This window comes from Alkalispirillum mobile (assembly GCF_003664325.1).
Lineage (GTDB): Bacteria > Pseudomonadota > Gammaproteobacteria > Nitrococcales > Halorhodospiraceae > Alkalilimnicola > Alkalilimnicola mobilis.
Genome location: NZ_RCDA01000001.1, coordinates 1,285,817 through 1,398,517, shown reverse-complemented (window position 1 = coordinate 1,398,517; position 112,701 = coordinate 1,285,817). Strand labels below are relative to the sequence as shown.

Here is a 112,701-nt window from a genome sequence, read left to right as displayed (position 1 = left end):
GGCGGCCGTCGCCGGCGTTGAGTACGCTGATGCCAGGCTGGGCGTGGCGGGCGATGAACTCCGCCGTGCCGCTGTCCGCGTGACGCACCACGAAGGCATCACACTGCATGGCCTCCAGGTTGCGCAGCATGTCCAGCAGGCTCTCGCCCTTGGACTGGGACGAGACGGCCACGTTGATGTTGAGCACGTCCGCCGACAGCCGGGTGGCCGCCAACTCGAAGGTGGTACGGGTGCGGGTGCTGGGCTCGAAGAACAGGTTGATGACCGTGCGCCCGCGGAGCAGCGGGACCTTCTTGACCGATTTGCCGATCACCCCGGTGAAGCTCTCGGCGGTGTCCAGGATTTGCTCCAGCAGGGGGCGGGGCAGGCCCTCGGTGGTCAGGAAGTGGCGCAACCGACCCTGGTTGTCCAGCTGTACGTTCATGCCGTGTCCTGAATGATGAAGTGCAGGGGTTCCGGGCCACGCAGTTTGATCCGCCGGTGCGACGGCAGGCTCAGCCGGGTGCCGGCCACGTCAGCGGCGAAGGGCAGTTCGCGCCCGCCTCGGTCCACCAGCACGACCAGCAACACCGCGGCGGGGCGGCCGTAGTCGAAGATCTCGTTCAGCGCGGCGCGCACCGTGCGCCCGGTGTGCAGCACGTCATCCACCAGCACGATGACGCGGTCGTCCACGTCAAAGGGCAGGTTGGAGGGCCGCACCTGCGGGTTCATGCCGGCCTGGCTGAAGTCATCGCGGTAGAAAGCGATATCCAGCGTACCCAGAGGGATTTCCGTCTCGAGGCTCTGGTGCAGGGCCTCGGCAACCCAGGCGCCGCCGGTATGGATGCCCACCAGTCCCACTTCGTTCAGCGGGATGTCGCGATCCGCCAGCAACCGGGTGAGGTCTTGCCGGACCTGCTGGATCAAGGGCGTGACTTCGGGTGTGTTCATATGCACCCCTGTTGGTTGAACCAGGTTTCCAGGATGACCCGTGCCGCTTCGCTGTCCAGCGCGCCCGGCTGACGGGCGCCGCGGCCGCCCCGTTCCGCGAGGCGTGCCTCTGCCTCGTGGGAGGAGAGCCGTTCGTCCACCAGCTCGACGCGCAGCCCGTGCCGGCCATGCAGGCGTTGGGCGAACTTCCGCGCGGCGCGGGTGCTGTGGGAGTCACTGCCGTCGGCGTGCAGGGGCAGGCCGACCACCAGTCCTGCGGGGCGCCATTCGTCGAGCAGCCGGGCGACCCTTTCCCAGTCCGGCTGTCCGTCGCGGGCGGCGAGGGTGCACAGCGCGCGGCCGGTGCCGGTGAGGGCCTCGCCCACCGCGACCCCGATGCGCCGGCCGCCGTGGTCAAAAGCCAGCCAGGTGCCGGTGACCGGCTCAGGCATGCCCGCTTTGCCCGGACAGGCAGTTGATGTCCACCCCCAGTTGCGCCGCCGCGGCCTGCCAGCGCTCCTGCACCGGGGCGTCGAACAGGATGCCGGTATCGGCGGGGACGGTGAGCCAGGCGTTGCCGGCCATCTCCTCCTCGAGCTGGCCGGCGCCCCAGCCGGCGTATCCGAGGGCCATCAGGAAGCGGCTCGGGCCGCGGTTGTGCGCCAGGGCGGTAATGATATCCCGCGAGGTGGTGATGCTGATCTCGGGGGAGACCTGCGCGGATCCCTCCCAGTCGCCCCCGGCGGGATGCAACACGAAGCCGCGCTCGCGCTGGACCGGCCCGCCCATGAAGACCGGGGTGTCCAGCGGCGCCTCGGGGCCGGGTTCGATGTCCATGTGTTCGAACAGGTCCCGCAACTTGAGGTCGGAGGGGTGGTTAATCACCAGCCCCATGGCGCCCTCCGGGCCGTGCTCACAGATGTAGATCACGGCGTGGGTGAAGTTCGGGTCCGCCAGGCTGGGCATCGCAATCGCGAATTGATTGGTCAGCCAGACCTCATTGTCGTTCGTCTCGCTCATGCGCTTAGTATCCCTGTCCCGTGTCCGGGGGACAAGGTCGCAAAGGCCGGCTCAACGCGCCGAGAGGTCATCTCCGAGAAACTCCCAGGTGCGCGTGATGACCAGCTGGTCATTGCCCTGCAGGACCTCTTCCGGTACCCGGGCATAGGGGGCGGCCATCTGGACGATGCGCACCGCCGCCTCATCCAGCAGCCGGTGGCGCGACGGGGTCAGGATGCGCACGTCCGCCACCTGGCCGTCCGGCTCCAGGGTGACCTGCAGCACCAACCGTCCGGAGAGCCCCCGTCGACGCGCCTCGTTGGGGTAGTTGCGGTTGCCCACGTCCTCCACCTTGGCCACCCACTGGCGCATGTACTCGGCGGCCGAGTGGCTGCGGGTGCTGGAGCTGATGAAGGCCCGGGTGGGGCCTTGCGCCTGGGGGTTGGCTTCGTCCGGAGTCGGCTCGCTCAGCGCGGCGCGCCGCCCCGCGGCCAGGTCCAGGGTCTGGCTTGGCTCCGGCTCCCGTTCGGCGTCGTCGGTTTCCGGCACGGTCCGCTCGGCCTGTTCGGCCAGCAGTTCCGGCTCCGGTGAGGGGGATTCGGCCGGGGTGTCCGGCTCCGGTTCCGGTTCCGGGGGTGTGGTCTCCGGGGTCTCCTGGGGCGCGGGCTCCTCGGGGACGAAGGGTTCAGGCGCCTCGGCCTCGCCACCCCCCTCCTGGTCGGTCTCCGCCAGGAAGTCGTAGGTCTCAGGTTCGTCCATGTCGAACCGGCTGAGGGTCACGTCGATCAGCGGCGCCTGTTCGCTGCGCTCCGGTTCCGGCAGGGAGAAACCGAGGCCGAAGATCACGGCAACGTGCAGCAAAGTTGCCAGCACCACCGCCGCGAGCAGGCGCCCGTGGTCGGTCCCGGTCCAGGCCGGGAGCCGGAAGGCAGGAGGCTCCGGGCTTTGGGATTGCGCTGGCGGTGGACTCATGTTGCCTCGTGGCCGTCCCGGGCCGGTTGGCTTCCAAGTTCGCGGATCATTGCTTGGGCCATTATACCGTTGAGCACACCGAACACGATGGCCGCGGTCATCAAAGGGGGTAACAGTAGCCAGAGCCCCGGGTGGGGGATGAACAGCCACCAGGCCGCGGTGAACTGGGCGCCCATGTGAGCCAGGGCGGCCAGCAGGCTGTACCCCACCGGGCCGGTGCCGGGCAGGGCGCGGGCCAGGGCCAGCCCGCCCAGCGCCCCCAGACCGCCGGCCAGGCTCAGGAAGAAGGTGGGTGAGAGCAGGGTGCCCACCAGGATGCCGCCCGCAACGATCCGCAGCACCGTGATCCAGGCGGCCACCCGCCAGCCGTACAGCCAGCAGGCGGTGACGGTGATGATGTTGGCCAGGCCCGGTTTGACGCCCGGGAGCGGGCTGGGCAGCGCGGCTTCCGCCACGTGGATCGCCAGCGCCAGCGCGGCCAGGGTGGCGATGCGCAGGTCGTCGCGGTCGCTTTGCAGGGGGCGGTAGCGGGGTGCGGCCATGTTAATAGTGAATGCTGTCGTAGCGCGGGTCGGCGCCGATGATCTCTACCGTGACCCGGTTGGGCAGGCAGAGCGCCTGGTCGCCCGGGGTGTCGAGCCGGCCGGCACGCACGCAGATCTGGCGCGGGCCCGGGTCGGCGATCACGCGGGCGCCGCCCTCAGCGATCTCGACCACCGTGGTGCCCAGCGGGCCGGGCACCTCCACCCGTCGCGGCTGATCGAGCGGGTACCGGGCATACTCCTCCTCGCCGGCCCAGATCCGCACGGCCTCCGCCTCGCCGCCCCGCTCGCCCCACAGCCAGGGGTAGAGGGCGGCAACCCCGGCCACGGCAGTTATCAGCAGCAGCCGGTCGGTCCAGGTCACGGGTCTGGCCAGCGCTGTACGCCGGCCTCCGGGTCCTGCTCCACCTGCAGTAGCGCCGCCATGGAGTCGGTGAGGTGGATGCGACCGTCCGGCTCGACCAGCATGACCCGGGTGACGCCCAGTCGCCGTGCCATCGCCGGCCAGTCCTCCGGGCCGGCCAGCATGAGGGCCGTGCTGGCGGCGTCGGCCCGGACCGGGTCGTCGTGGACCACGGTGGCGGCACTGAGGCCCTGCGCCGGGCGCCCTGTCCGGGGGTCGAGGATGTGGTGGTAGCGCTCACCTTCGTGCTCGAAGTCCCGCTCGTAATCACCGGAGGTAAACACCGCCGTCCCGCTGCCGATCTCCAGGGAGGCGATGATGCCCTCCTGGTGGGGGTGGCGGATGCCGATCCGCCAGCGGCGGTCCCGCGGCTGGCCCAGGGTGACCAGGTCGCCGCCGACATTGACCACGGCGCGGCTGATGCCCTGTTCCCGCAGGTGCTCAATGGCCTTGCCGATGCTATGGCCCTTGGCGTACCCGCCGAGGTTGAGCTGTAACTGGCGGTTGTCACTGGCCAGGCGGCCGTCTTCCTGGCGCAGGGCGGCGAGGGTGGGGCGGTCCGCCAGCCAGTCCTCGAGGGTCGTCTCCTCGGGGACGCGGCCCTCGCTGCCGTCGCCCTCGAACCCCCAGAGCCGGATCAGCTTGCCGATGGCGGGGCTGAACAGCCCGCCGGTGAGCGATTCCAGCTCCCGGCCCTCGGCCAGCAAATCGAGCAATTCGTCACTGGCGGGCGGGCCGGACTCCCCGGCGGCCAGCGCCCGGTTGATGCGCCCGAGTTCGCCGTCGCCGGCCGGATGCCAGCGCGCCTGGTAGTCCTCCAGCAGGCGACGGACGCGGTCGGCCGCCTCGCTGGCCGTGCGCTCCGGCTGGCCCAGGATGCTCACCTCGACCAGCGTGCCCATGGCGTAAAAACGCTCCCGGTGTTGCGGCTCCTCGCTGCTGCAGGCAGTCAGCAGGAGCAGGGCGAGCAGCAGGGCCAGCGAGCGCATCGGCGGGGTCAATGTCATAGGCGGCTTTCGATGACATCCATCAGGCGCGCGGCAATGCGGGTGTCGTAGATCTCATCCAGCTCGCGCACGCAGGTGGGGCTGGTCACGTTGATCTCCGTGAGGTAATCACCGATCACGTCCAGGCCCACGAAATCCAGCCCGCGGCGGCGCAACTCCGGGGCCACCTGCTCGCAGATCCAGCGGTCCCGGTCAGTCAGGTCGACCCCCACGCCCTTGCCGCCGGCCGCCAGGTTGCCCCGGGTCTCGCCCTCGGCCGGAATACGTGCCAGTGCCCACGGCAGTGGTTCACCGCCAATCATAAGGATGCGCTTGTCGCCCGACTTGATCTCCGGCAAGTAGCGCTGGGCCATGATCTGGATGCTGCCCTGCCGGGTCAGGGTCTCCAGGATGACGCTGGTGTTCGGGTCGCCGGCGCGCACCACGAAAATCGAGGCGCCGCCCATGGCGTCCAGCGGCTTGAGTACCGTATGCCCGTGTTCGGCGATGAAGGCGCGCAGTTGGTGCGCATCGGCGCTGACCAGCGTGGGCGCGCAGCACTGCGGGAACTGGGCGGTAAACAGCTTCTCGTTGCAGTCCCGCAGGGCCTGCGGGCGGTTGACCACCTGCACGCCTTGGAGCTCCGCCAGCTCCAGCACGTGGGTGGCGTAGACGTACTCGGTGTCCACCGGCGGGTCGCTGCGCATCAGCACCGCGTCCAGCTCCGACAGCGGGGCCCAGTCCGCCTCCCCGAGGTCGAACCAGTCTGCGTTGTCGTCGCGGACGGTCAGCGGGCGGCTGCGCCCCAGGGGCTGGCCGTCGCGGAGGGCCAGGTCGCCGGTTTCCAGGTAGTGCAGTGCCCAGCCGCGGCGACTGGCCTCCAGCAACAGGGCCAGGGTGGTGTCTTTCCAGGGTTTGATCGCGTGGATGGGGTCCATGACCACGCCCAGTCTTACGCTCATGCAGGCTCCCTCGCGCTAGTGGCGGTGCCATTTTCAAAGTGTTCCGACTCGCGCATGATACCGCGTGTGGCCGGCGGTGTACGGGAGTACCCACCCTGACACAAGGTAGTATTGGGCTGGAGACCTATGGTAAATACGTCGACAGGGATTTTCTTGCGACCCAATTTTCGTGACCCGGGTCGTGACGCAACGATTTCTGCCATGTCATCACGGGGGAGCGGGTGGATAGCGAAGCGCCAGCACAGGGAGTAACGGGCCTCAAGGTGATGGTCATTGACGACAGCAAGACCATCCGGCGCACGGCCGAGACGCTCCTGAAAAAAGAGGGCTGCGAGGTCATCACGGCCACGGACGGGTTCGAGGCCCTGGCCAAGATCGCCGATCACCGGCCGGATATCATCTTCATCGACATCATGATGCCCCGCCTGGACGGCTACCAGACCTGCGCCCTGATCAAGAACAACGCCGCTTTCCGCAACACACCGGTCATCATGCTCTCCAGCAAGGATAGCCTGTTCGACCGGGCGCGGGGGCGCATTGTCGGTTCCGAGCAGTACCTCACCAAACCGTTTACCCGGGGCGAATTGCTGGATGCGATCCGGCGGCATCTGGGGCAGGCGGTATAAGCGCTGCGTTGCCTGCCGCTCGGCGGCCGGGGACGCGACACAATCAAGGATAGTATCTAAGGAAGGGGAGTTCTCGCCATGGCGCGCATCCTGGTGATTGATGATTCACCCACTGATCTTCACGCCATCAAGGCCATCCTAGAGCCGGAGGGGCATCAGCTCATTGAGGCCGCTGATGGTGAGCAGGGCATAGAGAAGGCCCGCGGCAGCCGACCGGACCTCATCCTGATGGATATCGTGATGCCCGGCATGAACGGCTTCCAGGCTACCCGCCGACTCAACCGCGACGCCGATACCGCCTCCATCCCGGTCATCATGGTCAGCAGCAAGGATCAGGCCACCGACCGGATCTGGGCGAAGCGCCAGGGCGCGGTCGATTACATTGCCAAGCCGGTGGAGAAAGAGGAACTCCTCGAGAAAATCCGCGCGGCGCTGGGTGGTTGACCAACGTGCTGGCGCTCAAGCAACAGGCATCGGCGTTCGAGGCCCTGCGGGCCCTGGACCGCATGGGCCGGGCCCATCCGCTGGACCTCACCGTGGAGGAGGCCGGCGAGGCGGGCTGGTACGGCGTCGGTGTGCGCTTTGCCGGCCGTCACTTCCTGGTGCCCATGCACGAAGTGGCAGAGGTGATGCCCTGCCCGCCGTTGACCCCGGTGCCGCACACGCTGGACTGGGTGAAGGGGGTCGCCAATGTCCGCGGCATGCTCATCCCCATCATCGACCTGGAAGGCTTTTTCGAACTGGGGCCGGTCAACATGTCGCATCTGACGCGCATTCTCATCATGCGTTCGGGCGAGGTGGTGGCCGGCCTGCTTGTGGACGAGGTGCTGGGCCTGCGTCCCTGTGATCGCGAAACCTGGCTGGCGCAAGTGCCGGGGGGGCTCAAGCCTGAATTGGCGCGCTGTGTATCCGGGGTGTTCCGGCGGGAGGACGGCGACTGGCCGGTCTTCCGCCCCACCCGGCTGGCACAGAATACCCGTTTCATGCGGGTGGCGGCCTGAGGGCGGGTCAGGTTTCTCATGGAGGGTTGAAACAGTATGACGGTGTCCAAGAACAAGCCGCAGCAGGGCTCCACCCAATCGAAGGCCCGGTTGCTGACATTTCTGGCTGTCATCACCACCGCGGTCGCGGCGGTGGTGGTCGGCCTCACCCTGTACCTGCAATGGGTGGACCGGGGGCAGCTGGAGGCCAGTAGCAGCCTGGAGCTGTCGCTGGCGGTTGTACGCGAGGAGGCCAGTGCTGCCCAACGCGGCCGTGAGGTGGCTGCGGGCCGGCTGGAGCGGGCGCTCAACGATGCCGGGCAGCGTGCAGCCGAGCTCGAGCAGGGCGACCCGCTGGCCGATTTCGGCGCCCCGCAGCAGCTGCGCAGCGCCCGCCAGCAGGTGGCTGCGGAGCTGACCGCGCTGGAGGCCGCCGGCCAGGGGCTCTTGTCCGAGCTGGAAGTGGCCGGGCAGATGGAGGAGCCCGGCTCCGCGCTGGTAGAGGCCGCCGGGCGCTTGTATGACACCAGCCGGTCGATCCAGGAGCCGGCCGGCGAATTGAGCGGGCTGCTCCGGCAGGTCTCGGACGGCCGTTGGCTGCATCCCGTCGTGGCGGCCGGCGTTGGTGGGCTGGCGCTGCTCTTCCTGATGGCCGCAGCGTTGTTCTCCACCCGGGTGTTCCGCGAGGTGCTGGAAGCCCGCGCCCAGGACAAGCGCCGGGTCGACGAGGAGTCTCGGCGTAACCAGGAGGCGATCCTCAAGCTGCTCGACGAGATCGAGGACCTGCGTGAGGGCGATCTGCGCACCCAGGCGTCGGTGGGCGAGGAGATCACCGGCGCCATCGCCGACGCCTTCAACGACGCCATCGACAACCTGCGCAGCCTGGTGGCCACCATCAACCGCACCGCCGAGCAGGTCTCCTCCTCGGCCCAGCAGACCCAGGCGACCGCCATGCACCTGGCCGAGGCGTCCGATCACCAGGCGCAGCAGATCACCTCCGCCTCCGGTGCCATTGAGGACATGGCCACCTCCATCGACCAGGTATCGCGCAACGCCGAGGAATCCGCCCGGGTGGCGCAGCAGGCGGTGGATATCGCCACCAAGGGTGCCGAAACGGTGCGCGCCACCATCGAGGGCATGGACACCATCCGCGAGCAGATCCAGGAGACCGCCAAGCGCATCAAGCGGCTGGGTGAGTCCTCCCAGGAGATCGGCAACATCGTGGAGCTGATCAACGACATCTCCGACCAGACCAACATCCTCGCCCTGAACGCCTCCATCCAGGCGGCCATGGCCGGCGAGACCGGTCGCGGCTTCGCCGTGGTGGCGGACGAGGTGCAGCGCCTGGCCGAGCGCTCCGGTAACGCCACCAAGCAGATCGAGGCGTTGGTCAAGACCATCCAGACCGATACCAACGAGGCGGTGCTCTCCATGGAGCAAAGCACCGCCGGGGTGGTGGAGGGCGCCCAGCTGGCGGAGAACGCGGGCGATGCCCTGCGCGAGATCGAGTCCGTCTCCAATGACCTGGCCTCACTGATCCAGAGCATCTCCGGCGCCTCCCGTCAGCAGGCGGATGCCGCCGCCAACGTGTCCGATACCATGAAGGTCATCCAGGAGATCACCCACCAGACCTCCGCGGGTACCAACGAGACGGCCAACTCCATCGGTAACCTCACCGGCCTGGCGCGCGACCTGCGCAGCTCCGTGGCCGGCTTCAAGCTGCCGGAAAATGACTGAGCACAACGCCACCGATCGTAGTGGCCTGAACTGGGTCAAGAAGGAACTCGACGAGACCCTGCGCCAGGCCGCCGACGCCCTGGAAGCGGCCAGTGAGGACAGCGAGGCGCTGGACGAACTGGAGGTCTGCCAGGCCGGGCTCCACCAGGTCCGCGGCATACTGAACATGCTGGGGCTGAAGGGCGGGCAACTGCTCACCGAGGAGATGGAGCGGGTCTCCCGGGGGTTGCTCGACGAGGCCCTCAGCGACCCGGTACCGGCGCAGGAAACGCTCATGCGGGCGCTGTTACAGCTGCCGGATTACCTGGAGAAGGTCCAGTCCGGGCGGCTGCGCGACCACCCCGGCCACGTCCTGCCCCAGATCAACGAACTGCGCCAGGCCCGTGGTGTGGAGCCGCTGCCCGTCAGTGCCTACTTCCAGCCGGACCTGGATGTCAGCAGCGATCGTCACCGCCGCCACACGGGGGGCGAGCAGGGCACGACCCTGGCGGCCACGGCGCGGCGTCTGCGGACCCCGTATCAGCGGGCCCTGCTGGGTGTGCTGCGCTCCGACTCACCCCGCGATGACCTGCTGGCCCTGCGCCAGATCCTCGATGAACTGGACCTCTCCTGCGGTGATGACCAGCGCGGCGCCCTCTGGTGGATCGCTGGCGGGCTGGTCGAGGCCCTGGAACACGGGCTGTTGCGGCTGGACCATCAACTGCGCCGGCTGCTTGGACGGGTGGACCGCGAACTGCGCCGGGTGGCGGAAACCGGCCAGGATGACCAGTCGACCGACACCCGGGCGGAACTGCTGCGGGAACTGCTCTACCACGTTGCCCGCGCCCATCCGGAGACCGAGCGCATCAAGACGATCCAGCAGCAGTACCGGCTGGCGGATCACCTGGAGCAGCTCCCGGACGATGAGGGCCGTGCGCCCAATCGGGAAGTGGTGGAAGCGGTGGTGGGTGCCCTGCGCGAGGACATCGCCTCCGCCAAGGACGCCCTGGACCTGTTCGCCCGCTCCGACGGGCAGGACCAGGAGCGGTTGGAGGTCCTTGAGGAGATCCTCGCCCACGTGGGCGATACCCTGAGGATGCTCGGCCTGGACCTGGCCGCTTCGGTGGTGCGCGATCAGATCAACACCGTGGCCGGGATCCGCCGGGGAGAGGTGGACTCAGGGGAGTACCAGCTGGGCCAGGTGGCCCAGGCGCTGCTCTACGTGGAGGCCGCCCTTCAGAGCCTGGTCTACCGCACCACCGGCATTGGCCCGGCCCGCAGCGCGACCCGGGCGCAGGCGCCCGGAAAGGACCCGAGCCGGACCGAGCAGGCGGTCTTCCAGTCCGAGTACCAGCAGGTCTTCAGCCATGCCCTGGGCGAGGCCCTGACCGAGTTCGAGCGGGCCAAACAGGCGCTGATCCGGTACAGCAACAGCTTCGGTGCCGACACCCTCAAGGAGGCGGACGGGAGCCTGGAAGGCATTCGCGGCCTGTTGCGGATGACCGGGCTGGAGCGGGCGGACGAGCAACTGCAGCGCATCCAGGCACTCCTGCGGGAGCGACTCCTGCCAGAGCAGGCCGAGACGCCTGCCCCGGAACTGCTGGATCTGCTGGCGGACGCGGTCACCGGCCTGGAGTATTACCTGGAGGGGATCGCGGAGGACCGCGCCAACCGGGATCAGGCCCTGGACGTGACCGATGACGCCGTCGCGCGCTTGAGCGAACGCCTGCCGGTCCCGGGGGAGGCCCAGGGGGCCGAACCCGGCATGGCCCGCGCAAGCCTGCCGGAGGAGGCCTCGGCCCCCGGTACCGAAGAAGGGGCGGAGCCCCCGGACGAGCCGGAACCCGGGCCGGTGGAAGTGGCACAGCCGGATGCCGGTCCGGAGGGTGCCGGGGAGCAGGAGGACGCGGCTGCAGAGATGGCGCCGCCCGTAACGCCGGCAACCGACAGCGCGCCGGCCGCGGCACCGGGTTCGCCCGAATCGCCTGCCCCACAGCCGGCAACCCCCCGCCGTAATGCCAGCGCGCCCGACCCCCAGGTGCCGCTGCTTTCCGAAGAACTGGATCCGGAGATCGTTGAGATCTTCCTCGAGGAGGTGGGCGAACTGGCCGGCCCCTTGCGGGAGGCCTATAAGCGCTGGCACCGAAACCCGGACGACCAGGACGCCCTGGTGGAAACCCGCCGCACCTTCCACACGCTCAAGGGTAGTGGCCGTCTGGCCGGCGCCCTGTTGCTGGGCGAGATGGCCTGGGGCGTGGAGAACCTGCTCAACCAGGTGATGGGCGGCAAGGTGGCCCCGGGGCCGCAGGTCTACTCCGTGGTCGGCGAGGCCCTGGAGCGCCTCCCGGGCCTGGTCGCCCACCTGCGCGATGGCGCTGAGCCACCGGTCGAAGTCCGGCCGCTGATTCGCCGGGCCGCGGTGCTGGCAGACCCCTCGCTGGATGAGGTATTGCCCCCGGCCGAGACGGTGGAAGCCCCGACCGGGCCTGCGACCGGTGAGGGCGATGCCCCCGACCGGGCGCAGGAGCCGCCGCCAGAAGGCGCCCCGGAGCAGGACCGGGAGGAGCCCCCGGTGGAGGTGTCGCTGCCGCCGCTCGACTTCGAGGAGGGGCTTGCCCCCGGGGAGGCGCTGCCGGTCGATCAGGGCTCCGGGCCTGACGCGGACGGCACCACCGGGCCTGCTGCTGATGATGACACCGGTGCCGAATCCACCGACGACGCGTGGGACTTCGGCGATCTGACTCTGTCGGATGAGCCGGTCGGGCTCGGGGAAGTGGCTGACGATGACGCCGGGCTGGCGGAGCCGCCGGGCCGGGCCGCAGCGGACGAACCAGAGGCTGGGGAGCCTGCACCTGATAAGCCCGCCACGGAGGAGCAGGCACCCTCCGGAAGCCAGTCCCCGGCTGAGCCGGAGGCTGCCCGGGTAGCAGAGGCGGCAGAGGCGGCGGACCAGAGCGTTGATCCGGCACTATTGGAGATCTTCCACAGCGAGGCCGAGACCCACCTGGCCACGGTCCGGGAGTTTGTCGGGCGCTGCCATACCGAGGGCGTCTGCGAGATCGACAAGGGGTTGAACCGGGCGCTGCATACCCTGGTGGGCAGCGCGCGCACCGCCCGGATTGACGGCATGGCCCGCCTGGGCCGGGCCCTGGAGACCTTGGCCCGGCACCGGATGGAACTGCGGCAGCCCCTCAGTCCCCCCGAAGTGGACGCCTTCAGTCGCGGCGTGGACCTGCTTCACCGCTACGTGGAGGGGGCCGGGGTGGCCAGCGCCGAGTTGCCGGACGACGAGTCGGCGGAACTGGTCGCCGAGCTGGAGCAGATGGACAGCCCGCAGGAGGCGCCGGTCGGAGCGGAGGCGGAGGCCGGTGGCGCCGCGGAAGACGGGCGCCGCTGGACCGCCGATCCCGAGATGGACCCGGACCTGGTGGGGCTGTTCACGGAGGAGTCCGAGGATATCCTCGAATTCCTCGAGACCACGGTCCACAACTGGGCATCGCAACCGGCGACCGGAGGCGCGCTGCAGGAGGTCCATCGCTCGCTCCACACCCTGAAGGGCGGTGCGCGCTTGGCCGGTTTCCAGACCATGGGCGATCTGTGCCATGCGTTGGAGTCCAAGGCCTCCGAGGTCGCGGACTATCCCAGCGCGGCGGACGAAGAGTACTTCGCCCTCCTCAATGCTGGCCTGGACCGCCTGGTGGAGATGACCGAGGAGGTCAAGAACGGTTACTGGCCGCAGGCAGACGAGGCCTTGCTGGCCCGGATCCGCGGCGAGGCGCCCCCTGCCGAGGCCGAGGCGCCGCCGGAGGCACCGGATGCCGGCGCCGAGCAGCGCCCGGCGCCGCTACCGGATGAAGCAGCGACGGCCCCGCCCGCCGAAGAGGACGCCCGGGCGGACTCGCCAGCGCCCGCCCCCGAGGCGGCGGAGTCACCGGAGCTACCGGAGGCCGATGAGCCCCCGGTGCAGCCCGAGGCCCCAGAGTCGCGGGTAGAGGCGCCAGAGCCTCCGGTCGAGACCCCGGAGCCGCCGGTCGAGGCCCCAGCGACCCGGGAGGAGCGCTCCGCCGAGGCAACAGACACCCTGAACGCCCCGAAGGGACCGGACGAGCCACCGGCCGTGGCCGACGCGCCGACACTGGAGCCAGAGCCAGAGCCAGAGCCAGAGCCAGAGCCAGAGCCCGCGTCGCAGGCCACCCCGGATGCCGGGGTCAGTCCGCAGCCGGTGATCACCGACGAACCGCCTGCCACCACCGAGCCTGCCGACGAGGCGTTCCAGGCGGACGCCGTCCCGCCGGAGCCGGAGCCGGTCGATGCGGCCCGGGCGGAGACCCCGGCAGGGCAGCAGGACGTGGTCCGGGTGCGCTCCGACCTGCTCGACCAGCTGGTCGGGCACGCGGGGGAGGTCAGCATCGTCCGGGCCCGGCTGGAGCAGAACAACGGCGCGCTGCGCTTCAACCTCAACGAACTGGACGAAACCGTAAACCGCCTGCGCCAGCAGCTGCGCGACCTGGAGATCGAGACCGAGGCCCAGATCCTCTACCGGTTTAACCGGGACAACGAGGATGCCCGCCGCACGGAGTTCGACCCGCTGGAGCTTGATCGCTTCTCCCACATCCAGGAGCTCTCCCGCGCCCTGGCGGAGAGTGTCTCCGACCTCTCCAGCCTGGAGGAGATGCTGGTTTACCTCTCCCGCGAGTCGGAATCGCTGCTCACCGATCAGGCACGTCTGAACGCGGAGATGCAGGACGGGCTGATGCGGACCCGCATGGTCCCCTTTGCCAACCTGCTGCCGCGCCTGCGCCGGATCATGCGCCAGACGGCACGGGAGCTGGGCAGGAAGGCGGAGCTGAAACTGCTCGGCAGTCAGGGCGAGCTGGACCGCACCGTGTTGGAGCGGCTTACACCACCGCTGGAGCACATGCTGCGCAACGCCCTGTCCCACGGCATCGAGACCCCGGAGGAGCGCCAGGCCGCAGGCAAACCGGTGGCCGGTACCGTCTCCCTCGACGTGTTCCGCGAGGGCGCCGATATCGTGGTCACCGTGACTGACGACGGGCGGGGTATCGACCCGGAGGCGATCCGGGCCAAGGCCGAGGCCGCAGGCCTGGTGCGTCCGGATGAAAAGCTCAGCCGCAAGCAGCAGCTGCGGCTCATCCTGGCCTCCGGCCTCTCCACCGCCGACCAGGTCACCCAGGTGGCGGGTCGCGGCGTGGGCATGGACGTGGTGGACACCGCGATCCGCGAGCTCGGTGGCAACCTGGAGATCGACTCCGAGCCGGGTCAGGGCAGCACCTTCACCATTCGCCTGCCCTTCACCCTGGCCATCAACCACGCGCTGCTCTGCGAGGTGGCCGAGCAGGTCTACGCGATTCCGCTCTCCAGCATCGAGGGCGTGGCGCGCATGGACCAGCAGGAGGCGCGCGAGCGGCTCGCCGACCCCAACGCCACAGAGTACGAGTTCGCCGGCAAGCGCTATGACCTGCGCAGCCTGCAGGCCCTGCTGGGGACCGGCAAGGCGCGACTGCCGGACGGCAACCGGCCGGTACACCTGCTGCTGGTCAACGCCGGTCGCAAGCGGCTGGCGCTGCAGGTGGATGCCATCCTGGGGAACCAGGAGATCGTGGTGAAATCCGTGGGGCCGCAGATCAGCTCTGTGCCCGGCATCTACGGCGCGACCGTCATGGCGGACGGCCGCGTGGTGCTCATCCTGGACGTCTCCGCGCTGGCGCGCATGGACGTCGAGCAGGGCGCGGCACCGGACTGGGTCGCCGAGGGAGAGGACCTGTCGAGCCAGGTGTCGGAACGCCCGCTGGTGATGGTGGTGGACGACTCCATCACCATGCGCAAGGTGGCCGCCCGACTGCTGGAGCGTAATCGCATGGACGTGGTGACAGCGCGTGACGGGATGGATGCGCTGACCCAGCTGGAGCAGCAGGTGCCCGATATCATGCTGCTCGACATCGAGATGCCGCGCATGGATGGCTACGAGCTCGCCACCCACATGCGCAACCGGCCTGAGCTCCGCGAGGTGCCGATCATCATGATCACCTCCCGGGTGGGCGCGAAGCACCGGCAGCGGGCCGAGGATATCGGCGTCAACCGCTACATGGGCAAGCCCTACCACGAAGGTGAACTGCTGGAGGCAATCCGGGAACTACTGGAGGGTGAGCGGCCCCGGGACGAGGAGCAGCTGACATGAGCGAAACGGACATCCACAACCCCGGGGCCATGGCCCTGACCGGCCAGGTCGCCGACCAGGCGGACCTGATCCCCTCCATGCTTGTGGATGCCGGGCGTACCGAGTTGCTCCTGCCCGGTTCCGTGGTGGCGGAGGTGACCACCTGGGTCACGCCCGAGGCCTATCCCATGCAGGTGCCGGAGTGGTTACTGGGGGCGTTCACCTGGCGGGAGATGACGCTCCCCCTGGTGGCGGTGCAGTGCTTTGCGCACGGCGTGGAGCAGCCGGAGCCGGGTCCGTCCAGCCGCATCGTGGTGGTCAAGGGGCTGAAGCATAACCGGGATCTGCCCTACTTCGGGGTGGCGGCCGAGGATATCCCCCGCCTGGCGGCGATACGGCGGGATAACCTGCGTGACCCGGAGGAGACGGAGCCGGCGGAGCGGGAACTGCCCGGACGCCCGGTAATGGTGGCCGGGGCGCCGGCGCTGATCCCGGACCTGACGTTGGTGGAGGACCGCCTTTTGGATGCACTGCCCCCGGGCGGCGTGGCCAGCAAGCCCTCCGCTTAGGGCGCAGGCGGCGCCGCAACGCGGCTGAGCGTGGCCCCGCTCAGCCGGCCAGGTCGCCGTGCAGCAACTGCAGTGCTGCCAGCGCCGTGATGCCGGCCGTCTCGGTGCGCAGGATCCGCGGCCCCAGGCCCACCGCCTCGGCCCCCTGGCCAACGGCCTTTTCCACCTCCGCCTCGGAGAGCCCCCCTTCCGGTCCGATCAGCAACCACGCGGCCTTCAGGTGGGACTGCTGGCGTGCCAGCGCCTGGAGCGACCGGCCGCCGGGCGCCAGCACCAGCCCCTGACCGGCCGTGTCCAACCCGGACCAGGCGTCTGCCAGCGGCTGCGGGGCGGCCACTTCCGGCACCCGGTTGCGCCCACACTGCTCGCAGGCGGCCACCGCCACCCGCTGCCAGTGTTGCTGCCGCTTGTCCTGGCGTTTGCTGTCCAGCTTCACCACGCCCTTGTCGGTGAAAACTGGCAGGATCCGGCTCACCCCCAGCTCCACCGCCTTCTGCACGGTGAAGTCCATGCGCTCCCCGCGAGCGATGCCCTGCACCAGGGTGAGGGTCAGCGGCGACTCCCGCTCCACCGGGTCGTGGGCGAGCACCGTCACCTGCGCTTCACGCCGCGCCAAGGCCTCCAGCCGGGCCGGGTACTCGCCGCCCTCGCCGTTGAACAGCACCAGCGGGTCCCCGGGGCGCAGGCGGAAGGCCCGCAGGTGGTTGGCCGCGGTCACCGGCAGCGTGCAGCCCTCGCCCGCGCTCAGTCGCTGATCGACGTGGATGCGGGGCGCGCTCATGGGCGGGTGGCCAGGTCGATGCCCTCGGTGGCCACGCGGGCCAGGTGGCGGATCTGCTCCGGGGTGATCACGTAGGGGGGCATCAGGTAGACCACGCTGCCGAGGGGGCGCATCAGCGCCTCGTTCTTCAGTGCGTGTTGGTAGACGATCATGCCCCGGCGCTCTTCCCAGGGGTAGGGCTCGGGCTTGGCCTTGTCGGGCACCATCTCGGCAGCCAGCACCATGCCGGTCTGGCGGACCTCGCCCACGTGGGGGTGGTCCGCCAGGTGCGCAAAGGCCTCACCCATCTCCCGGGCCAGTTCCCGGTTGCGGGCGATGACGTCCTCCTGCTCGAACAACTCCAGGGTGGCCAGGGCGGCTGCGCAGGCCAGCGGGTTGCCGGTGTAGCTGTGCGAGTGGAGGAAGGCGCGCAGGGTGGCGTAGTCGTCGTAGAAGGCCTGGTAGATCCGGTCGTGGGTCAGCACCGTGGCCAGCGGCAGGTAGCCGGCGGTCAGCCCCTTGGACAGGCACATGAAATCGGGGCTGATGTCCGCCTGCTCACAGGCGAACATCGTGCCGGTGCGGCCGAAGCCCACTGCGATCTCGTCGGCGATCAGGTGCACCCCGTGCCGGTCGCACGCCTCGCGCAGCAACTCCAGGTAACGGTGGTGGTACATCCGCATGGTGCCGGCGCACTGGATCAGCGGCTCGACGATGACCGCGGCGGTCTCGTGAGCGTGCCGCGCCAGGGCCGCTTCCATGTGGGCGAACATGCGCTCCGCGTGCTCCTCCCAGGTGGTGCCCGGCTCGCGGAGGAAGGCATCCGGGGAGGGGACGGTGATGGCCTCCATGAGCAGCGGTTTGTAGGTCTCCTTGTAGAGAGAAACATCGCCCACGCCCAGGGTGCCCAGCGTCTCGCCGTGGTAGCTGTTGGACAGGGTGATGAACTTGCGCTTCTCCGGCTGACCGCTGTTGCGCCAGTAGTGGTAGCTCATCTTCAGGGCCACCTCCACGGCGGAGGAGCCGTTGTCGGTGTAGAAGCAGCGGCTGAGCCCGGGCGGGGTGATCTGCACCAGCTTCTCGGACAGCCGCACCACCGGCTCGTGGGAGAACCCGGCGAGGATGACGTGCTCCAGCTCGGCGGCCTGGCGCTGCACCGCCCCGCTGATGTGCGGGTGGCAGTGGCCGAAGAGGTTGACCCACCAGGAGCTGATGGCGTCGATGTAGCGGTTGCCGTCGAAGTCCTCCAGCCAGACCCCCTCGCCCCTCTTGACCGGGATGAGGGGGAGCCATTCGTGGTCCTTCATCTGCGTGCAGGGGTGCCAGAGGACATCCAGGTCGCGTTTGACGATATCGCTGTTGTTCATGGGTATCGGTCAGGTTCGGTGTGGGTGTGAGCGTCCAGTCAGCCGCTCAAGGCCTTCACGAAGACCCGCGAGGCGCGGTCCTGATCGTAGGCCCGGCGGCGGGCGTCCGGCAGGTCGGCCGGGGTGGCGGGTTCAAACCCGCGCTCCTGAAACCAGTGGGCCGTGCGGGTCGTCAGCACGTAGAGCCGGTCCAGCCCCTCGGTGCGGGCGTCGGCCTCCACCTGGGCCAGCAGCGCGTCCCCCCGGCCGCCGCCGCGGTAATCCGGGTGGACGGCGAAGCCCGCCAGCTCGCCCGTGGTGGAGCCGGGAATGGGGTAGAGCGCCGAGCAGGCGATGATGCTGCCGTCCCGCTCGATCACGATGAAGTGCTCGATGTCCGTTTCCAGCAACTCCCGGGGCCGGCTGACCAGGGTGCCGTCCCGCTCCAGCGGCTCCAGCAGCGCAACAATACCCGGCACGTCCTCCGGGGTTGCCCGGCGCTGGGTCTCGAACCGCTCCGGGGTCACCAGGGTGCCTACACCGTCCCGGGTGAACAGCTCCAGCAGCAGGGCGCCGTCCCGGTGCCGGTCGAGCAGGTGGACGCGGTGCACGCCGGAGCCGCAGGCCCGCAGCGCGCGGGTCAGCAGACGGCGGGTCTCGTCGGTCAGGCAGGAGGGCGGGGCGTTCAACAGGGCGCGCACCTGGCTGAGGGTCATCTCCCCCACCGGCTCGCCCTGCTCGTCGCAGACCGATTCACCCTCCTGCAGGAAGATCAGCTTGTCCGCCCGGAGTGCCCGCGCTGCCTCCAGCGCCACCTCGTCGCCGGCCAAGTTGAAGACCTCGCCGGTGCGCGAGCAGCCCAGGGGGGAGAGCAGCACGATGTCGCCATCGTCCAGCCGGGCGCGGATGGCTGGCGCATCCACCCGGCGCACCTCGCCGGTGTGCTGGTAATCCACGCCGTCGCGCACGCCCAGGGGGCGGGCGGTGACCAGGTTGCCCGAGGCCAGGCGCAGCCGCGCCCCGGCCATGGGGGAGTTGGACAGCCCCATGGTAAACAGGGCCTCGATCTCCAGGCGCACGGCGCCCACGGCCTCTTTTACGCAGGCCAGGGCGGCATCGTCGGTGATGCGCAGGCCGTTGACGTAGCGCAGCTCCGCGCCCCGTTCGCGCAGGCGTGCCTCCACCTGTGGGCGGGCACCGGGCACCAGCACCAGGCGGACCCCGAGGCTGGAGAGCAGGGCCAGGTCGTGGATGATGTCCGGGAAGTCGCCGTCCTGAAGCGCGGCCCCGGAGAAGGCCACCACGAAGGTGCGCCCCCGGTGGGCGTTGATGTAGGGGGCGCTGTTGCGGAACCACCGGACGTAGAGCTCCGGGTCGAGGTCACTGGTTTTCATGGGGCCGATCCGTCGGTTGCGTTCAGGCGGGCTCGATGCAGAACTGCCGGATCAGTCGTCGCAGATGGGCCACGGTCGGCTCCAGGCGGTCCAGGGCCAGGTACTCGTCGGGTTGGTGGGCCTGGGCGATGTCCCCGGGACCCATGACCACCACGTCCAGGCCCATGTCCCGGAGGAAGGGCGCCTCGGTGCCGAAGGACACGGCCTCGGCCGGGAAGCCGGTGAGCGACTCGCTGGCTCGGACGATCTGTGCCGCCTCCGGCGTGGCCATCGGCTGTAGGCCGGGGAACAGCGAACGCAGGTGCAGGTACTGGGCCTCCTCGCCCAGCGCGGCCTCCAGCCGCTGGCGCAGCAGGTAGCGCAGTTCCTCCAGGCCCATCCCGGGCAGCGGGCGAATATCGATATGCAGCTCCGCCTGGCCGCAGATACGGTTCGGGTTGTCGCCGGCGTGCAGGTGGCCCAGGTTCATGGTCGGCACCGGCACATCGAACTGGGCGTCCTGGTACTGGGCCTGCAGCTCACCCCGCCAGGTCAGCAGCTCGTTGAGTACCCGGGTCATCAGCTCCAGGGCGTTACGGCCCAGCGCCGGGTTGCTGGAATGACCGGAGTGGCCCTCGATGCGAATGGCCTCCATCATCATGCCCTTGTGGGCGCGCACCGGGCGGCCGTTGGTGGGCTCGCCGATGATGGCGTGACGGCCCAACGGGCGCTGGCTGTCCACCAGCGCCCGCGCGCCGGTCATGCCCGACTCCTCGTCGGCGGTGGCCAGCAGCACCAGGGGCTGTTTCAGGTCCTGCGGACGGAGGCCGCGGGCGGCCTCCAGTGCCAGGCCCAGGAAGGACTTCATGTCGGTGGTGCCCAGGCCGTAAAGCCGCCCGTTGCGCTCGGTGAGCACAAAGGGGTCGGAGGTCCACAGCTCTCCGTCATAGGGCACGGTATCGGTGTGGCCGGAGAGCACCAGCCCTCCGGGGCCGCGGCCCAGCGTGGCGATGAGATTGGCCTTGTCCGGATGCCCCGGCACCGGCTGGATCTCGCAATCGAAGCCCGCGGCCTCCGCCCAGCCGGCCAGCAGATCGATGACGGCACGGTTGCCCTGGTCGAGGTCCGGGTCAACGCTGCTCACCGAGGGGGTGGCGATGAGCCCCCTCAGCATGTCCATCAAGGCTGGCGCTTCGCTCATGGCCGCTCCGTTGCTGCTGGCTGGGTGAATGCGGATGCCTACAGCGTATCACCCCAGCCCCGGCGGCGCTTCCAGCGGATCCGCGGCAGAATCAAGCCGAGGATCAGTCCCCCAAGGAGCACACCGGCACCGGCAAGGAACCAGTCCCGCTGAGTCTGGCGGGTCAGTGCAGCCTTGTCCGCCTCCAGGTCGCGGATCTCCTCCTGCAGGTCCGCTATGGTGCCCTGCAGCCGCTGGTGCTCGTCAGCCAGTTCCAGCCCCTCGCTGGCGTCCTCCAGCCGGGCCTCGAGCCGGTCGCGCTCCGCCTCGAGTTCCTCAACGCGGCTGGCGAGGGCCTCGGCCTCCTCGCGGGCCTCATCCATTCGCGCCGCCATCTCGTCGCGCTCCTCCTCGGCGGCCTCGACCCGTTGGTTGGCCTCCTCCAGCTGCTCCCGGGCGCTCGGGTTGTTCATCAGGTTTTCGGTCTGGATCCAGCCGTCGCGGCCCTGGGGGTCGCGGACCTGGGTCCAGTCACCGCTGGTGTCCAGGACCTCGAGCTGGGTGCCGGAACTGACAAAGCGCAGGATGCGGTGTTGGTTGCTGGGGCCGCTGCGTTTGGCCACCTCCAGCTCGTCACTGACGTAAACCTGGGCGTGGGTGGCGGTCAGCGGCAGCGCGCTGAGCATGAGGATCAAGAGCAAGCAAATCCGGCGCACCGGGGCAACCTCCAGCAATGGTTTTGCGGGTGAGTCGGGCCATCCGAGACCCGGAATCGGCCGGTGCCGCCAGCGACGGACCGGAGCGGAGAGTTTAGCGGAAGGGCCGTCCGGTAAAAACCGTGGTGCAGCGGGGCACTTGCGTGCGGCTGCCCGAGACGGCGGTGGCCTCGTGCCGGTGGCGGTGAGACAATGCCCGGCCCGCCCGGTTTGCCGATCCATTCGAGAGGAGGTGCCATGACTGAGACCCTGCCCGCATTACGCCTGAAAAAGGGCGAGGACAAGCGCCTGCGTGCCGGTCACCTGTGGGTGTTCAGCAACGAGGTGGACACCGACGCGACACCTCTTAAGGCCTTCGCGCCGGGGGATGGCGCGGTGCTTGAGGACAGCCGCGGCCGGGTCCTGGGTACGGTGTACGTCAACCCCGGCTCGTTGATCTGCGCCCGGCTGGTGAGCCGCGACAGCCGCTACCGGCTGGATGAGTCGCTGCTGGTCCACCGGTTGAAGATGGCGCTGGCGCTGCGCGAGCGCTTGTTCGAGCAGCCCTATTACCGCTTGGTGCATGGCGAGGCGGACGGGCTGCCCGGGCTGGTGGTGGACCGCTTCGGCGATGCCTGCGTGGTGCAGGTGAACACCGCGGGTATGGAGCGGGTGCGCGATAGCATTGTCACGGCGTTGGCGCGGGTGCTGGGCGAGGGCCCGGTGTTGCTGCGCTGTGACAGCGCGGTCCGGCAACTGGAGGGCCTGGAGCGGTACCAGGTCTGGGGGAGCGGGCCGGAGCGGCAGACCCTGGAGGTGGTCGAGAACGGCGTGCAGTTCCGGGTACCGGCGACCAGCGGGCAGAAGACCGGCTGGTACTTCGATCACCGCATGAACCGGCAGGCGCTGCGCCCCTGGGTGTCCGGGCAGCGGGTGCTGGACGTGTTCAGTTACATGGGCGCCTGGGGAGTGCAGGCCGCGGTGGCCGGTGCCCGCGAGGTTTACTGCGTCGACAGTTCCGAGCAGGCGCTGGACGGGGTGGCGGAGAATGCGGCCCTGAACGGGGTGGCCGACCAGGTGGTGGGCGTTCAGGGTGATGCGTTCGATGCCCTGGCCGAACTGCGACAGGCGAACGAGCGCTTCGACGTGGTGGTGGTGGATCCGCCGGCGTTCATCAAGCGGAAGAAGGATTTCCGCCAGGGGTACAAGGCCTATCAGCGCCTGAACCGGATGGCGATGCAGTTGCTCGGCCGGGATGGCCTGCTGGTCACCGCGTCCTGCTCGGCCCACCTGCCCGAACAGCAGCTACTGGATGCGGCCCAGTCGGGTGCGCGGCACCTGGAGCGCAGCCTGCGCGTGGTGGCACTGGGCCACCAGGGACCCGACCACCCGGTACACCCGGCGATCCCGGAAACACGCTACCTCAAGGCGGCCTTCTGCCGGGTGTTGCCGGCGGGGAGTATGCCCTGACCGGGCCGGCGGCCGGGCGTGCAGCCCCGGGGCAGGCCCTCTTGCCCGCGGGGCCATTGCTGCCGCCCCGTTAGCGCTTCATCGAGTCGAAGAACTCGCCGTTGGTCTTGGTGTCCTTCAGCTTGTCCAGCAGGAACTCGATGGCGGCCAGATCATCCATCGGGTGGAGGAGCTTGCGCAGGATCCAGACCTTCTGCAGCTCGTCCGGCTTCATCAGCAGCTCCTCGCGGCGGGTGCCGGAGCGGTTGATGTTCACCGCCGGGTAGATCCGCTTCTCGGAGATGCGCCGGTCCAGGTGCAGCTCCATGTTGCCGGTGCCCTTGAACTCCTCGTAGATCACCTCGTCCATGCGCGAGCCGGTGTCCACCAGGGCCGTCGCCACGATGGACAGGCTGCCGCCTTCCTCTACGTTGCGCGCCGCGCCGAAGAAGCGCTTGGGCCGGTGCAGGGCGTTGGCATCCACACCCCCGGTGAGCACCTTGCCCGAGGAGGGCACCACGGTGTTGTAGGCACGGGCCAGGCGGGTGATGGAGTCCAGCAGGATCACCACGTCCTTCTTGTGCTCCACCAGGCGCTTGGCCTTCTCGATGACCATCTCGGCCACCTGCACGTGGCGGCTGGCCGGTTCGTCAAAGGTGGAGGAGACCACCTCGCCCCGCACCGAGCGCTGCATCTCGGTGACCTCCTCGGGCCGCTCGTCGATCAGCAGCACGATCACGTAGGTCTCGGGGTGGTTGGCGGTGATGCTCTGGGCGATGTGCTGCAGCAGCATCGTCTTGCCCGCCTTGGGCGGGGAGACCAGCAGGCCGCGCTGACCCTTGCCGATGGGGGCGACCAGGTCGATGATCCGGGCGGTGAGGTCCTCGGTGGAACCGTTGCCGCGCTCCATGCGCATGCGTTCGGTGGCATGCAGCGGCGTCAGGTTCTCGAACAGCACCTTGTGCTTGGCGTTCTCCGGCGGCTCGAAGTTGATCTCGTTGACCTTGAGCAGCGCGAAGTACCGTTCACCATCCTTGGGCGGGCGGATCTTGCCCGCGATGGTGTCACCGGTGCGCAGGGCGAAGCGCCGGATCTGGCTTGGCGAGACGTAGATGTCGTCCGGCCCGGCCATGTAGGAACTGTCCGCAGACCTCAAAAAGCCAAAGCCATCCTGCAGGATTTCCAGCACGCCATCGCCGTAGATGGGTTCGCCACCCTTGGCCTGCGACTTGAGAATGGAAAAGATGACGTCCTGCTTGCGGGAGCGGGCCGTCCCTTCCACGCCCAGTTCCTGGGCCAGTTTCATCAGTTCAGCGGCGGGTTTCTGTTTTAGTTCCGTCAGGTTCATGGTGTCTGCTTAAGAATCATGGCGGGGTCGGGCAGAGAGCGCCGAGCGGCGGCCCTGCATACGGAATTGGATTCAGGTGCTGTGTCGGGCTGGGCAAATGCGGGGCGCCCCGGTGGCGCCCCGGCAGTCTGTTCGGGAGCTTACAGGTTGCTGTCGATGAAGGCCGTCAGCTGCGACTTGGACAGCGCGCCCACCTTCGTGGCCTCCACGCCGCCGTTCTTGAACAGCATCAACGTGGGGATGCCACGGATGCCGTACTTGGGCGGCGTCTCCGGGTTCTCATCGATGTTCAGCTTGACCACCTTGAGCTTGCCACTGTACTCGGAGGCCACCTCGTCCAGGATCGGAGCGATCATCTTGCACGGACCGCACCAGTCGGCCCAGTAGTCCACGATGACCGGCACATCGGATTTGATCACTTCATCTTCGAAATTCTGATCGGTGGCGTGCACGATCTGTCCGCTCACGATATAGCCTCCCGATTGGCTTTTCGGCGTTTGACAATGCAAATGGGGAACTTGGGATGATACTCGCTAATTGGCTGAGCAGGTACCCGGGGTGACGCTGGCTGCAAGGATAAGCCCGCTTATTTTGGGCTAACGATAGCGGGCGGGGGGTGGCGTGTCAAATAGCGTAATGTCGCGCTTATCCAGTCACCTGCGCGGTGGGCAGCACGTCGCTGAAGCACTCGAGCAGGGTGACATCCGGGGCGGCTACCGGATTCGCGCTGCTGTCCGGGCGCCGGATGCCCAAGACCGTCCCGACCCCGTAGGACTGGGCGCTGGCCAGCGCGGCCAGGTTGTCATCGATCAGAACGCTGCGTTCCGGACGGAACGGGGCGTGTTGTTGCAGCCGGTGCCAGAAGTCCTGCTCCTCTTTCGGGCGCTGCAGGTCGTGGGCGCTGATGATCGCGTCCAAGTGAGCGTCGAGCCCGGTCTGCGCCACCTTGAGCCGGAGCACGTCCGGGTGGGCGTTGGTGACCAGCACCCGCCGTTTGTCGGCCCGGCCCAGCGCCTCAAGAAAGGCGCGGGCGTGCGGGCGCCAGCCGATCAGGTGGGCGATCTCCCGCTTCAGGGCGAGCATGTCCACCTCCAGCTCCCGGCTCCAGTAGTCCAGGCAGTACCACTCGATGCGCCCCTGCAGCCGCGCCATGCGCGGGAATACCGCCTGCTCCGCCTCGCCCGCAGGCAGGTTTTTGAGCTCCGCCAGGCGGCGGGGCAGGTGCTGTTTCCAGAACAGGTTGTCGAAACGCAGGTCGAGCAGGGTGCCGTCCATGTCCAGCAGGACGGTGTCGGTGCGTTGCCAATCGATGGGGGCGCAGGTGCTCATGGGGGGATTCTAGCAGCTGACCCCGGGGCTGGGGTATCGCGGGCGGCCGTGTACAATCGGGATTCCCTTTTGCTGTCAGAGCAGTGCGGCAGATGAGCAAGTACCCGGAGATTCTGCACCGCCGGATGGTGGCCCGCTCACGGCTGTTTCGTGTCGAGGCGGTGGGCTTGCGCTTCGAGAACGGCGCCGAAGTGGAGTACGAGCGCCTGGCCGGTACCTCGCACGGTGCGGTGATTATCGTCGCGGTGGACGGCAGCGGTTGCGCCCAACTGATCCGGGAGTACGCGGCCGGCACCGGTCGCTACGAGCTCGGCCTGCCCAAGGGGCGGGTGGAAAAGGACGAGCCGCTGCTCGATGCTGCCAACCGCGAGTTGCAGGAGGAGGTGGGGCTGGCGGGGCGTGAACTGGAATGGCTGCGCTCGCTGAGCCTGGCCCCGGGTTACCTGGCCCACCGCACCGAGGTGATCGTGGCGCGCGATCTCTACGAATCCCGGCTGCCCGGGGATGAGCCCGAGCCCATCGAGGTGGTGCCCTGGCCGCTGGATGACCTGGCCGGGCTTTTGGACGAGCCCGATTTCAGCGAGGCGCGGAGTCTGGCGGCGCTCTACCTCGCCCGGGACCACCTGCGCGACAAGGGGGTGTTATGACCCAGCAAAACCAGGGGGTGCCCCCTCGCGACCTGCTGGACCCGGTGCACCGCTTGGTCGCCCAGGCGGCGGCCCGCATCATCGCCGTCTACCGGGGTCGCATCCACGTGGACAGCAAGGCGGATGACACTCCGCTCACCCAGGCGGACCGCGCCGCGCACCAGGTACTGGTCGAGGGGCTGCCGCAGTTGCTGGACGTTCCGGTGCTCTCCGAGGAGGGGCGCCAGCCCCGCTGGGTGGAGCGGCGGGGCTGGTCCTGCTACTGGCTGGTGGACCCGCTGGACGGCACCCGTGAGTTCGTCAAGCGTAATGACGAGTTTTCCGTCAACGTGGCGCTGATCCAGGATGGCGACCCGGTGCTCGGCGTGGTGCAGGCGCCGGTGACCGGGGTGGCCTGGCTCGGTATCAAGGGGGAGGGCGCGTGGCGCCGGGAGGACCGGCGGGATACGCCGCTACGCACCCGGCGGCCACCCGGTGATCCGATGACGGTGGCGGTCAGCCGCTCGCACCGCGACGCGCCGGTTGCAGCGTTGCTCGAGCAACTGCCCGAGGCGGATACGCGACCGCTGGGCAGCGCGCTGAAGTTCTGTGCGGTGGCCGAGGGCGAGGCGGATCTTTACCCCCGCTTCGGCCCGACCTCGGAGTGGGACACCGCCGCCGCGCAATGCGTGTTGGAGGCGGCCGGCGGCGCGGTGCTGGACGTGGCCACCCTCCGGCCGCTGCGCTACAACCGCCGTGACACCCTGCTCAACGGCGATTTCATCGCCGTCGGCGACCCCGACTGGCGCTGGGCGGAGCTGCTCCGCAAATGCCCCCGCGACTGAGTGCCCGGCCGGGTCAGACCGCCACCGGCGCCTTGATGTGTGGGTGGTGCTGGTAGCCCTCCAGGGCGATGTCCTCGTAGCGGAAGGCAAAGAGATCGCGCACCTCCGGGTTGAGCTGCAGCCGGGGCAAGGGCAGGGGGCTGCGCTGCAGCTGAAGGTCCGCCTGTTCCAGGTGGTTCTGGTAGAGGTGGCAGTCGCCGCCGGTCCAGATGAACTCCCCCGGCTCCAGCTCGCAGACCTGCGCGACCATGTGGGTCAACAGGGCGTAGGAGGCGATGTTGAACGGCAGCCCTAAAAAGATATCCGCGCTGCGCTGGTAGAGCTGGCACGACAGCCGCCCCTCGGCAACATAGAACTGAAACAGCGTGTGGCAGGGCGGCAGGCCCATCTTGGGGAGTTCGCCCACGTTCCAGGCCGAGACGATGTGCCGCCGGGAGTCCGGGTGCTCCCGCAGGTCGCGCAGCACCTGGGCCAGCTGGTCCACGTGGCGGCCGTCGGCGGTGGGCCAGGAGCGCCACTGCACCCCATAGATGGGTCCGAGGTCGCCATTCTCGTCGGCCCACTCATCCCAGATTCTGACCCCGTTCTCCTTCAGGTAGGCGATGTTGCTGTCGCCGCTGAGGAACCAGAGCAGTTCGTGGATGATCGAGCGCAGGTGCAGCTTCTTGGTGGTCACCACCGGAAAGCCGCGTTGGAGGTCGAAACGCATCTGGTGGCCGAACACCGAGAGGGTGCCGGTGCCGGTGCGGTCGGTCTTGGGGGTGCCGTGGTCACGCACGTGCCCCATGAGGTCCAGATAGGCCTGCATAAGTTCCTTAGGGTTTGCTGTGGGCGTTTGGGTGGAAGCGGTGCGAGGCGGGTGGGCTACGAGTCCGACGGGGCCTCTTCGTCGTCCGACTGGATGGACCGGTCGGATGGCAATTGCAGGAAGTCCTCGTCGATCTCATCCACCGGCAGGCGGACCTTCTGCTGCTGCCAGACGTGCTCCTCCTGGGTGCTGCGCAGGCGGGGCATCTGCTCGCTGAAGCCGCCCGGATCGGAGGGGCGGCGGTAGTCACTGCCCTCGCCGCGGGGACGCAGGTATTGCTGGTAGACGCTCTGGATGCCCTTGGCCGAGAGCTCCTGGTACTGGCCCCGGCTGGCACGACCGGTGCCGATGGAGCCGGCCGGCTGCGGGGCGCCCCGCAGCGGCTCCCGCCGCTGGCGGCGGCCGACGGCGTGGATGCGGCTCAGCGTCTCTTCCAGTTGCCGCCGCAGCGTGCGCTCGCGGCTGAGCGCCTTGCGCAGCCGCTCGTTCTCGGTGCGCATGCGGTGGAGCTCCTGCTCGGTCTGCTCCCACGCCGCGCTGCCGCCCTGGCCGGGCGCGCCTTCGGTGCCGCCCTCCAGGGTCTCCTCCTGCGCCAGCAGCTTGCGGGTCAGCTCCTCGTGCTGATCGCGCAGCCGTGTCAGGTCCGCCTTGGTGCGCTTCAGCTCGGCCCGGACATGGGCGAGGCTCTCCTCGGCGCGGCGACGCTTGGCCACCTCGCCGGCCTGGGAGCGCAGATGCCGGTTCTCGATCCGCTGCCGGTTCGCCTCCAGCTCCGCCCGGTAATAGGCGGCATCCTCCGCCAGCCGGGTGCGGGCCTCCTGCAGCTCGCGCTTGAGCCGGCGGATCTCCTGCTGGGCGCTGGTACTGGTGTCTTGTGGGTCGCCCATATCTGCGCTCTGCATCTCAGTCTCACCGACAAGCATGGTTCGGACCGGGGCTGCTCCGACCCGGACGTGCGGAAATTTGAGTAACACCGCGCATCGCTACTCCCCTCTTATACTAGCCTGCCAGCTCAGACGGCTCCAGTCGCTGTTGCCCGGGTGTGACGTGCGGGCGATGCAAGCGGTGATTGGTTGCGCTATCATGGCGGGTCCGCTCAGGGCAAGGCTTGCCGTTGTCCGTGCGGATCTTGCCTTTGTTAACCACGTTTAAGTCTCGCTCAGCGCAGGAGCCTCAATGTTCTCCCGTGATATGACCATCGCCAGCTTTGACCCGGAACTCGCCGAGGCCATGGAGGCCGAGCGCCGTCGGCAAGAGGATCACATCGAACTGATCGCCTCCGAGAACTACGCCAGCCCACGCATTCTCGAGGCCCAGGGCAGTGTGCTGACCAACAAGTACGCCGAGGGCTACCCGGGCAAGCGCTACTACGGCGGCTGCGAGCACGTGGACGAGGCCGAGCGCCTGGCCATCGAGCGGGCCAAGCAGCTGTTTGGCGCCGATTACGCCAACGTGCAGCCCCACTCCGGCTCCCAGGCCAACGCCGCTGTCTACCTGGCGCTGCTGAAGCCGGGCGACACCATCCTGGGCATGAGCCTGGACCATGGCGGTCACCTGACCCACGGCGCCAAGGTGAACTTCTCCGGCCGGCTGTTCAACGCTGTCCAGTATGGGGTTTGCCCCGATACCGGCGAGATCGACTACGAGCAGTTGGAGCGCCTGGCCCAGGAGCACAAGCCGCAGATGATCATCGGCGGCTTCTCTGCCTACTCCCGCGTGGTGGACTGGCAGCGCATGCGCGATATCGCCGACGCGGTGGGCGCCTACCTGCTGGTGGACATGGCCCACATCGCCGGCCTGGTGGCCGCGGGCGTCTACCCCAGCCCGGTACAGATCGCCGACGTCACCACCACGACCACCCACAAGACCCTGCGCGGTCCGCGTGGCGGCCTCATCCTGGCCCGCGCCAACGCCGAGGTGGAGAAAAAGCTCAACTCCCTGGTCTTCCCCGGTACCCAGGGTGGCCCGCTGATGCACGCCATCGCCGGCAAGGCCGTGGCCTTCAAGGAGGCCATGGAGCCGGAGTTCAAGACCTACCAGCAGCAGGTCATCGACAACGCCCGGGCGCTGGCCAAGGGGCTGGTGGAGCGCGGCTACAAGGTGGTCTCCGGGGGCACCGACAACCACCTGTTCCTGATGGACCTGGTGGACAAGGGGCTGACCGGCAAGGCGGCGGACGCGGCGCTGGGCAAGGCGCACATCACCGTCAACAAGAACACCGTGCCGAATGATCCGCAGTCGCCCTTCGTGACCTCCGGGCTGCGCATCGGCACCCCGGCCATCACCACGCGCGGCTTCAAGGAAGCGGAGTGCGAGGCCTTGGCCGGCTGGATCGCCGACGTGCTGGACGACATCGAGAACGAGGACGTGATCGCGCGGGTGCGTGAGCAGGTCAGCGAGGTCTGCCGCCGCCTGCCGGTCTACCCGCAAGACTGAGGTTGAAGCGCCATGCGTTGCCCTTACTGCCAGTTCGAAGACACCCGGGTGATCGACTCCCGCCTGGCCAGTGAGGGCGAGCAGGTGCGGCGGCGGCGCGAGTGCGGTAGCTGTGGTGAGCGCTTCACCACCTACGAGACCGCCGAGCTGGCGCTGCCACGGATCGTCAAACAGGACGGCACCCGCGAGCCCTGGGACGAGGGCAAGCTCCGCCAGGGCATGCTGCGGGCGCTGGAGAAACGGCCCGTGCCCACCGAGGCGGTGGAGGCGGCACTGTTCCGCATCCGGCAGAAGCTGCGGGCCACCGGCGAGCGCGAGGTGCCGGCGGCCTGGCTGGGCGACTGGGTCATGGAGGAGCTGCGGGAGCTGGACCAGGTGGCCTACGTGCGTTTCGCCTCCGTCTATCGCAGCTTCGAGGACGTCTCTGCCTTTCGCGAGGTCATTGAGGGGCTGGAGAAGCGCTAGTGCGCCACCGGTATGACTGAATTCTCCCCCGCCGACCGCCTGTTCATGGGCCGTGCCCTGCGCCTTGCCCGGCGGCCGGCACAACCGCCCCATCCCAACCCCCGGGTCGGCTGCGTGCTGGTCCGGGACGGGCGCATTGTCGGGGAAGGCTGGCACGAGCGCGCCGGCGAGCCCCACGCCGAGGCCATGGCGCTGCAGCGTGCCGGCGAGCAGGCCAGCGGCGCCACCGCCTACGTCACCCTGGAGCCCTGCAGCCACCACGGACGCACCCCGCCCTGCAGTGACGCGCTGCTGGCGGCGGGGGTGGTTCGGGTGGTCGCCGGCATGACCGACTCGAACCCCGAGGTGGCGGGGCGCGGCCTGCGCCGGCTGCGCAGTGCGGGTCTGGAGGTGGGGCAGGGGCTGATGGCCGCCGAGGCGGCCGCCCTCAACCCCGGCTTTATCCACCGCATGCGGCACGGCCGCCCCTTTGTGCGGCTCAAGTCCGCGGCCAGCCTTGATGGGCGCACCGCCATGGCCTCCGGCGAGAGCCGCTGGATCACCTCGTCGCAGGCGCGGGCCGACGTGCACCGCTGGCGGGCGCGCAGTGATGCGATCCTGACCGGCATAGGCACCGTGCGCGCCGACAACCCGCGGCTGGACGTGCGCGATGCCGGACTGACCGAACCGCGTCAGCCCCGCCGCGTGGTGCTGGACCGCCGGTTGCAGACGCCGACCGACGCCGCCCTGCTGAAGGGCCACGGCGCCACCCTGTTCCACGGCCCCGAGGTGGAGGCGGCCCGGGTACGGGCGTTGACCCGGGCCGGCGCGCGCTGCGTGGAGCTGCCCGAGACCCCGGACGGTCTGGACCTTTCAGCGGCCCTGGACTGGCTGGGGCGGCAGGAGGTCAACGAGGTGCTGGTGGAGGCGGGCCCGGTACTCGGTGGCGGCCTGTTTCGCGCCGGCCTGGTGGATGAATGGCTGCTCTACCAGGCGCCGCACCTTATGGGTGACAGCGCCCGTCCGTTGCTGCACTGGCCCGGGCTGGACGAGATGAGCCAGCGCCGGCCGCTGCAGGTCATGGACTGCCGGATGGTGGGTCCCGACCTGCGCCTGACCCTGCGGCCGGCAGCGGCTAGCTGATAAACTGAAGCGTTGGCCCTGCGGCCACCCTTCGGCCACTTAGGGGCCACCTAGGGGCCGCTCTGGGGCCAACGCCGAATTCTGGAGGTAGGCAAGTGTTCACTGGAATCGTCCAAGCGGTGGGCCGCATTCAGCGCCGGGACCCCCGCGGCGAGGATATGCGGCTGTGGATCGCCACCGACGGGCTGGACCTCGGCGGCGCGGCCCTGGGCGACAGCATCGCCGTCAACGGGGTCTGCCTCACCGCGGTGGAACTGCAGGACGGCGCTTTTGCCGCGGACGTATCGGTGGAGACCCTGCGCCTGACCAGCCTCGGCGACCTGGGCGAGGGCGACGCGGTCAACCTGGAACTGGCGCTCACCCTGCAGACCCCCCTGGGCGGTCACCTGGTCAGCGGCCACGTGGACGGGCTGGGCGAAGTGGTCTCCCGCGTGCCCGCCGGGCGCAGCGAGGTCTGGCGCTTCCGCGCCCCCGAGGGGCTGGCGCGTTACATCGCCGCCAAGGGTTCCATCACCGTCGATGGGGTCAGCCTGACTGTCAACGCGGTGGACGGCCGCGACTTCGAGGTCAACCTGGTGCCCCACACCCTGGAGGTGACCCGCCTGGGGCAGTTGCGCCCGGGCAGCAGGGTCAACCTGGAGGTGGACATCATCGCCCGCTACCTGGAGCGCCTGCTGACGGCCGGCGGCACCGGGGGCGAGGGCTTGACCCGCGATTTTCTGGAGGCGCACGGCTTCGGCCGGGTGCCGGGGAGCAAGTGAATGGCCTTCAACAGCATTGATGAGATCATCGAGGACCTGCGCGAGGGCCGCATGGCGGTCATCCTCGATGACGAGGACCGCGAGAACGAGGGCGACCTGGTCATGCCCGCGAGCATGGTCCGGCCCGACGACATCAACTTCATGGCCCGCTACGGCCGTGGGCTGATCTGCCTGACCCTCACCCGTGAGCGCTGTGAGCAGCTGCGCCTGCCGTTGATGGTGCGCGAGACCGAGCAGGCCCAGTCCACCAACTTCACCGTCTCCATCGAGGCCGCCACCGGCGTGACCACCGGCATCAGCGCGGCCGACCGCGCGCGCACCGTGCAGGCCGCTGTCGCGCCGCAGGCCAAGCCGGAGGACCTGGTGCAGCCGGGGCACATCTTCCCGCTCATGGCCCAGCCTGGCGGCGTGCTGACCCGCGCCGGGCACACCGAGGCCGGCTGCGACCTGGCCCGCTTGGCCGGCTTCGAGCCCTCGTCGGTGATCGTCGAGATCCTCAAAGAGGACGGCACCATGGCGCGGCGCGACGACCTGATGGCCTTCGCCCGCGAGCACAACCTGAAGATCGGCACGGTGGCGGACCTGATCGCCTACCGCATTCGCAACGAGCGCTCGGTGGAGCGGGTGGGCGAGTGCGACCTGCCCACCGAACACGGCGTCTTCCACCTGTACGCCTACCAGGACAACGTGGACAATGCGCTGCACTTCGCCCTGGTGAAGGGGCGGCCGCAGCCGGAGACGCCCACGCTGGTGCGGGTGCACATCCAGAACACCCTGTCCGACGTGTTTGCCAGCGACGGGCCCCACTGCGGCTGGCCGCTGCGCGCGGCCATGCGCCAGGTGGCCGAGGCGGGCGAGGGCGTCGTGGTGGTGCTGCGCCGTCGCGACGACACCGATGACATCCTCAAGCGCATGCGCGCCTACCAGGTGAAATCCGCCCAGGCCGATGAGGGCGAGGAGAACCGCTCCAGCGGCGACCTGCGCACCTACGGCTTAGGCGCACAGATCCTCACTGACGTGGGCGTGCGCCGGATGCGCGTGCTGTCCGCGCCCAAGCGCATGCATGCCATTTCCGGCTTCGGCATGGAAGTGGTGGAATACGTAGAGCCTGCATAAACGGAACCCCTTATGAATATCATCGAAGGCGACTTTCAGAACCCCGGCGCCACCCGCTTCGCCATCGTGGCCTCGCGGTTCAACGAGTTCGTGGTGGGCCACCTGGTGGAGGGGGCGGCGGACGCCCTGCGCCGCCACGGCGTGCCGGACGACCACATCGACCTGATCCGCGTGCCCGGCTCCTTCGAGTTGCCGCTGGCCGTGCAGCAGGCCGCCGAGTCCAGCCGCTACGGCGCGGTCATCGCCCTGGGGGCGGTGATCCGCGGTGGAACCCCGCACTTCGAGTATGTCGCCTCCGAGTGCACCAAGGGTGTGGCCGCCAGCATGATGGATAACGGCCTGCCCATCGCCTTTGGCGTGCTTACGGTGGATACCATCGAGCAGGCCATCGAGCGTTCAGGCACCAAGGCGGGCAACAAGGGCGCCGAAGCGGCGCTGTCCGCCCTGGAGATGGTCTCGCTGATGAAGAAAATGGCCGAATGAGCACACCGCAGTCGCAAAACGGGCCCGGCCAGGGCCGGCGCGCCCGCGCCCGGGCGCGCGAGCTGGCCCTGTTGGCCCTCTACCAATGGCAGATGACCGGGCAGGACCTGGGCGCCATCGAGGCCCAGCACCTGGACTTCGACCCGGACGAGCCGCAGCCGGAAGCGGGCGAGGACGAGCACTACCCGCACTATCCCCACGAGCAGCTGGACCGGGCGTACTTCCGTGCCCTGCTGCACGGCGTGCCGGCCCGCCTGAACGATCTGGACCAGTCGCTGGAGCCGCTGCTCGATCGGCCGTTGCGCACCCTCGACCCGCTGGAAAAGGCCCTGTTGCGCCTGGGCGCCTGGGAGCTGTCGGAGCGTATCGACACCCCCTGGCGGGTGGTCATCAACGAGTCGGTCAACCTGGCCAAGCGCTTCGGGGCGGAGCAGAGCCACCGCTACATCAACGGCGTGCTGGACAAGCTCGCCCGCGGCCTGCCCCTGCGCAGCACCGAGATCGAGGCGGACCGCAAGAAGCGGGAGCGCTGACCATGCCCCTGTCCCCGGCCGCCGACCGCACCCCCATCCACCGCCGGCAGATCGAATGCAACGGCTACCGGCGAGATGACGGCCTGTGGGACATCGAGGCGCACCTGCTGGACACCCGCGGCTACAGCTTCCCCAACCGCTGGCGCCCGGGCGGGCGCATCGCCGCCGGCGACCCGCTGCACCAGATGGCGTTGCGCCTGACGGTGGACGACCAGCTGGTCATCCGCGACGTGGAGGCGGCGGTGGATGCCAGCCCCTTCCCGGAGTGCGCCGAGGTGCGGGCCCGGTTCCGCGACCTGATCGGCGTGCGTATCGGGCCCGGCTGGCGGCGCTCCATCAACCGCGTGGTCGGCGGCGTGAAGGGCTGCACCCACCTGGTGGAACTGCTGGGCCCCATGGCCACAGTCGCCTACCAGACCCTGGGCACCACGCGTCGCCCCAGCGCCGATGAGGAGGGCGCACCCCGCCCGCCCCAGCTGAACACCTGCCACGGCTGGCGCGAGAGCGGCGAGGCCGTGCAGGTGCTTTACCCCCGCCATTTCCGCCCCACCGATAGCGACGACTGAGACGCCCGGGATGGACGAATTCGGGCTCATCCGCACCTACTTCAGCGCCGACACCGACGCCGAAGGGGTGGTGCTTGGCGTCGGCGACGACGCCGCCCTGCTGCAGCCCACCCCCGGCCACCTGCTGGTCACCTGCGTGGACACCCTGGTCGCCGGCGTGCACTTTCCCGAGGACGCCCCGCCGGAGGCCATCGGCCACAAGGCCCTGGCCGTCAACCTGAGTGACCTGGCCGCCATGGGCGCCCGGCCGCGCTGGTTCCAGTTGGCGCTTACCCTGCCCGAGGTGAACGAGGCCTGGCTGGCCGACTTCTCCCACGGTCTGCGCCGGCTGGCGGCCGAGCACCGGGTAGCCTTGGTGGGCGGTGACACCACTCGCGGGCCGCTGACCCTCACCGTTCAGGCCATGGGCGAAGTCGCGCCCGACAAGGCCCTCCGCCGGACCGGCGCCCGCGCCGGCGACCTGCTGTACGCCACCGGCACCCTGGGTGACGCCGCGCTGGGCCTGGACTTGTGGCAGCGGGGGGTGCGCGGGCATGAACCGGCCGCCCCGGCCGATTTCCTGATCGGCCGCCTCCACCGGCCGACGGCGAGAGTGTCCGCCGGCCTGGCTGCAGCCGGACTGGCGCGTGCGGCCATCGATATCTCCGACGGTCTGCTGGCGGACCTGGGCCACCTGCTGGAGACCGGCGAGGGGCTGGGGGCAGAGCTGCAGGCAGAGTGCCTGCCTCTGTCTGCAGCCTACCGCGTCCACTGCAACGATCCCCTGCCGGGAGCGGCCGCTCTGACCGGAGGCGACGACTACGAATTGCTGTTCGTGGTGGCGCAGGAGCAGGAGGCGGCTTTCCTGAATGCCCTGCAGGACGACCCGGCAGGCTGCACCCGCATCGGCCGGATTACCCCGGACTCGGAGATTACCCTGCGACGGGATGGGCAGACAGAGGTCCTGACGCGACAGGGCTACATGCACTTCAAATAGCCGGCCTGTACGCCTGACGCGCGGGCCCCAAGCGGCATGATTCGAAGCTTCATCTACGACACCCTCATCCTCCGGCTCACGGCCCGCTGGTACGCCGAGGTGCTCGACCGTTTGCCGGAGGACGCGGCCCTGCTGGACGTGGGCATCGGCACCGCCGGGGCGCTGCTGGCCAACGCCGACCGGGTGCAGGAAAAAAAGCTGCGCATCACCGGCATCGACATCGACCCCGACTACGTCGCCCGTGCCCAAGACAGACTCCAAAAATCCGCCGTTTCCGAGCAGGTCGAGGTGCAGCGCCAGTCGGTCTACGACCACGAAAGCGGCCCCTACGACGCGGTCTACTTCTCCGGTAGCTTCATGCTGTTACCGGAGCCCGAGCGCGCGCTGCGCCACTGCGCCTCGCTGCTAAAGCCGGACGGCCGCATCTACTTCACCCAGACCATTCAGCAGCAGCCCAGCCGCTGGATGGAGGCCCTCAAGCCCACGCTGAAGCGGCTCACCACCATCGACTTCGGCCGGGTGACCTACGAGGACGAGTTCAAGGCGCAGATCGGCGCAGCGGGCTTGGCGTTGGAGGAGTTCACCCTGTTGGGCCGCCACGGGAGTCGTGCCTATTGCATCGCCGTGGCACGGCCCGCGCAGGGTTGACCCGACTGCGGCCACTTGGCGCGTGATTCGGTACTGTGCGGAGCAGGACCGCCGGGTGCCGCACGACCTATGGGTTGGTGATACTTTCCCCACTATATCAAGGTGAAGCGCGTGGGCCTTGCCTTGCGGTGGGCCGCTTAGTCCAACAGGCATTTATCCGCCATGTAGGGCAGAGGCCGATAAATGCTTAGATGTTAAATCAATAGTGGTACCGAAGCTGGGCGATAAGCAGAGCATCGTCCGTGACCTTGTAGACCATGCGGTGTTCTTCGTTGATCCGTCGGGACCAATAGCCAGCCAGGGTGTGTTTCAGCGGCTCAGGTTTGCCAATGCCCTCAAACGGCTCGCGTTTGGTTTCCTTGATCAGCTTGTTGATTCGGATGAGAACCTTTTTGTCGGTTTTTTGCCAGTACAGATAGTCTTCCCAGGCGTTCTCGGAGAAGATCAGTCTCATTCAAGAAGTTCCTTTTCTTGACCCCCGCCTTGCTCGAACTCGACAACAGATTCCAACAAACGGCGGGCGTTCTTTGGTGCGCGCAGGAGGTATGCGGTCTCTTGCAACGCCTCATAGTCCTCAAGGGACATCATGACCACGGATTGTGCCTTGCTCCTGGTGATGATCACAGGGGAATGGTCTTCACAGACCTGCTCCATGGTTTTTGCTAGATTGGTTCTGGCGGCTGTGTAGCTAATGGCATCCATAAGGCTGCTCCTGTACAGGATGTTGTGCGTGTACAGAATATCGCACGTCCATCGATTTAACAATCGGCTGCACAGCGACCGGTTTTCCGCCGGTTAGCGTGGTCTGCTAGGCAAACACCCGCCGCAGGTGAACGATCTGTGACCCTGCAAAGCACAAGGAGGCGCCCTCGTGAGTCACGCGTATTACGTTTGCGATGTCTTTACTGACCAGTGCTACACCGGCAATCCGCTGGCGGTGGTACCCGATGCCACCGGGCTCTCGGTCTTGGTGGCCGAAGGGGTGCTCCGTTGAGTGCGAACAGTTCTAACAGCGAAGGCATGGGTCGGCATGAACTCACTGCCCCCGACCCAAGCCGCGTGCTCTTTGCTGGCGATCCCCACGGACGGTTTGATCCGATCCGTACCGCTGTGGAGGCGTATCGCCCGGAGGCCGTGATTCTGCTCGGTGACTACGAGCTGGAGGCACCGCTGGACGAGACACTGGGCCCCGTCGCCGAAAAGACCCAGGTCTGGTGGATTGCGGGCAACCACGACTATGTTCAGACGCACTATTACGACCATCTCTTCGGCTCCCGCCTGGCCGAGCGCAACCTGCACGGTCGGGTAGTGGAGATCGCCGGGCTGCGGGTGGCCGGGCTCGGGGGGCATTTCCAGGGCAAGATCTGGTACCCGCGTCAGGGTCAGGCGGAACCGAACTTCACCTCCCGGGATGCGTTTTTGGCCCAACTGGGCAAGGGTAACCGCTGGCGGGGCGGTCTGCCTCGAAAACGCCGGGGCGCTATCTGGTACGAGGACGTCTCGGCCCTGGGCGAAGAGCAAGCCGATGTACTGGTGAGCCATGAGGCACCCGCCTGCCATCACCTCGGGTTTCAGGCCATTGATGAACTCGCCAAGGCGCTGGGTGCACGGCTGATTGTCCATGGGCACCTGCATGAGCACTACAGCGTGCCGTCGCGCGCAGGTGCCCCTTGTGTCTTCGGAGTCGGTGAGGCCGAAGTGGTAGACCTGAAAGGAAATCGACTCTCGGCCGAGTAGTGATCACGGAATATAGGGGCGATCGGCGGCTTGATGCTCGCCGCGGCCGCCCAACCGGCTCAGTCAGCCTGCCCCGGCTTGATCACCAGAACGCCCAGGCGATACCCACGCCGATAAAGAGCATTCGGATGCGCATCCGCCACTTTGGTCGGATGGCCCACCGGTGCCGCAAGGCGAAGCTCGCGCAAATGCGCCAGACTTTGGAAGTAGAGCGCACGAAGCCGCCTCCGGTGGCGACGGCGCCTGCAGGGCCGGGCTCCCCCTGCTTGGAATGCGAGTCGGGCTTTCTGTTTGTGATTAGCGCATTGCCACCGAGCCCCCGTCGCTAGAGACAGAACGACGACCGGGCTAAGGGCATGCGCATATGATCCGGAGTGGACGCCTGCCGAGCGCAGGCGCAGAGGCGTGCGGCCGAGCGGTTGGATTTGGTTAGGTGATCCTGCACTATCGGGAGAACAGGATCACAGACCGCGCTAGGGAGGCCTACCATGCGCACCCAGGGATCATGGCCTGCTTGCCAAAACGACACCGCCAGGTGTCGCCCGACCCATGGGTCGGTGATACCTTCCCCACCTTATAGAGCCATCCGCGTGTTATAGAGTCACCCGCGTGGACCGTGCCTTCCGGCGGGGCGCCTCAGTCCTACAGACATTTATCCGCCGTGCCGTGCACGGGCGGATAAATGCTTAGATGTTATGCGCATAAGTCGTAACTCCGGAACTCGCAAATAGAAAACGGTTACTAAATGGCAATCAAGAAATCCCAGCTCTACTCCTCCCTCTGGCAGTCCTGTGACGAGCTGCGCGGCGGGATGGACGCTTCGCAGTACAAGGACTATGTCCTGACGCTGCTGTTCATGAAGTACGTCAGCGACAAGAAGGACTCGCTGATCGAGGTGCCCGAGGGCGGCAGCTTTGCCGACATGGTGGCGCTCAAGGGCGACAAGGAGATTGGCGACAAGATCAACAAGATCATCGGCCGACTCGCCGAGGCCAATGACCTCAAGGGCGTCATCGACCAGGCCGATTTCAACGACGAGACCAAACTCGGCTCCGGCAAGGACATGCAGGACCGGCTGTCGAAGCTGGTGGCCATCTTCGACCAGCTCGACCTGGGCGCCAACCGGGCCGACGGCGACGATCTGCTGGGCGACGCCTACGAATACCTGATGCGCCACTTCGCCACGGAGTCCGGCAAGAGCAAGGGCCAGTTCTACACCCCGGGCGAGGTTTCGCGGGTGATCGCCCAGGTGGTGGGCATCGGGCCGGACACCCGGCAGGACGAGACCCTCTACGATCCCACCTGTGGTTCGGGGTCACTGCTGCTGCGCGCCGCCTATGAGGCCCCGCAGGGCCTGAGCATCTACGGCCAGGAGAACGACAACGCCACCTGGGCGCTGGCGAAGATGAACATGATCCTGCACGACTACCCCACCGCCGAGCTGTGGCGGGACAACACCCTCTCCCGCCCCTATTTCAAGAATGCCGACGGCGGACTCAAGGCCTTCGACTACGCCGTCGCCAATCCGCCATTCTCCGCCAAGTCCTGGACCAACGGACTGGACCCGGCCAACGACAGATTTGGCCGCTTCGAATACGGCATTCCGCCAGCCAAGAACGGCGACTACGCCTTCCTGCTGCATCTCATCAAGTCGCTCAAGTCCACCGGCAAGGGCGCCATCATCCTGCCCCACGGCGTGCTGTTCCGTGGCCACAAGGAGGCGGACATCCGCCGTAACCTGGTCCAGCGCGGGCTGATCAAGGGCATCATCGGCCTGCCGGCCAACCTGTTCTACGGCACCGGCATCCCCGCCTGCATCCTGATCATCGACAAGGAGCAGGCCGCCGACCGCGAACACGTCTTCATGATCGACGCCAGCCGCGAGTTCATGAAGGACGGCAACAAGAACCGCCTGCGCTCCCGCGACATCCACAAGATCGTCGACGTGTTCAACTACCAGCGCGAGCTGCCCGGCTACGCCCGCCGCGTGCCGGTGGCCGAGATCGCCAATGAGGCCAACGACTTCAATCTCAACATCCCCCGCTACATCGACGCCGGCGAGGCGGAGGATCGGCACGACCTTTATGCCCACCTGAACGGCGGCATCCCCGAGCGCGACGTGGACGCGCTCGAACCCTACTGGTCCGTGCTGCCCGGCCTGCGCGAGGCGCTGTTCCGCGACAACGGCCGGCCCGGCTATCTGGAACCCCGGGTCGACGCCCGCGAAGTGAAAGCCACCGTGCTGGGTCATGCCGCCTTCACGGCCTTCGCCGAGCGCGTGTCCGGCGTCACCGACGACTGGCAGGCGGCCCATCGCCCGGACCTTTACGCCCTGCAAGCGGGCGACAAGCCGCGCGACGTGATCCACGGCCTGTCCGAGGACCTGCTGCAACGCTTCACCGATGTGCCCCTGCTGGACCGCTATGCCGTCTACCAGCGCCTGATGGACTACTGGGCCGACGTGATGCAGGACGATGTCTACCTCATCGCCTCCGATGGCTGGGTCGAAGCGGCCCGGCCCCGAGGGGTGATCGAGAACAAGGAACGCAAGATCAAGGAAGAACCCGACCTCACCGTCGGCAACGGCAAGAAGGCGAAGAAGTACAAGCTCGACCTGATCCCGCCCGCGCTGGTCATTGCCCGCTATTTCGCCGACGAACAGGCCCGGCTCGACACCCTGCAGGCCGACGCCGAGACCGCCAGCCGCGAGCTGGAGGAATTCATCGAGGAACAGGACGGCGAGGAAGACCTCTTGAGCGAGGTCAAGAACGACAAGGGCAAGGTCACCAAGACCGAAATCCCCAAACGGCTCAAGGCCCTCAAGGGCGAGCCGGAGGCCGACGACGAAATCGCCGCCCTCAAGCAGTGCAAGAAGCTAATGGACAATGAGGCCAGCGCCAAAAAGGCCGTCAAGGAGGCCCAGACCGAGCTCGACCAGGCCGTGCTGGCCCGCTACGCCGAGCTCACCGAGGACGAGATCAAACAACTCGCCGTGGACGACAAATGGCTGACCGACATCCGCGCCGCCATTGAGTCGGAAGTCGAGCGCATCACCAACCAATTGGCCGGCCGCGTCCGCGAACTGGAAGAGCGCTACGCCGAACCCCTGCCGGCCATCGAGCGCGAGGTGGAAGCACTGGCCGCGAAAGTCACCGGCCACCTGGAACAGATGGGGGTGCGGGTCGGTGGCTGAACGTAGCGAGGCAGTGGAAAAGCAGGTCGTGCGGGATGGGTCCGCCGCCTATGCGGTGAAGCCTGATGTCGCGACTGCTGAGGACGTGCCGCACGGGTATAAGCGGACCGAGGTCGGGCTGATTCCGGAGGATTGGGAGGTCGAGCCGCTGGGGGAATACGTCACAATCACCAGCGGAGAAAGCCCTTCGCTGCTTGACTTTTCAAGCGAAGGCTTTCCTTATTTTAAGGTAGAGCAACTAGGAAATAGCGAAAAATACCTTGTAGCGGAATCGACTCCTTATCACTTCTCAGAAGGAAAAACGGTAGCCAGTGGCAGCCTTGTTTTCGCCAAAAGAGGTGCGGCGATTGCCCTAAACAAGATTCGACTTCTTGGCGCTGCGTCATTCATGGATACAAACCTGATGGCTCTGACTCCAAACGAGAATTTGGAGCGCGAGTACCTTTACTACCAGCTTGGATACATCGGGTTATGGCGATTTGCGGACACCACCTCAGTTCCTCAAATCAATAATAAGCACGTAAAACCTCTGCCTTTCCCTCTGCCACGGAACGAAGAACAACGCGCCATCGCCACCGCCCTGTCGGACGCGGACGCGCTGATCGAATCCCTCGACCGCCTGATCGCCAAAAAGCGCGCCATCAAACAGGCCGCCATGCAACAACTCCTCACCGGCCAGACCCGCCTGCCCGGCTTCACCGACGAGTGGGAGACGAAGCGGTTGGGGGAGTTTGTTTCGATCCGGAACCAGAAAGTAATGCCCTCGTCCGTACACCCGGACATCCCGTGCATCGAACTCGAACACATAGGGCAAGGGGATGGCCGACTATTGAGCTCTTCAACGGCAAAGTACTCAACAGCGTCCAAATACCAGTTTCGCGCAGGTGATGTTCTGTTTGGAAGGCTCCGTTCATATCTCCGGAAATATTGGCTCGCCGAGCAGGATGGGATCTGTACAACTGAAATTTGGCCCTTGATGGTTGATTCTAGCCAAGCGGCGAGTGGCTTCCTGCTTGGTATCGTTCAAACTGATCGTTTCAACGAATCGGCAAGCATTTCCTACGGCACGCACATGCCCAGGGCTGATTGGAAGGTACTGAAGAATTTCGAGGTTAGTCTGCCGAGCGTCAACGAACAAACCGCCATCGCCAACGTTCTCTCCGATATGGACACCGAAATCGAAGCGCTGGAACGCCGCCGCAACAAGGCCCGCCAGAGCAAAAAGGGAATGATGCAGCAGTTACTGACCGGGAGGACTAGGTTGGTATGACAGTTTCTGAAATGTTCTCCGGGTTCGTTTCGAACTTGGCGATTACAAACACGGACACAATCAGTTTCCGCTATGGAGAGCTTACGTCAGCGTTAAATAGGCAATTCCGGGACACTGACTCCAAGGCGGCGAACACCCTCCAGGTGGGTTCTTTCGGGAGGAAGACGGGCATCAACGGCATATCTGACCTGGATATGCTCTACATAATGCCGAAGGGAAAATGGGATGATTACAAAGACGGAAAACAGCTCAAGCTGCTCCAAGATACCAAGTCCGCGATTCTGAGCCGCTATCCAGCAACGAATGTGAGGGTGGACCGTTTGGTGGTGACGGTGACCTATACGAACTTCCACATCGAGGTTCAACCCGTTTTTGAGCAGACCGACCGGAGCTACCTTTATCCGGATACGAAAAACGGTGGAAGCTGGAAATTCACCAAGCCCAGGGAGGAGATGGAAGCCGTTTCTGAGATGGATTCCGCCAAAAATGCCAACCTCCGTCGGTTGTGCAAAATGGCCAGGGCCTGGAGAAATCAACACGGTGTGGCAATGGGAGGACTTCTCATTGACACGCTGGCGTACAAGTTTCTTGATCAAACCACCGAATATGACAGTAGAGGCTACGCTTACTACGACTGGCTTAGCCGAGACTTCTTCAAATTTTTGTCCGATCTGCCCGAGCAGAGCGAATACGCAGCGCCTGGAAGCCGGCAGCGGGTAAAAGTAAAGAAGAAGTTTCAGCGCAAGGCGAAAAAGGCGTACAAGCTCTGCTTGAAGGCCATTGAAGCCGAAGGCCAGAGGGGGGTCAATGGAAAATGGAAGAAAGTCTATGGCAGGCCATTTCCGGCGGCCACAGTCGATACCCAGAAAGCGCTTGATGAAGCTGTTCAAGCGTCTTGGGATAATACCGAGGAGTTCATTGAGGATAGGTACGCAGTCGATATTTCCGGCTCTCTGAGAATTGACTGCGAGGTGAAGCAGAATGGATTTCGCGAGTTTTTCCTCAGAACTATGCTCATGCGAAAAATTCCTTTGATGGCAAAGAAATCTCTGCGCTTTTATGTAACCGAAATATCTGTAAGAGAGCCATACGAGATTTACTGGAAGGTTCTAAACAGAGGTTATGAGGCGCGCAGGAGAAATTGCATTCGCGGCCAGATTAAAGAAGATGCTGGGCAGATGCAGAAGGAAGAAAAAACGGATTTTCGCGGGGATCATGTCGTCGAGTGCTACTGCGTTAAGGACGGGGTCGTGGTTGCCAAAGATCGCATTCATGTCCCCATTGTTGCTGAGGCCAACGCCAATGAATAGAGAAGTAGAGCTTCTAGAAGGGCAGATTCGGGAATGCTATGGGCGAGTTGTCTATTCCCATAAGACCCATGAGAAGTGCGCGGACATCCTGCTGCGCAGAAACGGCCGAATAAAAATGGCACAGATTGCCTTGTCAGCAGTGATAACGGGTGGCGTGATATCAACGTTTTTTGGTGCCGGGCACTGGGGGTCAGGGGTGAGCGTCGTCATGTCCACGACGCTTCTGGCGATAAACTCATACACGAAAGACTACGATCTCGGTGAGATCGCTCAGAAGCACCGGCACGCCGGATCTGAGCTTTGGATCATTAGGGAGAGGTATCTGTCGCTGCTGACAGATCTGCGGGTTGGGGACCTCTCCCTTGCAGATATCCGAAGTAGAAGGGACGACCTTATGGAGGATTTGCATTCCGCGTATGAAGGATCACCTAGTACGAACTTCAAGGCGTATAGAGAAGCGCAAAGGGGCCTGAAAGAGCTGGAGGATATGACCTTTTCAGATGATGAAATAGATGCCTTTCTTCCAAATGAACTTAAACGGAAATCGCGATGAACTAGTCGGGGTTATTTCATGGATGCCAGTTGGCCAGAAAAGCTGAAGCTCCCCAGTATTGCTGGCGAAGGACTTCGGATGCAATGCGCCTTCCGCTAAAGGCGGATGAGACATCCGTAATTATTAGGTCGGGAGCGAGTTAGATTCAATCCCACCGGTGCCCACCGTACAGCCTTTTGGTGGTGGCTGAGAAAAGCAATCAAGAACAGAGGGTATGGAGATGTCCACCGTCGGCCAACGCGAACGCCTCACCCAGCAGCAGGTGCTGCGCTTCTTCCAGGATGATCTGGGCTACCGCTACCTGGGGGACTGGAAGGATAGGGATGGCAACCGCAATATCGAGGAAGAGGTGCTGCGCGACTGGCTGGCGCGGCAGGGCCATGAAGAGCGCGTCATCAATCGCGCCCTGCGCGAGCTGGACCAGGCGGCGGCGATTGCCGGCAGCAAGACCCTCTATGACGCCAACCGCGGCGTCTACGAGAAGCTGCGTTACGGGGTGCACGTCAAACCGTCGGTGCAGGAGCAGACGGTTACCGTCTGGCTGATCGACTGGGCCAATCCCGAGAACAACGACTTTGCCGTGGCCGAGGAGGTCACGGTGGTCGGGGCCAATACCAAGCGCCCGGATGTGGTGCTGTACGTCAACGGTATCGCCCTGGGCGTGCTGGAGCTGAAACGCTCTACCGTGGCGGTGGCCGAGGGCATCCGCCAGAGCCTGGACAATCAGAAGCCGGAATTTATCGAGCCCTTCTTTGCCACCAAGCAGCTCGTAATGGCCGGTAACCCTAGCGAGGGCCTGCGTTACGGGGTGATCGAGACGCCCGAGAAGTTCTGGATGGAGTGGAAGGAGCCTTCCGAGATCGACGACCCCCTGAAGCGGGGGCTGCACCAGCTATGCCGCAAGGAACGGCTGCTGGAGATCGTGCACGACTTTATGGTCTTCGACGCCGGCATCAAAAAGACCTGCCGCCACAATCAGTTCTTCGGCGTGCGTGCTGCGCAGGATCATGTGCAGCGTCGCCAGGGCGGGATCATCTGGCACACCCAGGGCAGCGGCAAGTCGCTGACCATGGTGTGGCTGGCGAAATGGATTCGCGAGAACGTGCAGGACGCCCGGGTGCTGGTGATCACCGACCGCACCGAGCTGGACGAGCAGATCGAAAAGGTCTTCAAGGGTGTGGACGAGCAGATCCACCGCACCCGGAGCGGCGCCGACCTGATCGATGTGCTCAACCGCAGCGACGAGTGGCTCATCGCCTCGCTGGTCCACAAGTTCGGTGCCTCGGAGGAGGGCGATGTCGAGGCCTTCATCCGGGACATGCGCAGCCATCTACCGAAAGGCTTTCGGGCGAAGGGCAATCTGTTCGTGTTCGTCGACGAGTGCCACCGCACCCAGTCCGGCAAGCTGCACGAGGCGATGAAGGCCCTGCTGCCGGAGGCTCTGCTGATCGGCTTCACCGGCACGCCACTACTGAAGAAGGACAAGCGCAAGAGCATCGAAGTCTTCGGCCCCTATATCCATAGCTACAAGTTCGACGAGGCGGTGCAGGACGGCGTAGTGCTGGATTTGCGCTACGAAGCACGGGATATCGACCAGCATGTCACCTCGCAGGCCAAGATCGACCAGTGGTTCGAGCTCAAGACCCAAGGTCTGAACGACTATGCCCGCGCCCAGCTCAAGAAGCGCTGGGGCACGCTGCAGAAAGTGCTCAGCTCACGGGACCGGCTGGAGAAGATTGTCTCCGACATCCTCTGGGACATGGCGACCCGCGACCGGCTGATGAGCGGCCACGGCAACGCCATGCTGGTGGCTGGTAGCATCTACTCGGCCTGCCGTTTGTACGAGATGTTCGAGAAGACCGAGCTGAAGGGCAAGTGCGCCATTGTGACCTCCTATGTGCCGTCCACGGCTGATATCAAGGGCGAGGCCACCGGCGAGGGCGAGACCGAGAAGCTGCACCAGTACGACATCTACCGGCGCATGCTGGCCGAGCACTTCAACGAGCCCGAAGACACGGCCGTCAACAAGGTGGAGACCTTCGAGCAGGAGGTGAAAAAGCGCTTCATCGACGAGCCCGGCCAGATGAAGCTGCTGATCGTGGTGGACAAGCTGCTCACCGGCTTCGACGCCCCACCGGCCACCTATCTCTACATCGACAAGCAGATGCGCGACCACGGCCTGTTCCAGGCCATATGCCGGGTCAACCGGCTGCACACCGAGGACAAGGAAGTCGGCTATATCGTCGACTACAAGGACCTGTTCAAGTCCCTGGAGCAATCCATCCAGGACTACACGGGCGGGGCCTTCGACGCCTTCGACGCGGACGACGTGGAAGGGCTGCTGGAGGATCGGCTGGACAAGGCGCGGGAACGCCTGGAAGAGACCCGCGAAGCGGTCAAGGCACTGTGCGAGGCAGTGGACCCGCCCAAAGACAGCCCCGCCTACCGGCGCTATTTCGTCGGCCCCAGCGATGCGCCCGAGGTGCAGAAGGAGAACGAGCCCCGGCGTCTGGCCCTGTACAAACACGTCGGTGCCTTCCTGCGCGCCTATGCCGACCTGGCCAACGAGATGCAGCAGGCCGGCTACAGCGAAGCCGAGGCCGCCACGATCAAGGCGGAGGTCGAGCACTACGAGAAGGTTCGGGAGGAGGTGAAGCTGGCCAGCGGCGACTACATCGATATGAAGATGTACGAGCCAGCCATGCGGCATCTGCTGGACACCTACATCCGCGCGGATGAGAGCGAGAAGCTCTCGGCCTTCGACGACATGACGCTGGTCGAGCTGGTAGTCGAGCGCGGTGAAGACGCGGTGGACAGCCTGCCGGCATCCATCTCGGGTGATCAGGAGGCCATGGCCGAGACCATCGAGAACAACGTGCGCCGGCTGATCATCGACGAGATGGCGGTCAACCCGAAGTACTACGAGAAGATGTCCGAGCTGCTGGATGCCCTGATCGAGCAGCGTCGGCAGGAGGCGCTGGAGTACAAGGAATACCTGCGCCGGATCGTGGAACTGACGCGCCAGGCGGCCCGGCGGGAAGGTGAAAATCGCTATCCCACTGGCATTGATACACCGGCACAGCAGGCGCTTTATGACAACCTGGGCCAGGACAGCACTCTTGCCCTGCGCCTCGACGAGAAGATCCGGTCGGTCAAGAAAGCTGACTGGCGGGGGAATCGGTTCAAGGAGCGCGAAGTGCGAAACGCCATCGCCTACGTTCTCGAAACCCAAGCCCGGGAAAGCGAGATTCCCGACCAGGATGCAGTTTTTGAACTGGTGAAGAACCAGCATGACTACTGAGCGCAGCCATATCGAGGTCAGCGGCATCGACGTGGAGATTCGCCGCAAGGCGATCAAGAATCTCCACGTTGGCGTCTATCCGCCCGATGGCAAGGTACGGGTAGCTGCACCTGTGCACCTGGACGATGAGGCTGTTCGGTTGGCGGTCGTGTCACGATTGAGCTGGATTCGGCGCCAGCGACAGAGCTTTGCCCGCCAGGCGCGTGAGTCCGCCCGGGAGATGGTGACTGGGGAAAGCCACTATTTCGGGGGCAGGCGCTACCGGCTGGACTTGGTGGAAAGACCGGGCAATCCGCGAGTGCGCGTGGTCAACAACAGCATCCTTGAGCTACAAGTTCGACCGGGTACCGACCGGGCAGCTCGACAGCGGGCGCTCGACCGTTGGTACCGGCGCCAACTCAAAGCCCGCATTCCCGAACTTCTCGCCACCTGGGAGCCGGTTGTGGGGGTGAAGGTTTCGGACTGTCGCATCAAGCGAATGAAGACCCGCTGGGGGAGCTGCAACATCGAGGCGAGGCGCATATGGCTGAACCTGGAACTCGCCAAGAAGTCCCCTCGCTGCCTGGAATACATACTCGTCCACGAAATGGTGCACCTGTTGGAGCGTCACCACAACGAACGCTTCCGGGCCTTGATGGATCAATGCATGCCCGATTGGCGCCTGCGCAAGGACGAGCTCAACGAAACCTCGCTGGCACACGAAGAGTGGGATTATTGACGTCGCGCATAAAAAAACGGCTGCTGTCGGACGCACCTGCGCTGGCGCTCCGGTGCACCACGAAGGCAAGCGTTATACGCTCCAAGGTTCGAGTGAGCATGCCCGCGCGGATATCGACGTCTTCAATTCACAAGTCCAAGGTCACCAGGAGTTATCGTTGTCTGTGATTATGGGCTTGAGTTGGGAGGCGATATATGGATACAGAATTTGCAAAAGACTTCGGCGCGAGAGAGTTAACTGGCGTGCTAGAAAGGCTGAGCACTAGCAGCCATGCGTGTGAGCGCCTCCTGAGCGCCTTGGGTCCTGCCAATGGCCCATTGGCAGTTAATATGATTCGTTGCGGTGAGCTGGTTGGGGAGGTTGGCGATGGCGTACATGACTTCTTTGTAGACGAAATCGAAAATGAAGCAGAAGATGTGTGGGCTGGGATGATTCTTGCTGGAGAGGAAGACAACCCAGAAACCAATTACCCTGTGCTCATTAAAGAGTACTGCGGCGTTTTTTTTGTTTCGGCTTTGGAGCACGAAAGTGCCGGCTACTTTCTCTCTCTTGAAGATGCCTTAGGTTATGTGGAGTGCAACTGGGATAGGGTTCGTGAAGATCCCTAGAAAGTGATTTTTTAGGGCGCGACCTAGGCTGCGCTTCTTGCGCTCCAAACGGATCGGCGCTCTGCGCAAACCCACGGCTGCGGGCACCTTAATGAAATGGTGCACGGTCGTTGTGCCGCGTGTCAGTGCGCTGCAGACTGCGGAGCAGTTCCATGAGTACCGATTGGCCTGGTCGTGTGCGCCATCGCTTCTGACGGTTTTGGTGAAACTAAGAAAACTGGCGTTACACTGGCGGACCGGCTGTGGATTGGGTCGTTGTTAGCCCGCCCTTGTTTCGCCGCTGTTTACCACAACACCCAGGAGCCCAACCCAAGTGACAGAACCCACCCACCGCTTCCAACTCCGCAACCCCTGGCACTTCCTCGCCCTGGGCTTCGGCTCCGGCCTGGCGCCCAGGGCCCCCGGCACCTTCGGCACGGTGGCGGCCATACCGGTCTACCTGCTGCTGGCGCCGCTGCCGCTGTGGGCCTACCTGCTGGCGGTGGTGGCGGTCTGCGTGGCGGGGGTGTGGATCTGCGATATCGCCGCCCGCGATGTGGGGGTGCACGACCACCCGGCCATCGTCTGGGACGAGATTGCCGGCTACCTGATCACCATGATCGCCGTGCCGCTGGGGCTGGCCTGGGTGGTGGCCGGGTTTGTGCTGTTCCGCATCTTCGACATCCTCAAGCCCTGGCCCATCCGCTGGCTGGACCGCCACGTGCACGGCGGGCTCGGCATCATGGTGGATGACATCCTGGCCGGGGTGTTCGCGCTGGTGGTGTTGCACGCCCTGGTCTGGCTGGTGGGCTAGGCGCCATGCGCGGGATGTCCGGCAACGAGTACAGCGGTCAGAACCCCAACTGGCACATTATCGCCAGCGTGCTGCCCTACCTGGCGGAGTTCCGGGGGCGGGCCATCGTCGCGCTGGGATTCCTGGTGCTGGCCAAGCTGGCCACGGTGGGGGTGCCGGTGGGGCTGAAGTTCCTGGTGGACTACCTGGACGAGGCCCGCGGCGCCGAGGTGGTCTTTCTGCTGCCCCTCTTTCTGGTGGTTGCCTACGGCCTGCTGCGTTTTGCCTCCACCGCCTTCCAGGAGCTGCGCGACGCCATCTTCGCCCGGGTGGCGGAGCGCGCCATGCGCCGGGCCTCGCTGCAGGTCTTTCAGCACCTGCACCGGCTGGATCTGGGTTTTCACCTGGCGCGGCGCACCGGGGCGCTGGCCCGCGATATCGAGCGTGGCACCCGGGGGATGAGCTTTGTGCTGCGCTCGGCGCTGTTCAACATCGTGCCCACGGCGCTGGAGGTGTTGCTGGTGGCGGGCATCCTGATGGTCGCCTTCCAGGTGCACTTCGTACTCACTATCGCCGTGGCGGTGGTGTTCTACGTGATCTTCTCGCTCTACGTGACCGAATGGCGCATCCGCTTTGTGCGCCAGGCCAACGAGATGGACAACCGCTCCAACACCCGCTCGGTGGACAGCCTGCTTAACTACGAGACGGTGAAGTACTTTGGCGCCGAGCGCTACGAGGCGGCGCGCTACGACCGCGACCTGGACGCCTGGGAGGACGCCCGGGTGAAGAACCGCCTGTCGCTGGCCGCGCTCAACACCGGCCAGGCCGCCATCATCGCCTTGGCCATGACCGGCATGATGGGCATGGCCGCCTGGCAGGTGATGCAGGGCGGGATGAGCCTAGGCGATCTCACTATGATCAACGCCTTCCTGCTGCAGTTGTTCATCCCGCTCAACAACCTGGGCTTCGTCTACCGGGAGATGCGCGAGTCGCTGATCAACATCGAGCGCATGTTCGGGCTGCTCTACCAGCCGCCGCGGGTGGCCGACCGCGAGGATGCGGTGCCGCTGCGCGGCAATGGGGGCGAGGTGGCCTTTCAGGATGTGCACTTCGGCTACCAGCCGGAGCGGCCGATCCTGCACGGGGTGAGCTTCACCGTGCCGCGGGGGCACAAGGTGGCGCTGGTGGGGCCCAGCGGGGCGGGCAAGTCCACCATTGCCCGGCTGCTGTTCCGCTTCTACGACGTGGACGCCGGCTGTATCCGGGTGAATGGGCAGGATATCCGCGAGGTGACCCAGGAGAGTCTGCGCGCGGCCATCGGCGTGGTGCCCCAGGATACGGTGCTGTTCAATGACACCATTCGCTACAACATCGCCTACGGCAATCCCGAGGCCAGCGAGGCGCAGATCTGGGATGCGGTGCACCGGGCCCACCTGGACCACTTCGTCGCGCAGTTGCCGCAGGGGCTGGATACGGTGGTGGGAGAGCGCGGGCTGAAGGTCTCCGGGGGCGAGAAGCAGCGCATCGCCATCGCGCGGGTGCTGCTCAAGAACCCGCCGCTGCTGGTGCTGGACGAGGCCACCTCGTCGCTGGACTCGGCCTCGGAGCAGGCCATCCTCGCCACCCTGCAGGAGGTGGCCGAGGACCGCACCACCCTGGCCATCGCCCACCGGCTCTCGACCATCCGCGATGCCGACACCATCCTGGTGCTGGAGGCCGGCCGGGTGGTGGAGCAGGGCAGCCACGACGAGCTGCTGGCCAGGGACGGGCCCTATGCGCGCCTGTGGCGCTACCAGGACCGGCAGCAGCGGCTGGCGACCCGGCGCGAGGCGGCGGCCTCGCGGTAAGCGCCTCTCGATAACGAAAAACCCCAACGAAAAACCCCGGGCCGTGATGGCCCGGGGCGCCCCTGTGCCCGTGACGCGCTCACGCGGCGCGCCGCCGGTTTTACTTCGGGTCCACCGGCTTCAGCGGTGTGAAGTCGCGGTTGGCCAGGTGCTCCGGCCGCGGCTCCTGGCCGCTGAAGGGGCGCTGCGGGGTGTTCTCCACGCTGTTGTAGACGAACATCAGATTGGTGCGCGGGTTCGGCGAGATGTTGTCCGGCGAGGCGTGCAGGATGTTGCCCTCGTGGAAGACCACGGTGCCGGGCTCGCCGTAGACGCCCTGGACCTCGCCGCAGTTGCGGGTCATCCACTCGATGGTGTCCAGGCTGGGCACGCCGGCCACCTGCTGCTTCAGCGATTGCTCGAAGTTATTCTCCGGAGTCTCGCCGGCCACCGCCACGAACCACTGGTGCGAGCCGGGGATGACGAACAGCGGCCCGTTGTAGGGGGTGTTGTCCGTCAGCATGATCCAGCCGGTGGTCACCCGGCAGCGGGGCATGCCGTCCTCCACGTGCCAGGTCTCGAAGTCCGAGTGCCACTGGAACGATTTGCCCTTGATCGGCGGCTTCACGTTCACCCGCGACTGGTGGATGTACACGTCGCTGTCGAGCAGCTGGCGGGCCACGTCCAGCATCCGGCGGTCGCGGGAGATGCGGTCCACCATGGGGCTGAAGTTCTGGGCGGCGAAGATGGAGCGCACCTCGTCGGAGTCGGGCTCGGTGACCACCTCCTTGCGGTGGCTCATCTCGCGGCCGAGCCGGCGCACCTCCTCCAGCATGGGCTCCACCACATCCTTCATCAGCCCGGGCAGCACGATGAAGCCGTTCTTCTCATAGCTGTGGAGCTGTTCTTCCGACAGGCTGTATTCGCTGCGGGCAGGGCCATTGCCGAACACCACGGGGTCCTGGCGTTCACCAATGGCCTCCGCAGTACCCTGACGGCTGGGATAGACGTCGTTTGCCATCAGCATAGGGCTTACCTCCTCTTCCAGTTCCCTTAGGTCAAGGACACATATCCACACCGGGCTCTGCCGGTATTACAGGCATGCAAGTAAGCTTGCCGATACATCGGTTGCGTCTGGACCGCGTGCCGCAGGGGCCGAGGGGATCGGCCGGGCACCCGAAGGGGGCGGGCGCTCTAGTGCCCCCTTGTTGCGCAACCGGTTATAGATTTAATGGCTGTTCTGGAATTTTTCAAGCCCCGGTCCCGGGGGCGGATCTACCGGGTGGTCGGGGCGGGCTTCATTGCCCGATGGCCAGGAAGTAGGGCAGCCAGTAGACGGTGACCAGCGCCGCCAGCAGCACGTTGAACCAAATGGCCAGACGGTAGTGCTGACGCACGGGGCCGTCGGTGTCGATCATGAACACCCGCGCCATCAGTGCATCCAGCAGCAGGACCACCGCCACCAGCGGGGCCAGCACCGGCGCCAGCAGGGTGGGCACCAGGGCCCAGCCCTCCGTAACGATGCCGGTCCCCGGCTCCGGCCTCAGCACGATGGCGACCAGCGCGCATAACGCCAGGAACCAGCGCATGCTGCCGAGGGCAATCAGTCGTTGCGAAAGCGGTGTGGCTGCGGTCGCCATTCGGCTCCTCCCGGGGGCGTTGTTGTCATTCAGTTGTAGAACGCCCGCCTGCCCGGGGCAAGACCCGGCGTGCGTCTGGCGCAAGAGATTGTGCAGACCGGTGGGGAGCAGTTAAGCTACCGGGTTACTTCCTGTTTTCCGGGCGCCCTATCCGGGCCTGCGCCCCGTTTCAGCGATCGACCGCCTACACAGAACTGCCACGGTGATGCCATGACTGGTCGGGTATACGTCAAGACGCACGGCTGCCAGATGAACGAGTACGATTCGGACAAGATGGCCGACGTGCTGGTCAAAGAGCGGGGTTACACCCGGGTAAAGGACCCGGCCGAGGCCGATGTGATCCTTCTCAACACCTGCTCCGTGCGCGAGAAGGCGCAGGAGAAGGTCTTCTCCGAGCTGGGCCGCTGGAAGGACTACAAGACCCGGAATGGCGCCGTGATCGGCGTCGGCGGGTGCGTGGCCAGCCAGGAGGGCGAGGCCATCGTCACGCGGGCGCCGCACGTGGACGTGGTCTTCGGGCCGCAGACCCTGCACCGGCTGCCCGACATGATCGACCGGGCGAAGCGGGAGTCGCGGTCCGTGGTCGATGTCTCCTTCCCCGAGATCGAGAAGTTCGATCGGCTGCCCGAGCCGCGCGCCGAGGGCCCCACCGCGTTTGTCTCCATCATGGAGGGGTGCAGCAAGTACTGCTCCTTCTGCGTGGTGCCCTACACCCGCGGCGAGGAGATCAGCCGCCCCTTTGAGGACGTGATCGCCGAGGTGGCGAGCCTGGCCGAGCAGGGCGTGCGCGAGGTGACGCTGCTAGGGCAGAACGTCAACGCCTACCGCGGCCCCATGGCCGACGGCACGGTCTGCGACCTGGCGCTGCTGATCCACTTCGTGGCGGCGCTTGACGGCATCGGCCGCATCCGCTTCACCACCTCCCACCCGGTGGAGTTCTCCGACAGCCTGATCGAGGCCTACCGCGAGGAGCCCAAGCTGGCCGGCCACCTGCACCTGCCGGTGCAGAGCGGGTCCGACCTGGTGCTGAAGCTGATGAAGCGGGGCCACACTGCCGCCGAGTACCTGGACAAGATCGAGCGCATCAAGGCCGCCCGGCCGGGCATCAGCATCGCCTCCGACTTCATCGTCGGTTACCCCGGCGAGAGCGAGGCGGATTTCGAGGACACCATGCGGCTGATCGAGGCGGTGGGATTCGACCAGTCCTTCAGCTTCCTATACAGCCCCCGGCCCGGTACCCCGGCGGCCTCCCTGTCCGACAGCACGCCGACCGAGGTCAAGCGCGAGCGGCTCTACCGGCTGCAGGAGACCATCAACGCCAACGCCCGGCGGATCAGCGAATCCATGGTCGGCACGGTGCAGCGGGTGCTGGTGGATGGTCGGTCGCGCAAGGACCCCAACGAGATCTCCGGGCGCACGGAGAATAATCGGGTGGTTAACTTTGCCGGCCATCCGCGGCTGATCGGGCACTTCGTGGAGGTGCGCATCACCGAGGCCAAGCCCAACTCCCTGCGCGGGGAGCTGCTGGGCCTGGACGACGACGAGGTGGCGGCCTGAGGCCGGCCCCGCGCCCCGAGGCGGAATCATCATCGTGTCATCTTGCCCGCGTTCCACACGCCCGGCCGTTGCGCTAGGCTAGCGGTAAGCAAACCGACAACCTGCCGGACCCTGGGCCATGGGCCACGGGATCGGCCCTGCCGAGAGACAGTAGACGCCAAATTGAGTAATCGTCCGCAAGCCCTGGATTTTGACCTGGAGCCCGCCGACAACGAGCGCCTGGCGCGCCTGTGCGGGCAATTCGACGAGAACCTCCGCCAGGTGGAACGCCGCCTGGGGGTGGAGATCCGCAATAACGGCCACCATTTTCGGGTGATTGGCAACGGTGACTCGGTTGCTGCCGCCGAGCGTGTCCTGCACGAACTCTACGACGACTCGGCGCGCAAGCTGATCGAGCCCGAGGCTGTGCATCTCTGCATTCAGGACGTGGGGGTGGAGGATGACCCCGCGGCCTTCGAGGCCGAGGATGAGGACGAGGCGGATGCGGCCGGCGAGGTGATCATCCGCACCCGCAAGGCCCAGGTGCGCGGGCGCGGCCCCAACCAGCGCGCCTACCTCCGGCGGGTGCTCACCCACGACCTCAATTTCGGCGTGGGGCCCGCCGGCACCGGCAAGACCTACCTGGCCGTGGCCTGCGCCGTGCAGGCGCTGGAGGCGGACGAGGTGCGCCGGGTGGTGCTGGTGCGCCCGGCGGTGGAGGCGGGCGAGCGGCTGGGCTTTCTGCCCGGCGACATGGCCCAGAAGGTGGACCCGTACCTGCGCCCCCTCTACGACGCCCTGTTCGAGATGCTCGGCTTCGAGCGCGTGGGCCGGCTGATCGAGCGCGGCGTCATCGAGATCGCGCCGCTGGCCTTCATGCGCGGGCGCACCCTGAACCACAGCTTCATCATCCTGGACGAGGCACAGAACGCCACCGTCGAGCAGATGAAGATGTTCCTGACCCGCATTGGTTTCGGCTCCACCGCCGTGGTCACCGGGGACGTCACCCAGATCGACCTGCCGCGGGACAAGCCCTCGGGCCTGCGCGACGCGGTGGACGTGCTGCGCGACGTGGACGGGGTCAGCTTCACCTTCTTCACCGCCCGGGACGTGGTGCGCCACGCGCTGGTCCAGCGCATCGTGCAGGCCTATGACAGCCGCAGCGAGTGAACTCGAGCGGCTGGATCTGGACGTCCAGTACGCGCTGGAGCCGTGCCCCGGGCTGCCCGACGAGGCGCGATTCCAGCGCTGGGTGCTGGCGGCGCTGGACGGCGCTGGCCACCCGGGTGAGGCCGCGCTGGCCCTTCGGCTGGTCGCGGAAGAGGAGGGGCGGGCGCTCAATCACGCCTGGCGGGGCAAGGACTACCCCACCAACGTGCTCTCCTTCCCCTTCGAGCAGCCGCCGGGCCTCGACACTCCGCTGCCGGAACTGGGCGACCTGGTGGTGTGCGCCCCGGTGGTGGCGCGGGAGGCACGCGAGCAGGGCAAGGCCGAGGCCGACCACTGGGCCCACCTGGTGGTGCACGGCGTACTCCACCTGCTGGGGCACGACCACCAGAATGATGCCGAGGCCGACGTGATGGAGGACCTGGAGCGGCGCGTCCTGGCCGATCTGGGTATTGCTGATCCCTATCGCGATGACGAACAATAGCGCGCCCCGCCATTGCCTGATGGGTTGCCCCGGCGGCCCATCAGGCAATGGAGGACTTCTCCGGCAACCGACACAGGCCTGATGAACGAGGACCAATCGACGCCCCCTGCTCAGAACCAGAACCCCAGGCGCTGGCTGGAGCGCATCGCGCAGGTGCTCTCCGGGGAGCCGCGCGACCGTAACGACCTGCTCGAGGTGCTTCGCGACGCCCACGATCGCGGGCTGATGGACGCCGACGGCTTGGCGATGATCGAGGGGGTGCTGCACGTCTCGGAGATGCAGGCGCGCGATATCATGATCCCCCGTTCCCAGGTCACGGTATTGCCCCGGGACATGCCGCCGCGCGACATGCTCCCCACCGTGGTCCGCACCGGTTATTCCCGCTTCCCCGTTACCGGCGAGAGCCGGGACGACGTGATCGGTATCATGCTGGCGAAGGACATGCTGCGCTGCTTCATGGAGGAGGGCGAGGGCTTCCGTATCCGCGAGGTGCTGCGCCCGCCGATGTTCATCCCCGAGTCCAAGCGGCTGGACGCCCTGCTGAAGCAGTTCCGCGAGGCGCGCAACCACATGTCCATTGTGGTGGACGAGTATGGCGGCCTCGCCGGCATCGTCACCATCGAGGACGTGATCGAGCAGATCGTCGGTGACATCGACGATGAACACGATTACAACGAGGATACCGCCATCCTCACCCACGATGACGGCTCCAGCGTCGTCAAGGCGCTGACCCCGGTGGAGGACTTCAACGAGCACTTCGGCCTGGAGCTGCCCGACAATGAGTTCGACACCATCGGGGGCCTGGTGGCCGGGCGGCTGGGCCACGTGCCCCGCCGCGACGAGGTGCTGGAGCTGGATGGGCTGACCCTGCGGGTGGTCCGTGCGGACAAGCGTCGGGTGCACCTGCTGAAGGTCTCGCGCGCGGATCAGACGGACGCCGCGGCACCGGCCGCGGATAAACGGAACTAGGCCATGCGCGGGCTGGACGCCTTGAACCGCCGGCCCTGGCTGGCGGCAGGCCTCGCGCTGCTGGCCGGCGCGGCCCTGCCGCTGGCCTTCGCACCCTTCCACTGGTTTCCGCTGGCGGTGCTCTCGCCAGCCCTGCTGTTCCTGCTGGCCGCGGTGCTCGCCCCGCGTGCCGCCCGCTGGTCCGCCTGGGCCTGGGGCGTCGGCTACTTCGGCGTGGGTGTCTCCTGGGTGTACGTCAGCATCCACCAGTTCGGCGGCGCCCCGCCGCTGCTGGCCGGCCTGACAACGGCCGCTTTTGTCCTCGCCCTGGCGCTGTTTCCGGTGCTGCTGGTGGAGGCCGCCCGTCGGCTGGCCCGGCCCGGCAGTGGTTTGCACCTGTGGCTGGCCCTGCCCGCGGTCTGGGTGCTGCTGGAATGGGTGCGCGGTTGGCTCTTCACCGGCTTCCCCTGGTTGCTCCTCGGCTACAGCCAGCTGGACACCCCCTGGGTGGGCTGGGCGCCGGTGCTGGGCGTGCTGGGCATGGGGGCGTGGCTGGCGGTGTTGGCCGGTGGCCTGGCGTGGGCGTGTCTGCAGCCCCGGCAGGCGGTGCGTTGGGGCGCGCTGGCCAGCGCCGCGGTGGCCTTCGCGGTGGCCGGCTGGGGCCTGGACCGGGAGTGGAGTCAGCCGGCCGGCGAGCCGCTGCAGGTGGCCATGGTCCAGGGCAACATGAGCCAGGACATCAAGTGGCTGCCGGAGTACCTGGGGCCTACCCTGGAGCGCTACGAGACCCGCACCCGCCCCTACGCCGGCCGTGTCGACGTGATGGTCTGGCCGGAGACGGCCGTGCCCGCCTTTCTCCACCAGGTGGAGGCCGACTGGCTGCGCCCCCTGGCCGACGAGCTGCGCGACGAGGGCACCGAGCTGCTGGTGGGGCTCCCGGTCTACGAGCGCGAGGCGGACGCCATCTACAACAGCCTGGTTGCCCCGGCGGGCGAGCCGCAGGCCTACCACAAGCACCACCTCGTGCCGTTCGGCGAGTACGTGCCGTTACGCGATTGGCTGGGCAGTACCCTGGACGTGCTGGGCGCACCGCTGGCCGATTTCACCCGGGGCCCGCGCCCCGAGCCCTTGACGGTGCAGGGGCAACCGGTGGGGGCCGCCATCTGCTACGAGGTGGTCTACGGTGCCACCATCGCCCGTCTGGCCCGGGACTCGCGCTGGCTGGTGAACGTCTCCAACGACGCCTGGTTCGGTCAGTCGCTGGCGCCGCACCAGCACCTGCAAAAGGCGCGCTGGCGTGCCCGTGAGGTGGAACGACCACTGGTGCGGTCCACCAATACCGGCATCTCCGCGTTCATCGGCCACGACGGTGGGGTGGAAAAGGCGCTGCCCCGTTTGGAGCTGGCTGACGGGGCGCACCCGGTGCAGGGGCGTGAGGGGCTGACGCCCTATGCCCGCTGGCTGGACTGGCCGGTGATGGGCGTGGTGTTGTTGGCCGTCGTGGGGCTGATCGGCCGGCGGTGGTGGCGCCACCGCACCGGCTGATGGGTGCGGTGGCCGCGGGGTGGCCCGGCCCGGGCGACTCAGCTGGCGTTCTCTTCCTCTTCCTGGTCCCAGCCGGTGCGGCGCACAAAGCGGGTGCCGTTGCAGGAGGAGCAGGGGGGCACGTGGCCGGTCTTGCTGAAGGTCATGGTGCGGCCGCAGTCCTCGCACTCCAGCACGCCGGGGCCGGTGATCTCGCCGGTGCGGTACGCCTCGCGCACGTGCCCGGTACGCTGGAACTCCAGCCACTCCATGCGGGTGCGGTCGGCCACCGAGGAAAAGGCATCCCACAGCCAGTTTTCCAGTATCTGCAGGTCCATGCGGAACCAGCCGCGCAGGTCGCGCTCCTCGGTGTGGGCCAGAAAGCGCCCGGCCTCCTCCACGTCGCGGCGCAGGTACTCGGCGATGTTCTCCGCCTCGTCCCGGGTCAGCTCGCCCAACTCCACGGCCTGCTCCTTGGCCCACTGCAGGGCGTCGCGGACGCTCTGCCGCTCGCCCTTCAGGCGCTCGCGGATGCGGTCCAGCATGCGGTCGTAGCCGCGCAGCAGGTGTTGTTGCTCTTCCTTTTTCCGTTCGTCGCTCATTGCCGCGCTCCGATTGTCCGATTGTTCACCCCATTTAAACGCGTGCAGGGCGGCTTGGCCAGTCACCGGGGGCGGATGCCGGCCACGGGGCCTGCGGTGGAGTCCCCCGGGCCCCTGCGGTATCCTTGCGGGTTTCCTCGGCCGGGCACCGCCGGCACTGAAACCCGCCAACCGTTCAACGTGATAAAGGCCCATGGACGCAAGCTATAAACCCGAGCAGATCGAGGCCCAGGCCCAGCGCCACTGGGACGAACAGCAGAGCTTTGCCGCCCGCGAGGAGCGCGGGGGCGAGAAATTCTACTGCCTCTCGATGTTCCCCTACCCGAGCGGGCGGCTGCACATGGGCCACGTGCGCAACTACACCATCGGCGACGTGATCAGCCGCTACCAGCGCATGCAGGGGCGCAACGTGCTGCAGCCCATGGGCTGGGACGCCTTCGGCCTGCCCGCCGAGAACGCGGCCATGAAGCACGGCGTGCCGCCGGCCCGCTGGACCCGCGAGAACATCGCCACCATGCGCGAGCAGCTCCAGCGGTTGGGCTTCGCCTACGACTGGAGCCGCGAGTTCGCCACCTGCGACCCGGAGTACTACCGCTGGGAGCAGTGGCTGTTCACCCGGCTCTATAAAAAGGGCCTGGTCTACAAGAAGACCGCCACGGTCAACTGGGACCCGGTGGACCAGACCGTGCTCGCCAACGAGCAGGTGGTGGACGGCCGCGGCTGGCGCTCCGGCGCGGTGGTGGAGCGCCGGGACATCCCCCAGTGGTTCCTGCGCATCACCGACTACGCCGACGAACTGCTGGAGGCGCTGGACGACCTGCCCGGCTGGCCGGAGCAGGTGCGGGCCATGCAGCGCAACTGGATCGGCCGCTCCGAGGGCGTGGAGCTGGATTTCACCGTGGAGGGCCACCCGGAGAAGCTGCGTGTCTACACCACCCGCCCCGACACCCTCTATGGCGTCACCTACGTGGGCCTGGCCCCGGAACACCCGCTGGCCCAGCAGGCGGCCGAGGGCAACCCGGAGATGCAGGCCTTCATCGAGGAGTGCCGCAAGGGCGGGGTGGCCGAGGCGGACATCGCCACCATGGAAAAACGGGGCATGGACACCGGCCTGCAGGCGGTGCACCCGCTCACCGGCGAGCCGGTGCCGGTCTGGGTGGCCAACTTCGTGCTGATGGAATACGGCCACGGTGCGGTGATGGCCGTGCCCGCCCACGACCAGCGGGACTGGGAGTTCGCCAGCAAGTACGGCCTGGCCATCCGCCCGGTGGTGCACCCGGCCGCCGATGAGCGCGCCGATGTGACTGAGGCCGCCTTCACCGAGGATGGCGTGCTGGCCGACTCCGGCGAATTCTCCGGCCTGCCTTCCGCCGACGCCCGCCAGGCCATCGGCGAGAAGCTGGAGGCCCTGGGCCGCGGCGAGCGCACGGTCAACTACCGGCTGCGCGACTGGGGCGTTTCCCGCCAGCGCTACTGGGGCGCGCCCATCCCCATGATCCGTTGCCCGAAATGTGGCGACGTGCCGGTGCCCGACGAGGACCTGCCGGTGGTGCTGCCCGAGGACGTGGACGTGACCGGCGGCGGTTCCCCCATCAAGTCCATGCCCGAGTTCTACCAGACCACCTGCCCCGAGTGCGGCGGCGAGGCGGAGCGGGAGACCGACACCTTCGACACCTTCATGGAGTCTTCCTGGTACTACGCCCGCTTCGCGTGCGCCGGCCAGGATTCGGCCATGCTGGACGACCGGGCCGACCAGTGGCTGCCGGTGAACCAGTACATTGGCGGCATCGAGCACGCCATCCTGCACCTGCTCTACGCCCGCTTCTTCCACAAGGTGATGCGGGACGAGGGCCTGCTGGGCAGCGACGAGCCCTTCCACAACCTGCTTACCCAGGGCATGGTCATCGCCGATACCTATTACCGCGAGCGCGAGGACGGTGGCAAGGACTGGTACAACCCGGCCGAGGTCACGGTGCAGCGCGATGACCGCGGCCGGCCCGTTTCCGCCGTGCTCCAGGCCGACGGCGAGCCGGTGGTGATGGGGGGCATCGAGAAGATGTCCAAGTCCAAGAACAACGGCGTCGACCCGCAGGATCTCATCGACCGCTACGGCGCCGACACCGTGCGCCTCTACACCATGTTCGCCGCGCCGCCGGATCAGTCCCTGGAGTGGTCCGACTCGGCGGTGGAGGGGGCCTACCGCTTCCTGCGCCGCTACTACGGCCTGGTGCGCGACCACGTGGCCGCCGGCCCGGCCCCGGCGCTGGACGTGAACGCCCTGGACGATGCCGCCCGGGAGCTGCGCCGCAAGGTGCACGAGACCATCGCCAAGGCCTCCGACGACGTGGGCCGGCGCTACACCTTCAACACCGCCATCGCCTCGGTGATGGAGCTGTGCAACGCCCTGGGCAAGGCCGCCGGCGAGCCGTCCGAGGCCACCCGCGCGGTGTTGCAGGAGGGGCTGGAGGCGGCCACCCTGATCCTGGCGCCCATCGCCCCCCACGTCACCCACGTCTGCTGGCAGGCGCTGGGCCACGACGAGTCGGTGATCGACGCCCGCTGGCCGGCGGTGGACGAGTCAGCGCTCACCCGCGACACCGTCGAGCTGGTGGTGCAGGTGAACGGCAAGCTGCGCAGTCGGGTGGAACTGCCCGCCGACGCGGACAAGGCCGCGGCCGAGGCGGCCGCCCTGGCCGATGAGAAGGTGCAGCGCTTTACCGACGGCAAAACGGTGCGCAAGGTCATCGTGGTGCCGGGTAAACTGGTGAACATCGTCGCGAATTGACGCGGAGACCCCAAGACATGCGTCGCGTGGTAAGGCTGGGATTCATCCTTCTGCTCGCCCTCTTGCTGACCGCCTGCGGTTGGCAGCTGCGTGGCGTGGGCGGCGGTGCCGCCGGGCTGGACGGCACCGCGGTCTACGTGGACGGCTCCCCGGCGCGCGACCTGCGCCAGGCTCTGGCCGAGGGGCTCGCGAACAGCGGCGCGGACGAGGTCGAGTCCCTGGCGGATGCTGATCTGGTGCTGCGCATCGTGGGCGATTCCCGGGACCGGCGATCACTGGCGGTGGACCGGCAGATCCAGGCCCGCGAGTACGAGCTGCGCTACCGGTTGGAGTTCGAGCTGGAGAACGCCGAGGGCGACCGCCTGATGGACCGCAACCAGATCACCACCGTGCGCGGCTACCGGGTGGACCGGGACGACCCCGTGGGCACCGACCGGCGCGAGGATGAACTGTTGCTGGACCTGCGTCGCGACGCGGTGCGCCTGATGCTACTCCAGGTGGCGGCCAACAAGGATGCCGAACCGCAGGCCGAGGATAACGGCGACACGCCGGACTGACCCGTGCAACTGAAACCGCACGACATCCCCCGCCACCTTCAGCGCAACCTGTTGCCCGCCTACCTGGTGGCGGGGGACGAGCCCCTGCTGATCCAGGAGAGCGTCGATGCCCTGCGGGCCGCCGCGCGCGCCCAGGGCTACGACGAACGCGAGGTGCTGGAGGTGGAGCCCGGCTTCGAGTGGGAGCGCCTGCAGCACGCTGCCGGCAACCTCTCCCTGTTCTCCGAGCGGCGACTCATCGAACTGCGCCTGCCCGACGGCAAGCCGGGCGCCGAGGGGGCGCGGGCGCTGCAGGATTACTGCGCCAAGGCGCCGCCGGACACCCTGTTGCTGGTGATCAGTGGCCGGTTGCCGGGCAAGGCGCGGCAGAGCGCCTGGGTCAAGGCCCTGGAGGGGCTGGGGGCGTTGGTCTACTGCTGGCCGGTCGGGCCGCGGGAGTTCCCCGGCTGGTTGCGCCGCCGGCTCCAGCACCACGGCCTGCAGCCCAGCGACGACGCCATCGAACTGCTGGTGGCCCGCTCCGAGGGCAACCTGTTGGCGGCCAACCAGGAGGTGGAAAAGCTGGCCCTCCTGCACGGCCAGGGGCCCCTCGACGGTGATACGGTGGCCGCGGCCGTGGCCGATAGCGCCCGCTACGACCTCAACGACCTGGGCGACGCCATGCTGACCGGCGACCGCGGCCGCGCCTGGCACGTGCTGCAGGGGTTGCGCGAGGAGGGCACGGCGGCGCCGCTGGTGCTCTGGGCCGTGGCCCGCGACCTGCGGGCGGTGGCGGACCTGCGGTGCAAGCGGCCGGCCAAGCCGGAGTGGGAGCGCTTCCTGCGCGGTCACGGCATTTTCAGGCCGCGGGTGCCGCGGATCGCGGGTGCGGCCCGGCGTGGCCAGCGCCAGGAGTGGCTGCACCTGCTGTCGCGCTGCGCCGAGGTGGACCGCACCGTGAAAGGGGTCGGGGAAGGGCGCGCCTGGGATGAGCTGGCCCGGGTGGTGGACGCCGCCGCGCGCCTGGTCGCGTCAGGGTGAGTCCGGCCCGCACAGGATATACACTACGGATAATGAACCGGAGGATAACAGGCAGGCCATGACCGAAGACATTCGCGCTTACATGCAGACCCTCGGGCAGCAGGCCCGCGACGCCGCCCGGGAGATGGCCCGTGCGGACACCGGCCACAAGAACGCCGCCCTGCACGCCATGGCGGACGCCCTGGAGGAGCACGCCGGCGACCTCAAGCGGGCCAATGCCGAGGACCTGGAGAATGGTCGCGCCAACAACCTGGATGCGGCCCTGCTCGACCGGCTGGAGCTCAACGACGAGCGCATCCAGGGCATGGCCGCGGGGCTGCGCCAGATCGCCGGGTTGCCCGATCCCGTCGGCGCCATCCGCGACCTGGCCTACCGGCCGTCCGGTATCCAGGTGGGGCGCATGCGCGTTCCGCTGGGTGTCATCGGCATCATCTACGAGTCCCGCCCCAACGTCACCGCCGATGCGGCCGCGCTCTGTCTGAAGAGCGGCAATGCCGCCATCCTGCGCGGTGGCTCCGAGGCGCGCCACTCCAACGCCGCCATTGCCGACTGCGTGCGCGCCGGGCTGGAGCGCGCCGGGCTGCCCCGCGATGCCGTGCAGGTGGTGGGCACTACCGACCGTGCCGCGGTGGGTGAGCTGATCCGCATGGACAAGTACGTGGACGTGCTGGTGCCCCGCGGCGGCAAGGGCCTGATCGAGCGCATCACCGCCGAGGCGAGCGTCCCGGTCATCAAGCACCTGGACGGGATCTGCCACGTCTACATCGACGACGACGCCAACCCGGAGAAGGCCATCAGCGTGGCCTACAACGCCAAGACGCAGCGCCTGGGTACCTGCAACACCATGGAGACCCTGCTGGTGGCGGAGTCCATGGCCGGGCGGGTGTTGCCCGAACTGGGCCGCCGCTACCGCGAGTCCGAGGTGGAAATACGGGGGTGCGCGCAGACCCGCGAGTACATCCCGGAGGCGGTGCCCGCCCGCGACGAGGACTGGGCCACCGAGTACCTGGACGCCATCGTCTCCATCCGCGTGGTGCCGGGGCTGGATGAGGCCATCGAGCACATCGACCGGCACAGCTCCGGCCATACCGAGAGCATCCTCACCGAGAACTGGTCCCGCGCCCAGCGCTTCCTGCGCGAGGTGGACTCCAGCTCGGTGATGGTCAACGCCTCCACCCGGTTCGCCGACGGCTTCGAGTACGGTCTGGGTGCCGAGATCGGCATCAGCACCGACAAGCTGCACGCCCGCGGGCCGGTCGGTCTGGAGGGGCTGACCACCGAGAAGTTCATCGTGCTCGGGGACGGCCAGATCCGCGAATAGCGCCTGCCTGTGACCGCGATTGCACCACAACACCGCCTCTCGCCCCTGGGCCTGTTCGGCGGCACCTTCGACCCCGTGCACTACGGGCACCTGCGTCCGGCGCTGGAGGCGCAGCAGGCTCTGGGCCTGGGCAGCGTCCGCCTACTGCCCTGCCGGCTGCCGCCCCACCGCGACCGGCCCGCCCGGGACGCGGCGCTGCGCCTCGACCTGCTGCGCCTGGGTGCCCGCGAGGTGCCCGGCTTCCGGGTGGACGACCGCGAGCTGCGCCGTTCCGGGCCCTCCTACACGGTGGACACCCTGCGTGAGCTGCGCCTTGAGCAGGGCGCCGAGCGGCCCCTGGTGCTGTTGATGGGCGCCGACAGCATGCGGGGCCTGGGGCGCTGGTACCGTTGGCGCGAGCTGTTCGATTACGCCCACGTGGTGGTGCTTGACCGCCCGGGGTATGTCCCCGAGCCCGCCGCCGAGGTGGCGCCCTTCGTCGCCGAGCGGTACCTGTCCGGGCCGGCCGACCTGCGGCGGGCACCGGCGGGCGGTTTTTTCCGGCTGCCGGTCACCCCGCTGGCCGTCTCGGCCACCCGCATCCGTCGGTTGCTGGCGCAGGGCCGCTCGGTGCGTTTTCTGCTCCCTGAGGCGGTCCGCCGCCATATCCACCAACAAGGCCTGTACGGCTATCCGCAGGTTTGAGGACCGTATTGCATGAGTGAGACCGAGATCAGTCTGGAACAGCTGGAAACCCTGCTGCGTGAGGCCCTGGACGACATCAAGGCCGAGGACGTGGTCTTCCTGGATGTCCGGGGCCGGACCCCGATGACCGACCTGATCGTGGTGGCCAGCGGCCGGTCCACCCGCCACGTGGCCTCGGTGGCCGACAGCGTGGCGGACGACCTGCGCGAACAGGGTATCCGCCCCATGGGCATCGAGGGCGAGCCGGGGTCCGAATGGATCCTGCTCGACCTGGGCGATGCCGTACTGCACGTGATGACCCCGGAGGCGCGAGATTTCTACCGGCTGGAGCGGCTCTGGAGCGTGGACGAGCACGCCGCCCCCGGTGCGCCGGACGAGGAGCGGGCCCAGGGCGGCAACCACTGAGCCGTGCGAATCCGGCTGATCAGTGTAGGTGGGCGCATGCCCGCCTGGGCCGCCGACGGCTACCAGGAGTACGCCCAGCGATTGGGTGCCGGCGTCAGCCTGGAACTGGTGGAGATCCCGCTGGGCCGGCGCGGCAAGGGCGCCGATCCGCGCCGGGCCCTGGACGAGGAGGGCCGCCGGATGCTCAAGGCGCTGGGCGACGAGCAGGTGGTGGCACTGGACGTGCGTGGCAAGGCCTGGGACACCCCGGCCCTGTCCCGGCAGCTGGACGGCTGGCTCCACGACGGCCGGGACCTTGCCCTGCTGGTGGGCGGCCCCGATGGGCTGCACCCCGACTGCGTGGCCCGCGCGAACCAGCGCTGGTCCCTCTCGCCATTGACCTTCCCCCACATGCTGGTCCGCGTGGTGCTGGCCGAGCAGCTCTACCGGGCCTGGAGCCTGCTTCAGGGCCATCCCTACCATCGCGCCTGACCCGGGGTGGTCCCGGCGGGAGCCGGTGGGGGCGACAGTGTGCCGCTGGAGCGCAGCCCGGCTTCTTGCTAACCTGCGGTGTCCCGCACTCCGACAACCGGGCCCTCGATCCGCCCGAGCCCCATGTTCAGAAGGAGCTGGCGAAGTGAGTTACCTGTTCTGGTCCAGCGAGCTGGACACCGGCATCAAATCGATCGACCAGCAGCACAAGCGTATCGTCGAGTACATCAACCGCCTGGATGACGCCCGTGCCCAGGGCAGCCGGCAACTCATCGGCGAAGTCATCGACGGGCTGGTGGACTACACCCAGTCCCACTTCTCCTTCGAGGAGAAGATGATGGAGGATGCCGGCTATCCGCTGTTGCGGGGGCATCGCCGGGTGCACCAGATGTTCATCAAGCAGGTGGCCGATTATCAGCAGCGCTTCGAGGCCGGGGAGGACGTGGCCGAGGAGCTGCACAGCCTGCTCAAGCGCTGGCTCTTCAACCACATCAAGCACGACGACGCCTCCTACGTGACTGACGTTAAGGCCAGCATGCAGGACCTGGAGACGGATTCCGGGGAGGAGGACGGCGAGCAGGAGGGCTGGCTGGCCCGCAACCTGCGCCGCTTCTTCGGCAGGTCGTCGGGGTAGCCGTTTTCTCAAACCAAGGGACAAAGGGAGGTGTCGCAATGGCTTACCTGGAATGGTCGCCCGAACTGGATACGGGCATCCAAGCAATCGACAGGCAGCACCGGAAGATCGTGGACTACATCAATCAGCTCCACGACGCGCGGCTCCAGGGTGACCGGGGTGTCATCGGCGAGGTGATCAACGGGCTGGTGGACTACACCCAGTCCCACTTCGTCTTCGAGGAGCAGATGATGGAGGACGCCGGCTATCCGCTGTCGCGGGGTCACAAGCGGATCCACGAGTCGTTCATCAAGCGGGTCGCCGCCTACCAGCAGCGCTTCGAGGCCGACGAGGACGTGGCCGAGGAGCTGCACGATCTGCTAAAACGCTGGCTTTATAACCATATCAAGCACGACGACGCCTGTTACGTGGACGATGTGCTGGGCAACATCGAGGGCCTGATGAAGGAACCGGCAAAAAAAGAAGAGGAAGAGAGCTGGGTCGCTCGCAGTCTGCGGCGCATCTTCGGTCGCTGACCGGAGCAGGCGGAACCACCAGAGGATAACCATGCAACCGGAATACCGACCGCACCTTTACCTGGCATCCAACTCCCCCCGGCGACGGGAACTGCTGGACCGCATCGGCGTCCACTACGCCTGGCTGAACCCCGACGTGGAGGAAACGCCGGGGGAGGATGAAAGCCCCGAAGTCTTCGTGCTGCGCCTGGCCCTGGACAAGGCCCGCGCCGGTTACCAAAGCCTGCAGGACAAACCGGAGCGGGAGCGCCTCCCGGTGATGGGGGCGGACACGGTGGTGGTTCTGGACAGCGACATCCTCGGCAAGCCGCGCAGCCGGGAGCACGGACTGGAAATGCTGCAGTCGCTGTCCGGCACCACCCACCGGGTGCTCACCGGCGTGGCCCTGGTGGACGACCGCGAGGCCACCCGCCTGTCGGTCAGCCACGTCACCTTTCGCGAGATCAGCCGCGCCGAGATCGAGCGCTACTGGGAGACCGGCGAGCCCCAGGACAAGGCCGGCGGCTACGCCATCCAGGGCCGGGCGGCGGTCTTCGTGGAGCACATGGAGGGGAGCTACTCCGGCGTGATGGGCCTCCCGCTGTTCGAGACCGCTCAGCTGTTGGAAGAATTCGAAATCGATTACCAACGGCACTGGTAATCGTGGCCCAGGAAATCCTCATCAACGTGACCCCGCGGGAGACGCGGGTCGCCCTGGTCGAGAACGGCGTCCTGCAGGAACTGCACCTGGAGCGGGCCCGCCGGCGCGGCCTGGTGGGCAACCTGTACAAGGGGCGCGTGGTCCGCGTGCTGCCCGGCATGCAGGCGGCCTTTATCGAGGCCGGCCTGGAGCGCACCGCCTTCCTGCACGCCTCCGACATCGCGCGCGCCGAGCCTGCCCCGGTGGGCGAGGCCAACGGCGGCAAGCCGGCCCCGCTGCCCATCAACGAATTGCTGGCCGAGGGGCAGGAAGTGGTGGTGCAGGTCCTTAAGGACCCGCTGGGCAGCAAGGGCGCGCGGCTGACCACCCATATCACGATCCCCTCCCGGTACCTGGTCCTGGCCCCCGGCAGCCGCGCCCTGGGCGTCTCGGCGCGGGTGGAAGACCCGGCCGAGCGTGAGCGCCTGCGCAGTATCGGCGAGGCGCTACTGGGTGACCGGGGCGATATGGGCATCATTGTCCGCACTGCCGCCGAGCAGGTCTCCGAGGACGCGCTGCGGGCCGACTTCGACTTCCTGCTGCGGCTCTGGCAGTCGATATCGGAGCGGGCCGCGCACGCCGCCGCAGGCCAGCGGGTGCACGAGGACCTGCCGCTGACCGTGCGCGCCATGCGCGACCTGGCGGGCAGCGAGGTGGAGCGCGTGCGGGTGGACTCCCGCGAGAACTACCTCAACGTCGTCTCCTTCTGCCGCCGTTTCCTGCCCGAGATGGCGCAGCGGGTGGAGTACTACCCGGGCGAGCGGCCCCTGTTCGACCTCTACAACATCGAGGACGAGATCCTGCGGGCGCTCAACCGCCGGGTGCCGCTGAAGTCCGGCGGCCACCTGGTCATCGACCAGACCGAGGCGATGACCACCGTGGACGTGAACACCGGCGCCTACGTGGGCCACCGCACCCTGGAAGAGACCATCTTCAAGACCAACCTGGAGGCGGCGCAGGCCATCGCCCGGCAACTGCGGCTGCGTAACCTGGGTGGCATCATCATCGTCGATTTCATCGACATGGTGGAGGAGGAACACAAGCGCCAGGTGCTGCGGGCCCTGGAAAAGGCCCTGCAGAAGGACCACGCCAAGACCCAGATCAGCGGCGTCTCCGCCCTCGGCCTGGTGGAGATGACCCGCAAGCGCACCCGCGAGAGCCTGGAACATCAGCTGTGCGAAGCGTGTCCAACCTGTGGCGGACGGGGGTCGGTGAAAAGCGCCGAGACCGTCTGCTACGAGATCTTCCGCGAGATCCTGCGCGAGGCCCGGCAGTTCGAATCGCGCCGACTGGTGGTGCTGGCCGCTGCCGAGGTGGTCGACCTGCTGCTGGAGGACGAGAGCACCAGCCTCGCACAACTGGAAGAGTTCATCGGTCGCCCCATCGAGCTGCAGGCGGAGAGCCTGTATACCCAGGAACAGTTCGATGTGGTGCTAATGTAAACGGCGGCCCGCAGGCCTGACCGCGGGCGGGTCCGCCCGCGCCTGACCCGGGCCGGAGATTCGCCCTTGCAGCACAAGCTCACCCGCCACATTTCGCATTACGCCCTACGCGCCACCGCCGTTGTGCTGGTGGTGCTGGCGGTGGTGTTGTGGGCGCTGCGGCTGGCCCTGCCGGAGCTGGTGCCCGACTACCGCGCCACCTTGGAGCAGCGCCTGTCCGAAGAGCTGGGCCAGCCGGTCGAGGTGGAGCGCCTGCGGCTGGACTGGCGGGGCTGGCGGCCGCTGCTGCACGCCGAAGGGGTGCGCGTGGGCCCGGAGGAGCAGGCCCTGGGGTTCCGCTCGCTGCGAGTGGAACTGGCCCTGCTGGATAGCGCCGTCAACCGACAGGTGGCCGTGCAGGCACTGGCGCTGGAGGGGCTGCGGTTGGACGCGGGGCTGGATGAGCGCGGCAAGCCGGTGGTTTTGGGACTGGAGGGGCTGACCCTCGCCGAGGAGGCCTTTGACCTGTCGCGGCTGGAGGCCTTCGACTGGTCGTTGCTGCCCGCGCGGATGCGCCTGGACGATGTGGTGGTGCGCTGGCATGCCCCCGACGGCCAGGTCTGGACGGTGCCCGGTGCCGCCCGGCTGCAGCGGGATGCCCGCAGCTTGCAGGCCGACGCCGTGCTGCACCCCCCGGAGGCGCTCGGGGGACGCGTTCAGGGGCAGCTGAAGCTGGAATTGCCGCGGGGCGATGCGGTGCCGGCCGGGCGCGCCCATTTGCAGGGGCAGGGCTTGGTGCTGGCGGCGATTCAGGGCCTGCTGCCCCTGTCGGATCGTGCTTACCAGGTACAGGGGCAGGGCGATCTCGCCCTGTGGGGGGAGTGGCCGGCCGACGGGCCGTTACAGGTCATCGGTGACTTCCGGTTCGGGGACCTGGACTGGCGCCGGACCGCGGACGGCGAGTTGCAGCCGTTGGCCGGGCAGGTCAGCGGCAAGGGACGCTGGTCCGGCACGCCGGCGGACTGGCGCCTGGATGTCAATGACCTGGCGGTGGAACGCCCCGATCAGGACTGGGCCGCCCAGGACCTGGCATTCGTCCACCGCCGAACCGAAGCCGGTGGTTTCGCGTTGCAGGGCGTATTCCAGCGCGCGCACCTGGACGACCTGGCCCGGCTTGCCTCACTCAGCCCCGGGCTTGCCGATGACACCCTGGCCCGACTGCAGGCGGCCAGCCCCTACGGGGAGTTCCGCGACACCCACCTGCGCCTGGAGCTGGATCGCGAGGGCGGGGTGGCGCAGTTGGATGCCGCCGGCAGCCTCGCCGGCGTGGGCCTGCAGCCGGTGGAGAAACTGCCCGGCGTGGGGCCGCTCTATGGCGAGTTCCGCACCACCGAGCGCGGCGGCCAGGCCGAATTCCGGCTTGAGGACGGCGCGCTGGATTACCCCTACCTGTTCCCCGAGACCATCCCGCTGAGCCAGTTCAGTACCGCTATCCGCTGGTGGGTGGACCCCGATGGCCGCTACCGGGTGGATTTTGATGACATCGCCCTGCGCAACCCGGATGCCCGGGGTGAAGGGCGGTTGAGCCTGGCCGGCCGCCCCGGCGAACCTCCGTGGATGCGCCTGCAGGCCGAGGCCCGGGACGGTGATGGCAGCCAGACCGCCCGCTACCTGCCCATCCGCTACCTGCCCCCGGGCACCCGGGAGTGGCTGGCCGACGCGGTGCGCCAGGGGGAGGTCACCGAGGCCCACGTCCACTGGGACGGTCCCGCCTCCGGTGCGCTGTTCCGGGACGGGCAGGTGGACTTCCGTGCCGGTGGCCGCGTGCGCAACGGCGAGCTGGCCTACCAGCCGGACTGGCCGGTGCTCACCGGCGCCGAGGCGGAGCTGGACTTCCGCGGTGCCTCCATGCACATCCGCGGCCATTCCGGGCAGCTGTCCGGGGCGGAGGTCCGACACGTGGACGTGACCCTGCCCGACCTGTTCGAGCCGGTGCTGGCCCTGCACGGGCAGGTCCGCGGCCCGGGAGAGGGCTACCTGGATTACCTGCGCGATATGCCGCTGACCCGCGAGTTGCTGCGGGAGACCGTGCCGATGGCCCTGGACGGTGAGCACGACCTGGCCCTGGGGCTGACGCTGCCCCTGCGGGACTTCGAGCCGGAGCGGGTCCGGGTGGACGGCCAGCTGAGCCTGGAGGCGGGCAGTCGGTACCGCCTGCCGCGCTGGGACCTGACGTTCGACGGTCTGGCCGGTGACCTGCACTTCGACCAACGGGGCCTGCGTACCACCGGTCTCGAGGCCCGTTACCTGGGGCACCCGCTGGTGGTGGATGCGGAAACCGACGACGGCCGTATCTTTCTGCGAGGCCGGGGCCGCGGTGCGCCCGCGGATCTCTTCCCGCAGGTGCCCATCCCTGCCGACTGGGTCAGCGGGGAGACGGCGTGGCGGGCCGACCTGCAGCTACCGGACTTTCGCCCCGAGCAGGGGCCGGAGGATGTGTTGCTGCGCCTCAGCAGCGGCCTGGAAGGCCTGGCCCTTCACCTGCCCGAGCCTCTGGGCAAGGGGGAGCGGGAGAGCCGCAACCTGACCGTGGAGACCCGCATGGACGGGGACGGCCTGGCCCCGGTGCGCTGGCGCTACGCCGACCGCCTGAACGGGGTACTGGCGTTGGAGGAGGCCGAGGAGGGCAGCGATGCGTTCAACGTGCCGCGGCTCGCGATCGTCTTCGGTGAGGCGGCCGCGGAACTGCCCGAACAGCCCGGTTGGACGGTGTCCGGCGTGGTGCCCCCGCTGAGCCTCGCGCCCTGGCTCGACTGGCTCGATCAACAGGCGCCGGCGGAGCCGGGCACCGCGGCCCTGCCCCCGTTGGCGCTGGACCTGCGGTTCCAGCAGATCGACCTGGGTGAGCTGGCCCTGGACAATCAGCGGGTGGTCCTGGAGCCGGAGCCCCACTCGGGTTGGAGCGTCCGGCTGGATGGCCCCCTGGCCGGCGAGGTGTTCTGGCCCGATGCGCCCGACACCGATCAGCCGGTTCGGGTTGATCTGGACCGCTTGGATCTGGCGCCGGCGCTGTTCACGGAGGAGCGCGAGGCGATGGCCGAGCAGCCGCCGGCAGAGGACGGGGAAGACCGGCTGCGGCCAGGCCGGTTGCCGCCCATGGCCCTGGCGGTTGACCAGCTGGTCATCGACCGCCGGGACCTGGGCGAACTCAGCCTGCGCGTCGTGCCGGAGGATAACAGCGCCCGGTTCCGCGACATCCGGCTGGTGGCGCCCACCTTCACCCTGGATGGGGAACTGGCCTGGCACTTCCGGGACGGCGGGCACAGGACGGAATCGCAGATCTCCCTCGAGGGTGAGCGCGCCGGTGACATTCTCGCCACCTTCGGCTATCTGCCCACCGTCAGCCGCGGGCGCACGCGCATCGAGAGCGACGTGGCGTGGGATAACCTGCCCCAGCGGTTCTCGCTGGCGGCCATGGAAGGGACGGTCTCCCTGCGTATCGACGACGGGCAGATCCCCGACCTCAGCCCCGGGGCCGGGCGGCTGTTCGGGCTGCTCAGTGTCACCACCCTGCCGCGCCGGCTGGCCCTGGATTTTTCCGATATCTTCGGACGCGGCTTCGCCTTCGATCGCCTGCGCGCGGACCTGGACCTGGCCGACGGCGATGCCCACATCCAGCGTTTTGACATCGATGGGCCGGCGGCCAAGCTGGCTCTGGACGGGCGCATCGGGCTGCGCGATCGCGACTATGATCAGACCGTGCAGGTGACCCCGCGGCTGGGGGCCACCATGCCCATCGTGGGCTTTATCTTTGGCGGGCCGGTGGGTGCGGCGGCCGGCTGGCTGGCGGACCAGGTCGCGGGAGATGAGGTGGAGCGCGCAACCCGGTACAGTTACCGGGTGACCGGGCCCTGGGACGACCCCGTGGTGGAACGCCGGGGCGCGGAGTAGGCAGGCGACGGAGCAGACTAATGGCGATTGAGGATGACAAGCGGGTACGGGCAGCGGCCATCCAGATGGTCTCCGGGCCCAATCTGGCCGGTAATCTGGCAGAGGCCGAGCGGTTGGTCGCCCAGGCGGCGGAGCGCGGCGCGCGCCTGGTGGTGCTGCCCGAGAACTTCGCCCTGATGGGGCGGCGCGAGGCCGACAAGCTGGACGTGGCGGAGGAAGAGGGCAGCGGCCCAATCCAGGACCTGCTCGCCAAATTGGCGATCCGCCACCGGGTGCACCTGGTGGCGGGTACCATTCCGCTACGCAACGGCACCCCCGGAAAAGTGCGCGCGGCCTGCCTGCTGTTCGGTCCGGACGGCCGTCGCCTGGCGCGCTACGACAAGATTCACCTGTTCGACGTGGGGGTCAGTGACAGCGAGGCCTACCGCGAGTCCGACACCCTGGAGGCGGGGCGCCGGCCGGTGGTGGTGGACACCGAACTGGGCCGGATCGGCCTGGCTGTCTGTTACGATGTGCGCTTCCCGGAGCTCTTCCGCGGGATGGCCGAGCAGGGCATGGAGATCCTGGCCCTGCCCTCCGCCTTCACCGCCGTCACCGGTGCCGCCCACTGGCGCACCCTGGTGACCGCCCGGGCCATCGAGAACCTCTGCTTTGTCGTCGCGCCCGACCAGGGCGGCCGGCACGCCAGCGGCCGTGAGACCCACGGCGACAGCCTGATCGTCGATCCCTGGGGGATCGTGCTGGACAGCCGGGCCAAGGGCGCCGGCGTGGTGGTGGCCGACCTGGACCTGCAGCGCCAGGCGGAGATCCGCCGCCGTTTCCCGGTGCTGGAGCACCGCCGAATCTGATCGTCCACTGCCCTGCCCGTGGCCCGCCGGCCCGGGCAGGCGACCAAGGGGCATCGCCCCCGGAGCTGATCCATGAGTGCAGTAGTCGACCGACTGGACATCGCCCGCCAACGGATACTGGCACCGGCCGGGCTGGAGGAACAGCACCTGGAACAGGCCTTCGGCCGGCTGATGGGGCCCGGCGTGGATGCCGCCGATATCTACTTCCAGGCTGCCCGCAGCGAGGGCTGGGTCATGGAGGACGGCCGGGTGCGCGAGGGCACCCGGGGCATCGACCAAGGGGTGGGCGTGCGCGCCATCAGCGGCGAGCAGACCGGTTTTGCCTACTCCGACGAGATCGTCCTGCCGGCCCTGCTTGAGGCCTCCGGCAGCGCGCGCGCCATCGCGCGCAGCGGTCAGAGCGCCCGCCTGCAGGCCTGGCAGCGGGGTAGCGGACACAACCTTTACCCCTCGGACAACCCGCTATCGGGCATGAGCGCCGACGACAAGGTGGCCCTGCTCAAGGCAGTGGACGCCGAGGCCCGCGCCCAGGACCCGCGGGTGGAGCAGGTCATCGCCACCCTGGGCGGGGTGCACGAGACCATGCTGGTGGCCAACGCCGACGGCACCCTGGCTGCCGATGTCCGGCCGCTGGTGCGCTTCAACGTCAGCGTGCTGGTGCGCGAGGGCGACCGGCGCGAGAACGGTACCGCCGGTGGCGGTGGCCGGGTGAGTTACGGCTACTTCGTGGACGGCGACCGCGCCCTGGGGTACGCCCGCGAGGCGGTCCGTCAGGCGCTGGTCAACCTGGAGGCCGAGGAGGCCCCGGCCGGCTCCATGCCGGTGGTGCTGGGCCCGGGCTGGCCCGGGGTGTTGCTGCACGAGGCGGTGGGCCACGGCCTGGAGGGCGACTTCAACCGCAAGGGCACCTCCGCCTTTGCCGGGCGCATGGGCGAGCGGGTGGCCTCGCCGCTGTGCACCGTGGTGGATGACGGCACGCTCGCCAACCGCCGTGGCTCGCTCAACGTGGACGACGAGGGCACGCCCACCAACTGCACCACCCTGATCGAGAAGGGCGTGCTCAAAGGGTTCATGCAGGACAAGCTCAACGCCCGGCTGATGGGCACGCAGTCCACCGGCAATTGCCGGCGAGAATCCTTCGCCCACCTGCCGATGCCGCGCATGACCAATACCTACATGCTCCCCGGTCCTCACGACCCGCAGGAGATCATCAGCTCGGTGGACTACGGGCTGTACGCGGTCAACTTCGGCGGCGGCCAGGTGGACATCACCTCCGGCAAGTTCGTCTTCTCTGCCAGCGAGGCCTACCTGATCGAGAACGGCCGCATCACCACCCCGGTCAAGGGGGCCACCCTGATCGGTAACGGCCCCGATGTCCTGACCCGCGTCAGCATGGTCGGCAACGACCTGGAGCTGGACGCCGGGATCGGCGTCTGCGGCAAGGAGGGCCAGAGCGTCCCCGTCGGCGTGGGTCAGCCCACCCTGAAAGTGGACGCCCTCACCGTGGGCGGTACCCGCAACTAGCCGAAGGCAAAGGACACCCCGAATGAGCGACACCGTCACCGCGACAACGCAGTCCAGCCGTCTCCCCGCCAGCGCCGACATGGAGGCGCTCATCCAGCAGGCACTGGATACCGCCCGGACGCTGGGGGCAACCGGTGCCGACGCCGGGCTGGTCTTCGACCAGGGGCTTTCAGTGAATGTCCGCAAGGGCGAGGTGGACACCCTGGAGCACCACCGTGACCGCGGTATGAGCGTCACGGTCTATTTCGGGCAGCGCAAGGGCAGCGCGAACACCGCCGACTTCCGGCCGGAGTCCCTCCGCGAGACCGTGCAGGCCGCGTGCGATATCGCCCGTTATACCTCGGAGGACCCGGCCCACGGCCTGGCCGACGCCGACCTCATGCCGCAATCGTTGCCGGACCTGGATCTGGAACACCCCTGGGCGCTCACGCCCGAGGAGGCGATCGATCTGGCGCGTCGTTGCGAGGCCGCCGGCCTGGCCGAGAAGGGCATCACCAACTCCGAAGGGGCGGGGGTGGCTACCCACCATGCCCTCAAGGTCTACGGCAACAGCCACGGCTTTGTGGGCAGCTACGCCGGGACCCGGCACAGCATGAACTGCGTCATGGTTGCCGGCGAGGGCGATCACATGCAGCGCGATTACTGGTTCACCGTCGATCGCGCGCCCAACGCGCTGGAACGGGCCGAGGACGTGGGCCGGGAGGCCGCCCGTCGCACCCTGGCGCGAATGGGGGCCCGCCGGCTGGGCACGCAGCGTGTGCCGGTACTCTTTGCACCGAACATGGCGCGCGGCCTGGTCGCCCACTTCCTGGGGGCCATCCGGGGGGGCGCGCTCTACCGCAAGGCCTCCTTCCTCCTCGACCACCTGGGCGAGTCCGTCTTTCCCGAGTTCGTGCAGATGCGCGAAGAACCCCACCGGCCCCGGGGCATGGGCAGTGTGCCCTTCGACGGCGAGGGCGTGGCCACGCGGGAGCGTGAGCTGGTCCGCGACGGCGTGCTGCAGGGGTACGTGCTGGACAGCTACTCGGCGCGCCGGCTCGGCATGCAGACCACGGGCAATGCCGGCGGGGTGCACAACCTGGTGGTGGCGCCGGGCCAAGATGACCAGGCGGCGCTGCTCCGGCGAATGGGTACCGGCCTGCTGGTGACCGAGATGATGGGGCAGGGCATTAACCCCGTGACCGGCGATTACTCGCGGGGCGCCACGGGCTTCTGGGTGGAGAACGGCGAGATCGCCTACCCCGTCCAGGAGATCACCGTCGCCGGCAACCTGAAACAGATGTACGCGGGCCTGCAGGCGGTGGGCAGTGACGTGGACCGGCGCGGTAACGTGTACACCGGGTCGCTGCTGCTCGATGAGATGACGGTGGGCGGGGAGTAACGCGCCCCGCCCACGGGCGCCACCGCGACCTGCCGCAGGAGCGGCGCGCGGGCGCGCGCCCCGACGGGCAGGGGACTTAGCGGCGGTCGTCCAGCTTGCCGAAGCGGGTGGACAGCACCTTCTCCAGCTTGCTGATGGCGGTACGGGCGGCGTCGTAGACGTCGTCCTCGGTGGCGCTGGCCATCACCGGGTCCAGGCCGTTGGGGCGCGCCTCAATCCGCACCTCCTTGTTGACCCCACCTTTGGGGCCGTTGATGTCGCTCATGTGGATCTCAAGCCGGGTGAGGCGATCCCCAAAGCGCTTTTCCAGCACGCCCAGGCTCTCCTTGATGTGCTGCTCCAGCGCATCCGAGTGGTGGACGCCGTCGCCGGGGTTGATCTGGATCTGCATGTTGTCTCCTTGGGTTTTCAGTGAAAGTCAGCGATAGCGGTCGGGGGCCAACGGGGCCATGTCCAGCCCGGGGGTCTCACCGGAAAGGCGCTGCGCCAGCAGGTGAGAGACGCCACAGGCGAAGGTCCAGCCCAGGTGGCCGGTACCGCTGTTGAGGTACAGGTTGGGCACGGCGGTTTCCCCCACGATGGGTGGGCCGTCCATGCTCATGGGCCGCAGCCCGCACCAGTCCTCTCGGGTCTCGGGGGCGATATGATCCCGCAAACCGGGGAATGTCGCCAGTACGTTGTTCAGTACATTGTCACAGCGCGCCTTGCGCAGTGACAAATCGTAGCCGGTGAACTCCGCAGTTCCGGCCATGCGCACCCGCCCGCCCAGCACCGAGAGCACCACCTTGCGCTCGTCGTCGATCAGCGGGATGCGCGGCGCGCCGGCCCAGTCGGGGGCGTGGATGGTTACCGAATAGCCCTTAACCGGGTAAATGGGGACGCGCAGGCCCAAGGGGCGGGCCAGTTGCGGCGTGTAGCTGCCGGTGGCCAGCACCCAGGCGTCGCCGGTCATCTCGCCCTGGGCGGTGCGGGCCGCGACGATGCGCCCGCCCTCGGTACGCCAGCCCTCCACGGTGCAGTTGTTGACCAAGTGGACGCCGTGGCGCTCCCGGGCCAGTTCCGCCAGGCGCTGGGTGAACAGGCAGGCGTCGCCGCTTTCATCCTCCGGGTAGTAGATGGCGCCGGCCAGCTGATCGGCGGCGTCGGCGTAGGCCGGGTCCAGCTCGACGGTGGCCGCCGGGTCGAGCAGCCGGTACCGCACCCCGACCTCGTCCATATGGCGGGAGGCCTCGGCTGCGGCGTCCAGTGTGGCCTGGTCATTGAAAACCTTGAGGATGCCGTTCTGCGCGTCGTCGTAGCGCAGGCCCGTCTCGGCGCGCAGGGCCCGCAGCCGCTCCAGGCTGTACACGGCCAGGGCGGCGTTAACCCGCAGGCTGTGCTCGTGATGCCGGCGACGGCTGTAACGCAGGAACCCCAGCCCCCAGCGCATCAGGCCGGGCAGGGCGTGGGGCCGCAGCAGCAGCGGGGAGTTCTCGCGACCGATCCAGCGCAGCAGGTCCCAGAGGACGCCTGGGCTGTTCCAGGGCTCGGCGTGACTGGCATGCAGCAGCCCGCCGTTGGCGTGACTGGTCTCGTCGGCCATGGAGGCGGCGCGCTCCAGGACTGTCACCTCGTGTCCGCGTTCCGCCAGGTACCAGGCGGTCGTGATACCGATCACGCCACCACCCACCACAGTTACCTTCATCGGGCCTCCTTGTGTTGTCCCGATCCTCAGCACTTCAGTTGATCAGGTTATACACCCTTTGGACAAGCATCGTCCCGTGGATGTATCCACAGAACCTGTGGATAACATTGTGGAGGAATCGGGGACACCCGCCGCAGAGCCAGTCAGCACCTCGCAGGCTGTCAGATTGGTGCAATATTGATCAAAACAGAGAAGCAGCTATAAATCAGCAATTTACCAGTTTTCGGGGTGCGGCAGTGGCAAGCAATCAGGCACTTGCAGGCCCTTGACAAGGCGTGATCGGGCAATGTGCATAAAACGGTGTTACCGGAGCAGCAGCCCGTCGCCGATGACCGCCAGGGCAGACAGGGTACAGAGGACCAGCAGGACCGGCCGGACCCGGCCGGCATCCACCCAACTGACCGCGTGCCGGGAGAGGGCCAGCCCGGCCAGGGCGGCGGGGGTCAGGGCGAGCGAGAGCAGCAGTTCGTGGCGGCCGAAGTGCCCCAGCAGGGCCAGTCCGGCCACGGACATCACGGTACCGATCAGGAAAAAGCCGCCCAGGTTGGCCCGCACGCGCTGACCCCGGGCGTTCTGGTAGACCAGGGCCATGGGCGGGCCGCCGATTGAGGTGCTGGTCCCCATGAAACCGGAGAGGAAACCCGCTGCCAGCAGCTTGTTGCGGGTCGGGGTGAGGTGCCAGTGGGAGAGGCTGGCAGCCACCCCCAGCAACACGGAGGCGCCAAGAATGAGAGAGAGGAGGTCGCGCGAGGCGAACCCCAGTATCCACAACGCCAGCGCCATGCCGGGCAGCCGGCCCACCAGCGCGCTGCCCAGCTCCCCGATGGCAAGCCCGGAGCGGTTGCGCCAGACGATGATCAGGGAGATCACCATGGCCAGGAACAGGATCGGCCCGGGGACTAGAGCGGGGTGGATGAGAAAGAGCAGGGGGGCGGCGATCAGGGCCAGGCCGAACCCCAGTGCCCCCTGCACAAAGCAGCCGAAGGCGACCAACAGGGAGGCCAGCACAAGTTGCAGGAGGCTCAGTTCCAACGGGCGCCCTCTCGGTGACTGCGGAAGGCGGCCGAGTATAGCAGAGGGGTGCGCCCGTCAGTCCGCGGGCAGCAGCCGCAACAGCGGCGTGCTGCTGCGGTCCGGCAGCACGTAAAGGTGGCCGTCCGGCGCCACGCGCACGTCCCTGATGCGCCAGTCCAGGTCCTCCAGCAGCCGTTCCTGTTCCACCACCTCGGTGCCGTCAAGGCGCAGGCGCTCCAGGTGGCGGTGGGCGAGTGCGCCGACGAACAGGTCGCCCTCCCACCGGGGAAAGGCATCACCCTGGTAGAAGGCCATGCCGGAGGGGGCGATCGACGGTGTCCAGTGGTGAATGGGGGGCTCCATGCCGGCCACCGGTGGGTCCGGCGCGATCTCCGGCCCGTGGTATTCGGTGCCAAAGGTGGCCTCGGGCCAGCCGAAGTTGACCCCGGGTTTCGGCAGGTTGATCTCGTCGCCACCGCGCGGGCCGTGCTCGTGCAGCCAGACGGCCCGGGTCTCGGGGTGCAGGACCATGCCCTGGGCATTGCGGTGGCCGTAGCTGTAGATGGCCGGCTCGGCGTCGTCTTTGTCCACGAAGGGGTTGTCGGACGGAATGCTGCCGTCGTCGCGCAGGCGCAGCAGCTTGCCGTGGTGATTGTCCAGTTGCTGGGCGCGGTCGCGCCGGCCGCGATCGCCGATTGTCAGGTACAGGTAACCGTCATCGTCAAAGACGATCCGCGAGCCGAAGTGGCGGCCGCCGCCGGAGTAGGGTGTGGCGGCGTAAAGCTTCTCGAAGTCTTTCAACTGGTCGCCGTCGAGTACACCGCGGCCCAGGTGGGTAGTCATGCCGCCCCGGCCGTAGGCGGAGTAGGTGAGATAGACGGTGGCGTTGTCCGCGAAGTTCGGGTGCAGGGCCACGTCCAGCAGGCCGCCCTGACCGCTGGCGGCCACTTCGGGAGTGCCGCTGACGCGCTGCCGCTCGCCGGTGTCCCGGTCCACGCGGTTCAGGTGCCCGGGGCGTTCGGTCACCAGCAGGTCGCCGTCGGGCAGAAAGGCCAGCGCCCAGGGGTGGCTGAAACCCTGGCCCAGGCGCTCGATCTGGAAGCGGTGGTGCTGGCTGTCCTCAATGTCGGCAGCCAGCGGCAGTGCGGGGGCGGCAAGCGCGATGCCCCCGACGCCGATCAGCGCTGCGGTGGTCATCAGGTTGCGCATGGGCCGCCCCTCCGTTTCAGTCCAGCAGGTCCAGGTTACGCACCGCGCCCTTGTCGGCACTGGTGGTCAGTTTAGCGTAGGCCTTCAGGGCCGTGGTGACCTTGCGCTGGCGGGGTGCGGCCGGTTTCCAGCCCTCGCGCCCGCGGGCGTCCATCGCCTCGTGGCGGCGGGCCAGTTCCTCGTCGCTGATGTCGATGCGGATGCTGCGCTTGGGGATGTCGATGCAGATCCGGTCGCCCGGCTCGATCAGCCCGATGTTGCCCCCCTCGGCGGCCTCCGGGGAGACGTGACCGATGGAGAGCCCCGAGGTGCCGCCCGAGAACCGGCCGTCGGTGATCAGCGCGCAGTCCTTGCCCAGCCCGCGGGACTTCAGGTAGCTGGTGGGGTAGAGCATCTCCTGCATGCCCGGCCCGCCGCGCGGCCCCTCGTAGCGGATGATGACCACGTCGCCCTTCTTCACCTGACCCGCGAGAATCCCCTCCACGGCGGCGTCCTGGCTCTCGAAGATCACCGCCGGCCCCTCGAAGGTGAGGATGGACTCGTCCACCCCGGCGGTCTTCACGATGCAGCCGCGCTCGGCCAGGTTGCCGTAGAGCACCGCCAGCCCGCCGTCCCTGCTGTAGGCGTGCTCCAGGGTGCGGATGCAGCCGCACTCCCGGTCCAGGTCCAGTTCCTCGAAGCGGGTGGACTGGCTGAAAGCGGTCTGGCTGGGCACGCCGGCCGGGCCGGCCTTGAAGAAGTCGTGAACCGCTGGGTCGTCGGTGCGCTTCACGTCCCAGCGCTCCAGGGCATCGGCCAGGGTGTTGCTGTGCACGGTGGGCACGGTGGTATCCAGCAGCTTGGCCCGGTCCAGTTCGCCGAGGATGCCCATGATGCCGCCGGCGCGGTGCACGTCCTCCATGTGGAAAAGCGGGGTGGCCGGGGCCACCTTGCAGAGGTTGGGCACCTTGCGGGAGAGCTTGTCGATGTCGACCATGTCGAATTCGACTTCGCCCTCCTGGGCGGCGGCCAGCAGGTGCAGCACGGTGTTGGTGGAGCCGCCCATGGCAATGTCCAGGCTCATGGCGTTGCGGAAGGCGGAGCGGCTGGCGATGTTGCGCGGCAGGCAGCGCTCATCGTCTTGCTCGTAGTAGCGCCGGGCCAGTTCCACCACGGTGCGGCCGGCGTCGCGGAAGAGGCGCTCGCGGTCGGCATGGGTGGCCAGCAGCGAGCCGTTGCCCGGCAGGCTCAGGCCCAGGGCCTCGGTGAGGCAGTTCATGGAGTTGGCCGTGAACATGCCTGAGCAGGAGCCGCAGGTGGGGCAGGCGGAGCGCTCGTAGATGGCCACGTCCTCGTCGGAGACGTCGGGGTTGGCGGCGGCCACCATGGCGTCCACCAGGTCGGTGGAGATCTCCTCGCCGCTGGCCAGTTTGGTCTTGCCCGCCTCCATGGGCCCGCCGGAGACGAACACCACGGGGATGTTCAGCCGCATGGCGGCCATCAGCATGCCGGGGGTGATCTTGTCGCAGTTGGAGATGCACACCAGCGCGTCAGCGCAGTGGGCGTTGACCATGTACTCCACGGAGTCGGCGATGATGTCGCGGCTGGGCAGGCTGTAGAGCATGCCGTCGTGGCCCATGGCGATGCCGTCGTCCACGGCGATGGTGTCGAACTCCTTGCCCACGCCACCGGCCTTCTCGATCTCGTCGATCACCAGCTGGCCCAGGTCCTTCAGGTGGACGTGGCCGGGCACGAACTGGGTGAAGGAGTTGGCGACGGCGATGATCGGCTTCTCGAAGTCGCCATCCTTCATGCCGGTGGCCCGCCACAGGGCGCGGGCGCCCGCCATGTTGCGACCGGCGGTGGACGTCTTGGAGCGATACTGCGGCATGCTAGACCTCTGCGTTCAGGAATTCTTGGTTAGCCGTTCATTATTGGACCTTGCCGGGCCGAGGGGAAGCCCCGGTTCACGGCGCCCCATCGGGTCGCTGGCGTTCATGCAGCCAGAAGACCTCTTCGCCGCCACCCTGGCGGGCGATGCAGCGGGCCGCAACGAACAGCAGGTCGGACAGGCGATTCATGTAGCTGAGCAGCGGCTCGCTGACCGGGCCGTCGCTGGCATTCAGCGCGACCACCAGTCGTTCCGCCCGCCGGCAGATGGCCCGGGCCAGGTGGCAGTGGCTGGCGGCCGGACTCCCCCCCGGAAGGATGAACTCCTTGAGCGGCGGCAGGTCGCCGTTCAGGTCGTCCAGCAGGGCTTCCAGCGCTTCCACCTGGGCGGTGTCCACCGACTGGTAGCCGGGCAGGCTAAGCTCGGCACCCATATCGAACAGTCGGTGCTGTACCGGTGCCAGGGCCTCGCGGACACGTTCGGGCACCTCCTGCGACAGGACGATGCCCAGGGCGCTGTTCAGCTCGTCCAGGGTGCCGATGCACTCCATCCGCAGGTCGGCCTTGGAGAGGCGGCGGCCATCGGCCAGGGCGGTGGTGCCCTGGTCACCGGTGCGGGTGTAGATCTTGCTCAGGCGGTTGCCCATGTGTGCTCCCGGGTGGGTTGGTGGGTGGTCGCGTATTTTACCAAGGGCGACCGTCGGTTGCCCGCCGCGGTAGCCTGTTGCGGAACCGGACCACACCCTGGACGCTTTCAGATATGCCCGCTGACCCCGTTTGCACGCCCCGCTGCCCCCTGTGCCACGCCCCCGGGCCGGCCCACTTCGCGAGCCTGCGCGAGGGCGAGTACTGGCGCTGCCCGGCCTGTGGGCTGACCTTTCTGCACCCGGACTGGCATCCCGATGCCGCGGCCGAGCGGGCGCAGTACGAGACCCACGAGAACGATCCGCTCGACCCCGGCTACCGGCGGTTCCTCGCCCGGCTGGCCGACCCGTTGGTGGCGCGGCTCCCGGCGGGGGCGGAGGGGCTGGATTACGGCTGCGGGCCGGGGCCGGCCCTGGCGATGATGCTGCGCGAGGCGGGTTTCCCCACCGCGGTCTACGATCCCTTCTACGCGCCGGACACGGCACTGCTGAAAAGGCAGTGGGATTTCATTACCTGCACCGAGGTGGTGGAGCATTTTCACCACCCGGGGGCGGAGTTCGACCGCCTCCATGATCTGCTCCGGCCCGGGGGGTGGTTGGGGGTGATGACGGAGCTGTTGTCGGACGACGCCCGCTTTGCCGGCTGGCGCTACCGGCGCGACCCCACCCACGTGGTCTTTTACACGGATGCGGTACTGACCTGGATCGCCGCGCGTTACGGCTACGCGCTGTACCGGCCGGGGCGGAACGTGGCGCTGTTCCGCAAGCCGTGATGGCTGGCTGCAGCGGGCGACGCACTGCTCGCGCTGGGTTGCCTTGTCTAACGGGTCGGCCCGGCATTCCAGCAGTCGCTCCTTGAGTCGGTGGATATCCGGTTCTTCAATGTCAGTCATGGAGCCAACATAACCCAGTGGTCTGGCGTCGTGTGTTGAGGGAGGTTTCAGTGATGCATATCGGCAATGTTGAAGTGGAGTGCCAGCAGGGCGATATCGCCGGCCAGCTGGGTATTGATGCCGTGGTGAATGCGGCGAATGCGCAGTTGAGATCGGGGGGCGGAGTGGCCGGGGCCCTGCACCGCGCGGCCGGCCCGGGGCTGGCGGAGGAGTGTCGCCCGCTGGCACCGATCAACCCGGGGCAGGCGGTGATCACGTCGGGGCATGAACTGCCCAATCCCTACGTGATTCACACCCTGGGCCCGGTCTACGGGGTGGACGAGCCGGCGGAGGATCTGCTGGCGGCCTGCTACCGCAATTCGTTGCAGCGTGCTGAGGAGCAGGGGTTGCGCTCGGTGGCCTTCCCCGCGATCTCCACCGGGGCCTTCGGTTACCCTCTGGAGCCGGCGATCCGGGTCGCCGTGGATACCGTGTTGCGGGAGGCGCCGTCACTGGAATACGTGCGCCGGGTGCGTTTTGTGCTGCACGACGCCGGGCTGCGGGACCAGTTCGAGCGCATCCTGACGGAGATGGCGCAGCGGCGTTGACCCGCGGTGCCGCGGTCAGCGGCGGCGCTCCAGGGTCTGGTAGGTGAGGGGCCAGCCGTTGGTCTCGTCGCTGGGGGGCTGGTGCTCGGCGACCACCTCCCAGTCGGCGAGGTCGATCTCGGGGAAATACGTGTCGCCGGCCACCTCGGCATGGATGCGGGTGAGCTCCAGCCGATCGGCGTCGGGAAGGAAACGCCGGTAGATGGCCTCGCCGCCTATGATCATCACCTCTTCCACGTCGCCGGCGGCGGCCAGGGCGGCCGCGGGGTCGTGGACCACGGTGCAGCCCTCGGCCTGCCAGTCCCGTTGCCTGGTCAGCACGATGTTGTGGCGGCCGGGCAGCGGGCGGCCGATGGATTCGTAGTTGCGCCGGCCCATGATGATGGGGCGCCCACGGGTGCGGGCCTTGAAGTGCTGGAGATCCGCCGGAATCCGCCAGGGCAGGTCGTTGTCGCGACCAATGACCCCGTTGTCGGAGAGGGCGGCGATCAGGGTGATTTCGGGGCGTCGGTGCATGGGGTTCCGATTCCTTCAGCCGGGTAGCAGCAGGGGTAAGAGCGGGAGGATGAGCGCGGTGAGGATCCCGGCCAGGCCGAGCCCGAGCCCGGCGAAGGCCCCGGCGAGCGCGCTGATCCCAAAGGCCTGGGCGGTACCGAAGCCGTGGGCGGCCACGCCCAGGGCGAACCCCTGGACGCTCTCGTCGCGCAGGCGCAGTACGCGAAAGACCAGCGGGGCGGTGATGCAGCCCATGGTTCCGGTGATGAGCACCAGGCCGGCGGTGAGCGAGGGCAGGCCGCCGATCTTTTCGGCGATGCCCATGGCGATGGGCGAGGTGACCGACTTGGGGGCCAGCGACAGCAGTGTCTCCCGGCTGGCACCCAGCGCCAGCGCCACCCCCACCGCGCTCAGGGCGGCCGTCGCGGCGCCCACCGTGCCGGCCACCAGCAGCGGGACCAGCAGTTGCCGGATGCGAGCCAGGTGGTCGTAGAGGGGGATGGCCAGGGCCACGGTGGCCGGCCCAAGCAGAAAGTGGATGTACTGGGCGCCATCGAAGTAGGTCTGGTACTCGATGCCGGTCACCCAGAGAAAGCCCATGAGCAACAGGATGGCGGGCAGCACCGGGTGGGCCAGCGCGTGGCGACCGGTGCGTTCCCAGAACCAGGTGGCCGCCAGGAATGCGAGCAGGGTGGCGGTGAGCCCCAGCAGGGGGCTGTCCGACAGGAACACCCAGAAGGCGCCCAGCTCATCCGTCATGGTGGCGCCTCCTTTGCAGCCGTTGCAGCACCCAGCCGGTCGCCGCAAGGGTCAGCACCGTGCTGACCAGCAGGCCGACCAGGATCGCCAGCCAGTCCTGACCAATCAGGTGCATGTGGGCCATGAGGCCGACCCCCGCCGGGACGAACAGCAACGCCAGGTAGGCAAGCAGCCCCTCGCCGGCCAGGCGCAGGCCCTTCGGCACGCCGCCCATGGCCACCAGGGTGGCAAACAGCAGCAGCATGCCGATTACCGGTCCCGGGATGGGCAAATACAGCACCCGCGAGAGGAACTCGCCCACCAGCTGAAAGACCAGCAGCATGGCGAAGCCGTGGAGCATCGGGTCAGTCCGCCGTGGTCGCGTGTTCGCGCAGCGAGATGACCGGCCAGTCCCTGTCCAGGGCCGTGTCGCGCAGGACCGGGTCCGGGTCCACCGCCACCGGGTGGTCCACCTGCTCCAGCAGGGGCAGGTCGTTGTGCGAGTCACTGTAGAACCAGGTCTGTTCCGGTTGGCCGCCGTGCCGGCCCAGCCATTCGTCCAGGGCCCGGACCTTGCCTGCCTGGAAGGTGGGGGTGCCCACGTGGTGGCCCGTGTAGCGGCCCTCGCGCCATTCGGGTTCCGTGGCCAGCAGGGTGTCGACGCCGAGGAGATCGGCGATGGGTTCCGTGACGAACCGGTTGGTGGCGGTGATGATCATCAGTTGGTGGCCCTGCGCCCGGTGCTCGTCCAGCAGTTGCTCACCGGCCGGCAGCACGATCGGGCGGATGTACGTCTCGATGAAGTCGCGCCGCCATTCCCAGAGTCGCTCCGGCGGGTTCTCCGCCAGGGGCTTCAGGGTGAAGCGCAGAAAGGCGTCGATATCAAGGCGACCGGCCTGGTAATCCTCCAGGAACTGATTGTTGACAGCGCGGAAGCGTTGTTCGTCCACCAGTCCCCGGTCGACCAGGAACTCGCCCCAGAGGTGATCGCTGTCGCCTGCCAGGAGGGTGTTGTCCAGATCAAAGATCGCCAGCTTCATGTCGTGTTCCATTGGGCTTGCAAAGGGCCTATGTTAGCAGGCGGGTAAAACCGGGTGGATGCCCATGCGGCGGGTGCCGGTACACTTGTTAAAACGCCGATTTGTTTGCACTGGCTCGGCTGTGAAAGAATAACGTAGGGCACCAGCTGGCTTGGGGTTTCTTAAGTGGTTGATTCGGATGGTTTTAGGCCAAATGTCGGGATAATCCTGGCGAATGCGGCGGGCAAGGTCTTCTGGGCCCGGCGCATTGGTCAGAATGCCTGGCAGTTCCCCCAGGGCGGGATCAAGGCCCATGAGACCCCCGAGGAGGCCCTTTATCGCGAGCTGGAAGAGGAAGTCGGGCTGGGCCCGGGGGATGTGGAGATCATGGGCTGCACCCGTGGTTGGTTACGCTACCGCCTTCCGCGCCGCCTGATCCGCAACCACAGCCGGCCGATCTGCATCGGCCAAAAACAGGTCTGGTACCTGCTCCGGCTGGTCAGCGATGAGAACCAGGTGCAACTGGACCGCTCCGGCCACCCCGAGTTCGACCACTGGCGCTGGGTGCATTACTGGCACCCGGTAAAGGAGGTGGTCTTCTTCAAGCGGCGGGTCTATGTCCGGGCACTGCAGGAGCTTGGCCCGCTGCTGTTTCCGGACGGCCTGCCGCACCGGCCCGCCTCCAGCCGCCCCAGGGGCTCCGCCCACCCGCGCGGCCGGCGGCGCGCCTGAGTTCGGGAGTTACCGGCATGCTCGAGGTCCTGCATCGCATATCACGTGAGGTCAACGCCGCACCCGGGCTGCGCCAGGCACTCAGCATCATCGTAAAGCGGGTGGCGGACGCCATGCGCGTGGATGTCTGTTCCGTCTACCTGGCGGACCCGGAGACTGACCGGCTGGTGCTGATGGACACCCGTGGGCTCAACCCGGATGCGGTGGGCCGCGTCCGCCTGCGGCCCTCGGAGGGGCTGGTGGGGATGGTGGCCGAGCGTGGTGAGCCCATCAACCTGGACAACGCCTACGACCACCCGCGGTTTCGCTACTTCCCGGAGACCGGCGAGGAACTGTTCCACTCCTTCCTGGGCGTGCCCATCGTCCACTATCGCAAGCTGCTGGGCGTGCTGGTGGTGCAGCAGATGGCGGAGCGCCGCTTTGACGAGGATGACGTGGCCTTCCTGGTCACGTTGGGCGCGCAGCTGGCGGGCGCCATCGCCCACGCGGAGGCCAGCGGCGGCCTGGATAGCCTGCATAACGGTGACCCGGCCGGAAAGGGGCACATGCTGCAGGGGTTGCCGGCGGCACCGGGCGTGGCCATGGGTACGGCCGTGGTCCACGCCGCGCAGGCCGACTTGGAATCGGTACCGGACCGTGAGCCCGACGACATTGATGCCGAAAAGTCGCGGTTCATGGCGGCGGTGCGCGCCGTCCGCGAGGAGCTGCGCCGGCTCTCCGGCGAGTTGGAGGGCACGCTGTCCTCGGACGAGCACATGCTCTTCGATGTGTACCTGCGGATGCTCGACGATGACAGCCTGGTGGGCGAGACCATGCGGGCCATCGAATCGGGTAACTGGGCACCGGGTGGCTTGCGCCAGACTATCGGTCAGCACGTCCAGGTCTTCGAGGACATGGAGGACCCCTACCTGAGGGAGCGGGCCAGCGATATCCGTGACCTGGGCAGTCGTATCCTCGCCCGCCTGCGCGAAGACAGCGGCAAGGCGCGGCCCCTGCCGGACCGGGTCATCCTGGTGGGCAAGGAGGTGAGCGCCACCCAGTTGGCCGAAGTGCCGCAGGAGAACCTGGCCGGGGTGGTGTCCGCCACCGGGACCCGCAACTCCCACGTGGCCATTCTGGCCCGGGCCCTGAGCGTGCCCGCGGTGATGGGGGTGTCCGACCTGAGGGCGGGCCGGATGGACGGCAAGCCGGTGATCGTCGACGGGTACTCCGGCCGCTTCTACGTGCAGCCCAGCGAGGCCGTCCGCGAGGAGTACGAACGGCTGGCGCGGGACGAGGCGGAGTTCGCGGACAGCCTGGAAAGCCTGAAAGACCAGCCTGCGGAGACCCCGGACGGCTTCGGAATAAAGCTTCTGGCCAATACGGGCCTGATCTCCGATATCAACCTGTCGTTGGCCAGCGGATGCGATGGCATCGGCCTGCACCGCACCGAGTTCCCCTTTATTGTCCGTGATCGCTTTCCGGGCGAGGAGGAGCAGGCCATGCTCTACCGTCGCGTGCTGGAGTATTTCCGGCCCCGCCCGGTGGTGCTGCGCACGCTGGATATCGGGGGTGACAAATCGCTGCCCTACTTCCCGGTGCAGGAAGAGAACCCCTTCTTGGGCTGGCGCGGTATCCGCCTGACCCTCGACCACCCGGAGATCTTCCTGACCCAGCTCCGGGCCATGGTCCGCGCCAATATCGGCAACGGTAACCTCCGGGTCATGTTCCCCATGATCAGCCGGCTACACGAGGTGGACGAGGCCAAGGCGCTGCTGGCCCGGGCCGTGGAGGAGCTGCGCGAGGAGGGGATGGAGGTGGAGATGCCTCCGATCGGGGTGATGGTCGAGGTGCCCGCTGCCGTGGTGATGGCCGACAAGCTGGCCCAGAGGGTGGCCTTCCTCTCCGTGGGCACCAACGACCTCACCCAGTACCTGCTCGCTGTCGACCGGAACAATGCCCGTGTGGCCTCGCTGTATGACGAGTTGCACCCGGCAGTCCTGCAGGCCATCGCCGAGGTGGTGGAGGCCGGGCGGAAGCACGACTGCCCGGTCAGCGTGTGCGGCGGCATGGCCGGTGATCCCGCCGGTGCCATCCTGTTGCTGGCGTTGGGGGTCAACAGCCTGAGCATGAGTGTGGCCAGTCTCCTGCGCATTAAGTGGGTGGTGCGCAGCATGAGTCGCGAAAAGGCCACCGAGTTACTGACCCTGGCCCTGGAAATGGAATCGCCCGACGACGTCCGCGCAATGCTCAAGCGCGCGCTGGACGAGCAGGGCCTGGGTGGTTTGATCCGCGCGGGCAAGTAGGTTGGGAACCGGACTTCTTTGCAGTTGACAATGCCTCTCATTTAGATCTAACTTTGGATCTAACGAGGAGGTGGCCATGTACGTGTGTATCTGCAAAGCGATTACGGATCGTGACGTGCGGCAAGCCTTGGACGAAGGCTGCTGCTGCATGCGTGATCTCAAGGAGCGGTTGGGTGTCTGCAGCGCCTGCTGCAAGTGCGCGCCGGCGGCCAAGGCCCTGCTGGAGGAGCACATGGCGGATGCCGGGCTCGCGCGACTGGCCCGGAGCGTTGCCTGATTACACGGGGGTTTTCCGTCCCCGGTGGCATACTGCTAGACTCGGGTCATACCGGTTACATCCAATCCATCGCTGGGAGTGCACTGATGAAGGGCGACGCAAAAGTCATCGAATACCTCAACAAGGCGTTGAAGCTCGAACTCACCGCCATCAACCAGTACTTCCTGCATTCGCGGCTGGCGGATGACTGGGGGCTGACCAAGCTCGCCGAGAAGGAGTACGAGGAGTCCATCGACGAGATGAAGCACGCGGATGAGTTCATCCAGCGGATCCTCTTCCTTGGTGGCATGCCCAATTTGCAGGACTACGGCCGGCTGCGTATCGGTGAGAACGTGCGTGAGCTGCTTCAGGCCGACCTGGAGGGTGAGCACGAGGGGCGTGATCTCTACCGGGAGGCCATCGCCTACTGCGAACAGGTCAAGGACTACGTCAGCCGCGACCTGTTCAAGAAGATCCTCGAGGACGAGGAAGGCCACATCGACTGGCTGGAGACCCAGCTGGAGCTGATGGACCGCGTGGGCGAGCAGAACTACCAGCAGTCGCTGATGTAAGTCGGCCGGGCCGCAGCAGGCCCGCTCCATTGCCCACATCCCACGAACAGGGGGCGCTCCGGCAGGGCGCCCCCTGTTTCGTTCAAGATCGAATCGTCCCGCCGCCGTCCGTCAGAACGGCTTGACCACGGCGAGGATCACCACCGCGATCAGCACCAGCACCGGCAGTTCATTGAAGACCCGGTACCACCGGTGGCTGCGGGTGTTGCGATCCTCCCGGAAAACCCGCAGCAGGCGCCCACAGTAGAGGTGATAGCCGATCAGCAGGGCAACCAGCAGCAGCTTGGCGTGCAACCAGCCCTGCGTCAGCCAGCCCGGGATGAGCACCAGCAGCCAGATTCCCAGCCCCACCGCCACGATGGCGCTGGGCGTCATGATGCCGCGGTACAGCTTTCGCTCCATGACCTTGAAGCGTTCGATACCGGCGCGGTCCTCCGCCATCGCGTGGTAGACGTACAGCCGGGGCAGATAGAAGAGCGCCGCGAACCACGTGACCACCGCGATGATGTGAAAGGCCTTGATCCACAAGTACATGGTCAGCTGCGCTCCAGCATGCGTTCGATCTGGCCGCGCACGCGGTCCATGTCCAGAAGCCCGAGCCGCTGCCAGACCACCTTGCCGTCCGGGTCCACCAGGTAGGAGGTCGGCGTGACCCGGACCTCGCCGAAGGCCTGGGAGATGCTCCGGTCACTGTCATGGGCGATCAGGTAGCTCATCTCCCGCGCTTCGACGATGGCCTCGATCAGTTCCGGGTCGTCGTAGTGCATCGCCACGCCGACCACGGTGACTCCCCGTTCGGCCATCTCGTCGTGCAGGGCCTGCAGGTGGGGGATCTCATCGATACAGGTGGGGCAGTCGGTCGCCCAGAATGTCACCAGGACCGGTTGTCCCCGCAGTGAATCCAGGGAAACCTGCTCTCCCTCCAGCGTGGTGAAGGTGGCCTCCGGGCGGGATTTTCCTTCCCAGGGGGCGATCAGGACCAGCGCTACCGCGGCCGCGGCGATGACACCGATGGTGGCGACCAGCATTTTCCGGGTGTTGCTCATATCACTGCGCACTCCGCAATGTGTGCCAAACGGGAGTTCCAAGTTTACCGGGGGTGTGCGCTCCCGGGAATGATTTTCGCTGCCGGCAGCGTTACTGGAAGTACTGGTGTTCCAGGTCCTGCCGGGTGATCACCCCCAGGTAGCGGCGAATACCCGGAGCAATGGTGTTGACCACGCAGAGCGCCTCCACCTCCCGCTCCTGGAACAGGGCCAGGGCCTCGCGCAGGCTTGCCCGGTATTCGATGGTATCCGGCTCCAGCCGTTTGGCCGGTATCTGCAGCAGGTCCACCTCCATGGTGCTCTCCACCTGCAGATGGTGCAGCAGGTCAGTGACAGGGAGCAGGGCCTGCGGTGCCACGCCATCCCGGTCCATCATCAGGATCCAGCGCGGGTTTGTTGCCAGTGCCTGCTCGAGCGTCCGCCGGTCGGTGTGCCGGGGTACCACCACCAGGCGCCGGTCCATGATGCGCGCGATGCCCAGCCGGCTGAGCGCCTGGAACAGCGGATTGCTGCGGAAATCCAGGCCGCGTAGCCGGAGCTGGTGCAGGTAGACGGAGTCCTTTGCGAATACCTCGCCGGCCACCAGCACCGCCATGGCAATGGTGAGCATTCCCGGCAGGATGATGTTCGGATTGGCGGTCAGCTCCAGCATGGCGGTGAGTGCCGCCAGCGGCGCTCGCAGGGTGGCGCCCATCATCGCGCCGAGCCCCAGCATCACGTAAAGGCTGGGTTCGGAGGCCGCCGTTGGGAACAGCACCTGTGCCGCCTGACCCAGCAGGCCGCCGGCCGCCGCACCGATGACCACCGTGGGGCCGATCAGTCCGCCCGGTATACCCAGCCCGATGGCCAGGGTGCTGGCCAGCAGTTTGGCGATGACCAACGCAATCAGCGTCAGCGTGGCCACCTCGCCGAGCAGGATGAGGTTGACCGTCTCGTACCCCACGCCCATGACCTCGGGCAGCACCATGCCGATCAGCCCCACCGCCAGCCCCGCGAGCCCGGTCCGCAGCGCCAATGGCCAGCGGGTGAGGCTATTGCTGAAGAACATCAGGCTGTGGATGAAGGCGGCGGCCAGGGCGCCGATGAGCAGGCCGCAGACCAGCAGCCACCCCAGCTCCCCCAGGCTCTCCAGGTGCACGGCCGGGACAGAAAAGGCGGGGCTGCTGCCGTAGATGAGCTGCGTGATCACCGTGGCGGTGACGGCCGAGAGCATCACCGGCAGGAAACCGCTCAGGGTGTACTCCAGCATCACCACCTCCATGGCGAACACCACCCCGGCCAGGGGCGTGTTGAAGGTGGCGCCGATTGCGGCGGCCACCCCGCAGGCCACCAACGTGCGCAGGCTGTTGTTGGGCAGTCCCAGGCGCTGGCCGAGCAGGCTGCCGCTTGCCGCGCCCAGGTGGATGGCCGGCCCCTCCCGGCCCACGGAATGGCCGCTGATCAGGGCAGTGCTGGCCCCCACGAACTGGGCCACGGCGTTGCGCCAGTTCAGGTAGCCCTGGTGGTAGCCGAGCCGCTCGATGACGTGCACGACCCCGGTGCCGCGGTGCTCCGGGCGCAGCCACTGCAGGAAGAGACCGATTGCCACCCCGCCGAGCAGGGGCAGGAGCAGCCGCCAGTGGGGGGCCAGTTCCCAGAACTGCCCGGGCGAGCCCAGCAGCTGGCTCTGGCTGAACTCCACCAGGCTGCGGAAGGCAAGGATGACACCGGCCGTGGCCAGCCCGCAGAGCACCGCCAGGACGGACATCAGTCCGAGCGCATCGTGGGCGGAGAGGCGCAGGCGCAGGCCTTCAAGCCGCTGGTGCCAGCCGTTCATCGGCGGTGGTTCGCTTTTGTTGTGAGGAGACAGGCCATAGAATAGAGAGTTTACCGATTTGCAGAGGGCGAACCACCATGATCGAAGTCGGCATCGTCGGGGGCACCGGGTACACCGGGGTTGAGCTATTGCGTCTGCTGGCGCGCCACCCCCAGGCCCGGCTTCGCGTGATCACCTCCCGCGGCAATGCGGGTACGCCCGTGGACGAGATGTTCCCCTCGCTGCGCGGCGAAGTGGATATCCGCTTCACGGAGCCGGACCTGGATGCGCTGGCCGCCTGCGACCTGGTGTTCTTCGCCACCCCCAACGGCACCGCCATGAAGATGGTCCCGGACCTGCTGGCGCGCGACACCCGCGTGGTGGACCTGGGCGCGGACTTCCGGTTGCAGGACCTGGCCACCTGGGCCGACTGGTACGGGATGGAGCATGCCTGCCCGGAGCTGGTGGCCGAGGCGGCTTACGGGCTCCCGGAATTGAATCGGGAAGGGATCCGGGAGGCGCGCCTGGTGGCCAATCCGGGCTGCTACCCCACCGCGGTGGGTCTGGGCTGGCTGCCGCTGCTGGAGGCCGGGGGCATCGAGACGGATCGCCTGGTGGCCAGTTGCGTCTCGGGTGCCTCCGGTGCCGGGCGGGCGGCGAAGGTGGGCACGCTATTGTGCGAGGTCAACGAGAGCTTCAAGGCGTACGGTGCAGACGGTCACCGCCATCTGCCGGAGATCCGCCAGTCCCTGGAGCAGGTATGCGGCGGGGGTGTCGGGCTGACCTTTGTGCCCCACCTGGTGCCGATGACGCGCGGCATGCACGCCAGCCTCTACGCGACCGTGAAAGGTGACCCGGGTGACCTGCAGTTACTGTTTGAGCGCCGCTACGCTGACGAGCCCTTCGTGGATGTGCTGCCCGCCGGAGCTCACCCGGAGACCCGTACCGTGCGGGGCACCAACCTCTGCCGGCTGGCCGTGCGCCGGGCACCGGAGAGCGACCAGGTGATCGTGCTGTCGGTGATCGACAACCTCACCAAGGGGGCAGCCGGGCAGGCGGTCCAGAACATGAACCTGATGTTCGGGCTGGAAGAGACCGCCGGCCTGGACGCCCCCGCCGTCCTGCCATAACCCGAGTATCGTTCGGGGTAGTTGACCGGACGGCCGGGGCGGCTGACAATACCGGTAATGACGTTGCAACAGGCCCGGAGGCTTGTGAAATGAGTGAAACCGCACAGACTTACGACCCCACCGAAGACTTCCAGGTGCTGGTAGTCACCGACAGCGCGGCGGCCCGCGTTGCCCAGCTGATCGCCCAGGAAGAAACCGATGACCTGAAACTGCGGGTTTTCGTCAGCGGTGGCGGGTGTTCCGGTTTCCAGTACGGCTTCACCTTTGACGAGCGCATCGAAGAGGGTGACAGCATCGTGGAAAAGGATGGCGTCACCTTCCTGGTGGACCCGATGAGTAGCCAGTACCTAATGGGTGCCGAGGTGGATTTCGTCGAGGGCATCGAAGGCGAGCAGTTCGTCATTCGCAACCCGAATGCCACCACGACGTGCGGCTGCGGCTCCTCCTTCGCGGTCTGACACAGCTCACCGGCCGGCGACCGGCCTGAAAGGAAACCGCGGCGCCTTTTCCCGGGCCGCGGTTTTTTTATGCCCGCATGTTTTATGCCGGGGTGTCGCAGCCGGCAGGGTAGATCCCGCCCAGGGGGGCAGAGGCCCGGGCCCCTGTGACCTCCGGCAGATTGCCGGGCAGTCCGGCCAGGGTTCGACCGGCCAGCCAGGCGAAGGCCATCGCCTCCACCCAGTCCGGATCCAGGCCAATCGCCGAGGTAGGGGCCACCCGGCAACCGGGCAGCCGGTCGCCCAGGGCAGCGCTGATGGCGTCCATCAGCACAGGATTGTGCACGCCGCCCCCGCACACGTACAGCGCCGCCGCGCCAGGGAGGGCGCTGGCGAGTGCCCGTGTGACGCTTTCCGCGGTCAATGCGATCAGGGTGCGTTGGGTGTCCTGCGGCGCGGGGAGCGTGCTGCCCGCCTGCCGCGGGTGTGCCAACCAGTCCAGGTTGAAGTACTCGGGGCCCGTGCTCTTGGGGGGCGGCTGGTGGAAGTACGGGTCCTGCAGCAGGCGGTCGAGCAGACCCGTGTCCGTTCGGCCGGCCGCAGCCCAGCGGCCCTGGCGGTCATAGCCGGGCCCGCCAGGGTGATGCCGGCGGAACCAGGCATCCAGCAGCGTGTTGGCGGGGCCGGTATCGAAGCCGGTTACCGGATGTTCTGCCGCCCCGGGCAGCAGGGTCAGGTTGGCGATGCCACCCAGGTTCAGTACCGCCCGGTCCTGCCGCGGTTGGCGCAGGCAGGCGGCGTGGAAGGCCGGTACCAGCGGCGCGCCCTGGCCGCCGAGGGCCATGTCCCGTCGGCGGAAGTCCGCCACGGTGGTGATCCCGGTGCGCGCAGCGATCAGGGAGGGGTCGCCGATCTGCAGGGTGGTGGGAAAAGGGCCGTGGGGCCTGTGGTGAACGGTCTGTCCGTGGCTGCCCAAGGCGATGATGTCGCCGGGGGCAACTCCGGCTCGGGCCAGTAGCGCGAGGGTCGCGTCCGCGTGCAGCGCCGCCACCTGCTGATCCAGGTCGAGCAGGGCGTCCAGCCCCGTCTGACCGCTGACCCGGTGCAGGGCCGTGGCCAGCGGTGCCGGTATGGGGTGGTTGAGGGCGGTTACCAGGCTGGGGCGCCCAGCATCGAGTTGGACCAGTGCGGCATCCACGCCATCAATGCTGGTCCCCGACATAAGCCCCACGTAGAGCCCGTTTCGGGGGGCATGCCGGTTGCCTTGGGAGATCACTCCTCGCCCTGTTGCGCCACCTGCGTTGCCCCGTCTCTCTGGTCCCGTTCGAGCTGGGCCAGCATGGGGTGGGTGGTCGCGCGGAAGTCGGCCAGGTGCTTCTCGGGCACCGGGTCGGCCTTGGGCAGCGCCACCTTCAGCGGGTCCCGTGGGTCGCCGTTGACATGGAACTCGAAATGGAGGTGCGGGCCGGTCACCATGCCGGATGCGCCCAGATACCCCACTACCTGGCCCCGCTTCACCCGGTCGCCTTGGGACAGCCCGCTGGCATAACCGGACATGTGGGCGTACAAGGTGGTGTACTCGCTGCCATGCTGCACGATCACGGTGCGCCCATACCCGCCTTTCCAGCCCCGGTGAACCACCCGGCCCGGTCCGGTGGACCGGATGGGCGTGCCCACCGGCGCGGCGTAATCGGTCCCGTAGTGCGGGCGCCGCACTCCCAGCACCGGATGCTTACGGTTGAGGTCGAAGTGGGAAGTGATCCGATCGTAATCAATCGGGTGGCGGTTGAACGCGCGCCTCAGGCTCTCCCCCTCGGGGGTGAAGTAGTCTGCGTCACCCTCCGGCGGGGCGTAACGCACCGCTTGCAGGCGGTCCCCGCGATGAACCAGCTCCGCTGCGAGGATATTGCCGTCACGGACCTTTTCGCCGTTCTGGTGGACTTCCTCGTAAATGAGATGGAATTCGTCACCGGCGCGCAGGTCCCGTCCCAGGTCGACCTGCTGGCCGAAGATGGAGGCCAGCTGCATGATGACGCGGTTGCTGATGCCGGCCCGGCGGCCGGCAACGTAGATGGAGGAGTCCACCGTCGCGGAGGCGCGGGCGACCTTCCGTTCCTCGGCCTCCTGGTAGGTCTGTGCCACGAAGCCGTCATCCGCGCGCTCCACATGGAGCGTTTTCCCGCGGCTGTACTCGTAACGCAGTTGCGCGAGTCGGCCCTCGTCGTCGCGGATCACCTGGATGACGTCGCCCGGGTGCACACGCTGGAGCCGCTCCACCTCCTCGCCGGTCTGCATGAGGTCATGCACTTCGCGGGCAGTGAAGTCGGCGCGACTGAACAGCCGGGCCAGGCTGTCGCCGCTGCGCACTTCCAGCGACTCCCATTCCAACTCATCCAGCCGCGCCAAGGGGCTGACCGGCTCCGCGCTGTCCGCCCGGCCCGGCTCCGGGACCTCGGCTGCCCCGTTGGTCCAGTCCTCTTCGTTCATCCAGTCGCGGGACAGCGGTTCCGAGGCCCGCTCGGTTTCGTAACTGGCGTGGAGGAAGCCGCCCTGCGGCCACTCGATGCCCGCCAATTGCAGAGCATCAACAGTGGGTGCGGCGCGGTACTGGGGCATAGCGCTGGCTACGCCGGGCTCATCGCTGCTCGTCGGCGTGTCGCTGCCGGTCAGCGCTACCACGCCTACGGCCAGCCCGATGGCCCCCATGGCCAGCCAGCGCAGTTTGAAGGGTAAACGGTGGCCCGCGGCGTGTAGCTGGCGGGCGCGGGACTTGACGTCGAGATCGAATATGCGGGTGTTGGACACACCGGCCCCCGGGATTAGTTCTTGGGATTGGGGGAACCTTAGCCAGCTTCAGAGCCTCAAGTCAACGCATTAGCGCGCATTCTTTAACCTCGGTCTAGACATGGTGGTGTTTACTGCGCGCCATTTCGCTAGAATTCCCGCCCCTGTACGATAAATTGCCCATGGCCGGGTGCGCGGTCCCGCCGCACCCGCAGACCTGACTGATTGCGGAGGGAGTGACCCATGACCGAGGCCAATGACGCACTCGCACTGCTGCGCCGAGGTGCCGAGGAGATCCTGCTGGAGAACGAGTTAAAGGATAAGCTCCAGTACGATCGCCCGCTGCGCGTCAAGGCCGGCTTCGACCCCACCGCGCCGGATCTGCACCTGGGGCACACCGTGCTGATCAACAAGCTCCGCCAGTTTCAGGATTTGGGCCACCACGTCTATTTCCTGATCGGGGATTTCACCGGCATGATCGGTGATCCGAGCGGTAAGAGCGCTACCCGCCCGGCGCTGACCCGCGACGAGGTCATGGAAAACGCGCGCACCTACAAGGAGCAGATCTTCCAGGTGCTGGACCGCGAGCGAACCGAGGTCGTCTTCAACTCCGACTGGATGAACGGTTTCAGCGCCGCGGACATGATCCGGCTGGCCTCTCACCACACGGTGGCCCGGATGCTCGAGCGCGACGACTTCCACAAGCGTTACAGCGCCCGGCAGCCTATCGCGATTCATGAGTTCCTCTACCCCCTGGTTCAGGGTTATGACTCCGTGGCCCTGAAGGCGGACGTTGAACTTGGCGGCACCGACCAGAAGTTCAACTTGCTGGTTGGGCGGGAGTTGCAGAAGTCCTACGGTCAGCCGGCGCAGACGGTGCTGACCATGCCGCTGCTGGAGGGGCTGGACGGGGTGCAGAAGATGTCCAAGTCCCTCGGCAACTACGTGGGCATCAAGGAGCCCGCGGATGAGATGTTCGGCAAGCTGATGTCCATCTCCGATGACCTGATGTGGCGCTACTTCCTGTTGCTGAGCTTCCGGCCGGAGAGCGAGATTGACGCGCTCAGGCGCCAGGTGGAGGAGGGGCGCAACCCCCGCGACGTGAAGTTCGAGCTCGCCGAGGAGATCGTCACCCGCTTCCATGATGCCCGGGCGGCCGCGCGCGCGATGGAGACCTTCGTCGCGCGCTTTCGCAAAGGCGCTATGCCGGAGGATATGCCGGAGCACAGCCTGTCTGCCGACGGGCCGGAGGGCCTGCCCCTGGACCGCCTGCTCAAGGCTGCCGGGTTGGTGGGTAGCACATCCGACGCACGGCGGATGCTCAAGCAGGGAGCGGTCCGCATTGATGGTGAGCGGGTGGAGGACCAGCGCCTGGTAGTGCCGGCCGGTGAGGCGCACGTCTACCAAGTGGGCAAGCGCCGTTTCGCCCGTGTGACCGTTTCGTGAAAACTGTTTGACAGATTTTTCAGTGGGTCTATAATGCCGCTTCTCGTCACGGCGAGGCCGCTTTCGGGCGGCGGCGAAGCGGAGGCTTCGGCGGCGGTGACGAAGGGTTTGACAAGGGGGTGCGAAGCTGTAGAATGCGCGCTCCTGACACGGCGACAGGGGGTTGCCGAGGCCTTTGAGGCCGGGCCCTACGGGGTGACACGGAGGGTTGACAGGCTGTCATATCGCGGTAAGATATGCGGCCTTGGCGAGGCGAAGCTCTCGCGCTCTTTAACAAACTGGATCAGATGATTTGTGTGGGTGCTTGCGCTGTGAGGTTATCTGCGATGCAGAGCTAATCGGCACAAGTATCTTCCGTCAAGTGAGATGCTTGCGTGTCGAGTCAGTATTAACCGGTGCCTTCGGGTGCTGGTTTGCAAGATTGAACTGAAGAGTTTGATCCTGGCTCAGATTGAACGCTGGCGGCATGCCTAACACATGCAAGTCGAGCGGCAGCAGCAGGAGCTTGCTCCTGGCTGGCGAGCGGCGGACGGGTGAGTAACGCGTGGGAATCTGCCCTTCGGTGGGGGATAGCCCGGGGAAACTCGGATTAATACCGCATACGCCCTACGGGGCAAAGTGGCCCTCTGATTCAAGGTCACGCCGAAGGATGAGCCCGCGTCCGATTAGCTAGTTGGTGGGGTAAAGGCCTACCAAGGCGACGATCGGTAGCTGGTTTGAGAGGATGATCAGCCACACTGGGACTGAGACACGGCCCAGACTCCTACGGGAGGCAGCAGTGGGGAATATTGGACAATGGGCGAAAGCCTGATCCAGCAATGCCGCGTGTGTGAAGAAGGCCTGCGGGTTGTAAAGCACTTTCAGCAGGGAGGAAAAGCTTACGGTTAATACCCGTGAGTCTTGACGTTACCTGCAGAAGAAGCACCGGCTAACTCCGTGCCAGCAGCCGCGGTAATACGGAGGGTGCGAGCGTTAATCGGAATTACTGGGCGTAAAGCGCGCGTAGGCGGTTCGATAAGTCGGGTGTGAAAGCCCCGGGCTCAACCTGGGAATTGCATCCGATACTGTCGGGCTAGAGTCTGGTAGAGGGAAGTGGAATTCCGGGTGTAGCGGTGAAATGCGTAGATATCCGGAGGAACACCAGTGGCGAAGGCGACTTCCTGGACCAAGACTGACGCTGAGGTGCGAAAGCGTGGGTAGCAAACAGGATTAGATACCCTGGTAGTCCACGCCGTAAACGATGAGAACTAGCCGTTGGGCTCATTTATGGGCTTAGTGGCGCAGCTAACGCATTAAGTTCTCCGCCTGGGGAGTACGGCCGCAAGGTTAAAACTCAAAGGAATTGACGGGGGCCCGCACAAGCGGTGGAGCATGTGGTTTAATTCGATGCAACGCGAAGAACCTTACCTGCCCTTGACATCCTCGGAACCAGCCAGAGATGGCTGGGTGCCTTCGGGAACCGAGTGACAGGTGCTGCATGGCTGTCGTCAGCTCGTGTCGTGAGATGTTGGGTTAAGTCCCGCAACGAGCGCAACCCTTGTCCCTAGTTGCCAGCGATTCGGTCGGGAACTCTAGGGAGACTGCCGGTGACAAACCGGAGGAAGGTGGGGATGACGTCAAGTCATCATGGCCCATATGGGCAGGGCTACACACGTGCTACAATGGCCGGTACAGAGGGTTGCCAAGCCGCGAGGTGGAGCTAATCCCAGAAAGCCGGTCGTAGTCCGGATCGGAGTCTGCAACTCGACTCCGTGAAGTCGGAATCGCTAGTAATCGCAGATCAGCAATGCTGCGGTGAATACGTTCCCGGGCCTTGTACACACCGCCCGTCACACCATGGGAGTTGGCTGCACCAGAAGCAGGTAGTCTAACCTTCGGGAGGGCGCCTGCCACGGTGTGGTCGATGACTGGGGTGAAGTCGTAACAAGGTAGCCGTAGGGGAACCTGCGGCTGGATCACCTCCTTTAAAGAACGCATGGCAGGCCTTGCGGTGCGAGCATCCAGCACAAGTCATCTGATCCGGGGATAAGTCTCGAGACCAAGCGGGTCTGTAGCTCAGTTGGTCAGAGCGCACCCCTGATAAGGGTGAGGCCGGTGGTTCAAATCCACCCAGACCCACCATTATCTGGGGCCATAGCTCAGCTGGGAGAGCACCTGCTTTGCAAGCAGGGGGTCGTCGGTTCGATCCCGACTGGCTCCACCATTCCCTGCGTGTGGGAGCGGCTCGAGTGTGGGTTCATAGGCCAGCATCTGTTTTGTCGGGTGCTGGCCTCTGAGCCTCAAGTGGGCGAAGAGACTGATCTTTAACAATCTGGATTGACCGTCAAACGAGTGCACAGCATCGTCGTCTAGGATGCTGTGCGAGGCATGTCAGTTGTTCGTGGAGCCAGCGCCGTGTAGCCCCCAGACTGGTTGGGGTTATATGGTCAAGCGGTTAAGCGCGCACGGTGGATGCCTAGGCGGTAGGAGGCGATGAAGGACGTGGTAGCCTGCGATAAGCCTCGGGGAGCTGGCAAACAAGCTTTGATCCGGGGATTTCCGAATGGGGCAACCCAATCACCTTTTAGGTGGTTATCGTGCACTGAATCCATAGGTGCACGAGGCGAACCCGGGGAACTGAAACATCTAAGTACCCGGAGGAAAAGAAATCAACCGAGATTCCCTGAGTAGCGGCGAGCGAAAGGGGATTAGCCCTTAAGCATTCGGTGTTCTAGCGGAGCGATCTGGGAAGGTCGGCCATAGAAGGTTATAGCCCTGTACGCGAAAGGGCACCGAGTGTGAAATCGAGTAGGCCGGGACACGTGTTATCCTGGTTGAATATGGGGGGACCATCCTCCAAGGCTAAATACTCCCTACCGACCGATAGCGAACCAGTACCGTGAGGGAAAGGTGAAAAGAACCCCGGAGAGGGGAGTGAAATAGAACCTGAAACCGTGTGCGTACAAGCAGTGGGAGCCCGAAAGGGTGACTGCGTACCTTTTGTATAATGGGTCAGCGACTTACTCTCAGTGGCAAGGTTAACCGTATAGGGAAGCCGTAGGGAAACCGAGTCTTAACCGGCGCCATAGTCGCTGGGAGTAGACCCGAAACCGGGCGAGCTACCCATGGCCAGGGTGAAGGCGAGGTAATACTCGCTGGAGGCCCGAACCCACTAACGTTGAAAAGTTAGGGGATGAGCTGTGGGTAGGAGTGAAAGGCTAAACAAGCCCGGAGATAGCTGGTTCTCCCCGAAAGCTATTTAGGTAGCGCCTCGTGTCTCACTCCCGGGGGTAGAGCACTGTTTCGGCTAGGGGGGCTTCCGAGCTTTACCAAACCGATGCAAACTCCGAATACCGGGAAGTGCAATCACGGGAGACACACAGCGGGTGATAACGTTCGTTGTGAAGAGGGAAACAACCCAGACCGCCAGCTAAGGTCCCGAAATCGTGGCTAAGTGGGAAACGATGTGGGAAGGCAGAGACAGCCAGGAGGTTGGCTTAGAAGCAGCCATCCTTTAAAGAAAGCGTAATAGCTCACTGGTCTAGTCGGCCCGCGCGGAAGATTCAACGGGGCTAAGTCACGTACCGAAGCTGCGGACGCAAGCTTGTCTTGCGTGGTAGGGGAGCGTTCCGTACGCCGATGAAGGCGGACTCGCGAGAGCCGCTGGAGGTATCGGAAGTGCGAATGCTGACATGAGTAACGATAATGAGGGTGAAAAACCCTCACGCCGAAAGCCCAAGGTTTCCTGCGCAACGCTAATCGGCGCAGGGTGAGTCGGCCCCTAAGGCGAGACCGAAAGGTGTAGTCGATGGGAAACGGGTTAATATTCCCGTACCAACTGTTACTGCGATGGGGGGACGGAGAAGGCTAGGTCATCCGGGCGTTGGTTGTCCCGGTGCAAGCGTGTAGGCAGAGCGGCCAGGCAAATCCGGCTGTTCAATGTCGAGACGTGATGCCGAGGTCCTACGGGACCGAAGTGATTGATGCCAGGCTCCCAGGAAAAGCCTCTAAGCTTCAGGTAGCAGTTGACCGTACCGCAAACCGACACAGGTGGGCAGGGTGAGAATCCCAAGGCGCTTGAGAGAACTCGGGTGAAGGAACTAGGCAAAATGGTACCGTAACTTCGGGAGAAGGTACGCCCCTGGTAGGTGAAGGCCCTTGCGGCCGGAGCTGAAGGGGGTTGCAGTGACCAGGTGGCTGCGACTGTTTACTAAAAACACAGCACTCTGCAAACGCGTAAGCGGACGTATAGGGTGTGACGCCTGCCCGGTGCCGGAAGGTTAAGTGATGGGGTTAGCGCTTCGGCGCGAAGCTCTTGATCGAAGCCCCGGTAAACGGCGGCCGTAACTATAACGGTCCTAAGGTAGCGAAATTCCTTGTCGGGTAAGTTCCGACCTGCACGAATGGCGTAACGATGGCCACACTGTCTCCACCCGAGACTCAGTGAAATTGAAATCGCTGTTAAGATGCAGCGTACCCGCGGCTAGACGGAAAGACCCCGTGAACCTTTACTACAACTTCGCACTGGACTTTGAGCCTGCTTGTGCAGGATAGGTGGGAGGCTTTGAAACCGGGACGCCAGTTCCGGTGGAGCCGACCTTGAGATACCACCCTGGCATGCTTGAGGTTCTAACCTCGGCCCGTTATCCGGGTCAGGGACAGTGTGTGGTGGGTAGTTTGACTGGGGCGGTCTCCTCCCAAAGAGTAACGGAGGAGTGCGAAGGTACCCTCAGCGCGGTCGGAAATCGCGCGTAGAGTATAAAGGCATAAGGGTGCCTGACTGCGAGACTGACACGTCGAGCAGGGGCGAAAGCCGGCCTTAGTGATCCGGTGGTTCTGTATGGAAGGGCCATCGCTCAACGGATAAAAGGTACTCCGGGGATAACAGGCTGATTCCTCCCAAGAGTCCACATCGACGGAGGAGTTTGGCACCTCGATGTCGGCTCATCACATCCTGGGGCTGTAGCAGGTCCCAAGGGTACGGCTGTTCGCCGTTTAAAGTGGTACGCGAGCTGGGTTTAGAACGTCGTGAGACAGTTCGGTCCCTATCTGCCGTGGGCGTCGGAGGTTTGAGGGAAGCTGCTCCTAGTACGAGAGGACCGGAGTGGACGCACCTCTGGTGTTCGGGTTGTCACGCCAGTGGCACTGCCCGGTAGCTATGTGCGGACGGGATAACCGCTGAAAGCATCTAAGCGGGAAGCCCCTCCCAAGATGAGACCTCCCTGGGGACTCGATCCCCCTGAAGGGCCGTGGAAGACCACCACGTTGATAGGCCGGGTGTGGAAGCGCAGCAATGCGTGAAGCTAACCGGTACTAATTGCCCGTGAGGCTTGGCCATATAACCCCAAACGGTTTGGGGCGCGCGCCAGGCCAACCCCGTTCAACCGACATGCCTCAACTCTGCACGGTCAATCCAGACAACGCGTGAAACCGGCCCATCACCGGGACACGCAACGCTTTGCCTGGCGAACATAGCGAGCGGGAACCACCCGATCCCATCCCGAACTCGGTAGTGAAACTGCTCAGCGCCAATGATAGTGCGGCCTCGCTGTCGTGCGAAAGTAGGTCATCGCCAGGCTCCTACACCAAAACCCCTGTCCAATCACGGACAGGGGTTTTTTTATGCGTATCCGGTTCACAAGGCCTCCGGTTGCATGCGCCGCCCTCGAAGCGGCTGCAACGCACCGAAACCGGTGCTGATGGTAACCTAACGCAAAGGCATAACCGGGAGCGGTTCATGACGGAGATACAGAACGTTCAGCAGGCCCAGGAACTACTGGATTTCATCGACGACAGCCCGAGTCCCTGGCATGCCGTTGCCAATATGACGGATATGCTCCGCGCGGCAGGATTCGGGGAGCTGCGAGAGGATGAGCCCTGGCACCTGCAACCGGGCGATGCAGCATACGTCGTCCGGGAGGATGCCAGCCTGGTCGCCTTCCGGGTCGGGGAGCGTCACCCCGCGGATTCCGGCTTCCGGGTGGTGGCCGCCCATACGGACAGTCCGGGCCTGCGCGTCAAGCCGGGCGGGGCCCATACCGCTGGGCCCTTCCTGAGGCTGGGTGTCGAGGTCTATGGTGGGCCGATCCTGCCCACGTTCGCGGATCGGGACCTGACCCTGGCCGGGCGCCTGGCCGTTCGAGGTGAGGCCGGGATCGACTCCGTCCTGGTGGATTTCCCGGAGGCGCTCGCCCGGATCCCGACAGCCGCGATCCATCTCAACCGGGAGGTTAACGAGCAGGGACTGAAACTCGATCGCCAGAAGGAGCTGCCGCTGATCCTGAGCTTGCCGGGCGACGACGCCCCGGACCCGAACCGGTTCCGTGAGCTGCTCGCTAGCCGCGCCGGCGTGGATTCGGCCGATGTCCTGGGGTGGGATCTCGCCGTGGCGGACACCCAGCCGGGTGCCTTCTTTGGTGCCGAGCGCGAATTTATCGCCGCGGCAAGGCTGGACAATCTCGCATCCTGCCACGCCGGCCTGAAGGCGCTGTTGGCCGCCGAAGCCCCGACCGCGACTGTCGTCTGCGCCTTTTTCGATCATGAAGAGATCGGGAGCACCAGTTACCGCGGGGCGTCAGGCACCTTCCTGCCCGACGTGCTGGAGCGGTTGGCGGGGGAACGGGAGCCGCTGCAACGGGCCAAGGCGCGCAGCCGCCTGCTCAGTGTTGATATGGCTCACGCCTGGCATCCGAACTACCCACACTTCTACGATGATGAGCACAAGGCGCAGGTGAACCACGGCCCGGTCATCAAGGTGAATGCCAACCAGCGCTATACCAGCGAAGGCGCGGGCTCGGCCTGGTTTGCACAGATTTGTCAGGACGCAGGCGTGCCCTGGCAGCATTATGTCCACCGGACCGACCTGCCGTGCGGGAGCACCATCGGACCGATCACCGCTGCCCGCCTTGGGATACCGGTCATCGATGTGGGCAACGCGATCTGGTCCATGCACAGTGTGCGGGAGAGCGCCGGCGCGAAGGATCACGCCTGGATGACCGGCGCCCTGCACCAGTTCCTGGCCGCGCCCAAACTGCCATGACAAGGCGTGGATCCGCGGCGCGGGGCGCGGCCTGGCCGGCCGTGTTGCAGCTCCTGTCCGATGGCCGCACCTGGTCCGGCGAGGCGCTCGGGCGGGCGTGTGGTGTGTCGCGGGCGGCGGTTTGGAAGGCGGTCGATGGTCTCAGGGCCCGTGGGGTACCGATTGAGGCCGTCCCCGGGCGTGGGTACCGGTTGTCCGGTGGGGTAGAGTTGCTCGACGCATCGCTGATCCGGGCGGGTCTGCCTGCTGGGTCGGCGATCGACGTGGAGGTCGAACTGGCCACCGGGTCCACCAACCAGGATCTGATGGCCCGGCAGGTGGAGCGGCCGGTGGTCCGGTTTGCCGAAGTGCAGACCCAGGGGCGGGGCCGCCAGGGTCGGGCCTGGTGGTCCGCCTTTGGACGGCAGCTGCAGTTCTCGGTGGCCTGGCCGTTCCGCGTCCTGGCCGCCCCGGCCCCGGGGCTCAGCATCGCAGTGGGAGTGGAACTCGCGGAGGCGCTCTCGCGCGTCGGTGCTACCGGCCTGCGCCTGAAGTGGCCCAATGACCTGTTGGGCCCGGCGGGTGAGAAGCTATGCGGCATCCTGGTCGAGCTGCAGGGCCAGGTGCTCGGGCCGTGTCAGGTGGTCATCGGTGTCGGCGTCAATCTCCGTGGGGGCATGCGGCCCGATGGCGCCGACGCCGCACTCAGCGGCCTCGATCAGGTGGGGCTCGCGGATTTGGGGCGGAACGGCCTGGCCGCCGCGCTGGCCCAGGCCGTGCTCGTCGCCTGCGAGACGTTCGGGGGCGAGGGCCTGGCCGGCTACCAGCAGCGGTGGCCGGAGTGGGACGCCCTCCTGCAAAGGGCGATCACGGTACAGCTGGGTAAAGAGGTGCTGAGGGGCGAGGGCGCGGGCCTGACGCCGGACGGCGCCCTGCGCCTGGCGATGGCGGACGGGAGCCTGCGTACGTTGCACGCTGGAGAGGTGCACATTGGTGGCGGAATGGCTGGTCTTTGATGCGGGTAACAGCCGGCTGAAGTTCGGCTGGTGGGATGGCGTGCGGATCAACCGGCTGGGCGCCGTGCCGTGGGGCTCCCGCTGGCAGGAGGCGCTCGACCCCGCGGTAGGCGATGAGATGGCACCCGGGGCGGTCGTCATCGGGGGCGTGAGTGACCCGGAAACCCTCTCGGTGCTGGGGCGCATCGCAAAGGACCGCTGGGGCCTTGAGCCGCTCCAGGTCTGTACGACTGTTCACGCCTGCGGGGTACGAAACCCCTATCCGGAGCCCGCTCAACTGGGGGTGGACCGCTGGGCGGCGGTGATTGCGGCCTCCTGGCGGGCGAGGGAGCAATGGCACCTGGTTGTGGATGCGGGCACGGCGGTCACCGTGGACCTGGTCGCGCCCGACGGGGATTTCCGGGGCGGCGCCATATTCCCCGGCGCCGGCGTGCTCTCCGATAGCCTGAACCGGCGTACCGCCGGGCTGCCGCACCTGGCGCCGGAATTCCTCCCGGTGCCCACCCAGTCGACGCCGGACGCAATCCGTGCCGGCATCGCGCATGGCCTGGTGGGGGCCATCCTGCACCTGGAGCGTTCAATGCTTGAGGAAGGCGGGAGCGTGCCCTGTCGTTGGTTGACCGGGGGTGATGCCAAGCTCCTTGCTGGGCATCTGCCGGGGGACCACCAGCACGCCCCGGGGCTGGTCCTCGAAGGCCTGGCCCGAATTGCCGAGGAAGCGGGTTGAGCCGTTCGGGGCTGTGGCTGATAGGTCTGCTGGTGGCCGCGAACACCCTGGCGGCCGCGGTGCTGTGGTCCGGTTGGCAGCCCTCCGTGGACCATCCCAGTGAGGCGCGCCAGCCAGCGTCTGTGTCGATCCCGCTCTTCGATGGCCCGACGGGGCCGGGCGAGTGCCAGTACCGCTGGGCGGTCGGCTCGGAGGTGCGGGCCGACGCGCTTTCCCAACGGCTGCGCGCGAAAGGCATCCGCGCAACCAGTCGGGTGCTGGAGCCGGCGGCCCAGGGATATGAACTGCGCCTCACGGGAATCACCACCGTCCAGGAGGCCCGTGCCCGGCGGGATGGCCTGGCGGAGGCGGCCGGCTACGACCCTGCTGCCGTGGATTGGCCGTTGGCAGTCAGCGGGTCGGGGGGCGCCTTACGGTTGTACCGCCATGGGTCTAAAGAGGTTCTCCGCGACCTGCAGGAGCGCTTGCGCGCCCAGGGCTTGGGTACGGAGCTTGTGCCCGCCCGCAGGCCCGGGCGCGCAGAGGTACTTATCCACGGCCCCCTGACCGAGTTGCAGGAGGCGCTGATCCGCGGCGCCCAGGGGGTCTCCGATTGCCACCTGCGGCCCGACTGACTACCATATGCCACTGACGCTGGCGTAGCTCAGTTGGTAGAGCAGCTGATTTGTAATCAGCCGGTCGCGGGTTCGACTCCTGTCGCCAGCTCCACGTTCACCCGCCGTGCCGCACCGCCTATCGCGGATGGCGCACGGGCTCATCCTACCCCTGATGGAGCCCGGACCCTGACGTAGCTGCCAGGGGCGGGCTCCAGGCCCGCCGGCGGCGTGCGGGCCGGAACCTGCTCCCCCGCGTGGCCCGCCACCCAGTGCCGCCAGTCTGGCCACCAGGATCCGGGCTGTTCCTGGGCGGCCCGAAACCACCGGTCCGGGTCCGAGGGCAGTTGGTCGTGAAGGCGGTAGCCGTATTTTCCGGAGTCTTCGGGGTTTATCACCCCGGCCACATGCCCGGACCCTCCGAGCACGAAGCGAACCGGGCCGCCTAGCAGACGCGCCCCGTGGTAGGTACCCCGCCAGGGGGCGATGTGGTCCGCCGCCGTGGACAGGAAATAGGCCGGCACATTGATACTGCCCAAGTCCAGCGGGCGGCCTGCCAGCTGAAGTGCCCCCGGCACGCGGAGCCGGTTCTCGAGATAAAGGTGGCGCAGGTACCAGGACTGCATGCGTGCGGGCATGCAGGTGTTATCACCGTTCCAGTAAAGCAGGTCAAAGGGCACCGAATCCCGGCCTAACAAGTAACTGTTGATCGCGTAGTTCCAGATCAAGTCATTCGCTTGCAGCAGATTGAAGGCCTGCCCCAGGTGCGCGCCTTGCAGGTACCCCTTGCGCGCCATCTGCGCTTCCAGCAGCTGAATCTGGTCCTGGTCGATAAACACCGACAGCTCACCCACGTCGGAGAAATCGAGCAGGGTGGTGAAGAAGGTGGCGCTGCTGACCCTCTCCTGTTCGCCACGGGCCGCCAGCCAGGACAGCGTGCAGGCCAGGAGAGTGCCGCCGATACAATAGCCGAGGGTGTTGACCTGCGTTTCACCGGTGAGTTCACGTATGACGTCCATGGCCGCGATCGGCCCTTCGGCCAGGTAATCGTCAAAGCGGGTATCGGCCAGTTCGGGGCCCGGATTGACCCACGAGATGACGAATACCGTATGCCCCTGTGCAACCGCCCATCGGATGAACGACTTCTTTTCATTCAGGTCGAGGATGTAGAACTTGTTGATCCAAGGGGGCACCACTAAAAGTGGCCGCTGATGTACGGTCTCGGAGGTCGGGCTGTATTGGATCAGTTGCATCAGGCGGTTCTGGTAGACGACGCGGCCCGGCGTCGTCGCGAGATCCCGCCCCACCTCGAAGGCGTCGGGGGCCACGTGGCGCAGGCGAAGCTGGCCGTCCCCTTCCGCCAGATCCTCCAGCAGGTTCGCCAGCCCACGGAGCAGACTCTCGCCGCCGGTTTCCACGGCCCGTTCCAGCACTGCCGGGTTGGTCGCCGCGAAGTTGGTGGGTGAGAGGGCGTCGGCCAACTGGCGGGTGTAAAAGCGCACCATCTGCCGGGTGTGCGGGTCCAGACCCTCCACGTCGTCCACCGCGCTCAGCGCCTGTCTGGCCGCCAGCAGGTAGCCCCGGTGCATGAAATCCAACGTGAGGTTTTCATGCCAGCCGGGGTGCTTGAAGCGCCGGTCGGTCGCATCGGATGCCTCGCTTACGCTATCCGGCGAAAGGACCTGTTGCCATGCCCCAAGGGCCTCGGCGGTCCAACGTTGCTGGGTGGCCATCAGCCGGGCCGGGTCTTTGACCAGGGCCATGCCCCACCGCCAGTACGCCTGGGCAATCTGTTGAGGATCCGGGAAGAGGAAGTGATCCCCCTCGGCCTGCCGGCGCAGGAGCCCGGTGCTCAGTCGGTTGGCAGCCACGGCAATTCGTTGCCATTGCAGGGCGAGGCGGGCCGCGTTGTTGTCGTTGGTCTGGGCTTCCCGGTTCATGCTCTCTCCTGGGTGTTCGCGGGTCCGGTGGGTCAGGGGGCCGGCCGCGGCCCTTGACCCGCAACGCCGCGGGCACTACCGTAGCGCCTCGCTTGCGTCGGTGTCGCCCTGTCGGTGGGCGGTTCTTCTGCGCGACCGGCCGGTCGCTGCGCTGAACCAGACCCGGTGCTTGTTGGATGGTTGACAAGCCATTACCCGATCTGGAGAATACTGCATCTTACATATTTCGGAGGGGTTCCCGAGCGGCCAAAGGGGGCAGACTGTAAATCTGCTGGCACAGCCTTCGGAGGTTCGAATCCTCCTCCCTCCACCAGACATAATGCGCTTGGCGCGGGGCGTCACCAGTCATTGCGGGTGTAGTTCAGTGGTAGAACCTCAGCCTTCCAAGCTGATGACGTGGGTTCGATTCCCATCACCCGCTCCAGTCACGCGCAATAGAGTTCGGGCCCATGTAGCTCAGTTGGTAGAGCACACCCTTGGTAAGGGTGAGGTCACCGGTTCAAATCCGGTCATGGGCTCCATTGTTTCGTTTCGCGGGCGACGCCACGTGCCCGTATCCCAAGGCCCGAAGTCACTCTGAAAAGGATAGACGGGGAGATCGCTCGATGTCCAAGAGCAAGTTTGAGCGTAAGAAGCCACACGTAAACGTAGGGACCATTGGTCACGTGGACCATGGTAAGACGACGCTGACGGCGGCGATG

Annotated in this window: 104 protein-coding genes, 6 tRNA genes and 3 rRNA genes (1 of these 113 running past the window's edge); 73 read left to right on the top strand and 40 right to left on the bottom strand. The window is 66.9% G+C overall.

Annotated elements, in window-relative coordinates:
* The 9 genes in view from DFR31_RS06630 to gshB are tightly spaced (at most 51 nt apart) and all read right to left on the bottom strand, a layout consistent with a single transcriptional unit that may run on beyond the window.
* Positions 1–424 carry the beginning of an aspartate carbamoyltransferase catalytic subunit gene (locus DFR31_RS06630; RefSeq protein WP_121441817.1) on the bottom strand. 542 nt of this gene lie to the left of the window's left edge, so only the first 424 of its 966 coding nucleotides appear in the window; the start codon lies at positions 422–424; its stop codon lies off the left edge, out of view.
* Entirely contained in the window at positions 421–930 is a 510-nt protein-coding gene (gene pyrR, locus DFR31_RS06625; protein WP_121441816.1) for a bifunctional pyr operon transcriptional regulator/uracil phosphoribosyltransferase PyrR, read from the bottom strand. The genes DFR31_RS06630 and pyrR overlap by 4 nt, the downstream gene beginning before the upstream one ends.
* Positions 927–1,361, bottom strand: coding sequence for a Holliday junction resolvase RuvX (gene ruvX, locus DFR31_RS06620; protein WP_121441815.1), 435 nt, complete (start codon positions 1,359–1,361; stop codon positions 927–929). The genes pyrR and ruvX overlap by 4 nt, the downstream gene beginning before the upstream one ends.
* A complete protein-coding gene (locus tag DFR31_RS06615) occupies positions 1,354–1,929 on the bottom strand; it encodes a YqgE/AlgH family protein (protein ID WP_121441814.1) in 576 nt (191 codons plus the stop codon). Before DFR31_RS06615 ends, ruvX begins: the two co-directional genes overlap by 8 nt.
* 51 nt (positions 1,930–1,980) lie before the next feature.
* Positions 1,981–2,880: an energy transducer TonB gene (locus DFR31_RS06610; RefSeq protein WP_147436950.1), complete on the bottom strand. Its 900-nt coding sequence runs from the start codon at positions 2,878–2,880 to the stop codon at positions 1,981–1,983.
* On the bottom strand, positions 2,877–3,422 hold the full coding sequence (locus tag DFR31_RS06605; protein WP_121441812.1) for a Gx transporter family protein: 546 nt from the start codon (positions 3,420–3,422) through the stop codon (positions 2,877–2,879). Before DFR31_RS06605 ends, DFR31_RS06610 begins: the two co-directional genes overlap by 4 nt.
* A gap of 1 nt (position 3,423) precedes the next feature.
* Positions 3,424–3,786: a NusG domain II-containing protein gene (locus DFR31_RS06600; RefSeq protein WP_170153615.1), complete on the bottom strand. Its 363-nt coding sequence runs from the start codon at positions 3,784–3,786 to the stop codon at positions 3,424–3,426.
* Positions 3,783–4,832 (bottom strand): FAD:protein FMN transferase, encoded by a 1,050-nt coding sequence (locus DFR31_RS06595; protein WP_121441810.1) that lies wholly within the window; start codon positions 4,830–4,832, stop codon positions 3,783–3,785. The genes DFR31_RS06600 and DFR31_RS06595 overlap by 4 nt, the downstream gene beginning before the upstream one ends.
* Positions 4,829–5,773, bottom strand: coding sequence for a glutathione synthase (gene gshB, locus DFR31_RS06590; RefSeq protein ID WP_121441809.1), 945 nt, complete (start codon positions 5,771–5,773; stop codon positions 4,829–4,831). Before gshB ends, DFR31_RS06595 begins: the two co-directional genes overlap by 4 nt.
* A gap of 266 nt (positions 5,774–6,039) precedes the next feature.
* Here gshB and DFR31_RS06585 point away from each other — a divergent pair, with 266 nt between their 5' ends.
* From DFR31_RS06585 to DFR31_RS06560, 6 genes are all read left to right on the top strand, one after another.
* Positions 6,040–6,399 (top strand): response regulator, encoded by a 360-nt coding sequence (locus tag DFR31_RS06585; RefSeq protein ID WP_121441808.1) that lies wholly within the window; start codon positions 6,040–6,042, stop codon positions 6,397–6,399.
* 78 nt (positions 6,400–6,477) lie between these two features.
* Positions 6,478–6,843: a response regulator gene (locus tag DFR31_RS06580; protein ID WP_121441807.1), complete on the top strand. Its 366-nt coding sequence runs from the start codon at positions 6,478–6,480 to the stop codon at positions 6,841–6,843.
* 5 nt (positions 6,844–6,848) lie between these two features.
* Positions 6,849–7,400 (top strand): chemotaxis protein CheW, encoded by a 552-nt coding sequence (locus DFR31_RS06575; protein ID WP_245971127.1) that lies wholly within the window; start codon positions 6,849–6,851, stop codon positions 7,398–7,400.
* 36 nt (positions 7,401–7,436) lie between these two features.
* On the top strand, positions 7,437–9,116 hold the full coding sequence (locus DFR31_RS06570; RefSeq protein ID WP_121441805.1) for a methyl-accepting chemotaxis protein: 1,680 nt from the start codon (positions 7,437–7,439) through the stop codon (positions 9,114–9,116).
* Positions 9,109–15,294 (top strand): Hpt domain-containing protein, encoded by a 6,186-nt coding sequence (locus tag DFR31_RS06565; RefSeq protein WP_121441804.1) that lies wholly within the window; start codon positions 9,109–9,111, stop codon positions 15,292–15,294. Before DFR31_RS06570 ends, DFR31_RS06565 begins: the two co-directional genes overlap by 8 nt.
* The gene (locus tag DFR31_RS06560; RefSeq protein ID WP_121441803.1) at positions 15,291–15,842 is read left to right on the top strand and encodes a chemotaxis protein CheW; all 552 of its coding nucleotides are present in this window, start codon (positions 15,291–15,293) and stop codon (positions 15,840–15,842) included. Before DFR31_RS06565 ends, DFR31_RS06560 begins: the two co-directional genes overlap by 4 nt.
* 40 nt (positions 15,843–15,882) lie before the next feature.
* Here DFR31_RS06560 and DFR31_RS06555 read toward each other — a convergent pair whose 3' ends face one another.
* Genes DFR31_RS06555 through DFR31_RS06535 form a run of 5 tightly spaced genes read right to left on the bottom strand, consistent with a single transcriptional unit; the run spans position 15,883 to position 21,217 of the window.
* Positions 15,883–16,623 (bottom strand): 16S rRNA (uracil(1498)-N(3))-methyltransferase, encoded by a 741-nt coding sequence (locus DFR31_RS06555; protein WP_121441802.1) that lies wholly within the window; start codon positions 16,621–16,623, stop codon positions 15,883–15,885.
* The gene (locus DFR31_RS06550; RefSeq protein WP_121441801.1) at positions 16,620–17,969 is read right to left on the bottom strand and encodes an adenosylmethionine--8-amino-7-oxononanoate transaminase; all 1,350 of its coding nucleotides are present in this window, start codon (positions 17,967–17,969) and stop codon (positions 16,620–16,622) included. The genes DFR31_RS06555 and DFR31_RS06550 overlap by 4 nt, the downstream gene beginning before the upstream one ends.
* Positions 17,970–18,007: 38 nt before the next feature.
* Positions 18,008–19,342 carry an amino-acid N-acetyltransferase gene (gene argA, locus DFR31_RS06545; protein WP_121441800.1) on the bottom strand — a complete coding sequence of 445 codons (1,335 nt, stop codon included), beginning with the start codon at positions 19,340–19,342 and terminating at the stop codon, positions 18,008–18,010.
* A gap of 22 nt (positions 19,343–19,364) precedes the next feature.
* Positions 19,365–20,522 carry an acetylornithine deacetylase gene (argE, locus tag DFR31_RS06540; RefSeq protein WP_121441799.1) on the bottom strand — a complete coding sequence of 386 codons (1,158 nt, stop codon included), beginning with the start codon at positions 20,520–20,522 and terminating at the stop codon, positions 19,365–19,367.
* Positions 20,523–20,560: 38 nt separating this feature from the next.
* The gene (locus tag DFR31_RS06535; RefSeq protein WP_170153614.1) at positions 20,561–21,217 is read right to left on the bottom strand and encodes a TIGR04211 family SH3 domain-containing protein; all 657 of its coding nucleotides are present in this window, start codon (positions 21,215–21,217) and stop codon (positions 20,561–20,563) included.
* Between the two features lie 237 nt (positions 21,218–21,454).
* On the opposite strand from DFR31_RS06535, the gene DFR31_RS06530 reads away from it, so the two are divergent.
* Positions 21,455–22,666 carry a class I SAM-dependent rRNA methyltransferase gene (locus DFR31_RS06530; protein WP_121441797.1) on the top strand — a complete coding sequence of 404 codons (1,212 nt, stop codon included), beginning with the start codon at positions 21,455–21,457 and terminating at the stop codon, positions 22,664–22,666.
* Between the two features lie 70 nt (positions 22,667–22,736).
* Here DFR31_RS06530 and rho read toward each other — a convergent pair whose 3' ends face one another.
* The 3 genes from rho to yrfG form a co-directional block, all read right to left on the bottom strand.
* A complete protein-coding gene (gene rho, locus DFR31_RS06525) occupies positions 22,737–23,993 on the bottom strand; it encodes a transcription termination factor Rho (protein ID WP_121441796.1) in 1,257 nt (418 codons plus the stop codon).
* A 140-nt stretch (positions 23,994–24,133) separates the two neighbouring features.
* Positions 24,134–24,460, bottom strand: coding sequence for a thioredoxin TrxA (gene trxA, locus DFR31_RS06520; RefSeq protein WP_121441795.1), 327 nt, complete (start codon positions 24,458–24,460; stop codon positions 24,134–24,136).
* A 178-nt stretch (positions 24,461–24,638) separates the two neighbouring features.
* Entirely contained in the window at positions 24,639–25,322 is a 684-nt protein-coding gene (yrfG, locus tag DFR31_RS06515; protein WP_121441794.1) for a GMP/IMP nucleotidase, read from the bottom strand.
* 92 nt (positions 25,323–25,414) lie between these two features.
* Between yrfG and nudE the strand changes: the two genes are divergently transcribed.
* Positions 25,415–25,969 (top strand): ADP compounds hydrolase NudE, encoded by a 555-nt coding sequence (gene nudE / locus DFR31_RS06510; RefSeq protein WP_121441793.1) that lies wholly within the window; start codon positions 25,415–25,417, stop codon positions 25,967–25,969.
* Entirely contained in the window at positions 25,966–26,793 is an 828-nt protein-coding gene (gene cysQ, locus DFR31_RS06505) for a 3'(2'),5'-bisphosphate nucleotidase CysQ (RefSeq protein ID WP_121441792.1), read from the top strand. Before nudE ends, cysQ begins: the two co-directional genes overlap by 4 nt.
* A 13-nt stretch (positions 26,794–26,806) precedes the next feature.
* Here cysQ and DFR31_RS06500 read toward each other — a convergent pair whose 3' ends face one another.
* Complete coding sequence (locus DFR31_RS06500) at positions 26,807–27,601, bottom strand: thymidylate synthase (RefSeq protein ID WP_121441791.1); 795 nt, start codon at positions 27,599–27,601, stop codon at positions 26,807–26,809.
* Between the two features lie 56 nt (positions 27,602–27,657).
* Positions 27,658–28,503: a hypothetical protein gene (locus DFR31_RS06495; RefSeq protein ID WP_121441790.1), complete on the bottom strand. Its 846-nt coding sequence runs from the start codon at positions 28,501–28,503 to the stop codon at positions 27,658–27,660.
* A gap of 274 nt (positions 28,504–28,777) precedes the next feature.
* Between DFR31_RS06495 and glyA the strand changes: the two genes are divergently transcribed.
* The 10 genes from glyA (at position 28,778) to DFR31_RS06445 (ending at position 36,707) form a co-directional block, all read left to right on the top strand.
* On the top strand, positions 28,778–30,037 hold the full coding sequence (glyA, locus tag DFR31_RS06490) for a serine hydroxymethyltransferase (RefSeq protein ID WP_121441789.1): 1,260 nt from the start codon (positions 28,778–28,780) through the stop codon (positions 30,035–30,037).
* Between the two features lie 12 nt (positions 30,038–30,049).
* Positions 30,050–30,502 (top strand): transcriptional regulator NrdR, encoded by a 453-nt coding sequence (nrdR, locus tag DFR31_RS06485; RefSeq protein ID WP_121441788.1) that lies wholly within the window; start codon positions 30,050–30,052, stop codon positions 30,500–30,502.
* Positions 30,503–30,514: 12 nt separating this feature from the next.
* Complete coding sequence (gene ribD / locus DFR31_RS06480) at positions 30,515–31,624, top strand: bifunctional diaminohydroxyphosphoribosylaminopyrimidine deaminase/5-amino-6-(5-phosphoribosylamino)uracil reductase RibD (RefSeq protein WP_121441787.1); 1,110 nt, start codon at positions 30,515–30,517, stop codon at positions 31,622–31,624.
* Between the two features lie 95 nt (positions 31,625–31,719).
* Positions 31,720–32,385, top strand: a complete 666-nt coding sequence (locus DFR31_RS06475) for a riboflavin synthase (protein ID WP_121441786.1) — start codon at positions 31,720–31,722, stop codon at positions 32,383–32,385.
* Positions 32,386–33,501: a bifunctional 3,4-dihydroxy-2-butanone-4-phosphate synthase/GTP cyclohydrolase II gene (gene ribBA / locus DFR31_RS06470; protein ID WP_121441785.1), complete on the top strand. Its 1,116-nt coding sequence runs from the start codon at positions 32,386–32,388 to the stop codon at positions 33,499–33,501. It abuts the gene before it with no gap.
* A 12-nt stretch (positions 33,502–33,513) separates the two neighbouring features.
* A complete protein-coding gene (gene ribH, locus DFR31_RS06465; RefSeq protein WP_121441784.1) occupies positions 33,514–33,984 on the top strand; it encodes a 6,7-dimethyl-8-ribityllumazine synthase in 471 nt (156 codons plus the stop codon).
* On the top strand, positions 33,981–34,517 hold the full coding sequence (gene nusB / locus DFR31_RS06460) for a transcription antitermination factor NusB (protein WP_121441783.1): 537 nt from the start codon (positions 33,981–33,983) through the stop codon (positions 34,515–34,517). The genes ribH and nusB overlap by 4 nt, the downstream gene beginning before the upstream one ends.
* Before the next feature lie 2 nt (positions 34,518–34,519).
* On the top strand, positions 34,520–35,083 hold the full coding sequence (locus DFR31_RS06455) for a DUF2889 domain-containing protein (RefSeq protein WP_121441782.1): 564 nt from the start codon (positions 34,520–34,522) through the stop codon (positions 35,081–35,083).
* Positions 35,084–35,093: 10 nt separating this feature from the next.
* Complete coding sequence (thiL, locus tag DFR31_RS06450; protein WP_121441781.1) at positions 35,094–36,059, top strand: thiamine-phosphate kinase; 966 nt, start codon at positions 35,094–35,096, stop codon at positions 36,057–36,059.
* 39 nt (positions 36,060–36,098) lie between these two features.
* Positions 36,099–36,707 (top strand): class I SAM-dependent methyltransferase, encoded by a 609-nt coding sequence (locus DFR31_RS06445; RefSeq protein WP_170153640.1) that lies wholly within the window; start codon positions 36,099–36,101, stop codon positions 36,705–36,707.
* A 199-nt stretch (positions 36,708–36,906) separates the two neighbouring features.
* Here the strand turns inward: DFR31_RS06445 and DFR31_RS06440 are convergent, their stop codons facing one another.
* Positions 36,907–37,161: a Txe/YoeB family addiction module toxin gene (locus tag DFR31_RS06440; protein ID WP_121441779.1), complete on the bottom strand. Its 255-nt coding sequence runs from the start codon at positions 37,159–37,161 to the stop codon at positions 36,907–36,909.
* Positions 37,158–37,409, bottom strand: coding sequence for a type II toxin-antitoxin system Phd/YefM family antitoxin (locus tag DFR31_RS06435; protein WP_121441778.1), 252 nt, complete (start codon positions 37,407–37,409; stop codon positions 37,158–37,160). The genes DFR31_RS06440 and DFR31_RS06435 overlap by 4 nt, the downstream gene beginning before the upstream one ends.
* A 169-nt stretch (positions 37,410–37,578) precedes the next feature.
* Between DFR31_RS06435 and DFR31_RS06430 the strand changes: the two genes are divergently transcribed.
* The 11 genes from DFR31_RS06430 (at position 37,579) to DFR31_RS06380 (ending at position 52,016) form a co-directional block, all read left to right on the top strand.
* Positions 37,579–37,701, top strand: coding sequence for a PhzF family phenazine biosynthesis protein (locus DFR31_RS06430; RefSeq protein WP_121441777.1), 123 nt, complete (start codon positions 37,579–37,581; stop codon positions 37,699–37,701).
* Positions 37,698–38,444 carry a metallophosphoesterase family protein gene (locus DFR31_RS06425; RefSeq protein ID WP_245971095.1) on the top strand — a complete coding sequence of 249 codons (747 nt, stop codon included), beginning with the start codon at positions 37,698–37,700 and terminating at the stop codon, positions 38,442–38,444. The genes DFR31_RS06430 and DFR31_RS06425 overlap by 4 nt, the downstream gene beginning before the upstream one ends.
* 745 nt (positions 38,445–39,189) lie before the next feature.
* On the top strand, positions 39,190–41,637 hold the full coding sequence (locus DFR31_RS06420; RefSeq protein WP_121441775.1) for a type I restriction-modification system subunit M: 2,448 nt from the start codon (positions 39,190–39,192) through the stop codon (positions 41,635–41,637).
* Positions 41,630–42,907, top strand: coding sequence for a restriction endonuclease subunit S (locus DFR31_RS06415; protein ID WP_121441774.1), 1,278 nt, complete (start codon positions 41,630–41,632; stop codon positions 42,905–42,907). Before DFR31_RS06420 ends, DFR31_RS06415 begins: the two co-directional genes overlap by 8 nt.
* A complete protein-coding gene (locus DFR31_RS06410) occupies positions 42,904–44,217 on the top strand; it encodes a nucleotide-binding domain-containing protein (protein ID WP_121441773.1) in 1,314 nt (437 codons plus the stop codon). Before DFR31_RS06415 ends, DFR31_RS06410 begins: the two co-directional genes overlap by 4 nt.
* Positions 44,210–44,770, top strand: coding sequence for an SLATT domain-containing protein (locus DFR31_RS06405; protein WP_121441772.1), 561 nt, complete (start codon positions 44,210–44,212; stop codon positions 44,768–44,770). The genes DFR31_RS06410 and DFR31_RS06405 overlap by 8 nt, the downstream gene beginning before the upstream one ends.
* Before the next feature lie 214 nt (positions 44,771–44,984).
* Positions 44,985–48,071 (top strand): type I restriction endonuclease subunit R, encoded by a 3,087-nt coding sequence (locus DFR31_RS06400; protein ID WP_245971094.1) that lies wholly within the window; start codon positions 44,985–44,987, stop codon positions 48,069–48,071.
* Complete coding sequence (locus tag DFR31_RS06395) at positions 48,061–48,789, top strand: M48 family metallopeptidase (RefSeq protein ID WP_121441771.1); 729 nt, start codon at positions 48,061–48,063, stop codon at positions 48,787–48,789. Before DFR31_RS06400 ends, DFR31_RS06395 begins: the two co-directional genes overlap by 11 nt.
* A 194-nt stretch (positions 48,790–48,983) precedes the next feature.
* Complete coding sequence (locus DFR31_RS13765) at positions 48,984–49,397, top strand: hypothetical protein (RefSeq protein ID WP_147436949.1); 414 nt, start codon at positions 48,984–48,986, stop codon at positions 49,395–49,397.
* A gap of 313 nt (positions 49,398–49,710) precedes the next feature.
* Complete coding sequence (locus DFR31_RS06385) at positions 49,711–50,190, top strand: phosphatidylglycerophosphatase A family protein (RefSeq protein ID WP_121441769.1); 480 nt, start codon at positions 49,711–49,713, stop codon at positions 50,188–50,190.
* A gap of 5 nt (positions 50,191–50,195) precedes the next feature.
* Positions 50,196–52,016, top strand: a complete 1,821-nt coding sequence (locus DFR31_RS06380) for an ABCB family ABC transporter ATP-binding protein/permease (protein WP_121441768.1) — start codon at positions 50,196–50,198, stop codon at positions 52,014–52,016.
* 100 nt (positions 52,017–52,116) lie between these two features.
* Here the strand turns inward: DFR31_RS06380 and DFR31_RS06375 are convergent, their stop codons facing one another.
* Together DFR31_RS06375 and DFR31_RS06370 are read right to left on the bottom strand one after the other, a co-directional pair.
* Entirely contained in the window at positions 52,117–53,022 is a 906-nt protein-coding gene (locus DFR31_RS06375) for a phytanoyl-CoA dioxygenase family protein (RefSeq protein ID WP_121441767.1), read from the bottom strand.
* Positions 53,023–53,293: 271 nt separating this feature from the next.
* A complete protein-coding gene (locus DFR31_RS06370) occupies positions 53,294–53,635 on the bottom strand; it encodes a hypothetical protein (protein ID WP_121441766.1) in 342 nt (113 codons plus the stop codon).
* Between the two features lie 210 nt (positions 53,636–53,845).
* Here DFR31_RS06370 and miaB point away from each other — a divergent pair, with 210 nt between their 5' ends.
* The 5 genes from miaB to lnt all read left to right on the top strand — a co-directional run bounded on the left by miaB (position 53,846) and on the right by lnt (position 59,315).
* Complete coding sequence (miaB, locus tag DFR31_RS06365) at positions 53,846–55,192, top strand: tRNA (N6-isopentenyl adenosine(37)-C2)-methylthiotransferase MiaB (protein WP_121441765.1); 1,347 nt, start codon at positions 53,846–53,848, stop codon at positions 55,190–55,192.
* Positions 55,193–55,354: 162 nt separating this feature from the next.
* Positions 55,355–56,341 carry a PhoH family protein gene (locus DFR31_RS06360; protein WP_121441764.1) on the top strand — a complete coding sequence of 329 codons (987 nt, stop codon included), beginning with the start codon at positions 55,355–55,357 and terminating at the stop codon, positions 56,339–56,341.
* The gene (gene ybeY / locus DFR31_RS06355; protein ID WP_121441763.1) at positions 56,322–56,822 is read left to right on the top strand and encodes an rRNA maturation RNase YbeY; all 501 of its coding nucleotides are present in this window, start codon (positions 56,322–56,324) and stop codon (positions 56,820–56,822) included. Before DFR31_RS06360 ends, ybeY begins: the two co-directional genes overlap by 20 nt.
* Before the next feature lie 81 nt (positions 56,823–56,903).
* The gene (locus DFR31_RS06350; RefSeq protein ID WP_121441762.1) at positions 56,904–57,791 is read left to right on the top strand and encodes a CorC family transporter; all 888 of its coding nucleotides are present in this window, start codon (positions 56,904–56,906) and stop codon (positions 57,789–57,791) included.
* Positions 57,792–57,794: 3 nt separating this feature from the next.
* Positions 57,795–59,315, top strand: a complete 1,521-nt coding sequence (gene lnt, locus DFR31_RS06345) for an apolipoprotein N-acyltransferase (protein WP_121441761.1) — start codon at positions 57,795–57,797, stop codon at positions 59,313–59,315.
* A 38-nt stretch (positions 59,316–59,353) separates the two neighbouring features.
* Here the strand turns inward: lnt and DFR31_RS06340 are convergent, their stop codons facing one another.
* Entirely contained in the window at positions 59,354–59,896 is a 543-nt protein-coding gene (locus DFR31_RS06340) for a zinc ribbon-containing protein (RefSeq protein ID WP_121441760.1), read from the bottom strand.
* 193 nt (positions 59,897–60,089) lie between these two features.
* Here DFR31_RS06340 and leuS point away from each other — a divergent pair, with 193 nt between their 5' ends.
* The 15 genes from leuS (at position 60,090) to pmbA (ending at position 78,092) form a co-directional block, all read left to right on the top strand.
* Positions 60,090–62,681 carry a leucine--tRNA ligase gene (leuS, locus tag DFR31_RS06335; protein ID WP_121441759.1) on the top strand — a complete coding sequence of 864 codons (2,592 nt, stop codon included), beginning with the start codon at positions 60,090–60,092 and terminating at the stop codon, positions 62,679–62,681.
* 17 nt (positions 62,682–62,698) lie between these two features.
* The gene (locus DFR31_RS06330) at positions 62,699–63,238 is read left to right on the top strand and encodes an LPS-assembly lipoprotein LptE (protein ID WP_121441758.1); all 540 of its coding nucleotides are present in this window, start codon (positions 62,699–62,701) and stop codon (positions 63,236–63,238) included.
* A gap of 3 nt (positions 63,239–63,241) precedes the next feature.
* Positions 63,242–64,258 (top strand): DNA polymerase III subunit delta, encoded by a 1,017-nt coding sequence (gene holA, locus DFR31_RS06325; RefSeq protein WP_121441757.1) that lies wholly within the window; start codon positions 63,242–63,244, stop codon positions 64,256–64,258.
* A 58-nt stretch (positions 64,259–64,316) separates the two neighbouring features.
* Positions 64,317–65,579, top strand: coding sequence for a glutamate-5-semialdehyde dehydrogenase (locus DFR31_RS06320; protein ID WP_121441756.1), 1,263 nt, complete (start codon positions 64,317–64,319; stop codon positions 65,577–65,579).
* Between the two features lie 9 nt (positions 65,580–65,588).
* Positions 65,589–66,263, top strand: coding sequence for a nicotinate-nucleotide adenylyltransferase (gene nadD / locus DFR31_RS06315; RefSeq protein ID WP_121441755.1), 675 nt, complete (start codon positions 65,589–65,591; stop codon positions 66,261–66,263).
* A gap of 12 nt (positions 66,264–66,275) precedes the next feature.
* Positions 66,276–66,668 carry a ribosome silencing factor gene (rsfS, locus tag DFR31_RS06310; RefSeq protein ID WP_121441754.1) on the top strand — a complete coding sequence of 131 codons (393 nt, stop codon included), beginning with the start codon at positions 66,276–66,278 and terminating at the stop codon, positions 66,666–66,668.
* A gap of 3 nt (positions 66,669–66,671) precedes the next feature.
* Positions 66,672–67,139: a 23S rRNA (pseudouridine(1915)-N(3))-methyltransferase RlmH gene (gene rlmH, locus DFR31_RS06305; RefSeq protein WP_121441753.1), complete on the top strand. Its 468-nt coding sequence runs from the start codon at positions 66,672–66,674 to the stop codon at positions 67,137–67,139.
* A gap of 145 nt (positions 67,140–67,284) precedes the next feature.
* On the top strand, positions 67,285–67,773 hold the full coding sequence (locus DFR31_RS06300; RefSeq protein ID WP_121441752.1) for a bacteriohemerythrin: 489 nt from the start codon (positions 67,285–67,287) through the stop codon (positions 67,771–67,773).
* A 38-nt stretch (positions 67,774–67,811) separates the two neighbouring features.
* Positions 67,812–68,288 carry a bacteriohemerythrin gene (locus DFR31_RS06295; protein ID WP_121441751.1) on the top strand — a complete coding sequence of 159 codons (477 nt, stop codon included), beginning with the start codon at positions 67,812–67,814 and terminating at the stop codon, positions 68,286–68,288.
* A gap of 31 nt (positions 68,289–68,319) precedes the next feature.
* Positions 68,320–68,928, top strand: a complete 609-nt coding sequence (locus tag DFR31_RS06290; RefSeq protein WP_121441750.1) for a Maf family protein — start codon at positions 68,320–68,322, stop codon at positions 68,926–68,928.
* On the top strand, positions 68,928–70,409 hold the full coding sequence (gene rng, locus DFR31_RS06285) for a ribonuclease G (RefSeq protein ID WP_121441749.1): 1,482 nt from the start codon (positions 68,928–68,930) through the stop codon (positions 70,407–70,409). Before DFR31_RS06290 ends, rng begins: the two co-directional genes overlap by 1 nt.
* Before the next feature lie 66 nt (positions 70,410–70,475).
* On the top strand, positions 70,476–74,339 hold the full coding sequence (locus DFR31_RS06280; protein WP_170153613.1) for a YhdP family protein: 3,864 nt from the start codon (positions 70,476–70,478) through the stop codon (positions 74,337–74,339).
* 20 nt (positions 74,340–74,359) lie between these two features.
* Positions 74,360–75,187 (top strand): carbon-nitrogen hydrolase family protein, encoded by an 828-nt coding sequence (locus DFR31_RS06275; protein WP_121441747.1) that lies wholly within the window; start codon positions 74,360–74,362, stop codon positions 75,185–75,187.
* 72 nt (positions 75,188–75,259) lie between these two features.
* Entirely contained in the window at positions 75,260–76,711 is a 1,452-nt protein-coding gene (tldD, locus tag DFR31_RS06270) for a metalloprotease TldD (protein WP_121441746.1), read from the top strand.
* A 22-nt stretch (positions 76,712–76,733) separates the two neighbouring features.
* Positions 76,734–78,092, top strand: a complete 1,359-nt coding sequence (gene pmbA / locus DFR31_RS06265; RefSeq protein ID WP_211328238.1) for a metalloprotease PmbA — start codon at positions 76,734–76,736, stop codon at positions 78,090–78,092.
* Between the two features lie 76 nt (positions 78,093–78,168).
* On the opposite strand, the gene DFR31_RS06260 is transcribed toward pmbA, so the two are convergent.
* The 6 genes from DFR31_RS06260 to DFR31_RS06235 all read right to left on the bottom strand — a co-directional run bounded on the left by DFR31_RS06260 (position 78,169) and on the right by DFR31_RS06235 (position 84,515).
* Positions 78,169–78,483, bottom strand: a complete 315-nt coding sequence (locus DFR31_RS06260; RefSeq protein ID WP_121441745.1) for an HPF/RaiA family ribosome-associated protein — start codon at positions 78,481–78,483, stop codon at positions 78,169–78,171.
* A gap of 27 nt (positions 78,484–78,510) precedes the next feature.
* Complete coding sequence (locus tag DFR31_RS06255; RefSeq protein ID WP_121441744.1) at positions 78,511–79,776, bottom strand: D-amino acid dehydrogenase; 1,266 nt, start codon at positions 79,774–79,776, stop codon at positions 78,511–78,513.
* A gap of 303 nt (positions 79,777–80,079) precedes the next feature.
* The gene (locus DFR31_RS06250; protein WP_121441743.1) at positions 80,080–80,808 is read right to left on the bottom strand and encodes a sulfite exporter TauE/SafE family protein; all 729 of its coding nucleotides are present in this window, start codon (positions 80,806–80,808) and stop codon (positions 80,080–80,082) included.
* 57 nt (positions 80,809–80,865) lie between these two features.
* Positions 80,866–81,999, bottom strand: coding sequence for a PQQ-dependent sugar dehydrogenase (locus tag DFR31_RS06245; protein WP_245971093.1), 1,134 nt, complete (start codon positions 81,997–81,999; stop codon positions 80,866–80,868).
* 16 nt (positions 82,000–82,015) lie between these two features.
* Complete coding sequence (ilvD, locus tag DFR31_RS06240) at positions 82,016–83,869, bottom strand: dihydroxy-acid dehydratase (protein WP_121441742.1); 1,854 nt, start codon at positions 83,867–83,869, stop codon at positions 82,016–82,018.
* Between the two features lie 76 nt (positions 83,870–83,945).
* Complete coding sequence (locus DFR31_RS06235) at positions 83,946–84,515, bottom strand: cob(I)yrinic acid a,c-diamide adenosyltransferase (RefSeq protein ID WP_121441741.1); 570 nt, start codon at positions 84,513–84,515, stop codon at positions 83,946–83,948.
* Between the two features lie 113 nt (positions 84,516–84,628).
* On the opposite strand from DFR31_RS06235, the gene DFR31_RS06230 reads away from it, so the two are divergent.
* Positions 84,629–85,285, top strand: coding sequence for a class I SAM-dependent methyltransferase (locus DFR31_RS06230; protein WP_170153612.1), 657 nt, complete (start codon positions 84,629–84,631; stop codon positions 85,283–85,285).
* 173 nt (positions 85,286–85,458) lie between these two features.
* The gene (locus DFR31_RS06220; protein ID WP_121441739.1) at positions 85,459–85,992 is read left to right on the top strand and encodes a macro domain-containing protein; all 534 of its coding nucleotides are present in this window, start codon (positions 85,459–85,461) and stop codon (positions 85,990–85,992) included.
* Positions 85,993–86,007: 15 nt separating this feature from the next.
* On the opposite strand, the gene folA is transcribed toward DFR31_RS06220, so the two are convergent.
* From folA to DFR31_RS06200, 4 genes are read right to left on the bottom strand one after another with little or no spacing between them, the layout of a single operon-like run.
* Positions 86,008–86,508, bottom strand: coding sequence for a type 3 dihydrofolate reductase (folA, locus tag DFR31_RS06215; RefSeq protein WP_121441738.1), 501 nt, complete (start codon positions 86,506–86,508; stop codon positions 86,008–86,010).
* Between the two features lie 15 nt (positions 86,509–86,523).
* Positions 86,524–87,246: an LrgB family protein gene (locus tag DFR31_RS06210; protein WP_121441737.1), complete on the bottom strand. Its 723-nt coding sequence runs from the start codon at positions 87,244–87,246 to the stop codon at positions 86,524–86,526.
* Positions 87,236–87,586, bottom strand: coding sequence for a CidA/LrgA family protein (locus DFR31_RS06205; RefSeq protein ID WP_121441736.1), 351 nt, complete (start codon positions 87,584–87,586; stop codon positions 87,236–87,238). The genes DFR31_RS06210 and DFR31_RS06205 overlap by 11 nt, the downstream gene beginning before the upstream one ends.
* A 4-nt stretch (positions 87,587–87,590) precedes the next feature.
* On the bottom strand, positions 87,591–88,265 hold the full coding sequence (locus tag DFR31_RS06200; RefSeq protein WP_121441735.1) for a histidinol-phosphatase: 675 nt from the start codon (positions 88,263–88,265) through the stop codon (positions 87,591–87,593).
* 165 nt (positions 88,266–88,430) lie between these two features.
* Between DFR31_RS06200 and DFR31_RS06195 the strand changes: the two genes are divergently transcribed.
* The 4 genes from DFR31_RS06195 to bfr all read left to right on the top strand — a co-directional run bounded on the left by DFR31_RS06195 (position 88,431) and on the right by bfr (position 92,089).
* Entirely contained in the window at positions 88,431–88,976 is a 546-nt protein-coding gene (locus DFR31_RS06195; RefSeq protein ID WP_121441734.1) for an RNA pyrophosphohydrolase, read from the top strand.
* 17 nt (positions 88,977–88,993) lie between these two features.
* The gene (gene ptsP / locus DFR31_RS06190) at positions 88,994–91,261 is read left to right on the top strand and encodes a phosphoenolpyruvate--protein phosphotransferase (protein WP_121441733.1); all 2,268 of its coding nucleotides are present in this window, start codon (positions 88,994–88,996) and stop codon (positions 91,259–91,261) included.
* Between the two features lie 76 nt (positions 91,262–91,337).
* Positions 91,338–91,538 (top strand): (2Fe-2S)-binding protein, encoded by a 201-nt coding sequence (locus DFR31_RS06185; protein WP_121441732.1) that lies wholly within the window; start codon positions 91,338–91,340, stop codon positions 91,536–91,538.
* An 86-nt stretch (positions 91,539–91,624) separates the two neighbouring features.
* On the top strand, positions 91,625–92,089 hold the full coding sequence (gene bfr / locus DFR31_RS06180; RefSeq protein WP_121441731.1) for a bacterioferritin: 465 nt from the start codon (positions 91,625–91,627) through the stop codon (positions 92,087–92,089).
* A 111-nt stretch (positions 92,090–92,200) separates the two neighbouring features.
* Here the strand turns inward: bfr and hemJ are convergent, their stop codons facing one another.
* The 3 genes from hemJ to DFR31_RS06165 form a co-directional block, all read right to left on the bottom strand.
* Complete coding sequence (gene hemJ / locus DFR31_RS06175; RefSeq protein WP_121441730.1) at positions 92,201–92,623, bottom strand: protoporphyrinogen oxidase HemJ; 423 nt, start codon at positions 92,621–92,623, stop codon at positions 92,201–92,203.
* Positions 92,624–92,625: 2 nt separating this feature from the next.
* On the bottom strand, positions 92,626–93,135 hold the full coding sequence (locus DFR31_RS06170) for a TlpA family protein disulfide reductase (RefSeq protein ID WP_121441729.1): 510 nt from the start codon (positions 93,133–93,135) through the stop codon (positions 92,626–92,628).
* 91 nt (positions 93,136–93,226) lie between these two features.
* Positions 93,227–94,951, bottom strand: coding sequence for a chloride channel protein (locus tag DFR31_RS06165; protein WP_121441728.1), 1,725 nt, complete (start codon positions 94,949–94,951; stop codon positions 93,227–93,229).
* 77 nt (positions 94,952–95,028) lie between these two features.
* Here DFR31_RS06165 and argC point away from each other — a divergent pair, with 77 nt between their 5' ends.
* Positions 95,029–96,060: an N-acetyl-gamma-glutamyl-phosphate reductase gene (gene argC, locus DFR31_RS06160; protein ID WP_121441727.1), complete on the top strand. Its 1,032-nt coding sequence runs from the start codon at positions 95,029–95,031 to the stop codon at positions 96,058–96,060.
* Positions 96,061–96,149: 89 nt separating this feature from the next.
* Complete coding sequence (erpA, locus tag DFR31_RS06155; RefSeq protein WP_121441726.1) at positions 96,150–96,518, top strand: iron-sulfur cluster insertion protein ErpA; 369 nt, start codon at positions 96,150–96,152, stop codon at positions 96,516–96,518.
* 82 nt (positions 96,519–96,600) lie between these two features.
* On the opposite strand, the gene DFR31_RS06150 is transcribed toward erpA, so the two are convergent.
* Together DFR31_RS06150 and DFR31_RS06145 are read right to left on the bottom strand one after the other, a co-directional pair.
* Positions 96,601–97,770 carry an anhydro-N-acetylmuramic acid kinase gene (locus DFR31_RS06150; protein ID WP_281273355.1) on the bottom strand — a complete coding sequence of 390 codons (1,170 nt, stop codon included), beginning with the start codon at positions 97,768–97,770 and terminating at the stop codon, positions 96,601–96,603.
* The gene (locus tag DFR31_RS06145) at positions 97,770–99,302 is read right to left on the bottom strand and encodes a peptidoglycan DD-metalloendopeptidase family protein (RefSeq protein ID WP_121441725.1); all 1,533 of its coding nucleotides are present in this window, start codon (positions 99,300–99,302) and stop codon (positions 97,770–97,772) included. Before DFR31_RS06145 ends, DFR31_RS06150 begins: the two co-directional genes overlap by 1 nt.
* A 222-nt stretch (positions 99,303–99,524) precedes the next feature.
* Here DFR31_RS06145 and tyrS point away from each other — a divergent pair, with 222 nt between their 5' ends.
* The 11 genes from tyrS (at position 99,525) to DFR31_RS06090 (ending at position 110,175) form a co-directional block, all read left to right on the top strand.
* Positions 99,525–100,727, top strand: a complete 1,203-nt coding sequence (tyrS, locus tag DFR31_RS06140) for a tyrosine--tRNA ligase (protein WP_121441724.1) — start codon at positions 99,525–99,527, stop codon at positions 100,725–100,727.
* A 423-nt stretch (positions 100,728–101,150) separates the two neighbouring features.
* Positions 101,151–102,693: ribosomal RNA gene (locus DFR31_RS06135) — 16S ribosomal RNA — on the top strand.
* 78 nt (positions 102,694–102,771) lie between these two features.
* Positions 102,772–102,848, top strand: a tRNA-Ile gene (locus DFR31_RS06130).
* Between the two features lie 6 nt (positions 102,849–102,854).
* Positions 102,855–102,930: transfer RNA gene (locus DFR31_RS06125), tRNA-Ala, on the top strand.
* A 221-nt stretch (positions 102,931–103,151) separates the two neighbouring features.
* A 23S ribosomal RNA gene (locus DFR31_RS06120) occupies positions 103,152–106,044 on the top strand.
* A gap of 123 nt (positions 106,045–106,167) precedes the next feature.
* A 5S ribosomal RNA gene (gene rrf / locus DFR31_RS06115) occupies positions 106,168–106,284 on the top strand.
* Together the 16S, 23S and 5S rRNA genes with 2 tRNA genes alongside form the textbook arrangement of a ribosomal RNA operon.
* A gap of 159 nt (positions 106,285–106,443) precedes the next feature.
* Positions 106,444–107,745 (top strand): M18 family aminopeptidase, encoded by a 1,302-nt coding sequence (locus DFR31_RS06110; RefSeq protein ID WP_121441723.1) that lies wholly within the window; start codon positions 106,444–106,446, stop codon positions 107,743–107,745.
* Positions 107,742–108,740, top strand: coding sequence for a biotin--[acetyl-CoA-carboxylase] ligase (locus tag DFR31_RS06105; protein ID WP_121441722.1), 999 nt, complete (start codon positions 107,742–107,744; stop codon positions 108,738–108,740). Before DFR31_RS06110 ends, DFR31_RS06105 begins: the two co-directional genes overlap by 4 nt.
* Positions 108,718–109,467 (top strand): type III pantothenate kinase, encoded by a 750-nt coding sequence (locus DFR31_RS06100; RefSeq protein WP_170153611.1) that lies wholly within the window; start codon positions 108,718–108,720, stop codon positions 109,465–109,467. The genes DFR31_RS06105 and DFR31_RS06100 overlap by 23 nt, the downstream gene beginning before the upstream one ends.
* On the top strand, positions 109,464–110,081 hold the full coding sequence (locus DFR31_RS06095; protein WP_121441720.1) for an SPOR domain-containing protein: 618 nt from the start codon (positions 109,464–109,466) through the stop codon (positions 110,079–110,081). Before DFR31_RS06100 ends, DFR31_RS06095 begins: the two co-directional genes overlap by 4 nt.
* An 18-nt stretch (positions 110,082–110,099) precedes the next feature.
* Positions 110,100–110,175, top strand: a tRNA-Thr gene (locus DFR31_RS06090).
* 46 nt (positions 110,176–110,221) lie between these two features.
* Here DFR31_RS06090 and phaC read toward each other — a convergent pair.
* A complete protein-coding gene (phaC, locus tag DFR31_RS06085) occupies positions 110,222–112,000 on the bottom strand; it encodes a class I poly(R)-hydroxyalkanoic acid synthase (RefSeq protein WP_121441719.1) in 1,779 nt (592 codons plus the stop codon).
* A 228-nt stretch (positions 112,001–112,228) separates the two neighbouring features.
* Between phaC and DFR31_RS06080 the strand changes: the two genes are divergently transcribed.
* The 4 genes from DFR31_RS06080 to DFR31_RS14110 all read left to right on the top strand — a co-directional run.
* A tRNA-Tyr gene (locus DFR31_RS06080) sits at positions 112,229–112,313 on the top strand.
* A 37-nt stretch (positions 112,314–112,350) separates the two neighbouring features.
* A tRNA-Gly gene (locus tag DFR31_RS06075) sits at positions 112,351–112,424 on the top strand.
* A 21-nt stretch (positions 112,425–112,445) separates the two neighbouring features.
* A tRNA-Thr gene (locus tag DFR31_RS06070) sits at positions 112,446–112,521 on the top strand.
* Between the two features lie 84 nt (positions 112,522–112,605).
* A partial coding sequence (locus tag DFR31_RS14110; RefSeq protein ID WP_147436962.1) for a GTP-binding protein occupies positions 112,606–112,701 on the top strand: 96 nt, incomplete at its 3' end.

Excerpts from the sequence above, each read along its gene's own strand:
- pyrR (WP_121441816.1), bottom strand. The coding sequence starts at position 930 with ATGAACACACCCGAAGTCACGCCCTTGATCCAGCAGGTCCGGCAAGAC.
- ruvX (WP_121441815.1), bottom strand. The coding sequence starts at position 1,361 with ATGCCTGAGCCGGTCACCGGCACCTGGCTGGCTTTTGACCACGGCGGC.
- DFR31_RS06615 (WP_121441814.1), bottom strand. The coding sequence starts at position 1,929 with ATGAGCGAGACGAACGACAATGAGGTCTGGCTGACCAATCAATTCGCG.
- DFR31_RS06610 (WP_147436950.1), bottom strand. The coding sequence starts at position 2,880 with ATGAGTCCACCGCCAGCGCAATCCCAAAGCCCGGAGCCTCCTGCCTTC.
- DFR31_RS06605 (WP_121441812.1), bottom strand. The coding sequence starts at position 3,422 with ATGGCCGCACCCCGCTACCGCCCCCTGCAAAGCGACCGCGACGACCTG.
- DFR31_RS06595 (WP_121441810.1), bottom strand. The coding sequence starts at position 4,832 with ATGACATTGACCCCGCCGATGCGCTCGCTGGCCCTGCTGCTCGCCCTG.
- gshB (WP_121441809.1), bottom strand. The coding sequence starts at position 5,773 with ATGAGCGTAAGACTGGGCGTGGTCATGGACCCCATCCACGCGATCAAA.
- DFR31_RS06585 (WP_121441808.1), top strand. The coding sequence starts at position 6,040 with ATGGTCATTGACGACAGCAAGACCATCCGGCGCACGGCCGAGACGCTC.
- DFR31_RS06580 (WP_121441807.1), top strand. The coding sequence starts at position 6,478 with ATGGCGCGCATCCTGGTGATTGATGATTCACCCACTGATCTTCACGCC.
- DFR31_RS06570 (WP_121441805.1), top strand. The coding sequence starts at position 7,437 with ATGACGGTGTCCAAGAACAAGCCGCAGCAGGGCTCCACCCAATCGAAG.
- DFR31_RS06565 (WP_121441804.1), top strand. The coding sequence starts at position 9,109 with ATGACTGAGCACAACGCCACCGATCGTAGTGGCCTGAACTGGGTCAAG.
- DFR31_RS06560 (WP_121441803.1), top strand. The coding sequence starts at position 15,291 with ATGAGCGAAACGGACATCCACAACCCCGGGGCCATGGCCCTGACCGGC.
- DFR31_RS06555 (WP_121441802.1), bottom strand. The coding sequence starts at position 16,623 with ATGAGCGCGCCCCGCATCCACGTCGATCAGCGACTGAGCGCGGGCGAG.
- DFR31_RS06550 (WP_121441801.1), bottom strand. The coding sequence starts at position 17,969 with ATGAACAACAGCGATATCGTCAAACGCGACCTGGATGTCCTCTGGCAC.
- argA (WP_121441800.1), bottom strand. The coding sequence starts at position 19,342 with ATGAAAACCAGTGACCTCGACCCGGAGCTCTACGTCCGGTGGTTCCGC.
- argE (WP_121441799.1), bottom strand. The coding sequence starts at position 20,522 with ATGAGCGAAGCGCCAGCCTTGATGGACATGCTGAGGGGGCTCATCGCC.
- DFR31_RS06530 (WP_121441797.1), top strand. The coding sequence starts at position 21,455 with ATGACTGAGACCCTGCCCGCATTACGCCTGAAAAAGGGCGAGGACAAG.
- rho (WP_121441796.1), bottom strand. The coding sequence starts at position 23,993 with ATGAACCTGACGGAACTAAAACAGAAACCCGCCGCTGAACTGATGAAA.
- yrfG (WP_121441794.1), bottom strand. The coding sequence starts at position 25,322 with ATGAGCACCTGCGCCCCCATCGATTGGCAACGCACCGACACCGTCCTG.
- nudE (WP_121441793.1), top strand. The coding sequence starts at position 25,415 with ATGAGCAAGTACCCGGAGATTCTGCACCGCCGGATGGTGGCCCGCTCA.
- cysQ (WP_121441792.1), top strand. The coding sequence starts at position 25,966 with ATGACCCAGCAAAACCAGGGGGTGCCCCCTCGCGACCTGCTGGACCCG.
- DFR31_RS06500 (WP_121441791.1), bottom strand. The coding sequence starts at position 27,601 with ATGCAGGCCTATCTGGACCTCATGGGGCACGTGCGTGACCACGGCACC.
- DFR31_RS06495 (WP_121441790.1), bottom strand. The coding sequence starts at position 28,503 with ATGCAGAGCGCAGATATGGGCGACCCACAAGACACCAGTACCAGCGCC.
- glyA (WP_121441789.1), top strand. The coding sequence starts at position 28,778 with ATGTTCTCCCGTGATATGACCATCGCCAGCTTTGACCCGGAACTCGCC.
- nrdR (WP_121441788.1), top strand. The coding sequence starts at position 30,050 with ATGCGTTGCCCTTACTGCCAGTTCGAAGACACCCGGGTGATCGACTCC.
- ribD (WP_121441787.1), top strand. The coding sequence starts at position 30,515 with ATGACTGAATTCTCCCCCGCCGACCGCCTGTTCATGGGCCGTGCCCTG.
- ribBA (WP_121441785.1), top strand. The coding sequence starts at position 32,386 with ATGGCCTTCAACAGCATTGATGAGATCATCGAGGACCTGCGCGAGGGC.
- ribH (WP_121441784.1), top strand. The coding sequence starts at position 33,514 with ATGAATATCATCGAAGGCGACTTTCAGAACCCCGGCGCCACCCGCTTC.
- nusB (WP_121441783.1), top strand. The coding sequence starts at position 33,981 with ATGAGCACACCGCAGTCGCAAAACGGGCCCGGCCAGGGCCGGCGCGCC.
- DFR31_RS06455 (WP_121441782.1), top strand. The coding sequence starts at position 34,520 with ATGCCCCTGTCCCCGGCCGCCGACCGCACCCCCATCCACCGCCGGCAG.
- thiL (WP_121441781.1), top strand. The coding sequence starts at position 35,094 with ATGGACGAATTCGGGCTCATCCGCACCTACTTCAGCGCCGACACCGAC.
- DFR31_RS06440 (WP_121441779.1), bottom strand. The coding sequence starts at position 37,161 with ATGAGACTGATCTTCTCCGAGAACGCCTGGGAAGACTATCTGTACTGG.
- DFR31_RS06435 (WP_121441778.1), bottom strand. The coding sequence starts at position 37,409 with ATGGATGCCATTAGCTACACAGCCGCCAGAACCAATCTAGCAAAAACC.
- DFR31_RS06420 (WP_121441775.1), top strand. The coding sequence starts at position 39,190 with ATGGCAATCAAGAAATCCCAGCTCTACTCCTCCCTCTGGCAGTCCTGT.
- DFR31_RS06410 (WP_121441773.1), top strand. The coding sequence starts at position 42,904 with ATGACAGTTTCTGAAATGTTCTCCGGGTTCGTTTCGAACTTGGCGATT.
- DFR31_RS06405 (WP_121441772.1), top strand. The coding sequence starts at position 44,210 with ATGAATAGAGAAGTAGAGCTTCTAGAAGGGCAGATTCGGGAATGCTAT.
- DFR31_RS06400 (WP_245971094.1), top strand. The coding sequence starts at position 44,985 with ATGGAGATGTCCACCGTCGGCCAACGCGAACGCCTCACCCAGCAGCAG.
- DFR31_RS06395 (WP_121441771.1), top strand. The coding sequence starts at position 48,061 with ATGACTACTGAGCGCAGCCATATCGAGGTCAGCGGCATCGACGTGGAG.
- DFR31_RS13765 (WP_147436949.1), top strand. The coding sequence starts at position 48,984 with ATGGATACAGAATTTGCAAAAGACTTCGGCGCGAGAGAGTTAACTGGC.
- DFR31_RS06380 (WP_121441768.1), top strand. The coding sequence starts at position 50,196 with ATGCGCGGGATGTCCGGCAACGAGTACAGCGGTCAGAACCCCAACTGG.
- DFR31_RS06375 (WP_121441767.1), bottom strand. The coding sequence starts at position 53,022 with ATGCTGATGGCAAACGACGTCTATCCCAGCCGTCAGGGTACTGCGGAG.
- DFR31_RS06370 (WP_121441766.1), bottom strand. The coding sequence starts at position 53,635 with ATGGCGACCGCAGCCACACCGCTTTCGCAACGACTGATTGCCCTCGGC.
- miaB (WP_121441765.1), top strand. The coding sequence starts at position 53,846 with ATGACTGGTCGGGTATACGTCAAGACGCACGGCTGCCAGATGAACGAG.
- ybeY (WP_121441763.1), top strand. The coding sequence starts at position 56,322 with ATGACAGCCGCAGCGAGTGAACTCGAGCGGCTGGATCTGGACGTCCAG.
- DFR31_RS06350 (WP_121441762.1), top strand. The coding sequence starts at position 56,904 with ATGAACGAGGACCAATCGACGCCCCCTGCTCAGAACCAGAACCCCAGG.
- lnt (WP_121441761.1), top strand. The coding sequence starts at position 57,795 with ATGCGCGGGCTGGACGCCTTGAACCGCCGGCCCTGGCTGGCGGCAGGC.
- DFR31_RS06340 (WP_121441760.1), bottom strand. The coding sequence starts at position 59,896 with ATGAGCGACGAACGGAAAAAGGAAGAGCAACAACACCTGCTGCGCGGC.
- leuS (WP_121441759.1), top strand. The coding sequence starts at position 60,090 with ATGGACGCAAGCTATAAACCCGAGCAGATCGAGGCCCAGGCCCAGCGC.
- DFR31_RS06330 (WP_121441758.1), top strand. The coding sequence starts at position 62,699 with ATGCGTCGCGTGGTAAGGCTGGGATTCATCCTTCTGCTCGCCCTCTTG.
- DFR31_RS06320 (WP_121441756.1), top strand. The coding sequence starts at position 64,317 with ATGACCGAAGACATTCGCGCTTACATGCAGACCCTCGGGCAGCAGGCC.
- rsfS (WP_121441754.1), top strand. The coding sequence starts at position 66,276 with ATGAGTGAGACCGAGATCAGTCTGGAACAGCTGGAAACCCTGCTGCGT.
- DFR31_RS06295 (WP_121441751.1), top strand. The coding sequence starts at position 67,812 with ATGGCTTACCTGGAATGGTCGCCCGAACTGGATACGGGCATCCAAGCA.
- DFR31_RS06290 (WP_121441750.1), top strand. The coding sequence starts at position 68,320 with ATGCAACCGGAATACCGACCGCACCTTTACCTGGCATCCAACTCCCCC.
- DFR31_RS06275 (WP_121441747.1), top strand. The coding sequence starts at position 74,360 with ATGGCGATTGAGGATGACAAGCGGGTACGGGCAGCGGCCATCCAGATG.
- tldD (WP_121441746.1), top strand. The coding sequence starts at position 75,260 with ATGAGTGCAGTAGTCGACCGACTGGACATCGCCCGCCAACGGATACTG.
- pmbA (WP_211328238.1), top strand. The coding sequence starts at position 76,734 with ATGAGCGACACCGTCACCGCGACAACGCAGTCCAGCCGTCTCCCCGCC.
- DFR31_RS06260 (WP_121441745.1), bottom strand. The coding sequence starts at position 78,483 with ATGCAGATCCAGATCAACCCCGGCGACGGCGTCCACCACTCGGATGCG.
- DFR31_RS06255 (WP_121441744.1), bottom strand. The coding sequence starts at position 79,776 with ATGAAGGTAACTGTGGTGGGTGGTGGCGTGATCGGTATCACGACCGCC.
- DFR31_RS06245 (WP_245971093.1), bottom strand. The coding sequence starts at position 81,999 with ATGCGCAACCTGATGACCACCGCAGCGCTGATCGGCGTCGGGGGCATC.
- ilvD (WP_121441742.1), bottom strand. The coding sequence starts at position 83,869 with ATGCCGCAGTATCGCTCCAAGACGTCCACCGCCGGTCGCAACATGGCG.
- DFR31_RS06235 (WP_121441741.1), bottom strand. The coding sequence starts at position 84,515 with ATGGGCAACCGCCTGAGCAAGATCTACACCCGCACCGGTGACCAGGGC.
- DFR31_RS06230 (WP_170153612.1), top strand. The coding sequence starts at position 84,629 with ATGCCCGCTGACCCCGTTTGCACGCCCCGCTGCCCCCTGTGCCACGCC.
- DFR31_RS06220 (WP_121441739.1), top strand. The coding sequence starts at position 85,459 with ATGCATATCGGCAATGTTGAAGTGGAGTGCCAGCAGGGCGATATCGCC.
- folA (WP_121441738.1), bottom strand. The coding sequence starts at position 86,508 with ATGCACCGACGCCCCGAAATCACCCTGATCGCCGCCCTCTCCGACAAC.
- DFR31_RS06210 (WP_121441737.1), bottom strand. The coding sequence starts at position 87,246 with ATGACGGATGAGCTGGGCGCCTTCTGGGTGTTCCTGTCGGACAGCCCC.
- DFR31_RS06205 (WP_121441736.1), bottom strand. The coding sequence starts at position 87,586 with ATGCTCCACGGCTTCGCCATGCTGCTGGTCTTTCAGCTGGTGGGCGAG.
- DFR31_RS06200 (WP_121441735.1), bottom strand. The coding sequence starts at position 88,265 with ATGAAGCTGGCGATCTTTGATCTGGACAACACCCTCCTGGCAGGCGAC.
- ptsP (WP_121441733.1), top strand. The coding sequence starts at position 88,994 with ATGCTCGAGGTCCTGCATCGCATATCACGTGAGGTCAACGCCGCACCC.
- DFR31_RS06185 (WP_121441732.1), top strand. The coding sequence starts at position 91,338 with ATGTACGTGTGTATCTGCAAAGCGATTACGGATCGTGACGTGCGGCAA.
- bfr (WP_121441731.1), top strand. The coding sequence starts at position 91,625 with ATGAAGGGCGACGCAAAAGTCATCGAATACCTCAACAAGGCGTTGAAG.
- hemJ (WP_121441730.1), bottom strand. The coding sequence starts at position 92,623 with ATGTACTTGTGGATCAAGGCCTTTCACATCATCGCGGTGGTCACGTGG.
- DFR31_RS06170 (WP_121441729.1), bottom strand. The coding sequence starts at position 93,135 with ATGAGCAACACCCGGAAAATGCTGGTCGCCACCATCGGTGTCATCGCC.
- DFR31_RS06165 (WP_121441728.1), bottom strand. The coding sequence starts at position 94,951 with ATGAACGGCTGGCACCAGCGGCTTGAAGGCCTGCGCCTGCGCCTCTCC.
- argC (WP_121441727.1), top strand. The coding sequence starts at position 95,029 with ATGATCGAAGTCGGCATCGTCGGGGGCACCGGGTACACCGGGGTTGAG.
- erpA (WP_121441726.1), top strand. The coding sequence starts at position 96,150 with ATGAGTGAAACCGCACAGACTTACGACCCCACCGAAGACTTCCAGGTG.
- tyrS (WP_121441724.1), top strand. The coding sequence starts at position 99,525 with ATGACCGAGGCCAATGACGCACTCGCACTGCTGCGCCGAGGTGCCGAG.
- DFR31_RS06110 (WP_121441723.1), top strand. The coding sequence starts at position 106,444 with ATGACGGAGATACAGAACGTTCAGCAGGCCCAGGAACTACTGGATTTC.
- DFR31_RS06105 (WP_121441722.1), top strand. The coding sequence starts at position 107,742 with ATGACAAGGCGTGGATCCGCGGCGCGGGGCGCGGCCTGGCCGGCCGTG.
- phaC (WP_121441719.1), bottom strand. The coding sequence starts at position 112,000 with ATGAACCGGGAAGCCCAGACCAACGACAACAACGCGGCCCGCCTCGCC.